At 40.0% G+C, this 115,343-nt stretch carries 101 protein-coding genes and 1 tRNA gene (2 of these 102 cut by a window edge); 58 read left to right on the forward strand and 44 right to left on the reverse strand.

The window, feature by feature from the left end; genetic code table 11:
• On the reverse strand, positions 1 to 453 hold the beginning of the coding sequence (locus LC454_RS12225) for an ABC transporter ATP-binding protein (RefSeq protein ID WP_223582673.1). It extends 483 nt beyond the left edge of the window; only the first 453 of its 936 coding nucleotides appear in the window; its start codon is at positions 451 to 453; its stop codon lies off the left edge, out of view.
• 193 nt (positions 454 to 646) lie between these two features.
• Between LC454_RS12225 and yihA the strand changes: the two genes are divergently transcribed.
• The 3 genes from yihA to LC454_RS12240 all read left to right on the forward strand — a co-directional run bounded on the left by yihA (position 647) and on the right by LC454_RS12240 (position 3,991).
• Complete coding sequence (yihA, locus tag LC454_RS12230) at positions 647 to 1,276, forward strand: ribosome biogenesis GTP-binding protein YihA/YsxC (protein WP_120260861.1); 630 nt, start codon at positions 647 to 649, stop codon at positions 1,274 to 1,276.
• A gap of 103 nt (positions 1,277 to 1,379) precedes the next feature.
• Positions 1,380 to 2,234 (forward strand): UbiA-like polyprenyltransferase, encoded by an 855-nt coding sequence (locus tag LC454_RS12235; protein ID WP_223582674.1) that lies wholly within the window; start codon positions 1,380 to 1,382, stop codon positions 2,232 to 2,234.
• An 80-nt stretch (positions 2,235 to 2,314) separates the two neighbouring features.
• Positions 2,315 to 3,991: a PNGase F N-terminal domain-containing protein gene (locus LC454_RS12240; protein WP_223582675.1), complete on the forward strand. Its 1,677-nt coding sequence runs from the start codon at positions 2,315 to 2,317 to the stop codon at positions 3,989 to 3,991.
• Positions 3,992 to 4,143: 152 nt separating this feature from the next.
• Here the strand turns inward: LC454_RS12240 and LC454_RS12245 are convergent, their stop codons facing one another.
• Positions 4,144 to 4,602 (reverse strand): Lrp/AsnC family transcriptional regulator, encoded by a 459-nt coding sequence (locus tag LC454_RS12245; protein WP_262903069.1) that lies wholly within the window; start codon positions 4,600 to 4,602, stop codon positions 4,144 to 4,146.
• Between the two features lie 161 nt (positions 4,603 to 4,763).
• Here LC454_RS12245 and LC454_RS12250 point away from each other — a divergent pair, with 161 nt between their 5' ends.
• On the forward strand, positions 4,764 to 5,831 hold the full coding sequence (locus tag LC454_RS12250) for a PLP-dependent cysteine synthase family protein (RefSeq protein WP_223582676.1): 1,068 nt from the start codon (positions 4,764 to 4,766) through the stop codon (positions 5,829 to 5,831).
• A gap of 123 nt (positions 5,832 to 5,954) precedes the next feature.
• A complete protein-coding gene (locus LC454_RS12255) occupies positions 5,955 to 7,634 on the forward strand; it encodes a protein-disulfide reductase DsbD family protein (RefSeq protein ID WP_223582677.1) in 1,680 nt (559 codons plus the stop codon).
• 532 nt (positions 7,635 to 8,166) lie between these two features.
• Here LC454_RS12255 and LC454_RS12260 read toward each other — a convergent pair.
• Both LC454_RS12260 and LC454_RS12265 read right to left on the reverse strand, forming a co-directional pair.
• Positions 8,167 to 10,764, reverse strand: a complete 2,598-nt coding sequence (locus tag LC454_RS12260) for a DUF5686 family protein (protein WP_223582679.1) — start codon at positions 10,762 to 10,764, stop codon at positions 8,167 to 8,169.
• A 301-nt stretch (positions 10,765 to 11,065) separates the two neighbouring features.
• Entirely contained in the window at positions 11,066 to 12,784 is a 1,719-nt protein-coding gene (locus LC454_RS12265; protein WP_223582681.1) for an RluA family pseudouridine synthase, read from the reverse strand.
• A gap of 119 nt (positions 12,785 to 12,903) precedes the next feature.
• Between LC454_RS12265 and LC454_RS12270 the strand changes: the two genes are divergently transcribed.
• The 10 genes from LC454_RS12270 (at position 12,904) to LC454_RS12315 (ending at position 27,309) form a co-directional block, all read left to right on the forward strand.
• Positions 12,904 to 13,377 carry a Dps family protein gene (locus LC454_RS12270; RefSeq protein WP_223582683.1) on the forward strand — a complete coding sequence of 158 codons (474 nt, stop codon included), beginning with the start codon at positions 12,904 to 12,906 and terminating at the stop codon, positions 13,375 to 13,377.
• 141 nt (positions 13,378 to 13,518) lie between these two features.
• A complete protein-coding gene (locus tag LC454_RS12275; protein WP_410528656.1) occupies positions 13,519 to 15,978 on the forward strand; it encodes a glycoside hydrolase family 31 protein in 2,460 nt (819 codons plus the stop codon).
• A 2-nt stretch (positions 15,979 to 15,980) separates the two neighbouring features.
• Positions 15,981 to 17,939 carry a 1,4-alpha-glucan branching protein GlgB gene (gene glgB / locus LC454_RS12280; RefSeq protein WP_223582684.1) on the forward strand — a complete coding sequence of 653 codons (1,959 nt, stop codon included), beginning with the start codon at positions 15,981 to 15,983 and terminating at the stop codon, positions 17,937 to 17,939.
• An 88-nt stretch (positions 17,940 to 18,027) separates the two neighbouring features.
• Positions 18,028 to 19,440 (forward strand): glycogen synthase, encoded by a 1,413-nt coding sequence (locus LC454_RS12285; RefSeq protein ID WP_223582692.1) that lies wholly within the window; start codon positions 18,028 to 18,030, stop codon positions 19,438 to 19,440.
• Between the two features lie 6 nt (positions 19,441 to 19,446).
• Positions 19,447 to 20,730, forward strand: coding sequence for a glucose-1-phosphate adenylyltransferase (locus tag LC454_RS12290; RefSeq protein WP_120260874.1), 1,284 nt, complete (start codon positions 19,447 to 19,449; stop codon positions 20,728 to 20,730).
• A gap of 63 nt (positions 20,731 to 20,793) precedes the next feature.
• Positions 20,794 to 21,549, forward strand: coding sequence for a hypothetical protein (locus LC454_RS12295; protein ID WP_223582694.1), 756 nt, complete (start codon positions 20,794 to 20,796; stop codon positions 21,547 to 21,549).
• A gap of 1 nt (position 21,550) precedes the next feature.
• On the forward strand, positions 21,551 to 22,333 hold the full coding sequence (locus LC454_RS12300) for a zinc-dependent peptidase (RefSeq protein WP_223582696.1): 783 nt from the start codon (positions 21,551 to 21,553) through the stop codon (positions 22,331 to 22,333).
• A gap of 75 nt (positions 22,334 to 22,408) precedes the next feature.
• Positions 22,409 to 24,190 carry a DUF4091 domain-containing protein gene (locus LC454_RS12305; protein ID WP_223582698.1) on the forward strand — a complete coding sequence of 594 codons (1,782 nt, stop codon included), beginning with the start codon at positions 22,409 to 22,411 and terminating at the stop codon, positions 24,188 to 24,190.
• A gap of 257 nt (positions 24,191 to 24,447) precedes the next feature.
• Positions 24,448 to 26,181 carry a thiamine pyrophosphate-dependent enzyme gene (locus tag LC454_RS12310; protein ID WP_223582699.1) on the forward strand — a complete coding sequence of 578 codons (1,734 nt, stop codon included), beginning with the start codon at positions 24,448 to 24,450 and terminating at the stop codon, positions 26,179 to 26,181.
• Positions 26,182 to 26,841: 660 nt separating this feature from the next.
• The gene (locus LC454_RS12315; RefSeq protein ID WP_223582701.1) at positions 26,842 to 27,309 is read left to right on the forward strand and encodes a hypothetical protein; all 468 of its coding nucleotides are present in this window, start codon (positions 26,842 to 26,844) and stop codon (positions 27,307 to 27,309) included.
• On the opposite strand, the gene LC454_RS12320 is transcribed toward LC454_RS12315, so the two are convergent.
• The gene (locus LC454_RS12320; protein WP_223582703.1) at positions 27,289 to 27,684 is read right to left on the reverse strand and encodes a diacylglycerol kinase family protein; all 396 of its coding nucleotides are present in this window, start codon (positions 27,682 to 27,684) and stop codon (positions 27,289 to 27,291) included. The two genes, LC454_RS12315 and LC454_RS12320, sit on opposite strands and share 21 nt — an antisense overlap.
• Positions 27,685 to 27,956: 272 nt before the next feature.
• Here LC454_RS12320 and LC454_RS12325 point away from each other — a divergent pair, with 272 nt between their 5' ends.
• Positions 27,957 to 29,129: a MalY/PatB family protein gene (locus LC454_RS12325; RefSeq protein WP_223582705.1), complete on the forward strand. Its 1,173-nt coding sequence runs from the start codon at positions 27,957 to 27,959 to the stop codon at positions 29,127 to 29,129.
• A gap of 98 nt (positions 29,130 to 29,227) precedes the next feature.
• On the opposite strand, the gene LC454_RS12330 is transcribed toward LC454_RS12325, so the two are convergent.
• Positions 29,228 to 31,390, reverse strand: a complete 2,163-nt coding sequence (locus LC454_RS12330; RefSeq protein ID WP_223582706.1) for a S46 family peptidase — start codon at positions 31,388 to 31,390, stop codon at positions 29,228 to 29,230.
• A gap of 227 nt (positions 31,391 to 31,617) precedes the next feature.
• On the opposite strand from LC454_RS12330, the gene LC454_RS12335 reads away from it, so the two are divergent.
• Entirely contained in the window at positions 31,618 to 32,556 is a 939-nt protein-coding gene (locus LC454_RS12335) for a hydrogen peroxide-inducible genes activator (protein ID WP_223582707.1), read from the forward strand.
• Between the two features lie 6 nt (positions 32,557 to 32,562).
• Positions 32,563 to 34,362, forward strand: coding sequence for a chloride channel protein (locus LC454_RS12340; RefSeq protein WP_223582709.1), 1,800 nt, complete (start codon positions 32,563 to 32,565; stop codon positions 34,360 to 34,362).
• Positions 34,363 to 34,541: 179 nt separating this feature from the next.
• Here LC454_RS12340 and LC454_RS12345 read toward each other — a convergent pair whose 3' ends face one another.
• The 7 genes from LC454_RS12345 to LC454_RS12375 form a co-directional block, all read right to left on the reverse strand.
• Positions 34,542 to 35,132, reverse strand: coding sequence for a riboflavin synthase (locus LC454_RS12345; RefSeq protein ID WP_223582711.1), 591 nt, complete (start codon positions 35,130 to 35,132; stop codon positions 34,542 to 34,544).
• 644 nt (positions 35,133 to 35,776) lie between these two features.
• The gene (locus LC454_RS12350) at positions 35,777 to 36,370 is read right to left on the reverse strand and encodes an RNA polymerase sigma factor (protein WP_223582713.1); all 594 of its coding nucleotides are present in this window, start codon (positions 36,368 to 36,370) and stop codon (positions 35,777 to 35,779) included.
• Between the two features lie 208 nt (positions 36,371 to 36,578).
• Positions 36,579 to 38,069 carry an arylsulfatase gene (locus LC454_RS12355; protein ID WP_223582715.1) on the reverse strand — a complete coding sequence of 497 codons (1,491 nt, stop codon included), beginning with the start codon at positions 38,067 to 38,069 and terminating at the stop codon, positions 36,579 to 36,581.
• On the reverse strand, positions 38,066 to 39,589 hold the full coding sequence (locus tag LC454_RS12360) for a sulfatase-like hydrolase/transferase (protein WP_223582717.1): 1,524 nt from the start codon (positions 39,587 to 39,589) through the stop codon (positions 38,066 to 38,068). Before LC454_RS12360 ends, LC454_RS12355 begins: the two co-directional genes overlap by 4 nt.
• Positions 39,590 to 39,643: 54 nt before the next feature.
• Positions 39,644 to 41,233 carry a RagB/SusD family nutrient uptake outer membrane protein gene (locus LC454_RS12365; RefSeq protein ID WP_223582719.1) on the reverse strand — a complete coding sequence of 530 codons (1,590 nt, stop codon included), beginning with the start codon at positions 41,231 to 41,233 and terminating at the stop codon, positions 39,644 to 39,646.
• 85 nt (positions 41,234 to 41,318) lie between these two features.
• Entirely contained in the window at positions 41,319 to 44,711 is a 3,393-nt protein-coding gene (locus LC454_RS12370; RefSeq protein WP_223582721.1) for a SusC/RagA family TonB-linked outer membrane protein, read from the reverse strand.
• Positions 44,712 to 44,937: 226 nt separating this feature from the next.
• The gene (locus LC454_RS12375) at positions 44,938 to 46,110 is read right to left on the reverse strand and encodes a FecR family protein (RefSeq protein WP_223582729.1); all 1,173 of its coding nucleotides are present in this window, start codon (positions 46,108 to 46,110) and stop codon (positions 44,938 to 44,940) included.
• A gap of 256 nt (positions 46,111 to 46,366) precedes the next feature.
• Here LC454_RS12375 and LC454_RS12380 point away from each other — a divergent pair, with 256 nt between their 5' ends.
• Positions 46,367 to 46,783: a hypothetical protein gene (locus LC454_RS12380; RefSeq protein WP_223582731.1), complete on the forward strand. Its 417-nt coding sequence runs from the start codon at positions 46,367 to 46,369 to the stop codon at positions 46,781 to 46,783.
• A 54-nt stretch (positions 46,784 to 46,837) separates the two neighbouring features.
• On the opposite strand, the gene LC454_RS12385 is transcribed toward LC454_RS12380, so the two are convergent.
• The 3 genes from LC454_RS12385 to LC454_RS12395 form a co-directional block, all read right to left on the reverse strand.
• A complete protein-coding gene (locus LC454_RS12385) occupies positions 46,838 to 47,707 on the reverse strand; it encodes an EamA family transporter (RefSeq protein WP_223582733.1) in 870 nt (289 codons plus the stop codon).
• Positions 47,694 to 48,512, reverse strand: coding sequence for an alpha/beta hydrolase (locus tag LC454_RS12390; protein ID WP_223582735.1), 819 nt, complete (start codon positions 48,510 to 48,512; stop codon positions 47,694 to 47,696). Before LC454_RS12390 ends, LC454_RS12385 begins: the two co-directional genes overlap by 14 nt.
• A 74-nt stretch (positions 48,513 to 48,586) precedes the next feature.
• Positions 48,587 to 49,159, reverse strand: coding sequence for a Crp/Fnr family transcriptional regulator (locus LC454_RS12395; protein WP_223582737.1), 573 nt, complete (start codon positions 49,157 to 49,159; stop codon positions 48,587 to 48,589).
• Between the two features lie 444 nt (positions 49,160 to 49,603).
• On the opposite strand from LC454_RS12395, the gene LC454_RS12400 reads away from it, so the two are divergent.
• The gene (locus LC454_RS12400; protein WP_223582739.1) at positions 49,604 to 50,686 is read left to right on the forward strand and encodes a sensor histidine kinase; all 1,083 of its coding nucleotides are present in this window, start codon (positions 49,604 to 49,606) and stop codon (positions 50,684 to 50,686) included.
• 7 nt (positions 50,687 to 50,693) lie between these two features.
• Positions 50,694 to 51,416: a LytR/AlgR family response regulator transcription factor gene (locus LC454_RS12405; protein ID WP_223582741.1), complete on the forward strand. Its 723-nt coding sequence runs from the start codon at positions 50,694 to 50,696 to the stop codon at positions 51,414 to 51,416.
• Positions 51,417 to 51,505: 89 nt separating this feature from the next.
• Here LC454_RS12405 and LC454_RS12410 read toward each other — a convergent pair whose 3' ends face one another.
• From LC454_RS12410 to LC454_RS12420, 3 genes are all read right to left on the reverse strand, one after another.
• Positions 51,506 to 52,291 carry a DUF4249 domain-containing protein gene (locus tag LC454_RS12410; RefSeq protein ID WP_223582743.1) on the reverse strand — a complete coding sequence of 262 codons (786 nt, stop codon included), beginning with the start codon at positions 52,289 to 52,291 and terminating at the stop codon, positions 51,506 to 51,508.
• A gap of 120 nt (positions 52,292 to 52,411) precedes the next feature.
• Positions 52,412 to 54,742, reverse strand: a complete 2,331-nt coding sequence (locus tag LC454_RS12415) for a TonB-dependent receptor (RefSeq protein ID WP_223582745.1) — start codon at positions 54,740 to 54,742, stop codon at positions 52,412 to 52,414.
• A gap of 158 nt (positions 54,743 to 54,900) precedes the next feature.
• Positions 54,901 to 55,689: a hypothetical protein gene (locus LC454_RS12420; protein ID WP_223582746.1), complete on the reverse strand. Its 789-nt coding sequence runs from the start codon at positions 55,687 to 55,689 to the stop codon at positions 54,901 to 54,903.
• 463 nt (positions 55,690 to 56,152) lie between these two features.
• Between LC454_RS12420 and LC454_RS12425 the strand changes: the two genes are divergently transcribed.
• Positions 56,153 to 57,004, forward strand: coding sequence for an alpha/beta hydrolase (locus tag LC454_RS12425; RefSeq protein ID WP_223582748.1), 852 nt, complete (start codon positions 56,153 to 56,155; stop codon positions 57,002 to 57,004).
• A gap of 146 nt (positions 57,005 to 57,150) precedes the next feature.
• Here LC454_RS12425 and LC454_RS12430 read toward each other — a convergent pair whose 3' ends face one another.
• The 5 genes from LC454_RS12430 to LC454_RS12450 all read right to left on the reverse strand — a co-directional run bounded on the left by LC454_RS12430 (position 57,151) and on the right by LC454_RS12450 (position 61,820).
• Positions 57,151 to 57,543, reverse strand: coding sequence for an AAA family ATPase (locus LC454_RS12430; protein WP_223582750.1), 393 nt, complete (start codon positions 57,541 to 57,543; stop codon positions 57,151 to 57,153).
• A 262-nt stretch (positions 57,544 to 57,805) separates the two neighbouring features.
• A tRNA-Lys gene (locus LC454_RS12435) sits at positions 57,806 to 57,881 on the reverse strand.
• Positions 57,882 to 58,023: 142 nt separating this feature from the next.
• Complete coding sequence (locus LC454_RS12440) at positions 58,024 to 58,302, reverse strand: hypothetical protein (RefSeq protein ID WP_223582752.1); 279 nt, start codon at positions 58,300 to 58,302, stop codon at positions 58,024 to 58,026.
• Positions 58,303 to 58,389: 87 nt separating this feature from the next.
• On the reverse strand, positions 58,390 to 61,257 hold the full coding sequence (locus LC454_RS12445) for a heavy metal translocating P-type ATPase (RefSeq protein WP_223582754.1): 2,868 nt from the start codon (positions 61,255 to 61,257) through the stop codon (positions 58,390 to 58,392).
• 263 nt (positions 61,258 to 61,520) lie between these two features.
• Positions 61,521 to 61,820 carry a hypothetical protein gene (locus LC454_RS12450; protein WP_223582756.1) on the reverse strand — a complete coding sequence of 100 codons (300 nt, stop codon included), beginning with the start codon at positions 61,818 to 61,820 and terminating at the stop codon, positions 61,521 to 61,523.
• A gap of 202 nt (positions 61,821 to 62,022) precedes the next feature.
• On the opposite strand from LC454_RS12450, the gene fbp reads away from it, so the two are divergent.
• Complete coding sequence (fbp, locus tag LC454_RS12455) at positions 62,023 to 63,030, forward strand: class 1 fructose-bisphosphatase (RefSeq protein WP_223582758.1); 1,008 nt, start codon at positions 62,023 to 62,025, stop codon at positions 63,028 to 63,030.
• Positions 63,031 to 63,148: 118 nt separating this feature from the next.
• Positions 63,149 to 64,597 carry a L,D-transpeptidase family protein gene (locus LC454_RS12460; RefSeq protein ID WP_223582760.1) on the forward strand — a complete coding sequence of 483 codons (1,449 nt, stop codon included), beginning with the start codon at positions 63,149 to 63,151 and terminating at the stop codon, positions 64,595 to 64,597.
• Between the two features lie 41 nt (positions 64,598 to 64,638).
• Here the strand turns inward: LC454_RS12460 and LC454_RS12465 are convergent, their stop codons facing one another.
• Entirely contained in the window at positions 64,639 to 66,228 is a 1,590-nt protein-coding gene (locus tag LC454_RS12465; RefSeq protein ID WP_223582762.1) for a DUF3943 domain-containing protein, read from the reverse strand.
• 168 nt (positions 66,229 to 66,396) lie between these two features.
• Between LC454_RS12465 and LC454_RS12470 the strand changes: the two genes are divergently transcribed.
• Complete coding sequence (locus tag LC454_RS12470) at positions 66,397 to 67,929, forward strand: SulP family inorganic anion transporter (protein ID WP_223582764.1); 1,533 nt, start codon at positions 66,397 to 66,399, stop codon at positions 67,927 to 67,929.
• Position 67,930: 1 nt separating this feature from the next.
• On the opposite strand, the gene LC454_RS12475 is transcribed toward LC454_RS12470, so the two are convergent.
• Positions 67,931 to 68,521, reverse strand: a complete 591-nt coding sequence (locus tag LC454_RS12475) for a methyltransferase domain-containing protein (protein ID WP_223582766.1) — start codon at positions 68,519 to 68,521, stop codon at positions 67,931 to 67,933.
• Between the two features lie 241 nt (positions 68,522 to 68,762).
• Here LC454_RS12475 and LC454_RS12480 point away from each other — a divergent pair, with 241 nt between their 5' ends.
• Positions 68,763 to 69,647 carry a bestrophin family protein gene (locus tag LC454_RS12480; protein WP_223582768.1) on the forward strand — a complete coding sequence of 295 codons (885 nt, stop codon included), beginning with the start codon at positions 68,763 to 68,765 and terminating at the stop codon, positions 69,645 to 69,647.
• A gap of 118 nt (positions 69,648 to 69,765) precedes the next feature.
• On the opposite strand, the gene LC454_RS12485 is transcribed toward LC454_RS12480, so the two are convergent.
• Positions 69,766 to 70,650, reverse strand: a complete 885-nt coding sequence (locus LC454_RS12485) for an NAD(P)-dependent oxidoreductase (RefSeq protein WP_223582770.1) — start codon at positions 70,648 to 70,650, stop codon at positions 69,766 to 69,768.
• A gap of 140 nt (positions 70,651 to 70,790) precedes the next feature.
• On the opposite strand from LC454_RS12485, the gene LC454_RS12490 reads away from it, so the two are divergent.
• The 7 genes from LC454_RS12490 to LC454_RS12520 all read left to right on the forward strand — a co-directional run bounded on the left by LC454_RS12490 (position 70,791) and on the right by LC454_RS12520 (position 75,756).
• Positions 70,791 to 71,147, forward strand: a complete 357-nt coding sequence (locus LC454_RS12490) for a winged helix-turn-helix transcriptional regulator (RefSeq protein WP_120259152.1) — start codon at positions 70,791 to 70,793, stop codon at positions 71,145 to 71,147.
• A gap of 190 nt (positions 71,148 to 71,337) precedes the next feature.
• Positions 71,338 to 71,865, forward strand: coding sequence for a hypothetical protein (locus LC454_RS12495; protein WP_223582772.1), 528 nt, complete (start codon positions 71,338 to 71,340; stop codon positions 71,863 to 71,865).
• A gap of 266 nt (positions 71,866 to 72,131) precedes the next feature.
• Complete coding sequence (locus LC454_RS12500) at positions 72,132 to 72,674, forward strand: hypothetical protein (RefSeq protein ID WP_223582774.1); 543 nt, start codon at positions 72,132 to 72,134, stop codon at positions 72,672 to 72,674.
• 70 nt (positions 72,675 to 72,744) lie between these two features.
• Positions 72,745 to 73,542 carry a hypothetical protein gene (locus LC454_RS12505; RefSeq protein ID WP_223582776.1) on the forward strand — a complete coding sequence of 266 codons (798 nt, stop codon included), beginning with the start codon at positions 72,745 to 72,747 and terminating at the stop codon, positions 73,540 to 73,542.
• An 87-nt stretch (positions 73,543 to 73,629) separates the two neighbouring features.
• A complete protein-coding gene (locus tag LC454_RS12510) occupies positions 73,630 to 74,430 on the forward strand; it encodes a class I SAM-dependent methyltransferase (protein WP_223582778.1) in 801 nt (266 codons plus the stop codon).
• A gap of 33 nt (positions 74,431 to 74,463) precedes the next feature.
• Entirely contained in the window at positions 74,464 to 75,264 is an 801-nt protein-coding gene (dapB, locus tag LC454_RS12515; protein WP_223582780.1) for a 4-hydroxy-tetrahydrodipicolinate reductase, read from the forward strand.
• Positions 75,265 to 75,498: 234 nt separating this feature from the next.
• On the forward strand, positions 75,499 to 75,756 hold the full coding sequence (locus LC454_RS12520; RefSeq protein ID WP_120257007.1) for a hypothetical protein: 258 nt from the start codon (positions 75,499 to 75,501) through the stop codon (positions 75,754 to 75,756).
• Positions 75,757 to 75,787: 31 nt separating this feature from the next.
• Here LC454_RS12520 and LC454_RS12525 read toward each other — a convergent pair whose 3' ends face one another.
• Both LC454_RS12525 and LC454_RS12530 read right to left on the reverse strand, forming a co-directional pair.
• Positions 75,788 to 76,324 (reverse strand): hypothetical protein, encoded by a 537-nt coding sequence (locus tag LC454_RS12525; protein ID WP_121127371.1) that lies wholly within the window; start codon positions 76,322 to 76,324, stop codon positions 75,788 to 75,790.
• Between the two features lie 61 nt (positions 76,325 to 76,385).
• The gene (locus LC454_RS12530) at positions 76,386 to 77,246 is read right to left on the reverse strand and encodes an AadS family aminoglycoside 6-adenylyltransferase (protein ID WP_223582782.1); all 861 of its coding nucleotides are present in this window, start codon (positions 77,244 to 77,246) and stop codon (positions 76,386 to 76,388) included.
• 614 nt (positions 77,247 to 77,860) lie between these two features.
• On the opposite strand from LC454_RS12530, the gene LC454_RS12535 reads away from it, so the two are divergent.
• Positions 77,861 to 79,060, forward strand: coding sequence for an MFS transporter (locus LC454_RS12535; RefSeq protein ID WP_223582784.1), 1,200 nt, complete (start codon positions 77,861 to 77,863; stop codon positions 79,058 to 79,060).
• Positions 79,061 to 79,117: 57 nt separating this feature from the next.
• Here LC454_RS12535 and LC454_RS12540 read toward each other — a convergent pair whose 3' ends face one another.
• Positions 79,118 to 79,669 (reverse strand): 5' nucleotidase, NT5C type, encoded by a 552-nt coding sequence (locus tag LC454_RS12540; RefSeq protein ID WP_223582786.1) that lies wholly within the window; start codon positions 79,667 to 79,669, stop codon positions 79,118 to 79,120.
• Positions 79,670 to 79,779: 110 nt separating this feature from the next.
• Here LC454_RS12540 and LC454_RS12545 point away from each other — a divergent pair, with 110 nt between their 5' ends.
• On the forward strand, positions 79,780 to 80,526 hold the full coding sequence (locus tag LC454_RS12545) for a DeoR/GlpR family DNA-binding transcription regulator (protein ID WP_223582788.1): 747 nt from the start codon (positions 79,780 to 79,782) through the stop codon (positions 80,524 to 80,526).
• 51 nt (positions 80,527 to 80,577) lie between these two features.
• Here the strand turns inward: LC454_RS12545 and LC454_RS12550 are convergent, their stop codons facing one another.
• Positions 80,578 to 81,144 carry a YceI family protein gene (locus tag LC454_RS12550; protein WP_223582790.1) on the reverse strand — a complete coding sequence of 189 codons (567 nt, stop codon included), beginning with the start codon at positions 81,142 to 81,144 and terminating at the stop codon, positions 80,578 to 80,580.
• Positions 81,145 to 81,363: 219 nt separating this feature from the next.
• Positions 81,364 to 81,933, reverse strand: a complete 570-nt coding sequence (locus LC454_RS12555) for a dihydrofolate reductase family protein (protein WP_223582792.1) — start codon at positions 81,931 to 81,933, stop codon at positions 81,364 to 81,366.
• Positions 81,934 to 82,540: 607 nt separating this feature from the next.
• On the opposite strand from LC454_RS12555, the gene arr reads away from it, so the two are divergent.
• From arr to LC454_RS12580, 5 genes are all read left to right on the forward strand, one after another.
• A complete protein-coding gene (arr, locus tag LC454_RS26625) occupies positions 82,541 to 82,954 on the forward strand; it encodes an NAD(+)--rifampin ADP-ribosyltransferase (protein ID WP_348774950.1) in 414 nt (137 codons plus the stop codon).
• Between the two features lie 308 nt (positions 82,955 to 83,262).
• Entirely contained in the window at positions 83,263 to 84,318 is a 1,056-nt protein-coding gene (locus LC454_RS12565) for an NAD(P)-dependent alcohol dehydrogenase (RefSeq protein WP_120257022.1), read from the forward strand.
• 523 nt (positions 84,319 to 84,841) lie between these two features.
• Complete coding sequence (locus LC454_RS12570; RefSeq protein ID WP_223582797.1) at positions 84,842 to 85,555, forward strand: 2OG-Fe(II) oxygenase; 714 nt, start codon at positions 84,842 to 84,844, stop codon at positions 85,553 to 85,555.
• A 48-nt stretch (positions 85,556 to 85,603) separates the two neighbouring features.
• Entirely contained in the window at positions 85,604 to 86,317 is a 714-nt protein-coding gene (locus tag LC454_RS12575; RefSeq protein ID WP_223582799.1) for a 2OG-Fe(II) oxygenase, read from the forward strand.
• A 16-nt stretch (positions 86,318 to 86,333) separates the two neighbouring features.
• The gene (locus LC454_RS12580) at positions 86,334 to 86,612 is read left to right on the forward strand and encodes an Ada metal-binding domain-containing protein (protein ID WP_223582801.1); all 279 of its coding nucleotides are present in this window, start codon (positions 86,334 to 86,336) and stop codon (positions 86,610 to 86,612) included.
• Positions 86,613 to 86,674: 62 nt separating this feature from the next.
• On the opposite strand, the gene LC454_RS12585 is transcribed toward LC454_RS12580, so the two are convergent.
• The gene (locus tag LC454_RS12585) at positions 86,675 to 87,139 is read right to left on the reverse strand and encodes an Lrp/AsnC family transcriptional regulator (protein WP_223582803.1); all 465 of its coding nucleotides are present in this window, start codon (positions 87,137 to 87,139) and stop codon (positions 86,675 to 86,677) included.
• Positions 87,140 to 87,328: 189 nt separating this feature from the next.
• On the opposite strand from LC454_RS12585, the gene eat reads away from it, so the two are divergent.
• From eat to LC454_RS12610, 5 genes are read left to right on the forward strand one after another with little or no spacing between them, the layout of a single operon-like run.
• Positions 87,329 to 88,651 (forward strand): ethanolamine permease, encoded by a 1,323-nt coding sequence (gene eat, locus LC454_RS12590; RefSeq protein ID WP_223582804.1) that lies wholly within the window; start codon positions 87,329 to 87,331, stop codon positions 88,649 to 88,651.
• Positions 88,648 to 90,009, forward strand: a complete 1,362-nt coding sequence (locus tag LC454_RS12595) for a glutamine synthetase family protein (protein WP_223582806.1) — start codon at positions 88,648 to 88,650, stop codon at positions 90,007 to 90,009. Before eat ends, LC454_RS12595 begins: the two co-directional genes overlap by 4 nt.
• 7 nt (positions 90,010 to 90,016) lie before the next feature.
• Positions 90,017 to 91,165, forward strand: a complete 1,149-nt coding sequence (locus tag LC454_RS12600) for an iron-containing alcohol dehydrogenase (protein WP_223582808.1) — start codon at positions 90,017 to 90,019, stop codon at positions 91,163 to 91,165.
• Between the two features lie 12 nt (positions 91,166 to 91,177).
• The gene (locus LC454_RS12605; RefSeq protein WP_223582810.1) at positions 91,178 to 91,927 is read left to right on the forward strand and encodes a gamma-glutamyl-gamma-aminobutyrate hydrolase family protein; all 750 of its coding nucleotides are present in this window, start codon (positions 91,178 to 91,180) and stop codon (positions 91,925 to 91,927) included.
• Complete coding sequence (locus LC454_RS12610) at positions 91,905 to 93,281, forward strand: aldehyde dehydrogenase family protein (protein WP_223582812.1); 1,377 nt, start codon at positions 91,905 to 91,907, stop codon at positions 93,279 to 93,281. Before LC454_RS12605 ends, LC454_RS12610 begins: the two co-directional genes overlap by 23 nt.
• 121 nt (positions 93,282 to 93,402) lie before the next feature.
• Here LC454_RS12610 and LC454_RS12615 read toward each other — a convergent pair whose 3' ends face one another.
• Positions 93,403 to 93,720: a hypothetical protein gene (locus LC454_RS12615; RefSeq protein WP_223582813.1), complete on the reverse strand. Its 318-nt coding sequence runs from the start codon at positions 93,718 to 93,720 to the stop codon at positions 93,403 to 93,405.
• Positions 93,707 to 94,501, reverse strand: coding sequence for a metallophosphoesterase (locus tag LC454_RS12620; protein WP_223582815.1), 795 nt, complete (start codon positions 94,499 to 94,501; stop codon positions 93,707 to 93,709). Before LC454_RS12620 ends, LC454_RS12615 begins: the two co-directional genes overlap by 14 nt.
• Positions 94,502 to 94,761: 260 nt before the next feature.
• Between LC454_RS12620 and LC454_RS12625 the strand changes: the two genes are divergently transcribed.
• Positions 94,762 to 95,130: a VOC family protein gene (locus tag LC454_RS12625; RefSeq protein WP_120257032.1), complete on the forward strand. Its 369-nt coding sequence runs from the start codon at positions 94,762 to 94,764 to the stop codon at positions 95,128 to 95,130.
• Between the two features lie 34 nt (positions 95,131 to 95,164).
• Here the strand turns inward: LC454_RS12625 and LC454_RS12630 are convergent, their stop codons facing one another.
• Both LC454_RS12630 and LC454_RS12635 read right to left on the reverse strand, forming a co-directional pair.
• A complete protein-coding gene (locus LC454_RS12630; protein WP_223582817.1) occupies positions 95,165 to 95,806 on the reverse strand; it encodes a hypothetical protein in 642 nt (213 codons plus the stop codon).
• Between the two features lie 131 nt (positions 95,807 to 95,937).
• Positions 95,938 to 96,309 carry a hypothetical protein gene (locus LC454_RS12635; protein WP_223582819.1) on the reverse strand — a complete coding sequence of 124 codons (372 nt, stop codon included), beginning with the start codon at positions 96,307 to 96,309 and terminating at the stop codon, positions 95,938 to 95,940.
• Between the two features lie 639 nt (positions 96,310 to 96,948).
• Between LC454_RS12635 and LC454_RS26405 the strand changes: the two genes are divergently transcribed.
• Positions 96,949 to 97,071: a hypothetical protein gene (locus tag LC454_RS26405; RefSeq protein WP_262508746.1), complete on the forward strand. Its 123-nt coding sequence runs from the start codon at positions 96,949 to 96,951 to the stop codon at positions 97,069 to 97,071.
• Positions 97,072 to 97,280: 209 nt separating this feature from the next.
• Here the strand turns inward: LC454_RS26405 and LC454_RS12640 are convergent, their stop codons facing one another.
• A complete protein-coding gene (locus tag LC454_RS12640) occupies positions 97,281 to 98,336 on the reverse strand; it encodes a 3-oxoacyl-ACP synthase III family protein (protein ID WP_223582820.1) in 1,056 nt (351 codons plus the stop codon).
• Between the two features lie 763 nt (positions 98,337 to 99,099).
• On the opposite strand from LC454_RS12640, the gene LC454_RS12645 reads away from it, so the two are divergent.
• From LC454_RS12645 to LC454_RS12655, 3 genes are all read left to right on the forward strand, one after another.
• Positions 99,100 to 99,846, forward strand: coding sequence for a DNA polymerase beta superfamily protein (locus LC454_RS12645; RefSeq protein WP_223582822.1), 747 nt, complete (start codon positions 99,100 to 99,102; stop codon positions 99,844 to 99,846).
• Positions 99,843 to 100,901, forward strand: a complete 1,059-nt coding sequence (locus LC454_RS12650; protein ID WP_223582824.1) for a DNA polymerase beta superfamily protein — start codon at positions 99,843 to 99,845, stop codon at positions 100,899 to 100,901. The genes LC454_RS12645 and LC454_RS12650 overlap by 4 nt, the downstream gene beginning before the upstream one ends.
• A 388-nt stretch (positions 100,902 to 101,289) precedes the next feature.
• Entirely contained in the window at positions 101,290 to 101,655 is a 366-nt protein-coding gene (locus LC454_RS12655) for a hypothetical protein (RefSeq protein WP_223582825.1), read from the forward strand.
• Between the two features lie 17 nt (positions 101,656 to 101,672).
• Here the strand turns inward: LC454_RS12655 and LC454_RS12660 are convergent, their stop codons facing one another.
• Positions 101,673 to 102,479, reverse strand: coding sequence for a helix-turn-helix domain-containing protein (locus tag LC454_RS12660; RefSeq protein ID WP_223582827.1), 807 nt, complete (start codon positions 102,477 to 102,479; stop codon positions 101,673 to 101,675).
• Positions 102,480 to 102,646: 167 nt separating this feature from the next.
• Between LC454_RS12660 and LC454_RS12665 the strand changes: the two genes are divergently transcribed.
• A complete protein-coding gene (locus LC454_RS12665; RefSeq protein ID WP_223582829.1) occupies positions 102,647 to 103,207 on the forward strand; it encodes a GNAT family N-acetyltransferase in 561 nt (186 codons plus the stop codon).
• A 302-nt stretch (positions 103,208 to 103,509) separates the two neighbouring features.
• On the opposite strand, the gene LC454_RS12670 is transcribed toward LC454_RS12665, so the two are convergent.
• Positions 103,510 to 104,517: an AraC family transcriptional regulator gene (locus tag LC454_RS12670; protein ID WP_223582831.1), complete on the reverse strand. Its 1,008-nt coding sequence runs from the start codon at positions 104,515 to 104,517 to the stop codon at positions 103,510 to 103,512.
• Between the two features lie 128 nt (positions 104,518 to 104,645).
• Between LC454_RS12670 and LC454_RS12675 the strand changes: the two genes are divergently transcribed.
• From LC454_RS12675 to LC454_RS12685, 3 genes are all read left to right on the forward strand, one after another.
• Complete coding sequence (locus LC454_RS12675; RefSeq protein WP_223582833.1) at positions 104,646 to 105,014, forward strand: hypothetical protein; 369 nt, start codon at positions 104,646 to 104,648, stop codon at positions 105,012 to 105,014.
• 1 nt (position 105,015) lies between these two features.
• Positions 105,016 to 105,411: a nuclear transport factor 2 family protein gene (locus LC454_RS12680; protein ID WP_223582835.1), complete on the forward strand. Its 396-nt coding sequence runs from the start codon at positions 105,016 to 105,018 to the stop codon at positions 105,409 to 105,411.
• A 237-nt stretch (positions 105,412 to 105,648) separates the two neighbouring features.
• A complete protein-coding gene (locus LC454_RS12685; protein ID WP_223582837.1) occupies positions 105,649 to 107,097 on the forward strand; it encodes an arylsulfatase in 1,449 nt (482 codons plus the stop codon).
• 132 nt (positions 107,098 to 107,229) lie between these two features.
• Here LC454_RS12685 and LC454_RS12690 read toward each other — a convergent pair whose 3' ends face one another.
• The 4 genes from LC454_RS12690 to LC454_RS12705 form a co-directional block, all read right to left on the reverse strand.
• Positions 107,230 to 108,297, reverse strand: coding sequence for a 2,3-butanediol dehydrogenase (locus LC454_RS12690; RefSeq protein WP_223582838.1), 1,068 nt, complete (start codon positions 108,295 to 108,297; stop codon positions 107,230 to 107,232).
• 292 nt (positions 108,298 to 108,589) lie between these two features.
• The gene (locus tag LC454_RS12695; protein ID WP_120257052.1) at positions 108,590 to 108,826 is read right to left on the reverse strand and encodes a hypothetical protein; all 237 of its coding nucleotides are present in this window, start codon (positions 108,824 to 108,826) and stop codon (positions 108,590 to 108,592) included.
• Positions 108,827 to 108,938: 112 nt separating this feature from the next.
• Complete coding sequence (locus LC454_RS12700; RefSeq protein ID WP_223582840.1) at positions 108,939 to 109,826, reverse strand: alpha/beta hydrolase; 888 nt, start codon at positions 109,824 to 109,826, stop codon at positions 108,939 to 108,941.
• Between the two features lie 248 nt (positions 109,827 to 110,074).
• On the reverse strand, positions 110,075 to 110,605 hold the full coding sequence (locus tag LC454_RS12705) for a DNA alkylation repair protein (protein ID WP_223582842.1): 531 nt from the start codon (positions 110,603 to 110,605) through the stop codon (positions 110,075 to 110,077).
• Between the two features lie 304 nt (positions 110,606 to 110,909).
• On the opposite strand from LC454_RS12705, the gene LC454_RS12710 reads away from it, so the two are divergent.
• From LC454_RS12710 to LC454_RS12725, 4 genes are all read left to right on the forward strand, one after another.
• On the forward strand, positions 110,910 to 111,425 hold the full coding sequence (locus tag LC454_RS12710) for a hypothetical protein (RefSeq protein ID WP_223582844.1): 516 nt from the start codon (positions 110,910 to 110,912) through the stop codon (positions 111,423 to 111,425).
• 158 nt (positions 111,426 to 111,583) lie between these two features.
• A complete protein-coding gene (locus tag LC454_RS12715) occupies positions 111,584 to 113,236 on the forward strand; it encodes a carboxylesterase/lipase family protein (protein WP_223582846.1) in 1,653 nt (550 codons plus the stop codon).
• Between the two features lie 279 nt (positions 113,237 to 113,515).
• On the forward strand, positions 113,516 to 114,649 hold the full coding sequence (locus tag LC454_RS12720; protein WP_223582848.1) for an NAD(P)/FAD-dependent oxidoreductase: 1,134 nt from the start codon (positions 113,516 to 113,518) through the stop codon (positions 114,647 to 114,649).
• A 32-nt stretch (positions 114,650 to 114,681) separates the two neighbouring features.
• Positions 114,682 to 115,343 carry the 5' portion of a methyltransferase domain-containing protein gene (locus LC454_RS12725; RefSeq protein ID WP_223582850.1) on the forward strand. Its footprint extends 10 nt past the window's final position, so only the first 662 of its 672 coding nucleotides appear in the window; it begins with the start codon at positions 114,682 to 114,684; its stop codon lies beyond the right edge, outside the window.

Consider the following 115,343-nt stretch of genomic DNA (forward strand, 5'->3'; position numbering starts at 1 on the left):
CAATTGCGGTTGGTGAATAACCGTGGCCACAAATTGGACCTTCTGCTGCATTCCTTTGCTGAGATCTTCAATCTTTTTGTCCCACCATGAAGTTATATCAAGTCGTTCGCACCAATCGTGTATTCGATGTAAAGCTTCTTTTTTTGAAAGTCCTTTCAATTGTGCCAGGTAAAGCATCTGATCCCCGATTTTCATTTTTTTGTAGAGACCGCGTTCTTCCGGAAGATAGCCTATCTGGGCAATATGCTGTGCACCTAATAATTCCCCATTAAATCGGATTTCACCGGAATCGGGTGCAGTGATCTGGTTAATGATACGGATCAGTGATGTTTTTCCGGCTCCATTGGGTCCCAGTAGCCCAAAAATCTTTCCTTTTGGAATCTGGATGGATACATCGTCCAATGCGCGATGATTGGCGTAATCCTTGGTGACATGATTGATTTCGAGTAACATCTTTTCTAAGGTTTAATTAAATTCTGTATGGAGAAAAAAGAGCATATATCCTGTGTTATCAAAGATACACTTGTTTATTTTGACTATTAGTATGTAAATGCCCGTAAATGTTACAGCATGACCATGAAGTTTTTTATAGCATAGAAGGGGTGTAAACCTTGTCAAACGGATTCATTTAATGTACCTTTGTTCCATGGAAGTAAAAAAAGCCGAATTCGTGTGTAGCAACACGAGAGTTGACAAATTACCTGCGCCAAATTTGCCTGAGTACGCCTTTATAGGTCGTTCTAATGTAGGTAAATCTTCTTTGATCAATGCTATGACAAATAAGAAGGGCCTTGCCAAGACCTCCCAAAAACCCGGTAAGACTCAATTGATCAATCATTTTATTATAGACGACACATGGTATCTGGTCGATTTGCCCGGTTATGGATTCGCGAAAGCATCCAAAACGAGTCGCAATGAATGGGAGAAATTCATTCGTAGATATCTGACACATAGAGATAATCTGCAATGTGTATTTGTCCTGGTGGACAGTCGTCTTGAACCACAGAAGATCGATCTTGACTTCTGTTACTGGTTGGGCGAATGCGGTTTACCTTTTATGCTGGTTTTTACCAAAGCAGATAAACAATCAGCAGTGAAATCTGATGCAAATATCGCGAAATTTAAGAAGGAGCTTTTGCAATGGTTTGAAGAGGTGCCAACGATCTTTTTAACTTCGGCAGAAAAGAAATTAGGTCACGAGCCTATTTTGGAGACCATTGATGAGGTCAACCGCCGATTTGTAGGGCCCGAGCCAGAAGAAAGAATGCCGTTTTAAGTATTTCAAAAAAATAAATATTGGTTCAACACAATAGCTTCGTCAATCTGATCAGTGTCGGGGATAGGATGACGAACGTTTTAAAGTCTAATAAGATCATCTCATGAAGAAGTATCTTTCCTTAGTTTTATTTGCCCACAGTGTATTCGCATTGCCATTTGCTCTTATTGGATTCTTTTTGGCGCTGCATACCACTGAATATGCCTTTTCTTGGAAACTATTACTATTAATGTTATTGTGCATGGTAACGGCGCGAAATGCAGCGATGGCCTTCAATAGGTACTTGGATCGCGATATTGATGCGATCAATCCGAGAACTGCAATGCGGGATATTCCTGCAGGGAAGATTTCTGCTCAAAATGCGCTGATCTTTACCATCGTCAACTGCTTACTTTTTGTCACAGCGACTTATTTTATAAACTCCCTGTGCTTTATGTTGTCGCCGATTGCACTTTTTGTGGTGCTTTTTTATTCTTATACCAAACGTATCACGCCTTTATGCCATTTGGTATTAGGTGCAGGATTGGGTTTAGCGCCGATCGGAGCATATCTCGTTATCACGGGGCAGTTTGCAACTGTACCTGTCCTCTATGGCTTTGCTGTGCTGACCTGGGTGAGTGGCTTTGATATTATTTATGCCTTGCAGGATGAGGCTTTTGACCGCGCCAATAAGTTGAACTCTATTCCAGTCTGGCTGGGAACCAAAGGAGCGATGCGGGTATCCGAATGTTTACACGTGTTGTCTTTTATATTTGTTTTAATCCCAGCGTTTTTAATGCCTGTTGGCTGGATTTATTATTTAGGTGTGGTTTTCTATGGTGGACTGTTGATCTATCAACATACGCTGTTTTCATCGACAAATTTAAGTCGGGTAAACCGCCATTTTATGACCACCAATGGGTACGCTTCCGTCATCTTTGCGGTCTTTTATCTTTTAGATATCTGGTTGATAAAATAAACGTTTTAGCATAAAATAAGAAAGGCTTTAGGAATTCCTAAAGCCTTTCTTATTTTTGTGTCTAATCCAATATGCGTACTATGAAGAAAAATATCCTTTTTGTTTCAATTTTATGTCTGTCATTGTCCTCTTATGCCCAGAAGCTAACGAGCTATGTGATCCAGTACAATCAAAGTTTTAATGGCAATACACCCGCCAATCAGAATGGGGTACTGGTCTATGCCAATGCAAATGAAACTTATGTGAGTTCGGAAAAAGATATAAAAGGACAATTGTTGCCGCCTTACGAACGCGTATTGGTGGAGCGATCGTCTGGAAATACCTTGCTTAAGATTGCGAAACTGAAAGATGGTTCCCTTATCCTGACAAGAGACTCTTTGGCGCTCTCCAAACAGAAATTCAACCCGACTAACGAAACCAAGACCATCTTGGGGTATCCCTGTAAGAAAGTGGAGACCAGTATCAATTCCAATAAGATTGAAATCTGGTATACGGACAAACTTGGGGTAAAAGGAGCACCGAGTGAACTCGGGCAGGATCTTGGCTTGGTGTTAGAGGTGATCAGAAATGGCAATACACGCACCTTTGCAACAAAAGTAGAGAAAGTCAAGACCATTCCTGAACAATTGAAGTTAAAAGGAAGTGAGAAACGCTATGATGAGCTCTCTTATAAAGATCTTATCTGGAAGAACCGTTTTGTCCAACTTCCGGTTTTCCAAAAGGAACGCATTCGTTTTTCAGATGATACCAAATCAGATTCAATCCTACGTTTTGCCAATGGTACAGTGATTGTCAAGAAAGTCAAAATACCAAAAATCAAAGCTAGCGATAATGTGTTCGTTCAGCTTGTGGAGCAATCAAAAGGAGATGCATACGACCGTACCGGATCCGTTTTTATTATTCCAGCCAATAAAGCACAGAGCTTTTTGGACGGTATGAAAAATGGCATGTCAACCTTACCGAAGTACGAAAATGGAAATGGCAAGAGTTATCAGGGAGTGGTAAGAACAGCGACTTTCGAACCTATCGTTGAATTGATGCGTTTCTTTACACCCTTTGGTGTTAAGCAGTTTAACTATCTTCAGTTAAAGGATAAGGTTTGGCAAGATTCCGTGCTTTACAGACAGGATGTGTCTGAACTTGCAGGAATGTTAAGTGAGCAGGAAGTGTACGTAGGTGCTTTCATTGGCAACTATGATAAGAATGGTCATGAAGTTAGTGTTGAGCTTACAATTCACCCAGGGTTTGAGGCGGGTTCAGAAGCGAGTCTGAAAAAGACGATGTCATTATTTACGACGACCAATGTGATGGAAATGGGTGGCCAGGAGTATGGATCTATGTTCGATAAGGATAAAGGGTTGACACTGTCGTTTCGTTTGGATCAGGATGCTAAAAATGTACAGTTACGTTATATCACGACCGGTCATGGAGGCTGGGGGAATGGTGATGAGTTTGTTCCCAAAGAAAACCGCATTTTTTTAAACGATACCTTGCTCTTTAAATACACGCCTTGGCGCAACGATTGCGGTTCTTATCGTTTATCCAACCCTGCTTCAGGTAATTTTGCCACTGGATTGTCTTCATCTGACCTAAGCCGTTCCAACTGGTGTCCAGGAACAGTGACTCCACCGATTTATATCGACTTGGGCGATTTAAAAGCTGGTGATTACAAATTACAGGTTCAGATCCCGCAGGGAGCTCCTGAAGGTACAAGTTTCAGTAGCTGGAATGTCAGCGGAACTTTGCTATTTGATTGATTGATTGATTGATTGATTGATTGATTGATTGATTGATTGATTGATTGATTGATTGATTGATTGATTGATTGATTGATTGATTGATTGATATATTTGAGGTATTGATTTATACAAAATCAATACCTCAATTTTTTTAGATAGGCTCTGTTCAATTAGAGGGGATAGGCGGTTTCACTTTTTGTCTCCGATAACACAAAATACGTCTGTACCGTATTGACTTGCGGTAATACAGCAAGGCGATGTCTTAAGAAGATATGATAGGCATCCATGTCTTTGGTAGCAATACGCAACATGAAATCATAAGACCCAGCCATCTGATAGCATTCCATGACTTCAGGAAATTTAGCCACTTCTTTTTCAAATTCATTTAGTACCTCGAAGGTGTGTGCTTTGAGGAATACCTGCGAAAACGAAATTAATCCGATACCGATCTTATGCCGATCCAAGATCGCCACAGTTTTTTTGATATAACCTAGTCTTTTTAATTTTTTTACCCTTTCATGTACTGCTGCAATTGATTTATTCAATTCGAAAGACAATTCTTTATTACTTAATGAAGCATCTTGCTGTAATAAGCGTAGCAGTTTTAAATCAATTTCATCCAATTCCATAATCTGAATATTTTCGGTGTTGCTGCAAAATTACAATGTTTGAATGGATATTTTATTGTTATTTGTGTGTTTTTATTTAATTTTTCTTGAAATTATAGCCATCTATTGAATAATATCTTGTTATTGGTCAATTTTGCAACAGAATAATCATTTATATAAAAATGGCTGAACAAGAATTACTAAGTGCATGCTTATCACCGGCATTGGACAAAAGATTTAAGCATTTGTGGAGATTGGTTGGAAACACACCAATGTTGGAATTGCAGTATACCTACAAAGGTAAGCCAGGCCGGGTATTTGTAAAATGTGAGAATTACAATTTAACAGGTAGTATCAAAGACAGAATGGCTTTGTACATCTTGTATAAAGCATATATGAATTGCCAAATTAGACCAACGGATGTTGTTATCGAAGCTACAAGTGGAAATACTGGAATTGCCTTCTCAGCAATCGGTAAGGCTTTGGGGCATCAGGTGAAGATTATTATGCCGAATTGGTTGAGTAAAGAGCGTACTGATATTATTAGAAGTATGGGCGCTGATATTCAGTTAATCAGCAAAGAAGAGGGTGGCTTTTTGGGTAGTATTCGTTTGAGTGAAGAGCTTGCTGCTGCGGGTGGGGTTTTTCTGCCACGACAGTTCGAAAATCAATATAACGCAGAGGCACACGAAAAAACGACTGGTTACGAAATTGTTAAACAATTGGAGGAGCAGGGTTTGGTAGCTGATGCCTTTGTCGCTGGTGTGGGAACAGGCGGAACTGTTATGGGGGTAGGACGTAGTTTACGGAAAGCAAATCCAAACGTTCGCGTACATCCTTTGGAGCCTGCTGAGAGCCCAACGTTGACGACAGGACATAAAGTAGGTTCACATCGTATTCAAGGTATATCTGATGAATTTATACCGGCTATTGTTGATCTGAATGAATTGGATGAGGTCGTTTGTGCCAATGATGGCGATTCGATCATTATGGCGCAGAAATTATCAAGGCAATTGGGACTTGCCGTTGGGATTTCTTCGGGCGCAAATGTTATTGGTGCGATTAAGTTACAGCAGGAGCTAGGGGATGATGCCGTCGTCGTTACGCTACTATGTGATGATAATAAAAAATATTTAAGCACAGATTTGGTTAAGGAAGAGCCTGTTAAACCGGGATATCTATCCAGTGATGTTGATTTTCTGGGCTTTCAACCGATATGTAGACTACCAAATCCTGTATTTGGAGCCTAATAAGATTTAGTTTCATATGTTTATAGTTAACTCGGGGAGTGTCATGCTCCTCGGGTTTTATTTACATCGGAATGATAAATAGGTCTCAAAGCAAATAAATTATGAAAAACACATTATACGCTGATGAAAACTAATTTTAAACTATTAACCCTTTTATTCCTGCTTATTCTTCCTCTTGCTATGTTTGCGCAGCAGGATAGCACGGCTAATATGGAAGGTATCGAATTTACGGATGGTACAATCAGTCCGGATTCACTATCATTCGAAGAGTCACCAGACACGGTGACAGCAAGTGTTGATTCCAGCAAAACGATCGCTGCGACCGCTAAGGTGGGAGGTTCTGGTGAAAACAGTAAAAAATCGCTTTGGAGTATTTTTATCGCGGGCTTGGTTGGGGGCTTTGCAGCCTTATTGATGCCATGTATATTTCCGATGCTTCCTTTGACGGTGAGCTTCTTCACCAAACAGTCTGGTAGTCGCGCCAGTGGGATCAGCAAGGCTTTGTTATATGGTCTCTTTATTATTGTGATCTATGTTGCTTTGGGGATGATTATTACCATTGCATTCGGTTCTGATGCACTCAACGCGCTTTCAACCAATGGAATTTTCAATTTTATCTTCTTCTTACTGTTAGTGGTATTTGCTGCATCTTTTTTTGGTGCATTCGAAATAACTTTGCCGAGTTCATTTGTCAATAAAATGGATGCCAAATCGGATAAAGGTGGACTTATTGGTCTATTTTTTATGGCATTTAGTTTATCGTTGGTATCGTTTTCCTGTACGGGTCCGATCATCGGAACCCTGTTGGTGGAAGCGGCTTCAAAAGGTGAACGATTAGGTCCAGCCATTGGTATGTTAGGATTCTCTATCGCTTTGGCAATTCCTTTTGGGTTATTTGCAATGTTCCCATCGATGCTTAAATCTCTACCCAAGTCAGGCGGCTGGTTGAACAGTGTTAAAGTGGTACTTGGATTTTTAGAATTGGCGCTAGCCTTGAAATTCTTGTCAAATGTAGATTTGGCTTACCATTGGAATTGGTTAGACAGAGAGGTGTTTCTGTCGCTATGGATTGTGGTATTTGGTTTGATGGGGCTTTATCTGATTGGTAAGATCAAGTTTTCCCATGATAGTGATCTTAAATTTCTGTCCGTTCCAAGAACGATATTGGCTATTGTTGTTTTCTCTTTTGTTGTATATATGATTCCGGGCTTATGGGGTGCGCCTTTGAAGTCTATTTCAGCCTTTTTACCGCCATCGGCAACCCAAGATTTTGATTTATCTACCGGAGTTGGAAGTAGTTCCGCGGCGCATACGGATGGAAAAGTTAAAAAATATGCAGAGATATTCCATGGGCGTGGTACACCAAAAGGCTTTGATCCTTATTATGATTACGATCAGGCTCTAGCAACAGCAAAGGAACTCAACAAACCCGTTTTGATTGACTTCACTGGATGGAATTGTGTCAACTGTCGTAAAATGGAATCAAACGTATGGACTGATCCTGCGGTAGCCAAATTGTTGAAAGAAGAATTTGTTATGGCAGAGTTATTTGTGGATGATAAAACTGAATTGCCTGCCAATGAGCAATTTGTTTCCAAGTATAGTAATAAAAAAATAAAGACTATTGGAAATAAAAATAGTGATTTTCAAGCTTCTGCATTCAATAGCAATTCGCAACCATTGTATGTAATCGTTGACCCAAATGGCCAGGTACTGGTTCCTCAAAGTGGCGCAAATTACAATGTTGAACAATACAAGGCATTTCTACAGAGCGGTGTAGATGCTTTTAAAAAGAAAAACTAACCATCGTCATATTCTAATTTTATCCTCCTTGCTGTTTGCAAGGGGGATTTTTTGCGTAAAGCTTAGTTTTTCGATCATGCAATTCTTCTTAATATAATACTTTTTTAGGGATTCATTCGTTTACAATCGAATTAGCTCCGCTAATGCTTCGGCACAGTGCCGTATCTACTTCGCCCTAAAGTCGGGGTGAATCCGTATTGAGTCTATGATGAGTCCGTGTTGAGTCCGAGTCTCTAAGGCATTTATCATATACTCATTGCGTAGTCATCACGCTCACACCTGGTAGCAGAGGCGAATCTATCCCGAATCAGATACAAATATGATCCGAATAACTCCCCGAACTTGGAGTCAGCGAGGGTGATAGTTTTTAGGTTTTTCGCCGAGCCGAACCGCAATCGCATAAATCGACAAAGAAAGATGGGAAATACCATGGATAAGGATCAAATGGGAGAAGCTGTAAATAAGAAAAAAGGCCCTGTCATTTTCTCAATTGACAGGGCCTCAAAATTATAATATAAATTTACGGAAACTCTTAGAAATCAAATCTGACTCTGGCGCGGATCCCCCAAGCTGGAGCATCAACATGGTCAAGATAGTTCAGACGTTTGACGTAGTCTACACGCAAAATTTTGAAGATGTTGGATAAACCTATACTGGCCTCCATATAAGGTTCAGAGCCGAATGTATATGAACTTTGAATTTGGTCTGCGTTGCGTTGCCATGCAAATACTTTAGAGCCATAACTTGGATCGTCTGGATCGTTTTCTTTGCGAAGACCACCATAAACACCTTTGAAACTAAAGACCTCCCGTAATTTAAGCTTTTTGATCAATGGGATCTTATTCAATAAGAATCCATTCATGTAATACTGGACATTGATGGAGGCGTTATGGTCACTGACAAATTCCAGGAAGTTCATTAAGTTGTATGAGTTTAACTGATACGCATAGGTCTGGTTTGCACGATGGATCGTCAAGAAAGGAAATGGAATCTCTTTTCCGGCGATATAGTTACCTTCCGCTGTGACATCTGCAAAACCAAACTGGCTTAAATAAAAGCGTTTGAATGCACCGACGTTAAAACTATGATAGTTGTATTCTCCTTTTGCCAATCCTTTTATCCCAGCTGTATAGTTGAATGTGAATATCGGATATTGATTGAAAATCGGTGTCCGATAGATTTTTCCCTGATAAAATTCCTCATGCGGTGCATATCTAACGTTTACAGATAATTCTGTTGAATTTAATTCGTTGAATAATTTGTTTTGTCCATTTTCATCGAGCATCTGATAGGTCAAGCTACCTGCAGGAGATTGTTTATTGATATTAAACCCAGCACCAATAGCCAAATGATTCAGGAACTCTTTTTTATACTCCAGTCCATAGTTTGTTTCGTAGATATAACGGTCATTATCACCGCGTTTGAACGATAACAAAAAGTTGTCCTCCTGAATAAATTCGAGCTTTTGTCCCGGAATCTTCGTGTCTTTTTTGTACGAAGCCCTGATATAGTGCATTGGGAAGGAGTACACCGACTTATTGTTAAAGGCATAGGTACCACTGAAAAAGTACTTCCATTTCTGATCCTTGAATCCATAGGCCGCGTAACTCTCTGCATAGAAACGTTTGCTCAATGACTCTGTCGTACGACCACCGACACGTAAACGGAAACCTTCAACAGGGTTGAAACTGTAGAACGTGTTTACAGGGCCGATTTCAACCGGACCAGCTTGTTTATAGCCCGAGAGAAGTAGCGCCGCAATATCCATGAAGGTTCTGAATGAAGGTATTTTTTGTAGCGTATCAATATTGTGATAAATATTCAATTCGTTCTGAGCCAAGGCCAATGGGCGTTGTGTTTCAAATAACGATTTGGTTGCTTTCTTATTTTCTATATTGTAAGCAATAACTGTAGAAGGACCATCGTAAATACTATCTGCTTGCTGAACACCGACTTTATAATTATTGTAGTCGACTGTCCGGCTTCCCCGGATTCCCATTCCTTTTTCAGTTAATGAAAAATCAATTCCTAAAGTACTGGTTTTTAGGTAAAATCTGTTCTTGCTATCTTTCTCAAATTTGAGCTGAACCTGAAGATCGCGCACAAAATTTAGATTGATATCATCGGCAACAGTCATATTAGCACCCTGGACGGCATAATTACCATCCAACGTGACATAAAGCTGCCCCTTAAATAACATGTCTGCTTTATTGCGGGGAACGAAGCTCAGCTCCACCAACCATGGCTGAGAAGTCTTAATGGTATCGGTAATGAAAAATTTATAAAATGTGGGGGCAGAGTTTGCTATTGGACTCAAAAACTGATTTGTTACCAATGAGATATTATTATCATAGATATCAACTTGTTCGTAGAGTTTGTTAAAGTAGGCTGCTAGACCATCATTATCGATAAATTTAGGGTCAAACTGTGCCCGTTGATCACCGAGTATATATTGCTTGGTCTTACTTGGATCTTTACGGTAGTACACTTTGGACATTTTCTCTTCGATAAAAGCCGGTAACACATATTTATTTGCTGTTTTGGCCGAATCGTCTGTTTCAAAAAGAAATTGATAGTTTTTAAAGATCTTCTTGTTGACAAATTTCTCAGAAAGATTGCTTAATCCCAAAGACATCTTCTCGTATTGATCAAATTCGGCGTATTGCTGTCCCGATAGGCGATTTTTCTCTTTATTTTCGATAACCTTACGGATCAAGGCAACGGCAGGATTGTCTTTATTGCTATATTTTTTCTTCTTTGCTTTGACAACAACCTCTTCCAGCATATTGTCCTGTGCATCCATCAGAATTTCTTTTGACTGTACAGCATCATTGGTTACGAAAGCATCCTTATTGTCATAGCCGACGTAGCTCGCTCTGATTTTGACATAAGATGTCGGAAACACCAGTCTAAACTCTCCATTCGCGTTGGTCGACGTAGAAGTTCCTGCTGCGGAAGGCGCACCTACTACAGCCACGGTAGCGTAAGCGATGGGTGTCTTTGTCTTTGCGTCTTTGACCGTGCCTGTAACCGTTTTGGTTTGAGCAAAGGCCATAGATGCTGATAGCAGGAATGTTATCGAGAAAAAGAGTTTAGTTATGAAGGTTTTTGCGTTTATTTTAGCTTCCATTATATTGCTATAATCTTGAAAATTCAAAATTGTTTTGTCGTTTTTACTTTATTTCTGACTTTATAAGTATTAAAATCAAAAAATCAGTGAACAAAGGAAGTAAAAAATTAAGAATATTTAAAATTTTATTGTAATGTAATAAAGGAAATGTACTTATTTCTTTTTGGGCTTAAATGGTTGTTTTTCAGTTGTTTGTTTCAAATTATTGATTTATGTCAATAATTTATCATCCACATTTTGACTTCACGATGATTTTCCGATCAATTATTTGCTGACTTTTGTAACGATATAGTCAATCGCGCTAAAAATCAGGGGGAATTTCAAAGCTGATTTCCCGTCTGGAACTGGGGTGTATAAACTTAATGAAAGCGGCGTGGAGGTGTAATCTATTCGCTTTTTTGCCGTAAAGATCATCACCTACAATGGGCGTATTCAGTCCGTTTGGATGTACGGCATGCATGCGAAGTTGATGCGTCCGGCCAGTTAGGGGATAGAAACGGACTCTTGTTTTGTCGCCTTCAATAGCGATTCTCTCCCATTTGGTTTGTGCGGGTTTGCCATAGCTGTAGCAGACTATCTGTCGGGGCCTGTCATCGAGATCCACACGGAGTGGGAGATCAATTAGACCAGATTCCTGTTCAACAATGCCATCGAGTAAAGCGATATATTCTTTTGCAATGGTATGTTGTATAAATTGATCCTGTATAAATTGATGGGCTTCTTTATTTTTAGCGACGACCAATAGTCCTGAAGTAGACATGTCCAGCCGATGGATAATAATAGGGCCTGCTGTAGGATAACGTTGGAGGACACGATTGTAGACCGAATCCTTGACATATATCCCAGGAACAGACAAAAACTCAGCTGGTTTATTGAAGACGATAATATCTTCATCTTCGTAGATTTGTGGCAGCTCCATTTGTAGTGTTGTTTCCTGTTGCATGGGATTCGGGTCAACGCTTAGACCCTGAAGCATATAACCTAAGATAGGTTCACATTTTTTACGGCAAGCCGGGTAATAGTTTTTGTGCCGACGGATTTCGGACGAAGGGGAGCAGCCCCACCAGAATTCAGCCAAAGCGATAGGTGTTAGATTATTGCTGTAAGCATATTGCAATAATTTCGGCGCTGCACATTCTCCGGAACCTGCGGGCGGTGTGCTTTGGTCAAAGTCCCGAAAAACAGCAACGACATTCTTGTGCTGTCCTGTTGCATTCAAAAAATTATATTGTTCAAAAAGTCTCTTTTGCAAATTTCCAGATCGCATCTTACGCTCTTCTTTCAATGCAGAAATCTCGGAAAGCAATTGTTGGAGCTTAAGGTTTTCAGATTCCAACGCCAGGTGCATGTCATACTGATAACGTTGGAGTTCCTGTTTGTCCTTTAGGCTTTGGCTACGCATATCTTCCATCAGCATTTCGTAGTCCTCATCCGATAGGAGGGGACGCAATCTTGTTCGGGTTTCCTTGCGTTCTTTTTTCTGACTTCTGAGTTTCGTTTTGAGCAGCTCGAGCTGTGTGTCCCAATGATCTTTTAACCTATTTAGATTGCTTGTTGTCTGTTCAAGTTCTTCACTGTTTTCAAGAAATTCAATTTTCCTGTTGAGAGCATTTAAGTGTACCTCTTCATTCAGAAAGAAGCCATCCTCTTCCAGCATATCAAATATTGGGGGAACGAAGTATTGGTGTTTATTGCTGCCAGCAAGCTTGCCGGATACAGCGGCCAGGTATCCGAGCCGATGCTGCTGATCGCGGACAACCAGTATGCCAAACATTTTGCCTATGGCAAGAGTATCGTTATTTTCTGTAAGACCAAAGTTATGCGTCCACTCGTTTTGTGTCTCCAGATAAGTTTGAAGTTCTTCCGCAGCGATAATGGCTAGCGCATGTGGTTCATAACAAAATGGAAAGGTAAATCGCAAGGGAAGTTCGATACTCGAAATATCCTCTTTGAATGTATGAAAATAAGCGTTGTTGTCTAAAGTACCCACAGTCTTCCCTCTATAATATTCTGTCTGCAAAAATACGGTTATTATGCTATTTAAATGACATTTTAAACTCAGTTTTTTTTGCTTACCCAGCCTTTTTTGGGTAAATTTAACTAAGCAATTAAAAGATATAGTTAACAAATAAAAACAATATGAAAACTTCAATTGGAATTAAAGATGCAGACTTAAAAAAAGTTGCGAAATTGCTCAATGTCTTATTGGCCGATGAGCATATTATCTATATGAAAACACGCAATGCGCATTGGAATGTTGAAGGAGCTGATTTTCACGCTGCTCATTTATTTTTAGAATCCCAATACGATGAGTTGGCAGAAGTTATTGATCAAGTGGCGGAGCGTGTACGTACATTGGGTCACTATGCGGTAGGTACATTTGATAAATATCTAAAATTAACTCGTTTGACAGAATCAACATCTGAAAAGACAGATAGTCAGTCTTATTATAAAGAGCTGCTGTCGGATCACGAGTCTATTGCGATGTCAATTCGTGGGGATATTGCTGTCGTTGAGGGTACCGCTGATAATGGTACGGAAGATTTTTTGGTAGGCTTATTGGAAAAACACGAGAAAATGGCTTGGATGCTGCGCGCTCATTTTATAAAATAGCAGATGTAGTCCCATCTGATATGGATAATCCCGCTCCTTTTTAGGAACGGGATTTTTTTTTATGTTTTGTTGTCGGCGCAGGATAATTTTTCTATCTTAAAGAGGAATTAAGCCTTCAGAAACTTTTAACATATTACAGCTATGCTTGAAGACGACAACCTAAATCAAACCACACTAAACGAGGAAGAAAATGATGGTACTTTGGAAAGTATGCATCATGTGAATAATCCGGTATTGGATTTGCCTAAAATTGAAAAGAAATACCTCGAAACAGTTGTATCCCACAATCAAAATGACAAATCATACTATTTTTCCGATGGTAAGGCAAAAGTCGAGATTAAGATCGTAACGGATGAGATTGTACGTGTTCGATTGGCACCACAGGGGACATTTTTGGAAGATTTTTCCTATGCCCTGGCAAAGAAAGACCATCGTGTCAGTATACACCAATGTAAAGAGGAGGTAGACCATTATAGTGTTCATACAAACACCATTTCATGTCGCATCAATAAAAGCGACTTTTTGATCTCCTTTTCTGATAGAGCGGGTAAACTATTTAATGCCGATTTGGCTCCAATGCATTGGGAAGAAAGTCCAGATTTTGGCGGATATTATGTCTATAGTACCAAAGTTGCTTTTGAAAATGAAGCATTTTATGGACTGGGCGATAAGGCCACGAAACTTAATCTTCGTGGTAAGCGATTAAAGAATTGGAACTCGGACACCTATGCCTTTGCTTATGATCAGGATCCTTTATATAAAACCATTCCTTTTTACATTGGACTAAAGGATGGTGAAGCTTATGGTATTTTCTTTGATAATACGTTTAAGACCTATTTCGATTTTGCTGCCGAGGATCCAGGAAAGACCAGCTTTTGGTCGGAAGGTGGTGAATTACAGTATTACTATATCCATGGTCCGCATATTATTGACGTGATCCGTAGGTATCATACCTTAACAGGAACACATTATTTACCACCTCTTTGGGCTATCGGATATCATCAATGTCGATGGAGCTATTATCCGGAAGCCAATGTGCGTAAAGTGGCCGAAGAATTCAGAAAAAGACAAATCCCTTGTGACGCCATTTACCTGGATATTGATTACATGGATGGCTATCGCTGTTTTACATGGAATAAACAATATTTTCCAAATCCGAAAAAAATGATTGCTGATCTTGCCAACGAGGGTTTTAAGACGGTGGTCATGATTGATCCGGGAATTAAAGTGGATGAAAACTATTGGGTATTTCGAGAAGGTAAAGAGAATAAATATTTCTGTCGCCGAGGTGATGATTATTTTATGGAGGGGTTCGTCTGGCCTGGGCGCTGTCAATTCCCTGATTTTACAAACCCTGAGGTCAGGCAGTGGTGGGGAACCTTATACCAGGGACTGGTGGAAGATGGTGTGGCAGGTTTTTGGAACGATATGAATGAGCCAGCGGTTTTTGGTCGTGGGACTTTTCCAGATGATGTCAGACATCAATACGATGGACATCGCGGATCACACCGCAAAGCACACAACGTCTATGGTATGCAGATGGTGCGTGCTACCTATGATGGCTTAAAGAAATTGTATAAAAACAAAAGGCCATTTACCATTACACGAGCGGCTTATGCTGGTACACAACGTTATTCTTCGGTTTGGACTGGAGATAATTTAGCGAGTTGGGAGCATCTCAAGCTTGGCACCCTGCAGTTGCAGCGTTTGTCCACCTCAGGGATGTCTTTTTGTGGAACAGACATTGGTGGATTTACAGGAGAACCCGATGGGGAGCTGTTTACAAGATGGATGCAATTTGGTGTTTTTTCGCCATTTATGCGTGTGCACTCCGCAGGGGACACCCGTGATCGGGAACCTTGGAGTTTCGGTGAAGACTGGGAGAAAATAAATAAAAAGTTTATAGAATTGCGGTATAAACTGTTACCCTATATCTATACCTGTTTTTGGGAACAAACTAAATACGGCTATCCGATTTTGCGTCCAATTTCGATGGTGGAGCAACATATTCCGACCAATTGGCAGCGTGAAGAAGAGTTCTGTTTTGGTGATAAGATATTGGTATCACCGGTATTGCAGCCCGGTCAGAAGAGCAAGATCGTTTACCTTCCTGCAGGAGACTGGTTCTACTACTTCAATAATGAGGTTTATATCGGGGGGAAGGAATATACTATTGCAACGCCACTGGATGAAATGCCACTATTTATTCGTGGTGGATCAGTTATTCCAGAATATCCAGTCATGCAATACACCGGTGAAAAGAAAGTGGAAGAACTGCAATTGAATATCTATTTTTCAGAAGGAGTGCATCGTTCATACGTGTATTCCGATCATGGTGATACATTCGCGTACGAGCAAGATATTTATTTAGAAAAGTGTTTTACATTGTCTGGATTAAAAGATTCCCTTTCAATTAAGCAGACCCGTGACGGATTATTTACCGAGCGATACGAAGAGTATAAGCTGCAATTGATAGGTCTACCATTTGCAGTTAAAAAGGTGAAAACAGACGGAATTGAAACAAAAATACAAAAAGATGACCAAGGGCGATATTGGATTAATGTCGCACGTGAATTTGAAAACATATTGATAGAGGGTTAAACATGGCCAATCAAGTAATACCGCATAGTCTTTTTTCGGAATTTGATGTTGCGCTGTTCCAATCGGGCAGGCATTTCAAATTGTATGAAAAATTTGGTTCGCATGAGCTGGAAGTAGAGGGTGAAAGAGGCGTTTATTTTGCGGTTTGGGCCCCAAATGCAAAATCCGTTTCCGTAACGGGAAACTTCAATTTCTGGGACAAGGGGAGTCATCCTTTACATGTCCGCTGGGACACAAGTGGAATCTGGGAAGGTTTTATTCCCGGAATAGCCAATGGTGAAACTTACAAATATTGTATCCAGACCGCTTCAGGAGAAGAGCTTGAGAAAGGCGACCCATTCGCATTCAAATGGGAGGTAGCACCTAAAACGGCTTCCATTGTCCATTCTAATTGGTATGAATGGAATGACGGAAACTGGATGAAGGAGCGTATCGTAAAAAATAGACTGGACCAGCCATGGTCAGTCTATGAACTGCACCTTGGCTCATGGGCAAGAGATCCGGAGAGCCCAGATACGCTATTAAACTACCGGGAGATTGCTGTACAGCTAGTATCTTATGTCAAGGAAATGAATTTTACGCATGTAGAATTTATGCCATTGATGGAACACCCCTATTATCCTTCATGGGGATATCAGATTACAGGCTATTTTGCGGCAAGCTCGCGTTATGGCTCTGCGCAGGATTTAATGTTCCTGATCGAAGCGCTTCATACTGCCGGAATTGGGGTGCTATTGGATTGGGTACCTTCACATTTCCCCGGTGATGCGCATGGGCTTTATCGCTTCGATGGCACAAGCCTGTATGAACATGAAGATCCGCGAAAGGGCTTTCACCCCGACTGGCAATCGTATATTTTCAATTATGGTCGTAATGAAGTGCGCTCTTTTCTGATCAGTAATGCTTTTTATTGGTTGGATCGTTTTCATATTGATGGACTTCGCGTAGACGCTGTCGCTTCGATGTTGTATCTAGATTATAGTCGGAACGCCGGTGAATGGATTCCGAATGAATTCGGTGGTAATGAGAACCTGGAAGCTGTACAATTCCTAAAGGAGTTTAATGAGGCTGTTTATACACATTTTCCGGATGTACAGACCATCGCTGAAGAATCGACCTCCTGGCCTGGTGTGAGTAAGCCAACCTATGCTGGTGGTCTGGGCTTTGGAATGAAGTGGATGATGGGATGGATGCACGATACCCTAGATTATTTTAAGGAAGATCCGATCAATAGAAAATACCATCACGACCGTATCACTTTTGCCACGGTATATGCTTTTCATGAAAATTTTATGCTCCCGCTGTCACATGATGAAGTTGTTTATGGAAAACAGCCTCTCATTTATAAAATGCCAGGCGATGAGTGGCAGAAATTTGCTAACCTAAGGGCGTTATATTTGTTTATGTATACTTTCCCCGGGACGAAATTGTTGTTTATGGGTGGAGAGTTTGGACAAACGTCCGAATGGAATGTGAATCAATCGCTTGACTGGCATCTGTTGGAATTTATGCCACATCAGGGTATGAAAAAATTTGTTGCTGATTTAAATGCGACCTACCAGCAACAACCCAGCCTCTTTCAAAAGGCTTTTGATGCTTCAGGGTTTGAATGGATAGATGCTGGCGACCGTGAAAACTCGGTATTGGTCTATTGGCGTAAGGCATTTGACCAATGGGATGATACCGTTGTTGTGATTAATTTAACGCCTGTTGTCCGTGAAGATTTTCGCATTGGACTGCCTTATGCAGGAGAATGGGAAGTCGTTTTGAGTTCGGACGATCTTAAATATTTCGGTTCAGGAGTCAGCAGCCAACATGTGGAAAGTGAACACCTGCATTGGATGAATCAGGTGCAATCTGCTCAGGTCGATCTCCCACCACTGGGAGGCTATATCCTTAAGCGAAAGAAGGCGATGAAGGAGGGGGTGCCCGTAAAACCGGGAGAGCGTGTTCCGCTGTGATCGCATGTTTTATCGGTTGAAGGAGTAGGTGAAAGTAAATTTTAAATAGGATAAGCTCCATCTGACTGATGGAAAAAAATATGTACAGATGAAAGTATTTCATTTAAGTGTCGAATGTTATCCAATAGCCAAGGTTGGCGGTCTAGCGGATGTGGTGGGAGCGTTGCCCAAGTATCAAACTAAACTTGGGGCGGATGCCGCCGTCATTATGCCCTGGTATGATCGCCCATTTGTCAAGGATCATTCTTTTGATGTAGTTTATGAGGGAACTTTTTTTCAAGGATCCGAACCATTAGATTATAGTGTTTTCAAGGAAAGAGATAATATACTGGGTTTTGAACTCTATTTGATTAAAATTCCCGGCAAATTAGATCGTCAGGAAGTCTATTGTTACCCTGATGAGGGAGAGCAGTTTATCGCCTTTCAACATGCTGTATTAAACTGGTTCAAGGCAAAATCGATTGTGCCTGATATTGTGCATTGCCATGATCATCACGTCGGTTTAATGCCTTTTCTGATGAAATATAGCAATGAATATAATTTCCTTGCTGATGTAAAGACGGTTGCTACAGTTCACAATGGTCAGTACCAGGGTTGGACACACTGGAGCAAAGCGATTTTATTGCCTGGTTTTGATAGTTGGAAATGGGGACTCCTGGACTGGGATGGTCTGATTAATCCACTTGCAGCGCTGATCAAGTGCTGCGATGCCTATACGACTGTTTCGGAGGGCTACCTTGAAGAACTTTATGTAGATGCGAACGGATTGCAGCATCTATTTTATGATGAAAGGCATAAGTCGGTGGGGATTGTCAACGGAATTGATTGGGATATCTGGAATCCGGATAAAGATTATACCCTGATTGAAAATTATGATCTTGCCTCGGCCTTCGCTGGTAAACTCAAAAATAAGCAGGCACTAGCACAGCAGTATAAAATTGATCCAGCACTTCCGTTATTGGTCTTTATCGGTCGTTTTGCGACGGAAAAAGGAGCCGATTTATTGCCTGATATAATTTTGGATTTGACTGAAAATTTTCCCGGAAGATTGAGTATATTTATACTGGGCGCTGGAGATCCAGCGATTCAGTCACGGGTAAAAATGATCGTGGATGAACAGATAGAAAATTTTGATGTGTTCTTTGGTTATGATGAAAATCTTGCGCACTGGCTTTATGCAAGTGCAGACTTTCTTTTGATGCCTTCACGGGTTGAACCTTGTGGACTCAATCAGCTTTATGCCATGAAATATGGGACCTTGCCGATTGTACACACTGTGGGTGGTCTAAAAGATACAGTCATCGATTTAGAAAACAATGGATACGGTGTTGGTTTTGACACGCTTGAGATAGCTGATATCAGAAAGGCTATTGTCCGCGCTGTCGAATACTATGAAAATAGGTCTAAATTTGAAGACAACCAACACAAAATAATGAGTTTGGATTTTTCCTGGGATAAATCCGCAGCGAAATACTTAAATCTATATAACCAATTAATTTAATTTGACATGTCACATCACAATGTAGTAGCTATCGTCTTGGGCGGAGGAAGGGGCTCGCGTCTGTATCCGTTGACCGACCAACGGTCTAAACCAGCTGTTCCTATTGCAGGAAAATATCGCTTGGTTGATATCCCCATCTCGAATTGTCTCAATTCGGGGTTCAATAAGATTTTTGTATTGACACAGTTCAATTCGTCCTCATTGAATTCGCATATTAAAAATACGTACAACTTCAGTATTTTTAGTAAGGGTTTTGTCGATATTTTGGCGGCCGAACAGACTAATGATGGTGACAAATGGTTTGAAGGTACCGCAGATGCCGTGCGTAGATCGTTCAAGAAGCTGGCAAGCATAGATTACGATTATGTCTTAATCTTGTCGGGGGATCAGCTTTATCAGATGGATTTTGATGCACTGGTGGATTTTCACGTACAGAACGAAGGCGATTTGACGATTGCGACCATTCCTGTCAACGGCAAAGATGCAACAGGTTTTGGAATCCTTAAATCGGATGAGCACAACCACATCACATCGTTTATAGAGAAGCCCAATAGCGAGCAGTTGGTGGACTGGAGTTCAGAAGTGAACGATCATTTGAAAGCCGAGGGTCGTGAGTACCTGGCATCCATGGGGATTTATGTGTTCAGTAAAGGTGTTCTAAAGCGTCTGTTGGAGGAAAACAGCGGAATGGATTTTGGAAAGGAAATTATTCCGGATGCGATTGAAGATATCAATGTACTCAGCTATCAATATGAGGGCTATTGGACAGATATTGGAACAATAGGCTCATTTTATGAAGCCAATATTGGACTGACGGATAATATTCCAGCCTTTAATCTATTTGATAAAAATACGGTTTTTACGCGACCACGTATGCTGCCGCCATCTAAGATTTCGGGCACGACATTGATTAATTCGGTTATCTCCGATGGATGTATTATCCATGCTGATAAGGTAGACCGTTCGGTAATCGGTGTGCGTTCACGTATTGGCATCGGTTCGGTAGTGCGAGGAACCTATATGATGGGATCGGATTATTACGAGGATTTTTCGGATATGGATGAAGCAAAAAGAAAAAATATGCCCATTGTGGGGGTGGGGGAACGCTGTTATATTGAAAATGCGATTCTGGATAAAAACTGTCGTATTGGAAATGATGTTCGCATCAATGGTGGCCCTCATTTGTTGAACGCTAACCATCAGACTTATACCGTTTGTGATGGTATTGTTGTGATCAAAAAAAATGCGGTTATCCCGAGTGGAACGACAATCGGGCTCGCGACAGTATAAATTTATTAAACAAGGGAGATAATATATTGTTATAATTGCATGTTATTGTAATAAATAAATGCTTTGAAACAGATTATCTTCCTTCTTTTTGTATTGATCACACTTGTCGCCTGTGATACATCCTTAATGGTGCAGAGTACAGGTGTATTGCGGGATGCTTCACGAAAATTTGAGCTCCATAATGGTGACCGTCGTATTATTTATATTCCGATGCGGCATTTGGGGACACGTGTATATTATGATCAGGTACAGGCTGCGGTAGATTCGCTCCAAAAATCGGGCTATGTTGTCTTTTATGAAAGTATCGCCTATCAGGTAGATAGCGCCGCACAACGTGATCTATATGATCGTAAGTTCAGAAAATTGACCGGTAACCGTCTCGGATTGCAGCAATGTATTGAAAATCATGGAGATACATCGCGCGTGTTAAGAGCACCATTGTACCGTAAATTGGGACAACGTATTATCACTCAGCCGGATTATTCTTTTTTTCTGGTCGACTATGGAACCGCAGTTAATGCCGATATTCCTAAAAATAAATTGTTGGATGATTTTGAGTATCGCTATGGCACCATACAGCTGGATGCCTGCGATTATGATACTCCACTAAGTGCGCCCTATAGTTGTAAACCCATCAAAACAGCGCTCAAGAATAAGTTTGACAAAGAATTTGTTATGCAACAACGGGAGGAAAATTTAGCTTCTCTTGTGGCTGACGCTCCGCAGCAGAAAATTTTAATCTTATTTGGTACATCTCATTTTAAAGGCTTTTTGCGTAATTTGCAAGCCAGAGATCCCCATTGGATTAAGATAAAATAATATGTTAGGAAAGATTTTTATTATACTGCTCGTACCAGTAACCATCTATGTTGTCTATTACCTGTTAAATCGTACCGCGAAAAATAATAAGACGATTAAACGCGTCTTGAGTGATGAGGGAAAGGATATCCTGGAAAAGGAGGTCGCTTATTATCGCCGTCTCTCTATTGCGGATAAGCAGGAATTTGAGTCACGCTGCCTTGCATTTTTGGATACCGTCAAGATAGAGGGGGTGGGCGTCACGTTAGAGCTGAAAGATTATATGCTGATTGCAGCCAGTGCAATTATTCCGATCTTTGCATTTAAGAAATGGACTTATCCAAATTTGACCAATATTATGATCTATCCCGCACATTTCAATGCAGACTATCAATTTGAAGGCCATGCAGACCGGAATATCATGGGAATGGTTGGAGAAGGTGCCATGAATGGTCAGATGATTTTATCTAAATCGGCATTGGAATATGGTTTTCAAAATGCAAGTGATGGTCAGAATACGGCTATCCACGAATTTGTGCATCTTATTGATAAAACAGATGGTACAGTAGATGGCGTGCCCAGTTATTTATTGGACAAGGCTGCTGTAATTCCGTTCATGAATTTAATACGGGAGGAGATCAACAAGATCAAACAGCATCAATCGGATATTGATACCTATGGTATGACGAATCCGGGTGAATTTTTTGCTGTCGCATCTGAATATTTTTTTGAAAATCCAACGAAATTCCAAAAAAACCATCCAGCACTTTATACTGCACTTTCTGAAATTTTTGAGCAAAGTTAAGTGGAGATAAATAAAATTTTAGTATTTTTAAAGCAAACAGAAAATGTTTGCTTTTTTTTGTTAATTACAACTGTTATGCCTAAAACTACTATTTATTCTACTATTGCATTCGCATGTCTATTATTTTGCGGCAATAATCAAGGTTTTTCTCAGGGACGTTATGCTGTGGGAACGACTTTTACTGAAATGGCGGACCCGTCAAGGGATACGCTTTCCGATTGGTCAAATGTTAAACCTGGTGTGCACGCATCGTTTGTGTCGATCGATAAACGTTTTCCAAAATCTTTAAATCCCAACATCGCTATCCAGCCCAATAACAAGGTGGATGCCTGGAAAGGGGAGCAGGTGTCTGCGCAGATACTCCTGTGGACTAGCACAGCGGCGTCTGATGTTATTGTTTCGACTGGCGAGTTAAAATCAACTACTGGCAAATCTATTTCCGCTGAAGCGGTACAAGCACGATTTGTTCGCTATGTAATGACAGATGAATTTGCCGAGGGATGTGGCTATCGTAAACCTGAAGACTTTAAGGCAGCACTTTCTGCAGATATGTTGGATGATCTTAAAAGCTATAATCTCGAAGCAAAGCGCGTCCGTCCAGTATGGATTACGGTAAAAGTACCTGCTGGAGCAGCGGCAGGTCAATATAAGACAATCATTGCTGTTAAACAAAAAGGTAAGGTGATACAGAATTTGGATCTGATTGTTAATGTTCAAGATCAAGTATTACCGCCAGCTTCACAATGGTCATTCCATTTGGATCAGTGGCAACATCCATCAGCCGTAGCACGTGTCAACAATGTTAAGATGTGGAGTGATGAGCATTTTGAAGCTTTGAAGCCAACAATGAAGCAGTTGGCTGCTGCAGGGCAGAAAGTCATTACGGCGACGTTGAATAAGGATGCCTGGAATGTACAGACCTATGATCCCTATGCAGATATGATCACCTGGAAGAAAGCAAAAGATGGATCCTGGAGTTATAATTATGCGGTATTTGACAGGTGGGTGCAATTTATGATGGACTTGGGAATTAACAAGCAGATCAATTGCTATTCATTATTGCCATGGAATAATGAAGTGCATTATTTTGATGAAGCAAAAAATGAACTGGTCAATGTTGTCGCAAAACCCGGAACGCCGGTATTCGAGGAGCTATGGACACCTTTCTTAAAGGATTTTAGTAAACATGTCAGCGCCAAAGGTTGGTTGAAAATTACCAATATCGCGATGGATGAGCGGGCACAGGAGCAGATGGATCCAGCAGTAGAACTTTTGGAACGTGTGGTACCTGAATTTGGAATTGCTTTTGCAGACAACCATAAAAGTTATAAGCGTTATCAAAAAAGTACCGATATTAGTGTTGCTGTAGGCGATCCTTTCGATCAAAATGATTTAATTGAAAGACGTAAAAAAGGGTATATCACTACATTCTATGTTTGCTGTTCAGATGAGTTTCCGAATCAATTTACATTTTCTGATCCGGCAGAATCGACCTATATGGGGTGGTACGCGCTCGCTGCAGGATTTGATGGCGCGCTACGTTGGGCCTTTAATTCCTGGGTAGCCAATCCGCTGCGGGATTCACGATTCCGTACATGGCCTGCTGGAGACACTTACATTGTTTATCCGCAAGGTCGTAGCTCGATTCGTTATGAGCGTATGTTGGAAGGTATTCAGGATTTTACCAAAGTGAATATACTGAAAGAAAAGTTGGAAAAATCTAACGATCAAACGAATTTGGCAAAACTGAACGCAAAAATTGCCAAACTAAAAAAATCTAGACTTTATGCTGCCTGGAATGATGATCTCAATGATGCTAAAGCATTTGTAACCGAATTATCCAATAAGATCAAGTAATCAAATCTTCATAGAGTTGAATAAACAGGCTGCTCCTCGATACGATGGGAGCAGCCTGTTTTTTTAGGTAGCGTCTTTCTTGTAAAACGTGGCCTGCAATCGTCATCTCTATTCTGAAAACTGCGGATCAATCTGTATGTACTTTCTTCAATAGTAGAATACCCAAAACCATTGTTTCGCAATATTGTTGTTATAGAGAAGCGATAGCGTAATCAATATATCATCACGTTATCAAAATCTTAAATCATCATATGGGTATGAAAAATGTAGCACACCAGATCGTTGGTATTTTAAAAGATGCGGGAATAAAACGTATTTATGCCGTAACAGGAGATAGTTTGAATTTTTTTAATGAGGCAGTTCATGAGGATGGAACCATGCAATGGATACATGTTAGGCATGAAGAGGTCGGTGCATTTGCGGCGACCGCCGAAGCGGACCTGCATGGGATCGCCTGCTGTGCTGGGAGTAGTGGGCCAGGCCATGTTCACTTGATCAATGGCGTTTATGAGGCACATAAGACACGTGTTCCGATGCTGGTGATTGCTTCAACCTGCGCCACCTACGAGTTTGGTACAGACTACTTTCAGGAGACTAATCCGATTAAATTATTTGACGACTGTTCGTGTTATAATCAGATAATTACCCGGCCAGAACAGGTGCAACGTATGGTTCAGAATGCACTACAGCAGGCAATCTCAAAACGGGATGTCGCTGTTATCGGTCTGCCGGGGGATGTTTCCGAAATGGAAGCTGTCCATATGAACACTTCGGCAAAGGTATTCTTTACACAGCCGCAGATCAGACCCTCAGAGCTTGAAATAGGGCGTTTGGCACAATATATCAATCAGGCGGATAAAGTGACTTTATTCTGTGGTGTAGGTGCCCGGAATGCGCAGAAACAAATTGTTGAACTCTCCGAGAAAATTCATGCACCAGTGGGGTATTCATTTAAGGCTAAATTGGATATTCAACGCGATAATCCCAATGAAATCGGTATGACGGGGCTTTTGGGAACGGCATCGGCCTTTCAGAGTATGCACCATTCGGATCTAATCCTGCTTTTGGGAACTGATTTTCCGTACAAGGATTTTATACCCACCAATAAAACGATTGTTCAGATCGATATCGAGGGCGAGAAACTCGGTCGACGGTCGATCGTAGACTATGGCTTGGTGGGGGATATTGAGCATACATTGAAAGCTGTTCTACCCTTTGTGGAGGCGAGAACTGATTCAAGTTTTCTCGAAAAACAATTGGCGGCCTACGAGAAAGTAAAAGAAGATCTGATGATCTATGTCGAAGATTCGGGCAGTGAATGTGCTATTCAACCGGAATTTGTGGCCCATACGATTGACCAAAAGGCGAGCGATGATGCTATTTTTTTGGTGGATACAGGTATGTCCTGTGTATGGGGAGCACGTTATATCAATCAGCGACGAGATCGCAAAATGCTCGGCTCATTTAATCATGGATCTATGGCAAATGCAATGCCGATGGCGATTGGAGCAGCATTGACACATCCCGAAAGACAGATCATAGCCTTCTGTGGTGATGGCGGCCTTTCGATGTTGCTGGGAGATCTGGCTACAATAAAACAGTATAATTTGCCAATCAAACTGATTGTGTTCAATAACCGTTCACTCGGAATGGTCAAATTGGAAATGCAGGTTGCCGGTTTAAAAGATCAGGAAACCAACATGGTTAATCCAGATTTTGCGATGGTCGCACAGGCGATGGGGATCCGTGCTTTTACGGTGACGCAACCAGAAGAAGTCAACGGTATTTTGGATGAAGCATTCCGTATAACGGACGAGCCGGTACTTATCGATATCTTTACCAGCCCCAATGCCTTAGCCATGCCACCCAAAATATCATTTAGCCAAATGAAAGGCATGACCGAAAGTATGGCCAAATTGATGCTATCAGGTAACTTTGAGGAAGTATGGGACACCATCAAGTCAAATTATAAGCATTTGAAATCGCTCTGATACACGTAGATAATTTGTGTATCTACTCTAAAAAAAGCCTCTCCAATATAAAATAGTTGGGAGGCTTTTTGTCTAGGAAAAAAATAAGGTATTCGGACTATTGATTGAATTTAGTGAATTACTGATCAACACTGACGTTGAACGAACCAAAGGCTCTTCAATAATTCCTCTTTACAGCGTCGAAGTTTTTCTATTTTCGATTCCGAAGAAATAGAAACATTCTCTTTAACAATAATAGCCAAATCTGTTTCAATGGATAATTTAGTGAGGGATGTACACCCACTATCAAATTTCTTAAAGCTTACATCTTTCATACTAATATTGGTTAAGAATTTCTGAATTTTATAATGTACAATTTACTAATAAAAATTAGCTTTACAATAAGCAATGAATAATTTTATTGTTACTAAATTGTTTATTTTTAATATTTTATCGAGCTATAACTTATAAACAATATTGCTGTAATTTTTGTTTTCTGAATTCCAAAATATTAAATGTTAGTTATTTAAAACAATATGTTGTTTTGATTGCTATTGATATTAATAAGCAGGGAAGGCGGAATCTATTGTTCATATACTGCGATTAGCTCATTAATAAATTCCCCTTGGCGCTGATTTTTTTCAGTTGCTGCCACGTATTTAAGAAAAATTAATTATTCACATGAAAATAATCAATATTGGATTGTCACTACTGATTTTTGCTACCGCTTGTCAGCAAAAGGACAAAAAGAAAGATGACCAGGCACAAATGGGATCGGATACCACAGGCGTTGTAGCAGCAATTGCTGAAAATGGAACCTATCAATACCTCAAAAATGGTGATACAATTTCGTTAATAATTGCCATTGATGGCGATAAAGTGCATGGTGACCTCAACTACAACTGGAAAGAAAAAGACCGAAATGTTGGGCATATTGATGGTATTCTGAAAGACGGTATCTTGTTGGCGGACTATACCTTTGCTTCCGAAGGGCAACAATCTGTTCGGCAGGTGGCTTTTAAATTCTCCAAAGACCAAGCAGTTGAAGGTTTTGGAGATATGGAAGAAAAAGAAGGGAAGATGACTTTTGTTGCACCCGATAAATTGGCTTATAATGAAAAATTTGTCCTAGAAAAGCTGAGCCAATGAGCAGCATAACAGGAGTTTTGGGATAAATATAATCAGTCCGATCAGTAGCGCTGTGATACTGCTCAGCATGACCGCGGCAGCAGCAATGTCTTTGATCCTTTTGATGTTGGGATTTTTTTCTTGACAAACAAAATCAGCGATATGTTCTAATGCCGTGTTCAGCAATTCACTGACAAGAACAAAACCAATGGAAAAAATAATGGCTAGCCACTCATAAGGGCTTATTCGAAGGAGGTACGATAGTACGATTGCTACAACTGCGGCAATGAGATGTATTCTGAAATTGTGTTCTTCTTGCCAAACGATTTTTAACCCATTAAAGGCATAGCTAAAACTTCGGATTCTATCTTTCCATGAAAAGTTGCTTCGGGCCATAGTCAATCTGCTAAATTTTATGTAAATATAACCTTTCCCTTCGTTTTTGATTGGCTCTAAATGTAGATTGCGTCCAGAACCCTTATCCTTATCCTAACCTGTCCTCCGTATTGTGACCTGTACTTTAACTAATGGCGATTATCTCAAATAGCTCCCGTTCTGATAGAAACCAAGGGGCGGCGGATTTTAGTCTGGATTTATCGCCATTTTAGTCGCTGATTTTTCCCAAAAGTATTATTGGAAATGCGTAGTATTTTTGAGTAAATTGCTTTATGATCTACAATTTTGATAAAATAATCGACCGTAGGGGGACTGATTCTGTAAAATGGAATCAACAGGACTATGCCGATTTAATTCCGCTCTGGGTTGCTGATATGGATTTCCCTGCATCCAAAGAGATTATCGACGCGTTGACCACACGTGTTCAGCATGGTATTTATGGCTATGCAAAAGTGCCGGATGCTTTTTATGAAGCGGTATCAGATTGGTCTAAACGTAAACATGGTTTTCATTTGCAGCGCGAGTGGATACTTCCGGTTTTAGGTGTGGTGCCGGCTTTGTCGGCAATCGTTGCTGCATTAACAGAAACGGGGGATAAAGTCCTGATACAGGAACCTGTATACCATTGTTTTTTTTCATCGATCGAACGTAATGGCTGCGAGGTGGTTTCCAACGACCTATTGTATAAAGATGGGCAATATGCAATTGATTTTGTAGATTTTGAAACTAAGGCGAGTGATCCGAAGGTAAAGCTCTTTATCCTCTGCAGCCCACATAACCCTGCGGGGCGGGTTTGGACAAAAGTCGAGCTTGAACGTTTGGGTGAGATCTGTCTAAAGCACAATGTTATAGTTATTTCGGATGAAATCCATTGTGACTTAGTATTTGAAGGGCATCAGCATATTCCTTTTGGAACAATCAATCAAGCCTTTTTGGCGAATACAATAACTTGTATTGCGCCAAGCAAAACCTTTAATCTTGCAGGACTGCAGGTCGCAACGGTCATCGTCGCGGATCCTATCTTAAATAGAAAAGTGCAGGATGCCTTTCTTGTCAATGAGATAGCGAGTATCAGTCCTTTTGCGATCACGGGTTTAATAGCTGCTTATCAACAGGGGGAGGATTGGCTACAACAAGCGCTAGCCTATATTTATAGTAACTATATTTATTTAAGAAGCTATATGGCGGAGCATCTGCCAGCTTTAAAAATTATTCCGCTTGAGGGCACCTATTTGGTTTGGGTAGATTGTACTGCATTAAATTTTTCCAGCCGAAAACTAGGACAAATACTATTGAAAGAGGCCCATCTGCAGATCAATGTCGGTGCCATGTATGGTAAGGGAAGTGATTCTTTTATCCGGTTGAATATCGCCTGTTCGAGGTCTATTTTACAGGAGGGACTAGCGAGGCTGAAGCAGGTCTTGCTGAATTTGCCAGTAGAATAACAAATTATTTAAGGTTTATTGGTTTACACCAATAAAAAAAACACCCGAACGGTTTTGTTCAGGTGTTTTTTTTATATATAAAACGCTTTTGGTAGCGATTAGATACCCATTTCCTTTAAAATAAAATGAGCATTGTCAATCTTATCAGCAACCCAAAGCACATAACGGATATCCACACCGATAGAGCGGCTATAACTTTCATTCCATGCAAAATCGTTGATTGTAGCATCATAGGCACGGTCAAAGTTTACACCGATCAGCTCACCATTTGCATTCATGATCGGCGAACCTGAGTTGCCCCCTGTGGTGTCCATATCATACAATATATTGACAGGAACAGAGCCCAGGTCTTTCTTTAAATAGGGCCCAAAGTTCTTATTGAGATACGCGGTCTTGATTTCCTGTGGATAATCGAAATCGGCTAGACCAAGATTCCCTTTCTGAATAATACCTTCAATGGTTGTGAATGGTTTCATATAAGTAGCATCAGCAGGAGCATACCCTTTAATATGTCCATAAGTCAAACGCAAAGTGGAGTTAGCATCTGGAATAAAGTTTTTGGCCTGAAAGATTTCCTTGACAGCGACATAGTCACCCATCAGTTTATTCAACACACCCTCACGTCTTTTCTGCTCAGCTGCGAAGATGACAATATCATTTTCCAGCTCATTTTGAAAACTCAATAGTTTATCATCAAACTGGCTTAGCGCGTTTGCATTCGCCAAAACCGTATTTAAAATATAATTTTGATCTGCCAATTTACTGCTATTGATTAGTTGCGTAGCATAGGTATTGGCAGTTTCGCCATTCAATTGGAGTTTCTGGATAGATTCAAGTTGATTTTTACCTTGGAAAGCAGCCGCATCGGCAAGCATTTTACCGAAAATACGTTGGTCTGCCTGTTTGTTGTAGCTTTCGTAAGTTTCCTGAATACTTTTTTTAAGCTGTTCGACATTATAGTCGAATAACTGTTTTGCAGCATGTGAAGAGCGCTCTTTTCCCATTGCTACTTTTAGCGTATTGAGATCGCGGGCAACTTTCAGTAAACTGGTACTGTTATAAATATTGTTGATCCAAAGCTCTTTCAAGGCATCTTGATCACTGACTTGGTAGTAAGCAGCAATATCGTTTAATAGATTACCATATTTGCCTTTAAGTTCGGGTTTACTCAAGATAAATGCTGCCAGCGCTTCGTCTTCCTGCTTTTTTGTCGCCAGGAGATCTATGCCGCGCAAGCCTTTGAGCTTGCCACGGTAATTTTTAAGCACATTGGCGTTGCGTTTGATCCGTGTTGCCAAAGAGAGTGCAATATCCGTATTGTCTTTCCCAGCTTCCTCCATTTGTTTGTTCTGGAAATCATACAAATTGGAAACATAGGGCAATAAATAGTCTTGTTGGTATTTAATATACTGCGCCGGACGATGTCTGAATGTTTTTCCTGGATAACCCAGAATAAAGGTGAAATCATTTTCTTTCACACCATTTGGATTGACTTTCAGGTGCTTTTTTGGTTGATAGGGCACATTATCTTTTGAATAAGGAGCTGATTTTCCATCTTTCCCCACATAGGCCCGAAGGAAGGAATAGTCGCCTGTATGACGTGGCCATACCCAGTTGTCAGTCTCCCCACCAAATTCACCAATATTTTGGCGTGGAATATAAACAAGACGCACATCTTCGATTGTTTTGTAGCGAAATAGAACATAGCTTTTACCAATGAACATTTCGGATACTTCAGCTTTGATCGTAGGGTCTTCTTTTTCAGCCTGTTTAACAAGTTCTTCCTGTTTTCTTTTAATGGTATTGATGCGCTCGACAGGGTCGCTGATATTGGCTACGGCATTTAATATTTTAACAGATACATCTTCGTATGAATCTGTAATTCTGATCTTTAATCCTTTTGCTTCAATCTCCTGTTCCTGATTTTGTGCGACAAAGCCATTTTTAAGATAATTGTTGATGGCGGTACTGGCCAACTGAACTGCGGAAAAGGCACAGTGATGGTTGGTAATGATCAGACCACGGTTGGAGACGAATGATCCTGTACATCCACTGACTTGAACCAGGGCGTCCACTAATCCAACTTGGCCTGGATTGTAGATATCCTTCTCACTGATCTTTAATCCGGCTTTCTTTAAACCCGCTCTATTTAAATCGCTCAATGGGTACATCCCTTCATCTGGGTTCGCATTTGCGTATGGGGTGTTCATTGTGGATAATAATAGTGCTAGTGCAATTGTCGTATGATGTATAAATTTCATGGGATTTTTTAATATCAACTGTTATAAATCTCCAAATTTAAGAAAAGCTTTTTGATGAATTCGACTTTTCGATCAACAATTGTCATAATAGCCAGTCAATTCTCGCTTTTTGGCAAGGTATTTATTGTATAATATGATCGGGGAAGCAATGGTCGAGCCTTAAAATATTGTGTATTTGCCATCGTTTTACAGGAGTATTCGTAATTTTGCGCTTTAAAGATTTTAACATGACCTTAATCCAATTGGAATATATCATTGCTGTTGATACCTATCGTAGTTTTGTTGCCGCAGCCGAAAAGTGTTTTGTGACACAGCCGACCTTAAGTATGCAGATCCAGAAACTGGAAGAGTCTTTGGGGGCTAAAATCTTTGACCGGAGCCGTCAGCCTGTTGTGCCTACTGAAATTGGGGAGAAGATTATACTTCAAGCAAGATCGGTACTGACAGAAAGCCGTAAGATCAATGAAATTGTACAGGACAAGAAGGGGGAAATCGAGGGGACGCTAAAAATCGGTGTTATCCCGACAATCGCGCCCTACTTATTGCCTAAGGTATTGACAACGTTTATGGAGAAGTATCCAAAATTGCAATTGCAGATCTGGGAATATACTACCGAACGTATTGTGCATGAGCTGAAGGTTGGGCTTTTGGATTGCGGTGTACTATCTACCCCCTTAAATGATCAGGGTATACTGGAGACTCCTCTGTTTTATGAAAATTTTGTCGCTTATATATCTGAAAATAGTCCTTTGTTTTCCAAGAAAGTGCTGAGTGGTGATGATATTGCCGATGATAAACTCTGGTTGCTCAATGAAGGACATTGTATGCGTGGACAGGTACTTAATATTTGCCATCATAAGCACAATCAAGATCTTTCTGGACGTTTTGAGTATAATACCGGTAGTGTTGAAACACTCAAAAGAATGGTGGATATCAATGACGGTATCACAATCTTACCCGAGCTTTCTATCTCAGATTATGTGGATGAGCAGTTGGATAAGATCCGTTATTTCAAATCGCCGGAACCAGTCCGCGAAATATCGTTGGTCACGACACAAAATTATGTCAAACGACATGCAATTCAGGCATTGGAAAAGGAAATATTAGTGGTTGTACCCGATAAATTTAAAACAAAAAAGAAAAAGGAAGTGTTGAGCTTTCAATAAGAAGACATGGCAAATCTCAGTGTACGTTTTTTTAAGAAGATAGATCAGATCAATCAATGGCGAATGAAAAAAGTTTCGAACAGAAACTTTATTATTCTCTTGGCCTTTTTAGTTGGAATTGTTGGTGGTCTGATGGCGTCTGTATTAAAAAGACTAACGCATTTTATTGCGGCGACGATCCAGGATGATATTGATTGGAAGGTTAAATATTCGGTTTATTTGATTTTCCCGTTGATCGGGATTTTACTGAGTGTGTTTTTTGTTCGGAAATTTCTGAAAGGAAAGAAGATGGAGCACGGTATCACCCCGATTATCTATGCCATCAGCCGAAAGGGAAGCCGATTGGATCCAAGTAATATCTATTCGCAGGTCGTCACTTCGGCGATTACGGTTGGATTTGGAGGTTCCTGTGGATTGGAGGCTCCCGTGGCATTGGGGGGATCGTCGATAGGTTCCAATATTGCCCGTTTTTTTGGTCTGCAATATAAAGAAGTCACCATGCTTTTGGCCTGTGGCGCGGCAGCAGGAATTTCGGGCGCATTTAATAGCCCCTTGGCTGGAATGATCTTTGCGATTGAGATATTGCTTCCGGAATTCTCCATTCCGGTTTTTATACCACTTTTGATCTCTTCGGCCTTAGCGTCAGTTGTATCGCGACTTTTGTACAGTGAACCGCTATTTAGTACGTTCAATTCGGATTGGCAGGTTTCTGCCTTGTTGTTTTATTTGTTATTGGCGGTATTGATTGGACTGTATACCATCTATTTTGCCCGTGTATCCAGTTCGGTAGGGAAATGGTTTGCTAAAATAAAGAATCCCTATAACAAAGTATGGGTAAGCGGAATATCCTTAGGGATTATGATTTTCGTATTTCCAGCACTTTACGGTGAAGGGTATATTACAATCCAGCAGATTCTCAATGGACAATTTAACTCAATTGTAAAAAACAGCTTGTTTTCTGATTATAAAGATATGGGATTGGTGGTGCTGGGTTATACCATTTTGACCTTATTTGGTAAATCTTTTGCTGCACTATTTACGTTGAACGGAGGCGGAAACGGCGGGGTGTTTGGACCGAGTCTGGTGATGGGCGGTCTATTGGGCTTTGCCTTTTCTTATGGGGTTAATCTGACTGGGATATCGGAACTTAATGTCCCAAATTTTGTAGTTGCCGGTATGGCAGGTGCACTGAGTGGTATTATGCATGCACCGTTGACGGGTATCTTCTTAATTGCAGAAGTAACAGGTGGATATACACTCATGGTACCCTTGATGTTGGTCTGTTCAATTTCTTATCTGATTAACCGTGCGGTATTGAAGCATTCGATCTATACAAAAGTATTGGCTGAATCAGGTGATCTCATTTCTTACGAAGATAAGGACCGCTCTGTCTTGAGCATGATGCGGATTAAATATGTTCTGGAAACCAATTTTGTGATTTTGAGACCCGATGAAACACCTAAAAGTAGGCAGTCGGATATTATCCACAGTAAACGCAATATTTTTCCGGTGGTGAGTTATGAAGGTAAATTTATGGGGCTTCTCTATAGTGAGTTTTTATTCTCGGTGCTGTTAGGAGAGGTCGAAGGGGGAGAGACTCCATTTGAAAAATTGGCGCAGAAACCAAACGATGCGGTAGGGATCAACGAGAATATGGAAATTGTGATGGCCAAGATGAACAAAGATGATACCTGGATATTACCGGTACTTGGGGATGAAAATAAATATATGGGCTTTGTGTCCAAGTCCAGTGTTTTTAATAAATATCGCGCATTACTTATCCGTCAGGGACATTATCTAGAGTAAACGGATCAGGATTGGTGTAAACATAATCTGGAGTACAATCATGTTCTCGGATAGATGGTTAGCGGGCAATCGTCTTTTTTGTTGGCGTAATCAATATATCTAGCTTCCTTAGCTTATTTATTGATCAGATACTTACATGGACTTAAAGGTAAATCCATGTAAGTATAGTTTGGAAAGAATTAGCCACGCATGGCCATAATTTTTGTTACGTATTTTCCAATAATATCAAATTCAAGGTTAATTGTCGTGCCTACTTCAACCTGTTGAAGATTGGTATGTTCGAGTGTATAAGGAATGATTGCGACAGAAAACTGGTCATCGCGAGAATCTACCACTGTCAGACTAATACCATTAACGGTAATGGATCCCTTTTCTACTGTAATATTCTGTTTGGAAGGATCGTATTGAAATGTAAAAATAAAACTACCATTTTCATCGGTTTTCTGTATACATGTTGCGGTCTGATCGACATGTCCTTGGACAATATGCCCATCAAATCTTCCTCCGGCTAAGGTACAGCGTTCGATATTAACCAGGTCTCCAACTTTCAACTGTGCTAGATTCGTTTTCTGTAAGGTCTCATCAATCGCTGTTACTTTGTGCACCTGATCATCCAGCCCAACAACGGTCAGACATACACCATTGTGGCTTACGCTCTGATCAATTTTAAATTCATTGGAGATGGGGGAGCTCACATAAAAATGAATGTTGCTTTTTTCGTGTTCAATACGCTCGATTTTTCCTAAGGTTTCTATGATTCCGGTAAACATGCACTAAAATTTTTGATTCAATCAAAGTTACTAAATAATCGAAGGAAACATGGTTTTTGCTAACAAAATCGACGCATGAATGACAGAATAATTTATGGTAAATATAATTCATGGAAGGGATAAATACTGTAATAGAATCTGCTTTGATATAGTATGCTAAAAAAAACGGCTTCTGAAAATAGCAAAAAGATTGTGTGTATATAGTACACTTACTATTCCTTTTGTCGTAGCTATGCCAAAACAAATTTATGGGAGTTGAAAAAAAATATTACAAAATTTTTGTTTATATCATTTGAAGCATTATCTTTGTCATAGGTTTAGGTTGATTGCCTCTTACAAAGAGGTATTTATAAAAGCTTAGCAGGTCGCCCGACCAAATGCTAAGCTTTTTTTATTTTACATATAATATACTGTTTTACAGCTGATTATGTTTTTATTCTACCCAATCATTTCTTTTTTTGAATTGTCTATTTTTTTTATTGGTTCGTATTTTTTTTAATTAAGAATGAGCTCGCCACGCGCTGTTTATTGGCCAGAGCGAATACTTAGTCGATTTTAATAGCTGTTGGTGCTTGTGAAAGCATGAAGCTTTTATTTTTTCTGTATCGCTATACGATATGCTGTTATCGGAATAGATTGATTTTTTAGCTTTTGAAAATATGTAAAGCGGACATTGAGATTAGCAAAAGGTATTCGAAATTTTTGGATCTGAAGCGTTCTTTTAAGGCGAGGAGTGCCTTGGAACGTGCATAATAGACATTTGATGGAGTAGTGTCCAGTACTTTACAGATTTCTTCGGTATCTAAATCCTCCAAAAAGCTCATTTTACATATTTTAGCCTGCTGTTTTGGTAGTTTATCGATTTCAGCCAGTAATAACTCCGTTAGCTCAGTCCTAAATATTTTTTTTAGAATATCGTCCTCGGGTAGGGATAAATTCTGAAGGATATCCAATTCTTCGGTCTGCATTTTAAATCGGGCCGATCTTTTCATATCGATACAGGCATTCTTTGTCGCGATATACAAAAATGCTTTGAGGCTATCGTAATTGTCTACTTTCTGTCTGTGATACCAGAGCTTGACAAAGATATCCGACACAATTTCTTCAGCATCGGTTTTGCTGCGTAGATAAGAAAAGGCAAAATAACGTAGCGTATGGCCAAAATGGTCCATGAAAAAGCACAATGCGCTTTCATTCCCCTCTTTTAATGCGTTAATATGCGACTCCAGTTGAAGCATGTTTGGTTATCAATATTTTTCTTTCATTGCCCTAAGATGGACATAATGACCGATATCATGGCCTTTGTTGTTGTTCAATAGGATATTTACGGGCGGCCTCCCAACATAGATACTAACAACGAAGTTACATAAAAAAACTTGGGTTGTCATGCTTTCAAGCATGACAACCCAAGTTTTTTAACGGAGAATAAATGAGATCCGGAGAAATTTATTTTTTTACCAGCTTACTGTCTATGATTTCCCATTCTTTTATGTGTGCAGGACGGTGTTCAGTGAGGATAATTTCATCAAAATGACGGAGCAATTCGGGATGTTTGTTTGCAATATCCTTTTGCTCCCAGGGATCCGTTTCTAGATCATACAATTGCCATTTTGCCTTTGGATTATTTTTTAAATCCAGTTTAATTGCTTTCCATTGTCCCTCACGTATGGCTACCTGACCACCTTTTTCGGGGTATTCAAAGTAAAGGTATTGGTGTTTTTTCTGGTTCTTTTGTCCCAACCAGGTTGGCAGCAGGGACAGTCCATTGGTCTTACCGGGATCCTGTTGGACCAACTGTCCAAAGGTAGCCATCAGGTCATATTGTGCTGATATAACATCTGTCTCGGTGTTTGCTTTGATTGTTTTGGGCCAGCGGACGATCAATGGAACTTTTATTCCCCCTTCAAACACATCCATTTTTAACCCTCTGAGTGAATCAACGCTCTTAAAAAAGCGATAGTCTATGCCACCATTGAAACCCGTGCCATTGTCGCTAGAGAACAGAATAATGGTATTGTCATCCAGACCCAGGGATTTAATATGTTTCATGATCAAGCCCACTTGATCATCCAGATAAGTGATCATGCCTGCATAGGTAGCTCTTGGATAAGGAGTGGCCGTGTAGCCATCCTGCCCATAGTATGGATGGTCATGGAAAAGATCTTTATACCGATCCACATATTTCTGGGGTACCTGTAACGAAAGATGAGGTAGGGTGTACGGAAGATAGAGAAAGAAAGGACTGTTTCGGTTCTTATCAATAAATGCCAATGCCTTTTCAGTCATAATTTCCGGGGCATATTGTTTGCCACTGAATTGCTCAAAATCTTTGGCTGTTGCTTTAGTGGAGTCGAGTGGAATATGCACAAACTTTTCTTTGTTTTGGAGTGGATATTTTTGCTCGTTTTCCCAGAGATGGCTTGGATAGTAATTGTGGGCCTGCTTTTGGTCGAGGTAACCAAAGAAGTAGTCAAATCCCTGTTTGTTGGGACTTCCGGTTGTATTTTGCATGCCTAGACCCCATTTTCCGATTGCGCCAGTATGATAACCTGCTTTTTTAAATAGGTGGGCCATGGTGTAGGTTCCCTCGGGTAGGGGCATTTGTCCACCTTCCAGGCTATCGGCAAATCCACCCAATTCATAATTACCCCGGATATAGGACTGACCACCATGTTTACCTGTCAATAACATGCAGCGCGCTGGCGCACAGACAGGTGTACTGGTGTAATGGTTGATAAAACGAAGTCCCTCTTGCGCCAACTTTTGCAGGTTGGGGGTTTTGATCAGCTGTTGTCCATAAGGTTCTGTCTCGGCATAGCCCAAGTCATCCGCATAAAAAAAGATGATATTGGGCTGCTTTTTAGGTGCTTGCTTTTGTTGTGCAAAAAGAATTCCCCATCCCAGTAGGATGAGGGTAAGACCTACTTGCTTTTTCATTTTTTTCGTTCTCCTTCCAACATCTGTTTCAATTCAGTCACTTTTTCAGGATATTTAGCAGCAACGTTGTTTTTTTCTCCGATATCATTTTTGAGGTCGTACAATTGATCTTCGGGAAGATTTCCTGTTTCTGTATCCGTCAATTTCATATAGGCGGTACCGTCGCTTGGCGCAATATATTTCCAATCGTCTTTGACAATAGCCAAGGTTTGTGCATGTTGGATCATCGTGCTACGTCCTTTGGGATCTTCGCCGGTTAAGGTTTTCAATAAGGCCTTGCTATCTTTTGCTTCATCAGCCTTTAATTTTACACCTACGAGCTGCGCACTTGTTGCCAACAGATCCATTTGACTGATCAATGCATTGGATACCTTACCTTTGGCCACCCCTTGTCCGCTGACGATAAAAGGTACACGTGTCCCTCCCTCAAAGATACTATATTTACCACCTCTGAGCGGTCCTGCGGGCTGGTGTTCATTAAGCTGGGCCACGGCGCCGTCCACATAGCCGTCATCCAATACCGGACCGTTGTCGCTACTGAAAATGATAATGGTGTTCTTGTCCATGCCCAGTAGCTGCAATTGTTGTTGAATCTGTCCGACTGTCCAATCCAATTGAAGAATAGCATCTCCCCGATAACCTAGCTTACTTTTGCCTCTGAATTGTGTGGCGGGCATACGTGGCACGTGGGGTTCCGTTAAACAGAAGTAGAGGAAGAATGGCTTATCCTGATGTTGTGAAATGAAATCTTGTGCTTTATGTAGAAAGGTTGTGGAAACTTCTTCGTCTACCCAGCGTGCACGTGTGCCGCCGCTCATGTAGCCAATCCGTCCAATGCCATTGACAATTGTCTGGTTGTGCCCTTGGCCGGGAGAGGATTGCATTTTGAGCAATTCGGGATGCTCTTTGCCCGTAGGATCATTGCCTATTTTTTTCTCATAATCGACAAGAATGGGATCGTTTGCTTCAGCGGCGACAACCCGATCATTTTCTAAGAAAACGGTCGGAACCCGATCGGCCGTTGCAGGGAAGATAAATGAGTAATCAAAACCAACATCGTTAGGTCCGGGTTTGATGGCTGCATTCCAGTCTTTTTTGACTTCGCTGCCAAGTCCCATATGCCATTTACCGACAATTGCTGTTGCGTAGCCTGCATTTTTGAATACTTTGGGCAATGTGATTTTGTCTGTCGGTACTATCAGCTTGGCATCTCCGGGCAGGATACTTGTACCCGTCTGGCGCCATGGATAGGTACCTGTCATCAAAGCAAAGCGAGATGGGGTACAGGTTGCGGAGGTACTATGTGCATTGGTAAAGCGCGTACCGCTGTGCGCCAATTTATCCAAGTTTGGAGTTTCAATCTGTTGGGCTCCATAGCTGCTTAAATCACCAAAACCGAGATCATCCGCATAGATATAGATAACGTTCGGTTTATTCAGTTTTTGTGCGAATGAAGTCAGCGGAAGTGTCATCGTCAGACTCGAAGAAAGTAGAATCGTAAGAGATAGGGTCTTTTTCATATTGTGCAAATACGTTGATTGGGTGTCGTCAACAAAAAGACGACACCCAATATACTATTTTAAATTTGGATTGATATCAATTTCACTTTGGGGGATCGGCCAATGATTATCCTGACCTGCTCTGAAGGACTTTTTGGTTACATACCAGCGACTATAACTGTCTCTACTACTACCTGCTTTCACGCGGATATTTTTGGCATTGGGAAATGCGGCACCATAGAAATCACCATTTAAAACATCTTTTGCTGTATCCCAACGCAAAAGATCCCAATAGCGGATACCTTCTAAGGCTAATTCCACACGTCTTTCATTGCGCAATGCTGCCCGGACTGTAGTTGCGTTTGCGACAGCGATAGGAGGCATATTGACACTGCTACGTCGGCGGACTGCATTGATGGTTTTATCCAGTAGCTCAGCTGTCAGGGGATCACCATTTTCGAGTTTGGCTTCAAGGTAGCTCAATAGCACCTCGGCATAGCGAATAATAGGAAGATCTGTTCCAGAATTCTGTAAATTGCCGCTAAAATTTTCAGCGTTAAATTTACGAAGACCATAACCCGTGCGTGTTGCTTGCTTGGTGGTTGTGAGCTGGTCAATGGACAGGGTTGAGTCTGGATGCGAGATATACCGGAGATTTTTAAAACGGTCCCCGTTGCTGATGACCGTAAATCCTAATCTCGGATCCCGATTTTGGATGATATTCTGTGAATTATATCTGGGATCAGTATAGGAAAAGGCTGTTCCATCCGTAAAGGTATAGCTCTCCACTAAGCTTCCCAATGGACAATGGAGATGCCAGCCACCGGCTATTGCTGGAAAGTTATGTTGAAACATACCATTTCCGGCAAGGTCTACAAGGTACTGTGTAGCAAAAATGATTTCTTTACTGGATTCATTACTACCATCAAAAAGACTTGTATAGTTTGGATCAATACTATTTTCATTGGCATTGATGATATTTTCGTAGGTCTTAATTGCTACGGCGTAAGATTTTTCGGCTAATTGTAGACGCCCCAGAAATGCATAAGCGGCTTGTTTCGTCGCGCGACCCCGCTCTGCTGCAGGTAATTTACCATAGCTTGGAAGGTCATTTGCGGCTTCCTGCAACTCACGTTCGACAAAGGCAACCAATTCCTGTTTTTTGTTTTTGATAACATGATTGGCTTCGTCAGGTGTTAATGTTTTGGTCACCAATGGGGCATCCCCCCAATACTGTGATAGGTAGAAGTATTGACAGGCGCGAATAAAACGTGCTTCAGCCTTAAAGCGGGCCAGAAGTTCGGGTGAAATCGGTGTTTTATCTACGTTCTCTAAAAAGAAATTCGCACGGGCGATCCGTTTGTAGGAGAGCGTCCAATAGTCAGACAGTATACCGATATTATTGGTGAGTGTGCCATCGGACAATTTATTGAAGGCTGAATTATCTCCGCGGCGGTCATAAGCATTATCAGAGGCAAACTCAAGGTAAAGCAAACCATGGTAGGACCACCAGTCTGAGGGGCTAAACTCGGCCTGGCTATTCATCTGTATCTCACCTTTGTAAAGGCCTGTGATTGCAAGCCGTGCATTAGTCTCGCTGCTCCAGAATGTATCATTGGCAAATCTATCCAGGGGGTTTGTATCCAATTGTTTTTTGCAGCTCATGGTTAGACTGGAAGCAAAAAATATACAAAGGACCAGTTTTATATTTTTATAGGTTATACGTTTCATGTTATGGTTATGAATTGATTTAAAAACTAAGATTTACGCCGAACGTGAAATTGCGCATAATGGGGTAGTATGCCCCACTTGAATTGATCTCCGGATCCCAACCTTTTCTATAATTGCTGCTTGTAAATATATTCTCAGCATTTGCATAAATGCGTAAGCCTGACAATTTCCATTTAGAAAGAAGGTTTTTGGGAATGGCATAACCCAATTGTACATTTTTTAAACGGATATAGCTGGCATTCAACAACCAATAGTCCGATAATTGTGTATTGGGGCTTCCGGTATTTGGTAATTGTTCAAATCGTGGGTACACTGCGTTTCGATCTGGATTTGCGGTAGTCCATCGGCTATCAGCTTGCCAACGTTGGATATTCCCATTTTGGTTTAGTGCAAATCCAGCATAGTTATTTAATAAACCCTGTACACCACTTACACCCTGGAGTAGGAGACCAAGGTCAAAGCCCTTGTAATTAAATCCAAGATTTATTCCATAGGTATATTTTGGGATACGGGATCCGATAACGGTCCTGTCATAAGTTGCATCCACCTTACCATCAGGGACACCGTCCGGTCCACTGATATCCTTGTACCGGATATCGCCAGGTTGTGACTGTGGATTAATACTTTTTTGGTCAGCCCAAGATGCTACATCAGCAGCATCAACAAATAAACCGGCGGCCTGATAGCCATAATAAGCCTGTATCGGATAGCCGATAAACAAATCGGATCCATTACCAACCATACCGTTGGACTGGTTGATATTACCAATCCCCAAATCGACTACCTTATTCTTGACTGTGGAGAAGTTCAGATTGACGTTATAGGAGAATTCATTGATCTTATTTTGATGACCTAAAGTAAATTCCCAGCCAGTATTTCTAAGTTTTCCAGAGTTTTGTATACCAACTTCAAAGCCTAACACCTTTGATACGCTAGAGTTGGGGCTGACTAAAATATCGTAGGTAAAACGATTATAATAGGTGCTGCTAAAGGTCAATAGATTTTTAAATAATGCGATTTCGAGCCCGGCATCGGCTGTTCGGGTGGATTCCCAGCGTAAGTTTGGGTCTACAATCTTTACACGGGCTACCCCAGGTGATATACTATTCCCGAAAGGATAATTGTAACCCGTATTTAAGATATTTTGGTAGGGATAATTTGACACTACTCTTGAGGTAAGATTCTCCACAATGTTTTGATTACCTAAAATACCATAAGAACCTTTTAATTTTAGCTCAGTAATCCAGTCGAATTTATCTTTTACAAATAATTCTTCACTGATCAACCAACCCGCAGCAAGTGAAGGAAAAATAGCATACCGTTTACTTGTAGGAAAGCGGGATGAACCATCGTATCGAATCACGCCTTCTAAGAGGTATTTTTTTGCGTAATTGTACTGAACTCGGCCAAAAAGCGATTCCAATGCCCATTCGGTTGCCGAACCCGAGTTGGTTTGTCCATCTGGCGAACCAATATTTAATTCCGTAAGCTCATTGCTCGGGAAGTTTTGACGAGAAGCGCTAAGTCCTTCACTATAACCTTTTTCAAAGGAATAGCCAGCAAGGATTTTAACGGAATGGTCTTTGAATGATTTGGTATAATCGGCTAATGCCTGAAAGGTTTTATATGTCGTATAGGGAGCTCCCTGCTCTAGGATAGAAGGAGCAAGTGTAATGGAACTATTGATGCGCTGTGCAGCACGGAACAGCTTGGAACGACCATTGGTCTGGGTATAACCACCAATTGCCGAGAGTGTCAGATCCGAAATTGGATTCCAGTCGAAACGTGCATTTCCGGAGATATTAGACACTTTCTCTTTGTAAAATGATTCGCTTTCAAGAAAAGAGACTGGTGTTCCTTTTAGGTTATTTCCAGCTCCCCAGTCGCCATTGCTCATACGGATCGGAAAAGTCGCGGGATAGCGGATAACCTGGGAGATAATATCGGTCATTCGCCAAAAATCAAGTGTTGCTGGTGCAGCGGGTTCATCGGTGTCGGTCTGTATCGCCGATACTCTTGTCGTTAATTTAAGTTTATCACTCAGCTTGGAAATCAGATTGAGTCGAACATTGTATTTATTAAAGTTGTTTTTAATGACAATACCTTTCTGATTGAGGAACCCGGCAGATAGGGTATACTGTATTTTTTCGGTTGTATTGGAAATATTCAGGTTATGTCCGGTCTGGGCTGCCTGCGATTTAAATGTGCTACCAATATAATCGCTGTTGGGGTAATTGTCCAGATCGGTTCCGTCCTTATATTTCTGAATTTGTTCTTCAGTATAACCACCGCCGCCGGTTGTGGTTTCATTTATGAGGCTGGCATATTCCCAGGAGTTGACAAACTCGGGAAAGGCTGTTGGTTTTTGAATGCCAAAATATCCGCTATAATTAACGGCTAATTTTCCGGCTGTTGACCCTGTTTTGGTGGTGACAAGAATAACACCATTGGCGGCTCTGGCACCATATATTGCTGCTGATGAGGCATCTTTCAAAACAGAGATGGAGGCTACATCATTGGGGTCGATATCATTGAATGAACTGGTTGGAATACCATCGACCAGTATAAAGGCATCGGTGGTGGCACCGAAAGAGCCTACACCTCTGATCTGTATGCTATTGTTGGCCGCACTGGGTTGCCCCGAACGTTGGATCACTGTCACACCAGGCATCTGTCCCGTTAGTGCCTGCGCAAGTTGGGGAACTGTTCGTTTTGCAAGCTGCTTACCATCAATCTGCGAGACCGAACCGATCAATTCCTTCTTTTTCGTAGCGCCATAGCCCACGATCACCACCTCTTCCAAGGTATCAATCTGTTGATTGAGCGTAACATCAAGATAGATTTGTGTATTTAAGGGAATTTCTTTCTGTTGAAATCCAATCATTTTAACAACAAGTATGGCATTGCGATCATTGACATCTAACTGAAAATTTCCACTGGCATCTGTTGTTGTCGCTTTGCTGGTTCCTTTGAGTGTGATTGTGGCCCCAGAGAGTGGCTGCCCCTGGCTGTCATGGACATTTCCCTTTACGGTCCTTGTCTGTAACATAAACGCATAGTTTGTTGGACTAATGATAGCTGAGGCATTTGCTTTTACTGTGGTGACGACAAGCATATTGTCTTTGAAACTCCAGCTAATGGGTTTGTCTTTCAACAGTACTGACATCGCTTTTTCTAAAGGCATATTCTTTACATGCCCCTCAATTTTTATTTCGGCGAGTTCCTTACCATTTAACAGAAAGGGAACACCGCTCTGCTTTTGGATGGTTCGAAGAACCTGTATAAGCGATGTTTTGTTTGCATCTATGGTAATAGATTGTGCGTATCCAGCTGCTGAGAGTTTGACAACACATGCAAGCGTAAAAAAGGCGCTAAGCTTCATTTTGGTCTTCCATTGTTTGGGTATGTCCATAGCTATAGGTTTTCTATGAACAAGAAATTTAAAATTCATAAATTTGTTGAATTAGGGATATAATCTGTTTGTAAACTGATTGGGTGAATCGGTCAAAAATGGAGATCGCTAATGTATTGGCCGATTAATGTTGGAAGCATTATTCGGCTTTTTTTTAGCGGCTCTGATTAGCTTCGTTAAGTTGGCTTTTTCATCTGTATAATTTAGTTTTTGGTTATATAATAGGTTAATTGGATACGATGAGCTTACGAACGCCATCTTCCTGGATCAATTCAAACTGGATATTACTTCTTTTTAAAATTTCCAATACTGCGGACAAACTTTTTGTTCGCTGAATTTCACCGTATAAATAGGTTTCTTTGCTATTATTTTTATAAATAATCTGGAGATCATACCATTGTCCAATCGCCTGTAGGGCGGTATGGAGGTCTGTCTCATTGAAATAGAATTTATTGTCAATCCAGGCAATGTAATTGTGTGGGTCTACGCTTTTTTGTGAAAGGCGTCCCGATGACAGGGTGGCCTGTTGATTAGGTTTGAGCTGTATTTGCTGCCCATTGGCTGATAAATTGATCGAACCTTCGACAAGTGTCGTACTGCTTTTTTGTTTGGAATAGGTGTTGACATTAAATTCGGTACCTGTTACTTCAATCAATTGACCATTGGATCTTACACGGAAGGGCACTTTTTTATTTTTAGCGATTTTAAAATAAGCTTCCCCATCTACTTCAACAAGGCGTTGGTCTTGCGCGAATTGTAGGGGATATTTGAACGATGTCTTTGCATTAAGAGTAACCTGAGAGCCATCTGCCAGGGTAATTTGGAGCATGCTGCCAGCTGGTGTATTGACGGTTGCAATCAAATCTGTATTGGGAACTGTCGATTGAATAAGACTACCATCGGCATATTTCAAGCCACCAGATGTGACCAATGCGCCTTTTCCATTGTCCAGTTGGATTACTTTTCCGTTCGAGAGCCGTATTTCAGCATGATTATTCGGTAATTCTACATCATGTAGGACGATTCTATTGGTATTGGGCGCCGAAGGCTTCCAAATAAATTGATAGATTAATCCCGCAAGAACAATACAAAATAGAGCCGCAGCATAAGGCATAAGTCGCCTGATCCTGTTGATACGAATAGGTTTCTCTTGTGCATGGATTGTTGCTAGGGTTTTTGTTTTGAGGCGTTCAGACCAATCTGTCGCATCTGATTCCTCCAGTGAGATCCGCTGTCTCAAATCCCATACAAGAGCTTCTTTTTGCAACAGATCATCAAGATAAATGCCGTGCTCAGGAGATTCTGCTAACCAGGAGGACAACGCATTTTTTTCCACAGGCGATAAATTGCCCTTTATGCATTTTACAATCAGTTGCTTGATATCTTCTGTTAGCCTCATGGTTTATAATTTTAGATAGATACGTAGCATGGATAGGAAATCTTAGTAAAAAAATAAAAATTTTGTATTAACTGTTCGAATAGGACAAATCTTGTCTGCAAATAGTTAAATATGAGTTCTGTTTCTGCGAATGTTTGTTGTTGCTTTTTAATTTTTGGATTAGTTTGCACTTTTAGAAAAAGTTTATCTTTTGTACCAATCTGTTGTTCTAAAGGATAAAGAACAAAAGCATACATAAAATGGTTAGGAACGTAGTATGAAAAAAAAATTGGCTTATATCTTCTTAAGAATTACAGGTTTCAGTGTTTTGACGACCTTTATCTTGACGGCGATACTTCAGGCTAATAATGAAGCTGCAAAACGGGCCCGTTGCTATATGCCATTGTTTACTGAATTGCTGTTATCATTTAGTGTTCTATGCATTTGCCTGCTTATATTGGGGATCTTTTTAAATAATAAGCCGCGCTTTAGAAGCGGCCGTCTTCGTGTATTCTTATCCTTTACATTATTGCCTTTTGTGGCTATTGTGCTATTTACCTATCTTCTTATCGTAGAGGATGGTATGTCGAGTTTATTCGGACTCTTACATATACTGGCGACATTGGTACCGGTCAGCAGTTTGATTTTATGGGAGCATTATAAATTTAATAGATCATTAAGCAACGGAAACTGAAAGAGGTCCTCCATGTGATATCTTGATGTAACAATATAAAGGACCTTTCAGTATTTAATTTCGGAGATTGATAACGGTAACTGCGACTAGGATAAGTAATATACCTGCCCACTGAATTCCAGAAACAGCCTCATGGAGTAATAAAACTGCGGAGATGGTGGAGACTGGAATCTCCAGGCTTGAGATGATATTTCCCAAAGCGATACCGGTCTTAGGGATTCCTCGGGTAAAGAATAGCGGTGGTAGAATTGTGCCAAACAAAGCAATGATCAATCCCCAGGGCAGGGCATGTAGTGTCATTTGTTGGACGATATGTACATTCCAGAAAACGATGATCAGGAGAAGTCCTCCGAGTACTAAAAACTGGCTTCGAATAGGACTCGGCAGCTGATTGGCGATATTGCTGGACGAAAAAATGGCAACGGCATAACTGATACCGGCACCGAATCCTAATAAAAGACCTCTACCGTCCAAGATCTTTGTTTCCTGAAAGATATTGGTTGAAAGGGTTGTTCCCAACAGTACAATGAGGACTCCCATAATCTTTGCTCTTGAGGGAATTTGTTTCCTGATCAACGCTTCGGCGATTAGGCTTATCCAAATAGATTGCATGAGTAGAATAATTCCTACAGATACAGGGATATATTGTATGGCAAGGTAATACAACGTTGAGGTCAGGCCCAGGGATGTTCCCCAGGCAATTAGTTTTAATTTTGCAGCAAAGCTTGGTGGTTGTGGTGCTGTTTTTTTTGATTGGGAAAAATAATTGAAAACCAGTAGAAATAGAAAGCCGATAAAGAATTGCAAGAAGGTCAATACACTGATATGGATATCCAGTTGATTGGCGAATTTGACTATGGTCGCTAATAGGCCATAGCTGCAAGCACCAGCGGCGACGTAGAGAATAGATTTATAATCTTTCATAGCCAAAATACTGATGAAATAAGACCAATTGGTTGGCTAGAGATTTGCTCCAATATGCGGTATCGTGCCCACCCGGAGACTCAATATAAAGATGATCAATATTTTGTGCAGTTAACTGTTGGTGTAGCGATCGGTTCATCTCCAGCATTTGGACATCTTCGGTTCCACAATCCAAAATATAATGTTGCCCGCTATGGACCATTTTATCCACATTGTTATAGATCCGAAAACTTGGAGGCAAATCTTTTAGTTCCCCAAGCACCCGGTTCACTTGGTAGCCTTGATATCCTTTCCCAAAGCGATTAAAGTCAATGGCACCACAGGAGCTTCCGACAATGGAAAAGACCTGGGGATAGGCAACACCGATATGTAATGCACCATATCCGCCCATACTCCATCCGAGTAAACCTCGCGAAGTTTTATTTGCCTGTGTGGGGTAGTTGTGATCGATATAGCCAACCAGCTCCTCTGCGATAAATGTTGTGTATTGTAGCTGTGTATCAACAGGGCTATCCACATACCAGGAGTTATAATTTCCATCTGGAATAACATAAATCGTTTGGAAAGCCGCCGCCTTTTGGGATAGAGCTGGAATATCCTGCTCGATCGTTCTTGTGGGATTGCCACTATAACCATGTAGAATATAAACGGTTCTATAGCGAACACCTTCCTGGATTTCAGGTGTTACGATGATGGCATCAATATTTTTGTGCATCTTGGTGCTGTAGACTTGCTGATGGACGATATGCTGTGCATCTACCGAAAGGAAGAGTGCCAGGAAAAGAAGGGTGAATACTATTTTCATTGCTTAAGAATTTATTGTTACACTGCAAAATTCTCAAGGATATCGTTAGAAAACATGTACAAATGTTGACGGAATTATTGTTTTAATTCTTTACGAATACGGCTCAACTGGGTAGGAGTGACACCAAGATAGGAGGCGATATGGTGTTGTTTGAGCCGCTTAAAGAGAGCCTGATTCTGATATAATTCAAGATAACGTTCTTTGGCTGATTCCCATTTCAAGTTGATTTCAAGAGGTTCTTTTTTTACGACCCAGTTTTTTTCCAGGTAGGCGATTTGGAAGAGCGCTAAGTCGTGATGTTGTGCTACCAATTCACGGAAAAGCCTGGCAGAATATTGAATAAGCTGTACATCTTCAAGCGCTACAATAGTAAAATTACTAGGTTTTTCTTCAATGATAGCTGCTGTGGATGCGCAAAAGCTGTTTTCTTCAAAAAATAATTTGTAAATGATATCGCCTTGGGGATCCAGTTTGTAATAGCCCAATAAGCCACTATAAACAAAATAATAATATTTTGCATAGTCGCCAGCACGCAAGATCAATTCGTTTTTCTTATAGCTTTTGGGCTGACAGATCTTTTTCAACGCTTCAATTGTTTGCTCGCTTAATGGGAAATATTTGTTCATTTCGAATAGCAGTTTTTCCATTGTTAATTTCTTTAAATGTGATTTTTTATTGACGTGTTGATACCGGTATTCAATGGCTAAAGTTACTGAAATATATATTGTGAGATGTACTTGATCGTTCTGCAGGGAACAATTTGATCCATAGGAAATCCAACCTATAAAATTTTGCATGTAGTAGCGTAAAAACACATTTTGAAATGTTGATAGATATGGCTATTTTTAAACCTTTCATACAATTGCAGTATAGCCTTATTAGCTGCTTTTTCGTCTTGATTATAGTGTTGTTTTTTTGTAGTTAACGGTCAGTTTAATAAGGTTTTATCGCTTTGTTTGGCTATTAGTGCTTGAGGTGTATTGGTTTAAAGGAAGATAGTCAAAATACCAGAAAATGGTGTATAGAAGATGGAATGCAATTAAGCTGGCTGTGGATATTATTGGATACATATCTTTTGACAGATCACTAACATGAAAAATTCACAGGTAATCATCGGTTACGAAAATAGTCTTTTTATAGATTTTGTTGTCGATAAAAAATATCGTTGGATTCGCCATTGTTTGTTGATCGGAGTGATTGTTGGTATTCATTTTTTGCCAAGCAAGAAGGCGGAAGTAGATCCTACGAGTAGCCTGTGGCGTCTTTTCGAGACTTTGCTGTCCATTACAATTTTGTTGAGTCTTTTTTACATCAATCATTATATCCTAATCCCTGCATTTGTACTGAGAAGTCGGTTTTTAGCTTATGCGGGGAGTCTTCTTGTCGCTTATACATTTATTTTTTTAGTGCTGATGTATTTGGAGCGACAGGAATTGCGGTTTATCCAAAAGCCGGATCGATCCTATCTGGATTGGGAAGATTATTTGATCATCGTTATTTTATTGACCATATTTATAGCGGCAGTCAGTAGCATGAAGCTATTTAAGGTATGGATTGTTAACCTCATTCGATTTAAAGAATTTGAGAATAATACACTGACGATTCAATTGGAGCAGCTCAAAAGCCAAATTAATCCCCATTTTTTGTTTAATACGCTCAATAATATCAATTTCCTGATTGATGAAAACCCCAAATTAGCTTCCAAGGTACTGCTTAAATTAAGTGATGTGCTGAGAAATCAACTTTATCTGTCAAAGCGAGATTCGATCGAGCTAGGAAAAGAAATTGCTGTTTTGAAAAATATTCTCTTTATGGAGGACATTCGCAGGGATAAATTTGTTGTCGATTTTACTATTGACCAACAGATGGAACAACTGCATGTTCCACCATTTCTATTTATTCCTTTTGTTGAAAATGTTGTTAAACACAGTGCACATCAGGCGATGGAAGGAGGGCAGCATGTGCAGATTGCGTTTTCAATTCAGGCTGAACGCATTTGTTTTACCTGTGTTAATCCGAAGAAAAGAAAAATGAAGGCTGCTGCATATGGTGGTCTCGGATTGAGTAATATCCAAAAACGATTAGAAATTTTGTATCCGAATAGCTATAACTTGCAAATTGATGATTTCGATGATAGGTATAAGGTGTTTTTAAGTATTCCGATGGGAACGTAATAAGACTATGGACAAGCTAAGTATTAAATACATTGTGATTGAAGATGAACCTTTGGCGAGGAGGGGGCTAGTAAAATTATTGAAAGGTTACGATTTTTTGGAATGCCTCGGCATGTATGGCAATACGGAAGATGCCCGTATGGTGATGGAGGAGCAGCCCCTTGACTTGATTTTTTTGGATATCAATCTACCAGAAGAAAGCGGTTGGGATTTTGCTCAATTTATCCCTGCCCATATACAGATTATATTTACAACGGCTTATCCCAATTATGCATTGGAAAGCTATGAACTGAATGCGTTGGATTACTTGTTAAAGCCTATTGCTGAGGATCGGTTAAAGAAGGCTTTGGATAAAGCCGTCAGCCATTTTCAACAAAAGGTGCCTGAAAAAGCGGCTGTATCGCCTACTGATCATATTTTTGTGAAGGCTGACCGTAAGCTTTTTCGCTTGGAGCTAAATGAAATTCAGTACATTGAAGCCATGAAAGATTATGTGATGATCCATACAAAAGATAAAAAATTAATGGTGGCAATGAATATAAAAACGATATTCAATCAATTGCCCAATACAGACTTTGTGCGGATCAATAAATCCTTTGTGGTCAACCTAAATAAAGTAGAGAGTGTAGACAACCATTGGGTGACAATCGCAGGCTTTGAGATGCCTTTGGGTGCAAGTTTTAAAGATGATCTTTTGGAACGAATAAAAAAGCAAACTATCAATCGGTAAAGGTGGACTGTAATAGGCTATTTGCTTAATTTAACAGTGAGGAGATAATGTTGTTCAGCATCATCTCCTCGCTGTTACAATGTATTCAATTAATCGACCTGTATGCTTTTGGTCGAGAAGGTATGCGCACTAAAATAGCCGAGTGTCGCCGGGCTAATATTAGTAGGTGGATTACTTGGTGTCACACCCGAATTGGCCGATTGCTGCATCAGGCTATACCAGTAGTTGTACACGGTTTTATCTACACAGAGCATTTCTACACGAATACGATCTCCGGGGAATATATCGACATCATCTGGACGCAATGTTAAATTGATATCATTCCCATTGTTGAAATCGTCGTTGACGGCATAAATATCTTTCAATTGCTTGTCGTTTAGAAAAACGATAAATCTATACTGATTGATTTGATCGGCCGGATCCTTATAAAAGACTTTAATATTCCGTTTTTCCTTATCACCAAATTTTGGTTTTTCTACAGCAATAGAGTCCAGTGAAACGATTTGTGGCATTTGCGAAGTTGCCTGATATTTATCTTGATCAACGCGTACTTCCATTGTGTATGTCTCCCCCGGGATTCCAGTCAATTGTTGTGCTTTGTATGTTCCGGCTTCGGTCTCCACGAATGTATATTCGTTCTGATTCTGATCCCTTATCACGATCGTTGCTCCGCTTACCGCGGGGTAATTGTTGCCGCCAGAGAAGGCTGCATTTCGGCTCAGTTTTATTTCTTGTTCCGTTGTTGTGTTATTGATGACGCCTTCAATAACTAATCGACCAACTTCATCATTGACTTGAATATCGATGACTTTCTCACAGGATGAAATGAAGGCCGTAAGGATAATGATACTGGAGATAACAATAATATGTTTCATATATAAATATTTTATGAGCTCGCTATGCTCGGTTTGTCTCTAAAAGTCTTGGTAAATACCCATTTCATCAATGCATGTGTTTTTTTGAATAAGGGTATTTTATGTTTTTGGTAATTGGGTTTAGAATTTAAAATTCCAAGTAAACGAGGGGATAGGGATACCAAAAATACTTGTTTGGACAGCCTCCGTTGCGTTGGCAACGGTTTTACTATCTCTAAATGCGATTCTGTAAGGATCCTTATGCCCATAGACATTGTAAATGCCAAATGTCCAGCTTGACTGATAACGTTTCCCCGGTTTTCCTTCAAAAGTGGCGGCAATATCCAATCGATGTGATGCGGGCATACGATAAGCATTACGCTCCGAATAGGAGAATGTGGTATTGCCCCCGACTGTATACTTTCCCGTTGGGTATGTGACAGCCCTTCCTGTTCCATAAACGAAATTACTGGAGAAAGTCCACTTTTCATTGAGTTTATAGATACCAACAACAGATACATCATGGGTACGGTCCTGTGTTGCCGGAAAGTACTTTCCGGCGTTGATCTCATCAAATTTGCGTTCGGTTTTAGACCAGGTATAACCCACCCAGCCATTGAAACGGCCATATTTTTTCTTCAGAAATAATTCGACACCATAGGCTCGCCCTACACCATAAACCAGTTGGGATTCAACGTCTTGGTTGACGAGCAATTGTGCGGCATCTTTATAATCGATTTGGTTTTGTAGATTTTTGTAATAGACCTCTGCGGAGAACTCATATAGATTATCTTTAAAGTTTCTGAAATAACCCGTGGAGATCTGATCGGCAATTTCGGGCTTGATATTCTTACTACTCATTACATAGAGATCCGTCGGACTGGCGCTTGTGGAGTTTGTCAATAGGTGAATATTTTGTGTATTTCTATTGTACGAAGCTTTGATGGACTGTTGTTCATTGAGTAAATAACTAACACTAAAACGAGGCTCTAAATTGAGATAATGTTGTACTAGCTCTCCGGATTTGTAATGTTGTGAGCCAATGGTGTTACCCGCTGCGTCATAAGTACTAAAGGTTCCTGGACCAACCAGCAACATCGAGCTTAAGCGTAAGCCATAGGTCATATTCAGTTTGTCGTTTACCTTCCAATCGTCACTGGCATAGCTCGCCATTTCGTAACCAAAGCGATGTTCGACATGTTTATCGTTGAAACTGGAACTGGCTGTTGTCGTAATATCACCCGGAGCAATATCATGTCGGGTAACGTGCAATCCAAATTTTAGCGCATGGTCAGAACTTGCATAATATTGGAAATCCTGTTTAAAATTTAGATCGGTAATCTTAGACGTTGCCTTAAAGCCATCGTTGCGGTCCAAGCCTTCGATGACATAGTTAAACTTGCTATAGACAAGTGACGTATTTGAGAATAATTTATTGTTAAAGATATGGTTGAACCGTAGGGTTCCGGTTGCATTTCCCCAGTTGGTGCCGAAAATATCCTGGAGCCCCAATACATCTTTACCAAAATATCCGGATAGATAGATCGCATTTTTATCGTTAAATCTATAGTTAACCTTCGCATTGATGTCATAAAAGTAAAGCGTACTTTTATTAATTGTTGTATCCGAGGAGGCTTTCATAAAAAGATCCATATAGGTACGACGGGCAGATAACATAAATGAGCCTTTGTCTTTAACCAGCGGCCCCTCTACTTTAATGCGGGAAGCAATTAATCCAATACCACCCTGAACAGTGGTTTTCTTATTATTACCTTCATTCATTTTTACATCGAGCACCGATGAGAGCCGTCCTCCATATTCAGCAGGCATACCACCTTTATAGATACTGACATCTTTGATGGCATCTGAATTGAACGTAGAAAAGAAACCGAGTAGGTGAGTGGCATTATAGACGGTGGCTTCATCCAGTAAAATTAAATTTTGATCGGCACCACCACCACGGACATAGAAACCTGTATTTCCTTCGCCGGAGGTTTTAATGCCCGGCATTAATGTGATGCTTTTTAAAATATCGCGTTCTCCCAAAACTACCGGAAGCTGATTGATCTGGTTCATATTGAGTTTTTCAACCCCCATTTGTGGCGAGGAAACATTTTTATTATTACGTCTGTTGGATGAGATGACTACCTCATCCAGTAAGGTCTGTGATCGCAGAGTGAGATTAAGGGCTTGATCGCTGTTTAATTCTATCGTGTCAATACGGGTATTGTATCCTACATAGGAGGTAGATAGTAGATACCTTCCTTCGGGGGCAGCTATGGAATAGAAACCATAAGAATTACTGGAACTTCCAGATTGGGGAAGTTCGCGTAGTTTGAGCGAAGCACCAATAAGTGTTTCTCCTGTTGATACGTCGGTGATTGTTCCGGATAATGTATAACGCTTTTGTGCAAGGGCAGCGCTGCTGCCAAGTGAAATAGAAAGTAATAAAAAGGGTAAAGATCTGAGCATATTGTGAATTTTTCACGAAAATAGGGGTTAGTGAGCCGTGAAAAATTTCTTTTATAGCAACATGGTTAGATATTATAGCAACCTATTGTTTTGGCGACTTTTTAATGAATTGAAATTCGAAGGGGCATCCAACTTTTTTAGTATATGAATTTATGTCTTTATTCTATTTGAGCTGAGTATAGTACATACTCGGTTCCGTTGAGCCCTACGTATATGTATTTATTAAGATCCCCACGAAATGCGACAAACAAGGGGTACTGATGTACACGTAAGGGATTATTGTAGTATTCTTCAATAGAGGCATATTGTGCTTTGATCATGATTTCACCTGTCTCTTTATTTTTTATTCCCTGGAGTAGCGTTTGTTCATCGGAAAAGTAGGTATATGGCATTTCTGTGAATTTAGGATAATAAATCAATCGGATTCCTTCGTCGATAAATGTTTTATTTTTTTCTTTAAAGTCAGCCATGGATCGATCGTCAGGGAATGCAATTTGACCCGTTTGAACGTTCTTTATTTGTTGGAATAGGGTCGTTTCGTCCACTTTATTTATCGTATGTGATGTGGAATTTTTAAAGAGCTGAATGAGTGTTTCTCCAGTTTTAAAATCTGCTGCATCATACTTATAAACCGGATCACCATTTTTGTCGATGCGATAACGCTCACCATGGCGTTGAACCCAAGCATATTCAGCTGATCCATACTTGACAATTTCGGGTTTGTTGACATGGAAAATCTGGAAATTAAAATCTTCTTCAAATAGTTCAGCCTTTTCATATACCGGCGACAATTTTATGTCAAGAACACTATCGCAATAACCATATAGACTATCGTTCACCAACACCGGGATTAATTCGGGGTAGGACAAGCTTTTGGTTATGGGGCTCGTCTGCGCATAAGTAAAGGTACTTAGCAATGAAAAAAGGAATATGAAAATGGATCGCATTTGGTTGTGTTTTTTCTAATATATCAAAAATACAGCAATATTGATTGATTTAATATCCATGAAATCAGGGGTTTTCTAGCCGGCAGTGAAGCACAGGAAAAGCACACTTAAAGTATACATTAAGTATTGATCAAGTATTGACTAAGTATTACTTTAGTATTTCATACATTGTACGGTGGACATGCATCTATTGTGCTTAATACCTAAGAAATATATCCTGTTGATGTCTTTGATAAAAAATGTGTCGTTAAAAGAATAATTATTTTGCAGATCGGAAGGGGAAACACGTTTCCAAAATGAGGAGGTAATCTATATGCGCTTAGTATTGAGGTTTTTATTTAATGATCAACTTCAGGTTTTATAGTTGTTAAGTTGCTGGTAATTATTTGGTTAAGTGGTGTTAAATAAACTGTAATATATAAGAGGAACATGTATTTTTAAGCTAAGCAAAAATAAACACAATATGAAAGGTACTTCCGCTTACTTAATTATTTCGTTTTTTTTGGTATTGATTGGTTGTCAGTCCCCAAAGGCTGACTCCGCCGAGAAAAGATCGTTTATAGATTCCTTTAAGATGACCTCTGTTAATGTCAAAGATGATTTCAATATCAAGGTTAGCTTGCCTGAGGAATACGATACCTCGGGAAATATTTATCCTGTCATATTTCTTTTGGATGCAAATCTGTACTTTGATACATTTGCCCAAGCGCTCCGGGATTATGCAAATGTAGGCTTAGCTCCCCAGACCATACTTGTCGGGATCGGCTATAAAGATATTCCTGCAATGGATTCATTGCGGCAGCGTGACTACACCTATCCAACAGCGAAAGTGGAATATGAAATGAGTACAAGTGGCGGTGCTGATCAATTTTTGAGTTTTATTGAGAAGGAACTTTATGGACGGATATCCAAATCTTATCGAATAGATAGTACAAATGTCGTACTCTACGGACATTCACTTGGGGGGTATTTTACTTTATATTCGTTTTTAAAAGGATCAAGCGCTTCGGTTAGTAAGATAAATAAATTTATTGCTGCCAGTCCCTCTCTTCATTATAACGATTACTACTTACTCTCCCTAACCAGACAGTACAAAAAAAACTCTTCGAATCCCGCAAAAGTTTACATCACTTATGGCGGGCTTGAAAACACTGATGACGCAACTGGTTTGAGGCTCGAGGAGATTGCCGATACGCTTTACAAAAATATAGGACGAGAAAATCTGATTTTTGATATCTATTCTAATCTCGGCCATATGGACACCCAGTTCCCTACATTTTTTAAAGGTTTAAATCTGTTTAACAAGAACAATTGATCTCTGATACTATTAGGCGAAAAAACAATCTTTCGAATAGCGTTTTCCTTTCGCAAGTTTTAAGGAACTGCGCTTAAACTGTTTATAATAGACGCATAAAAATTGAAATCGCTGATCGGCAATAATTTATATGTTATGATGAAATTTTAGCCATTAACCTGATCTCTTCGTTCTGATAATGTACCGTATACTTCAATCATAGGTATTCCAAAATCTTCAATCCAATCACGGATTAAATTATCGACCTGGTTTCTAATTTTTGGCAGTTCTATCAGATGGTTTGGTATCAGGTCCGGCTCTTCAATAGGAACAAAGACAAAAAGATCAATTTCTGCAATAAGTGTCTGAGCTGTTTCATAGAAATGTTGCACATTTCTATGTGGATCAATAACATGAAGATAGGCTAAGATGTCAATGACACATCGGTCAAAGATTACATTGTCTCCACTTTCTAAAATCAGCTTGGCTGAATAATTAAATTGTTCAATGAAATCCTCTGGAGTGGGAACTTCTGAAAATTCATAACCTGAAAACTCCAATTGATAATAGGGCTCTGTTCGAGCGTATACCCTGGTAGGTTTCCCAGAAGTTCTTCCGCTAATGTTGTTTTGCCAACTTTGTGTGCTCCAAATATTGCGATTCTCATATTTCAGTTTATTTAATGATCCTGCTGGATTGGCTCAGTATAGATGTTCCCGGGCGCCTTCCTGAGCCACCAATGAATCGAAGCCGGTCGCCCCTTCTTTCGAACCCTAATATGGTTTAAACAAGAAAAGCTAATCTTGCGATTAGCTTCTCTTTTGGTGATCCCGCTGGGATTCGAACCCAGGACCCATACATTAAAAGTGTATTGCTCTACCAGCTGAGCTACGGAATCTTACTTCTTTGTTTTTGAACTATCGTTCCTTGTTTGAAGTGATGCAAAGATAGGGTTAATCCCTATTCCTCGCAACTATTTATGTGATAAAAATGCGTGTAATGTGTTTAAACCTTCATTTTTAGCTATTTATTTTTTATCACTAAGACAAAAAATCGCGATCTTCATCGGATAATGTAGACTTAGAGGCCTGATTGTCGTCTTCTGATTGATCAAATGCCACCGTATTTTCCTGCTGTTTCGTCTTTTTACCACTTTTTAGGAGAAAGGCAAAGAGTACTCCCATTGCGAAAAATGTCAATAGGAGTTTCCATAATGCTACTTTGCTCTCCACAAAAAGATCAATATTGATTGTTTGCGGGTTTTCGACACAAACTAGCGTTACGATAACCGATAGAAGTATTAAAAGTATATTACGCATAATTAATAATGATAAATATATGTCATTAAGAATAGCGAATATAGTTAATTATCTATTTTCGTTGCTATCAAGCGCCTTTCTTTTTGTTTACTTCTTATCTACTTCTATTGTTGCACGGTTTAAGCGTAGTGAGTTTAAAATCACCGAAACGGAACTAAAGCTCATTGCTGCAGCAGCTATCATTGGAGATAACAGGATGCCAAAGCTCGGATATAGAAGCCCTGCAGCCAAAGGAATGCCCAAAATATTATAGATAAAAGCAAAGCCTAAATTTTCTTTGATGTTTCGGAGAAGTTTCTTACTCAATATTTTGGCTTTAGCGATGCCTATTAGGTCTCCCTGTAGCAAGGTCAGAGACGCACTTTGTATAGCTACATCTGTTCCTGTTCCCATAGCGATGCCAATATCGGCTTGCGCAAGGGCAGGAGCATCGTTAATACCATCACCAGCCATAGCCACAATATGTCCCTGTTCCTGTAGCTTATGTATTTCCTGTAATTTATCCTTCGGTAATGCATTTGCTTTGAAATGTTTGATGCCGACCTGCCCAGCGACGGATTTTGCCGTGTGTGCATTGTCTCCAGTGAGCATAATTACATCTACATCATGCTGAAGCAGGTAGTGAATGGCCTGTTTGGAAGAGGTTTTAATCTGATCGGAGATGCTAAAGTAGCCAAGTAAATCACTTCCTTTCGAGAGATAGGAAACAGTTTTGCCATTGGATTGGGCTGACTCGACAGCTTTTCGTATTTCGTTTGGGATGATCACCTGCCCGGAATCCATCAGCAATTGATTACCGAGGGCAATCAATTGGCCGTTAATATGCCCTTTGATACCTTGTCCGGCAACGTTTTCGAAGTCCGTAACCTGTTGTTCTATTTTGTTTCCTTCCTTTTTTGCTCGATCAATAATAGCTTGGCCGAGTGGGTGGGTGCTGTTGCTATTGAGAGCGGCGGCTAAGGGTAATATTTCGTTGATACTGCTCTTAGCGGTGGGTTGAATGTCATCAACGGTGGGTTTACCTTCAGTGATTGTTCCCGTCTTGTCTGTTAATACAACATCAACCTTGTTCATTTTTTCTAATGCACTGGCATCTTTGATCAAAATACCATTTTTGGCTCCCTTGCCTACACCGACCATGACGGACATCGGAGTTGCCAGACCAAGGGCACAAGGACAAGCAACAATAAGCACTGCCAATGCATTGGCGAAACCATAAGCCAATGATGGCGCAGGACCCCAGATCCACCAGGCGAAAAATGTCAACAAAGCAATAACGATCACAATTGGAACAAATATTTCAGATACTTTATCTGTGAGACGTTGGATTGGAGCTTTACTTCTGCTGGCATCATTGACCATCTGAATGATCTGAGCCAATAAGGTGTCTGAACCAATACGTTCTGCTTTCATTAGGAAACTTCGTTCACCGTTGATGGTTCCGGAACTGACCTTGTCACCTTCCTGCTTTTCGACAGGTAGTGGTTCGCCCGTCAGCATGGATTCATCAATGCTCGTCGTACCATTTGTAATCTGTCCATCGACAGGGATTTTATCTCCGGGTTTTACTTTCAGCGTATCACCGATCTTAATCTGATCGACTCCAATTTTTACGTCGACACCATTTTCAACCCGGGTAGCGTCAGAGGGGCTGAGTTTAATGAGCTCTTTGATTGCTGAATTGGTTTTGGAATGGGCTTTGGCTTCCATCACCTGCCCAAGGAGAACCAATGTTAGGATAACAGTAACGGACTCAAAATATAATGCGATATATCCGTGATGATTTTTTAGGTCGGCTGGAAATAACTGTGGGAAAAACAGGCCAATAATACTATATACGAACCCCGCGCCAGCACCAAGGGCAATCAAGCTAAACATATTCAGGCGCCATGTTTTAAAAGAAATCCAACCGCGTTGGAAAAATGACCAACAGGTATAGAAGACCACCGGCAGGGATAGAAATAATTGTATCCAGCCTGACCAATCCGGTGGAATTACTTTACCGATCGGATTACCGGGAAGCATTTCTCCCATGGATAGTATAAATATCGGAACTGTAAACAGGATGGATAGCCATAGTTTCATCCGGAGATCTCTATAGGTCCTATCATCGTCGGTATCATTTCCTCCAGCGATAGGGACAAGATCCATACCACAGATCGGGCAGCTTCCAGGATGATCCTGAACAATTTCGGGATGCATCGGACAGCTGTATTGTGTGCTTTTGGTTAATTCGGGGACTTTCTCCAAGTTCATCCCACAAACTGGACAGTTGCCCGGTTTATCATAGAGCTTGTCGCCCTCACAATGCATAGGACAGTAGTATTTTCCGGCTGAACCCGCTTTCGGTTGGTTGGGTTTTGCAGCGGCAGAATGGTCGTTGTGGGCATGTTTATGCTGGTTATGGTCGTGACCATGCTGTATTGATTCATGTTGGTGATGGTCATGATCCTGTGCTACAGATTGATGTTGTTGTCCAGCATGATTATGTTCCTGTATAATGGATTCATGCTGCTGTTCCATCTTTGTCTGTGCGACAACTGTGGGAGCTTGTTCCGTACTGTGCCTATGATCAGGATGATGATGTTTGTTTTCAATATTTTCCATCGGTACAAGGTACATTCCACAAACAGGACAGCGTCCCGGTTGATCGTAGGTTTTATCACCTTCGCAGTGCATAGGGCAATAGTACTTGCTTGACGTAGATAGCTTTGGTTGTTCCGTATTTGGGGTTTCTTGTGCAGGTTTATTCAATTCGCCAATATGATAATTACCTAATTTAGCGAGGGTTTCCTGTAGTTGTTCTGTCGAAATTTCTTTTGCAGACTCTATTGTCAGTAGCGGTGGGTCTAGCGTAACTTTAGCCTGAACCCCAGGAAGCTGATTGATAGCATTCTCAATTGTTGTTCTACACCCGTCACAGGACATGCCTGAAAGTTTATATTGGTATTGCATAGCATTTTGTTGTACAATAAATTTAAGGGTTATTGCTTGGGTAATGTTATACTTTTACATTGTTTATTTGTAATATTTCAAAGCGTATATCCGTCCTTTCGGAAAGGAAATCAATCTGTTGGATAAACGATGATCTCGGCACCACACCTAAAATAAACAAACAAAGTGGGCTATTTGTTTAGTGTGATAATACCCAACGAAACAGGAGCGGCAACGGGGAGGATAGGGAGTGAGCTAAGCTGTGTTGGGGCCAAAGTCGGCTTCTAGGAGAGCAGCATGGCTTCTGGATGCTTCATTAAGCTCTGGACAGTTAGTTTGTCTGCTAACAATGCTTCGTGAAAAGGTGCTGGAACCATTATTTTAAAGGTTTTACGCGCTGTTTTAACAAAAAATAGTGCACCATGGCTGACCTGCTTGTCGTCAATAATCAATGTATGTTGTGTAACAAGTTGGCTGCCTAGTTTTTCCTTTTCAACGAGCTGTATAAGTTGTTGCATTGTATCAATCTGTTTTGCCAAAATTACCAAATACTTATCATTTTTTAGTTTTTTTTTATTTGGCAATATTTAAAAGATATCTACTTCTGGCTGTGCTTTGTTATCTTTTTGTAGTTGATAATCGTTTTAGCAAATGAAAGTTTTCAAGGAAATGCGCAATCGATTGCGCATTTCGTCTGCTAATGTTTAGCTGAACAGGGGTTTAGCTTTGCTAAAATCTGTTTTACTTTTTTAGCTTTGTGCAACAAATATCCAATAAAACACTATTATGAGTGGTATAACAACACTAGGTCAATTTATTATTGAAAAACAAGCCGATTTTCCATACGCGAAAGGCGAGCTGTCCAGACTCTTGCGTGATATCGGAATTGCAGCAAAAATTGTTAACAGAGAAGTCAATAAGGCTGGATTGGTTGATATCCTGGGGGATGCAGGTCAAACCAATATTCAGGGCGAAGGGCAGAAAAAGCTGGATGTGTATGCTGATGAGCAATTTATTAAAGCGCTCCAAAGTGGGGGAGAATGCTGTGTGGTTGCTTCTGAGGAACATGAAAATCCAGTTTACATGCAGTCTGGAGTTTCTAAAAATGCAAAATATATTGTTTGTATAGATCCACTGGATGGTTCGAGTAATATTGATGTGAATGTTTCTGTGGGTACCATTTTTTCGATTTACCGCCGGCTTTCGGATACCGGAGTATCGTGCAATAGCAATGATATTCTGCAACATGGAACTAAGCAGGTTGCAGCTGGATACGTAATTTACGGAAGTTCAACGATGTTGGTTTATACCACTGGAAAGGGTGTGAATGGGTTTACATTGGATCCTTCGATTGGTGAATTCTGCCTATCACATCCCGATATGAAGATTCCCGAAGCTGGCCATATTTATTCGATCAATGAGGGAAACTATTCTAAATTTCCGAATGGCGTTAAGCAGTATATCAAATACTGCCAAATGGAAGATGCTTCTACCCAGCGTCCCTATGCGTCACGATATATTGGTTCTATGGTTGCCGACATTCATCGTAATTTATTGAAAGGAGGGATATTTCTTTATCCAACCACCTCTGCCCACCCGAATGGAAAATTACGATTGATGTATGAGTGTAATCCGATCGCTTTTATTATTGAACAAGCCGGAGGTAAAGCGACCAATGGATATCAACGTATTTTAGATATTGAACCAAAGACATTACACCAACGAACGGCAGCTTTTTTGGGGAACTCCGAGATGGTCGAGCTCCTCGAAGATTTCCTGCAAAAATATCAGTAATTCATTCTGTAGTGATTCAATGACAGGTAAAATTCGTTTGCCAATAAGAATTATTTATCTTTGTGATCAGAAAATGGCTTCATTATTGCGAAGCCATTTCTTTTTCATTATTTGTTGTATGTTACGTATTTTAGTTTTTATTTCCTTCGTTTCAATTGTATTTTTTTCCTGTAAAGAGAATCCGCCGACTTATGGCGATGTGCTCGCAAAGGGTTTTGAGCAAAAATCCTATAAAGAATTTGATACGACCGCCTATCTGAAGGTATTCCATGAGGTGTATGGTAAACAGAAGTCCAAACTGCATAACCCGAGTTGGATGAAGGAGTTGTCTGATTCTACCAAGGGGATGACTTTAATCGCTAGCCATCTATTCGATGGCAGTATTGATACGCTATTGAATTATTTTGAACGAAGCGAAAAACATGGGATTCGTAGTAGTTACTTTCACACAACAGAGATCAAGGAAACTTTATTTTCTCTTCGCAAACTGAAGCCTAAGGATGTAGCGGAATCTTATCCGCTTCTGGCCAAATTGGATCTTTTAGGGACAGATGGATTAGTGGCTTATGTAAGCAGTATAAAATATGGTGTAATTAATCCAAAACGTTTGTACGGAAGGTATTTTGTTCCTCAAAAACGTATGAACTATGCTGGCGTTGTGCATCTATTAGATAGTGTGGAGATTGGTCCATTAATGGCTGGTATTCAGCCAAAAAACCAGTATTACATTCAATTTCAGGATTTGTTGGAAAACGGTAACTTGGATAATGTGCAAAGAACGAAAGTGCTGATGGTGCTGGAAAAATTACGTTGGATGGGTGAGTCTTTCCCCGAGAAATATGTTATTGTTAATATTCCGGAACAGCGACTACACATCATGGAAGATGGAAAAACCAGCCAATTGATGAATGTATGTGTTGGTGAAACGGATAATCCGGCATATACCCGTAAAGGTGAAAACCATGAAACTCCGGTCATGCAGGGTATCTTGGATGCCATGCAGGTCAACCCTGTATGGAATATCCCGAGTAGTATTGTGAAAAAAGAATTATTGGCAAGTGTACGGAACAATCCTAACTATCTAGCTTCACGTAATATGGTGGCATATTATAAAGGAAAGCAGGTGGATCCCAGTACCGTAAATTGGCAATCCGATTCGGTGGAGAAATTCCGTTTTAAACAAAATCCGGGCTCAGACAATTCGTTGGGTAATGTGAAATTTTTGTTTGAAAATGCTTATTCGATCTATCTCCATGATACACCTGCCAAACAAATGTTTGGACAGACCAACCGCGCTGTCAGCCATGGTTGTGTGCGCGTTGAAAAACCTGTGGACCTGGCCGGTTACCTGGTCAATAATGAAAAGCAGGCGGAGAAGATTGCAAAAGAGATTACAACGGATTCTATCACCAAGTCGCGTTGGGTAACTCTGAAACGTCAGATGCCTGTATACCTGACTTATTATACCACCTGGCTCGATGATGATGGTAAATTGGTTTCTTATCCAGATATTTATGGATATGACCCACGTTTGAAAGAGGCAATGAAAAAATATTGGACAAATTAGAAAAAAGACCTAACCGGAAGACGGTTAGGTCTTTTTTTATCTTAGTATTCGGAGTTGTAGGCTAGAGCTAAACGGATAAAAGGATAATCTTTATTGACATTGTTATGGTCTTGGTAATGACCTTCAAGTCTAAAATATCCGGAGTGAAGGTTGACCCCAAAGTTTTTCCAGATCCGTACAGATGCACTGGTGGATGCGGTATGAAGATAGTGGTGAGATTTGTTGCCACTAATCGTGACGAAATATCCCCCACGGTAATCTATACCAAATTTGAAGCGATTGAGCGTACTTAGTGTTGCTGATGCCCGGACATCTGCTCCGGGGCCATAATCGTAGGTACGACTTTCGCCAAAATGAAGATAGGGATCCGGTACTGCGGCCAGTACGACTGGGCCACCACCCAGAATGGTGGTCAACTTGGTCCGTTTACTGATGTTATAATTGGAAAAAATATTGTAATTGATGCTTTGTGATCCATAATAGAACGCTTCATTACGCAAAAAGTCAAAATGAGCGGAAACGATACCACGATGTCGGCCTGTTAAATTGGATAATATTCGATTCCCATAGAGAGAAGCGTAAACATTAACTGCATTGACCATAGAGCTGTCATCTGATCCAATCTCAAGATTTAGAAAGAAGTCGTCAAATGGTTTCTTTTTATCGACATCATCGTTGTTGTAAATCAGTTTAATGCGCGCGTAGATGTCATTCTTCCCCCGGCTCAGGACATTATGCTCCTTGGCATCAAATCTGCGGATCCCCAGCTCCACTTCGGTATGAACCAAAGAACTGTCAACCACGGCACCTTTGGTTGTATTTCCCCAACGGCCATCGAGCAGTCGATTTAAACCATTCATCGGATTGATCAACATCGCCAAAATTTCTTTTTTATTACGTTGTCCTTTTGTAAGACTTGGTCTGGCGAGTATATGGTGTGAAAGACGATGAGTCATCTCACCGAGAATTGTTCCGCCAAAACTGGTATTGATAATATCGTTGATCGAAGGCGGTTCTGTCTCGCCTGCTGTCTCCCAGATATAACTTCCTACGACTGTCGCAAGCGTAGATTGTAGGAAACTAAAATTGTTGGATCGGAATGAATTGAAATAGAACTGACCATGGTAGGGGTGCGCGATCTGATTTGTAGCAAAGAGATTGTCATCCCAGGTCCAAGCGGAAAACTTCAAATGACTGACGAAATTTTTGAAGGAAATATGGGAGACAGGATCTTTCCGTATGAAGTAATTGACTGATGCGGGTATGGCCTGAATCGAAAACCATTCGATTCCAGCCCGTAGAAAGTTTTTCTTTTGATAATTTACGATACTATCGGGTAATTTGGCATTGATCCGATCGGAAATCCATTTCGTCTGTTGTATGGATACGGTGATGCTATCCGTCATTTTTTTCGAGGGGCCGATCGGAATTATGCTGTCTGTTGATGATTTTAGCTGCGTACTGTCTGTTAGCAATGAGGGATTTAAGATTGAAAATGGTACGACAAACTGACTTGTATAAGTGGATCCGCTAGCTGTGGAATTAGCAAAGACCAAGGTTCCAAAAAGAGTAGTAAATAGATTTATAAATAAAAATAAAATAGAACGATATGTACCTGAATGCTGTTTCATAAGGGCTAATATACTGTTTTGCAATAAAACTTGTAATGAATAACAAATAGTTGTTAAAAGTGTTTTTAGGATTGTGATTTCTTTGTGTTTTAGCAGCGCATAGCTTGCTGATTTGCGGTACGGATTGTTACCTTTGCAGGGCTTTATAACTGTTCAACTGATTTTGATATGAACAATACCTTTGAATTTTTTAATGTGCGATCCATCAATTTTAAGAACGAGCTATTTGCTGGTTTGACGGTTGCCATGACCATGATACCGGAATCACTTTCATTTGCAATATTAGCGGGCTTGCCTCCTCTGACGGGGCTGTATGCGGCCTTTTTAATGGGGCTTGTGACAGCTGTTTTGGGAGGAAGACCGGGTATGGTATCTGGTGGCGCCGGTGCGACTATTGTCGTTCTGATGGCGCTTGCAGCAAGTCATGGTATCGATTATCTTTTCGCTGCTGTGGTCCTGGCAGGTCTATTGCAATTTTTGGTCGGTCTTTTTAAATGGGGTAAATTTGTTCGGCTGATTCCGCAGCCCGTTATGTATGGTTTCTTGAACGGATTGGCCATTATTATTTTCATGGCACAGGTTGTCCAATTTAAAGTGAGCAGTGGAACAGGTACAGCATGGATGTCGGGGGCGACACTATATATTATGGGGGGACTTACATTGTTAACGATGTTGATTGTGATCGGTTTTCCCCGGCTGACAAAAGCAATTCCTGCTTCGTTAATCGCTATTTTAGTCGTTTTTGGTCTTGTTTCCCTGCTGGGTATCGAAACCAAGAAGGTCGTGGACATCGCTTCAGTCAGCGGATCACTGCCACATTTTCATCTGCCCAATGTGCCCTGGAGTTGGGAGACATTGCAATTGATCTTTCCATATTCCCTAGTGATGGCTGCTGTAGGACTTGTTGAGTCTCTTTTAACCCTTAATATGGTTGATGAAATTACAGCTAGCAAGGGGGACGCAAATCGTGAGTCCATGGCGCAGGGGATAGCAAATGCGATTAACGGATTTTTTGGTGGAATGGGGGGATGTGCTATGGTGGCCCAGACGTTGGTGAATCTGAATGCCGGTGCACGGACCCGACTATCTGCTTTTATCGGGGCCATAACAATCCTAGTGATTATCCTGGTCGGTGCTCCTTTTATTGAGCAGATCCCAATGGCAGCACTTGTCGGGGTGATGATGATGGTGGCGATCGGAACTTTTCAATGGGTGAGTTTCCGGATCATCAATAAATTTCCGAAATCAGATATTTTCGTTGGTATTCTTGTTGCTGGAATAACAGTGTTATTGCACAATTTGGCTTTAGCTGTACTTGTTGGTGTCGTCGTGTCTGCATTGGTTTTTGCCTGGGATAATGCAAAACGGATACGGGCCAGAAAATACCTCGACCAAGATGGCATAAAGCATTATGAAATATATGGTCCTCTTTTTTTCGGATCTACCGCGAATTTTTTGGATAAGTTTGATATCTCTGAGGATCCCGATCGCGTCATTTTGGATTTTAAAGAAAGTAGGGTGGTGGACATGTCTGCTGTGGATGCGTTAAATAAAATCACAGAGCGTTATGCTGCACAACAGAAGAAGATAGAGCTTTGGCACCTCAGTGAGGATTGTCGCTCTTTACTCAAAAATGCAGAGGGAATCGCTGTCGTTAATATTATGGAGGATCCGACTTATCAGGTAATGCCTGGTAAATAAGCTATTTCTTCCTTAATGCAATGAAAAGCTCACTACCTTGTCGTTGAGGTATGCTGTTAAAACAGTCCTCCATTTTTAAAATATCAAAGGCTACCTGAAACAGTCGTTGATATTCCGTTTTGTTTCCGCCAAAGGGTGGGCCTGTTGGTTCAAATGCTCTGTTAAACAATAAACCTGCAAGGATACCATGTGGATGGAGCAGATCGGTTATTTTGTTGCGGTATTTTTCGCGTAAATGCGGATCTAATGCACAGAAAAAAGTCTGCTCGAGAATATAATCGTATTTTTCGCCATGTTCAAAAAAATCTTCGCAGATAATCTGGACCGGTGCAGCTTCGCCAAACTCTTTTTGAACCTGATTGACTAATGTTGGCGCGATATCAAGTAAAGTAATGTTTTTAAACCCTTTGTCAAGTAGCGCTTTCGCTTCGTGTGCATTTCCACAGCCAGGGATCAAAATAGAAGCGTCTTTGGGAATCATCGTTTCCGCATATTCGATTAATGCCGGTGAGGCATAACCAATATCCCATCCGGTCTCCCTGTTTTTATAGCGATTGTCCCAATATTCTTTATCCAAATCCAATATACCCATCTTATTATACGCCTGTTAAATCAAGCGGATACAAATTAAGGAAATCTTGTGTAATACGGCATTATTTTTGTTTTTTTTACCTGAAAATCTGTTCCTAAGATCAGCAATAATGTCAATAGAGATGATGAAAAATAATTCGCTTTATTGTAGGTTCTTAACATTTTGTTTTTAGTCTTTTAAAACAAAAAAACAACTTTCGGATTTATATGATGTATTATTTCAACTAAAGAACGATTGTTATATGTTACTTAATAGGAGGATCTCCGTCTCATACTTTTTAAAGACCATTCAGACTGATCTGGTTCGAATTGTATTTTTTGGCTGTCTGGTGGGCCTACTGGCAAAACACAAAGACTTCCTCACTTTGGAAATTCCCTTATCTTTAATAGCCATCGTTGGTACAGCCATATCGCTTTTGTTGGCTTTTCGAACTGCGCAATCTTACGATAGATGGTGGGAAGCCCGTATCGTTTGGGGCGGAATTGTCAATGATTCACGCAGCTTAATTCGTCTTTTGCAGACTTTTATCATTAAAGATCAGGACATCCATCTAAAAATGTTTGTTGAAAGACAGATTATATGGAATTATGCCTTGAGCGAATCGCTGCGAAAGGAGCCGTATTCAAAACGGGTAAGCGACTATTTGGAAAATTATCAAATCAAGGACACCAATGCTGTTTACGGAATTTTAAATGCGCATGGAAAGCATTTGCGTTTATTGGCCCAGGAGGGGTTGATTACTGAATTTCGGCAGGTTGCTGCGGACGAGATTCTAACACGGTTTTCGGATTCAATGGGGCGATGTGAGCGCATAAAAAATACGGTTTTTCCGGTGTCCTATGGTAAGCTGATCCATTTTCTGATTTATCTATTTGCGCTCTTATTACCCTTTAGTCTGAATGATGATGTTATCTTGGTCAAAATGCTGCTGACGATCGGAATTCCCATTATTTTTATTATTATCGAACGTACTGCCATCTTAATGCAAGATCCTTTTGAAAATAAACCCATGGATACGCCGATGACAACGATCTGCCAGACCATTGAGATGAATCTATTGGAAGCTATTGGCGAACCCACTCCAAAACCAACTGCACCTGCCGAGCAATTCTATTATATTCTTTAATTGGTTGATCGTAAATTTTAGTTGTAATCGGATAGCTTTATCTCTAGATTTGGTTTAATAAAGTTATCCGATTATAGAGTTTTGGTGTTGAGCCACTTTTAGGTGATTGGGCTCCTGGCTATTGCGGTGTTCGCAATGTCTTAATCACGGCAGCAAATTCTTCCTGTTCATAGCCCGCATCTTTTGCTCTTTTGAGCCAATTTGCTGCAAACTGGGGGAATTCAGTATTTATTCCACTTAATTTTGCTGTTGCAAGGATTCTTTCTGTTGCCTCTACGGAGATGGCAAGTGGACTTTGGGAAAGCTTAAAATCTCCGCTGCTGATCACAGCACCCTCATGCTTTAAAAATTCACCCATTCCCGGAGCAATTTCTGCGATGATATTGCCATATTCCCTGACGTCAAAATTTTCCGATTCAGCAATTAAAGCACCATGTAGAAAACCTGCTGCTGCGCCGTAGATATAGGAAAGTGTAGCTGTATCCATGGCTGCTGCTGCACCAATATTTTCGCCTAGATATTTTAGATTTCCACCCAGAATTTTCAATGTATCTTCGATTTCAAGATATTTTCTGCTATTGCCCGAAAACAGTATTGTTGTATCCGGCTGCGCCATCTGTTCTGGCGCCACCTGTATCGCTCCATCAAGGTAATCGGCAGTTTTACCATTAAACCAGGTTTCGCTTAAACGTGCTTCCTGCGATGTACCTGTAGTCAATTGCACAATGAGTTTACCCGCTAATGTATTCCCTGTTTCGATTGATGAAAAAAGATCATTCGCTACCGAATAGTTATGAACGATAACAACACTCACTGGGCTTGCCTCAATGGCTTCGCTGATGTTTTTCGCTAATCGAGCACCTTCTTTTACCAGTTTATCTCCTTTAGCTGCTGTTCGATTGAATACAGTGACCTGAAAACCTTTTTGTAGATAGAGCTGTGCTATTTTTATACCCATCGGACCTAGGCCGATAATGCTGATTTGATTTTTCAATGTCTCCATGTGTTTCTTTATTAATCTTTATACAACAAATATGAGGACAAGCCGGTAGGCTGGCAATAAGGGAAAAAGGATTCACCCAGGGAAAAATTATTCCCTATGGAATTGCAAAATTCAGTAGTTTTAATGAAAATTATGAAATTATGTATAGTAGAAAGATTCCCGAAGATCTTGATTGTGGCATAGTCGTCACAATGAAAATACTTGGTGGAAAATGGAAAGCCTGTATATTGGATGGTATCAACAAAGGTATAAAACGTCCCAGTGAATTGCATCGTGCTATTCATGATGCAAGCCCAAGAGTAATCAATATGCAGCTTCATGAATTGGAACAAGCTGGTATTATCGTGAAGAAAATTTATCAAGGACTTCCACTGAAAGTCGAGTATAGCCTGACTGACTTGGGGATTAGCTTATTGCCAGTCATAGCAATCATTGATAAATGGGGTATTGAAAACAACCATTTGGTTGAAAATTTGAGAGAGCAGATTGTAGGCTGATACTGAACCCTGAAAATCATGAAAACAGACATATTGTAAAAGGATGATAGCGAATTGTAAATAAATCTATTATTGTGGCGGTAGTGAGCTAGCTTTATCCCAGCAGTCAGATAAAATAAGACCTGTTCGGCTTTTGATAAGGGTCAATTTGAAAAATAGCCTGCTTTTAATCCAGAAAAGATAATTGTATATGAAGCAGCCACTACAAGCTGAAGCCTTTAACTTTGATCGAATACTTTCGTATAGCTTATATGCCGCTTTGATTTCTTTTGTTCTTGTAGTAGTCAGTGCCTTATTGTCTCACTACTTTCAACCACTATGGAATGCCGTGTTCATTGTAGGGATTCCTTATTTTTTTTTTGTAACCAAAATAAAATCGAGCGCAGATGATATGATTTTTAAGGAAAACCAAATCATTGTGAACGGGAAAAACATAGCTATTCAAGATATTGAATTCTTTCGCATATTTGATTCGTTAAGGTTGTATTTTGTCTTACGAATAAACTTAAAAACAGGCCAGCAGTATATTCACTACCTTCCAGTTTCAGCAAAGCAAGATCTGGAAAACTATTTTGAAAAAGAGGGGGTAAGGAGCAGTAAGGGATCTTTTGATTTTATTGCCAAATATTATTCCTTATTGTATGTTTTACCAGTCATAATATTGCTAGGATTAGCTTATTCATTAGGTACGCAACTGTATTATTATTTGCAATATTGATAAAATAAGGATTTCATAAAAACGGATGAAAGTAGTAATGAACAAACTGTAAGGGCTGAAAACGCTTAAATTAAGTCAATTCCTGTACGAGTCTAGCTCAGGAACTTGTAATTGATAGACGGATATTCATTGGGTTCGGGCGAATATTAGACCAGTCTAAAAGTGGTGCCTGCTTATTCTATATTTGATTGTTGGGTTTGTTATCTCAGGATACTGCTACAACAACAGAATGGTTTAATTAAGGTATTACTTTTAATGATAATAATATGAAAACAATGAAAATGACCGTGATGACACTGCTAACAGCTGCGACATTTGCGATATCAAGTTGTGGTGGTGGAAAGGATCAACCGGCAACTCCAATTAATGCAGATCAATTTGAAAAACTAAATCAAAACAAGGATAATGCTGGTAAGCGCTTTAGTTTAACAGGATACCCTTACCTTAACAGTGATGTAACAGTCCGTAGCGATATGGAAATTGCTGTTTCGTTGTATTCCGAACCAAAAGGAAAAGGTGATTATATCGGTAGTATAGATTTGGGGTATAAGGACAATAAAAACGGAATGTATATCCCAGAGAAGTTCACAGCAGATGATTTGCAGGTTTTTGATAATGAAGGAAACAGTCTTGGGATAAATGATAAAATTACCATTTCTTTCGAGATGGATCTGGATACCAAACGTCCACCAAGAACGGGTATTAAAAAATTGGAAAAAGACGAAAATGGCAATCCAAAGATGGTCGAACAGAAACCTACATACTATGGAGATGGGCCATCTGATATAAAAATTGAAAAGGCGAAATAGTCGATTTTCATGCGTTTTTGAGGCAAAGGGATCATAAATGAATCATGTTATATTTTAAAATTTGAACGTCATGTTAGCACTGGAAAATTATAAAATACTGTTGCTTGTACTATTTGCATCGCAATCTTGTGGGAATAATGGCCAGAAAACAGGGGGCGACACATCTCATCTGGTTGATCATCATGCTGAAATCATAACATATAAAAGCGATTCTACCAATGAATTGGTGCTGAACTTCAGGGATCATAGTTATTTTTATAAGGAAACAAACCTTCCCCTGAAATCGGGGGAGGATGTGGGCTATGAGAATCAATCCAGAGGGGCCTTTGTAATTAAAAATGATACCCTGACTTTTTTCTCTCAGATGCCATCGCAGATCGATGTTAAAACAGATTGGTCTACGAGTACGGAATTTCTCCCCTTATATCAAACCAATGAGGAACTTGATACCAATAGCGTGAAAATATACTTTGACAATATTGCCGAACCACAATATTATCGGGCATTTGAATTAGCTAATGGAAGAGTTGAAAAATTGGCGGTGAAAGCCTGTGTAACAGATGGAGACTTTGGTTGGATAAAAACGGAAAACGACCAGATTCCATTGTACCAATATTTAATTATTGAAAAACCTAAAAGCAATAAGCTTTTAATCATAGACAGTGTGAATACAGCGCACAGTTATTTTTTTGACTTTGATCATATTCCTTTTCGTTCATTCCACTTTTTTACAAGAGCTTATTGGAGTTATTACGATTTTACAGGACTGACATTTGTGCTTGCGGACAACAGACTCAAATTAACAGAAAATAATAGGTTAGGACGTTATCAGCATTCTAATATTAATCTGACCTTCTTAAAACAATGAAGTATTACAGCTGTTAAGAACATTAATTCTTCTTTAAGCATGGGTTAATGATATAAGTAATACGGATAAAAAAGGTAGATTTAAGCTATGAATAAAGAACAGCATTATTTGGATATAAACAGAGCGTCCTGGAATAGTAGAACGGATTTACATCTCAAGTCAGAATTTTATGATCTCCCGGGTTTTCTTCAGGGGAGAAGTTCTTTGAATGAGATTGAGCTAGATCTGCTCGATGATATTCAGGGGAAAACAATATTACATTTGCAATGTCATTTTGGTCAAGACGCAATTTCTCTGAGCCGGCTCGGTGCTGAAGTAACTGGGGTCGACTTGTCCGATAAGGCTATTGAAAGTGCGCGAAAAATTGCTGAACAGACAAATGCCGATGTTCGTTTTATCTGTTGTGATCTATACGATCTGCCGAATCATTTGGATCAGCAATTTGACTATGTTTTTACGAGTTATGGTACAATCGGCTGGTTGCCTGATTTAGATAAATGGGCAAAGGTTATTTCCAGATTTTTGAAGCCCAATGGGAAATTTGTGTTTGTTGAGTTCCATCCTGTCGTTTGGATGTTTGATGATAATTTTGAAAAAATAGGTTATCGATATTTTAATTCAGGAGCTATTATAGAAACTGCAAACGGAACTTATGCGGATAGAAATGCGGCTATAACAGAGGAGTATGTCATGTGGAATCACGGTATAAGTGAAGTGGTCAATAGTCTGATAAAAAATGGACTGCAAATCGCGCAACTTGATGAATTTGATTATTCCCCCTATAATTGTTTTAACGGGACGATTGAATTTGAAAAGAATAAATATCGGATTGAACTACTTGAGGACAAAATTCCAATGGTCTATGCTATAGTGGCCATAAAGAAGTAACATCTGAGCGTTGGACGACCAAAAAAAGGAATTATGATAAAGGTATTTATAGCGGGTGCAACAGGATGGGTGGGAACTGAGCTAAGCAAAAAGATAACGCAGGAAAAGGGCTTACAATTGGTGGGTGGTCTGTCCCGCTCCAAAGGTGGTGCTGATTTAGCAACAATTTTAAATCTGGGAGACGGGCCGATTCCATTATTTGATAATATAACAGATGCGCTTGATCTAGTGGATTTTGACGTGATGATTGATTTTACCAGACCAGAAATTGCCAAGAGCAATGTTATTGCAGCATTAAAAAGAGGAAAGCGGGTTGTGTTGGGAACTTCGGGGCTAACAGATGCTGATTTTAAAGAAATCGCAGCGGTGGCAGATGGGCATCATACGGCAATTTTAGCTGCCGGTAATTTTGCAATCACTGCAGTGCTTCTACAGAAGTTTGCGGAAATTGCGGCTAAGTTTATCCCACATTTTGAAATTATTGATTATGCTTCCGGGGATAAGCCTGATGCCCCAAGTGGCACCGTAGCTGAACTTGCATATCGCCTTTCCAAAATTCAGACACCAGAGTTAGCGGTAGCAATTGATGATACCGTCGGACGGAAGGATGCGCGTGGAGCAAGCATAAATGGTATACAGGTGCATTCTGTGCGTTTACCGGGACATATTCTTGGTGTTGAGGCAATATTTGGTGAAAAGGACGAAACGTTGATCCTTCGTCACGATGCAGGCAATGGCGCAGAACCGTACATAAAAGGGATTTTGATGGCTGTAAGTAAGTTGTCGACCTTTGAGGGCTTGAAGCGCGGATTGGACGCCGTAATGGATATATAGAAGCGAAGATATCGAATAATCGGGATTAAAAAATTAGCTTATTTTATACTAAAATAATTAGTATAATACTGTTTTTTATTTTTATATTTACATACTTATTTAGCATGTGAACACTTATTCGTAAGCCTATTTTGGATATTTAGGAGAGGTGTATGGATGCTCCAATGTGGTTAAGAGCTATAGATAGGCTGACCATACGGTTTGACAGATTAGACTAAATTTGAGTTAGATGCCATGGAAGATACGATTGGACAGTTAAATACAGCATATAAAGGACAGATTTTCCGCATTACATATCAGGAAAGAGATTTTCAGATTCAATTGTTGAAAAAGTGTCCGACAAAAGAAGAAACAGAATTGGATATTCTGTTAGATGGTCTATTGCAGACTTTGGTTAAGAACAAAGAGAGATGGTCTTTTCAACAGCATGAATTGGATCAGGATCTTGCAAATCATATCTGGCGGGCCATCTCTCTCCGGTATAGACTTTGATAAGAATCAAAGTGCCTCGGTTACTTATTTTTTAATTTACGCCAGGTCCAATAAGTTCAGTGGTAAGGCCTAAAAATCTCAGTAGATTTTTACTGTCAAAAATTAAAGTAGCATAATGTTTTCCCTTTTTAAAGGTAAGTTTTGAACCACCTGGAAAGGTACTTCCTTCCTCCATTTTTTGCGTTTTGGCTGCATATTTACTGAATTTAGCTGCGCTTTCCTTAAGTGTGGTTTTGTTCATCACAAGATTAAAAGGCAAGCCCTCGACAACAAGTGCTTGATCTTCTGGGATATCAAAAAAGATTTCATTGATGGTATTATTTTTTCCAAGACTGGTATAGAGTTCCAGACCGGAATTGGTCAACCATTTGGCATATTTTTCTTCATTGGCATCTTCATAGTAGACCGTTTTCGCATTTAAAGCTGCTTCGATTTTTTGCACTGTCTGTGGGAAAATAAATTCTGAATCCTTGTTTAGGAGCGATTTTATTCCTGCATGGTTTTGCGAGAAAACGCTCATGGTCAATAGCAGGAAGAACATATTCAATGTTAGTGTTTTTATCATCATAGTGATCAATTTTAAGTTCTGGAAAATACAATAATTAAAGATATTAAAAAATTAATCAAATTCATTTCGTCTTTATGGCATTGAGATATATCCTGATATCCTGTTCGAGTTTTATAGGGTATGTATAACCCAATTTATTTGCTAGTTCCCTGCCAATTTCTGCGACAAGATCGGCCATTGCGAATAGCGCCGTCCAATTTTCATTGATATCGCCAGCTGAAAAAGTCCGCATTACTTTTCCCCAGGTTTGCTCGGTCAGGTATTTTTTAAATAGGCGTCCATGTTTATTGGTTGTGATATTCCAATCATGCTGGCTAGCGATATACCACTCAATCAGCGGTACCAGATAATCGGTACGTATATTGTTTTCGGACATAAATTTTGCATAAAAAATATCCTTTCTGACAAGACATTTGGCGACATAAGTACAGTCCCACCAAAAATCATTGAGTAGCTGTCTGAATTTTTGCTCGGTAGGTTTTTTTATGATTGACACCCGATAGGAGGGTTTTTGGATCTCTTCCGTTATCCCCTCTTTGTCAAGGAGTACTTGATAACCAATATCCCAATCTTCACATAACGGGCTTTGGCGTACCTCTTCCAAAAAATTAGGCTTACTATATAACTTAAAATCAACTTTTATGTGATCTGTATATAAAACCATTTTCATGGCATGTTTGCTATCAAAGTAGCTTTCATCCTCTTCAATCATGGCTATAGGAGAGCCAAAGTTATTTAGCCAATTCTTATCGGCGACATACGTGGTATTGTCATCAAATACAAGTTCGATGTCTAAATCACTTAATTCATCAACTGGTGCCAGTGGATTTACCAAGGAGCTGGTTAGGAGAACTGCCCGAATATCCGTATTGTTTTGTGCCCAATCCATAATCTGCTGTAATTTTTCTGCTCGAGTTTGCATATTTTTAGTTTATTTATGGAGAATAATCCCGTTCATTTCTAAAGAAGCACGACTTACGGCCGTTGGCTTCGCAAAGGTGTCGGAACGACTAACATTAAAAATATACGAAAAATTTTTGTTTACCGGACAAGAGCATTTATTAATCAGCATGCAGAAGATGGCTGTCATCCTATTAAGCTTTTATTGATTTAAAGCATAGTCGATGAAAGCTATACAATCATTTTTAGGTAATTTGTAAGATTGGATTGACTATCCAGACCGAACTTCTGTTTGATTCGGTATTTGGCATCCGTACACTTTTGGGTTCTACGTGAAGTAAGTTGGCAGACTTCGCTTTCTGGCAGTAATTTGGTTATAAATCAAGTTGATAGCAAAAATAGAGGGTGAAGATTAATGTCAAAAACATGTGGGGAGACATTAGTTCTTGAAATAGAGATTATAAATGATTACTAATGACGGCATTATTTACTGGTATTAGTTTTTTATTGCTTTAATTTGCATTTTTTGCAATATTATGCAATAATATGCTTCTATTTTGATTTATTATTGATAGTTTTGTACGACTAAGCCTTGACAAGTCTATCGCTATACTATTTTAGTTTATCTCAAATTATATGGAAATTAAATCATTACCCATTCGTCCGGATACAGCGAGAAATGCTGTCAGGTTTATCTTTTTTGTGTGTGGGTTGGGACTCGCCAGTTGGGCACCTGTCGTTCCTTATGTTAAGCAACGGCTTGGAATAGATGATGGTGTATTGGGACTTTTGATGCTTCTTATCGGCGGCGGAGCTCTTTTTATTATGCCATTTTCGACCATCCTTATGAATAAATTTGGAACAAGAAAAATTATCTTTCTTTCGGGCATCACACTCGCATTGATACTGCCGATGTTGTTAATTGCTAATTCCATCATAACAATGGGGATTACACTATTCTTTTTTGGTATGTGTATGGGAGGAATAGAAGTTTCCGCAAATGCGCACTCTATTCTTATCCAGAAACTCTTTGATCGGCCGATCTTATCCGGTCTGCACGGTATCTTTAGTGTGGGAGGATTAACGGGGTCGCTCGGATTAGGACTGTTGATAAAGTTAGGGTTTCAGGCTACCTATGCCATGTTATTGATCTCCTTACTGATCGTTGTAATTATGTTCGTCATGTACCGTAGGTTGTATGCGCATGATGATGAAATACGCATTAATAATCATCATGATGACAAGAAAATGGCTGCAGGTCAGTCCAAATGGGCTGGTTGGTTCAATTTGCATGTTTTATTTCTGGGCATGCTCTGTTTTTGTGCTTATCTGTCCGAAGGTTCAATGCTGGATTGGAGTGCGGTATTTTTGCATGAGGAAAAAAATGCACCGCTTGAAATTGCGGGGATAGGATATGCTGCCTTTTCCATTGCCATGGCAACAATGCGACTTTTTGGCGATGTACTTGTTGTCCGGTTAGATCATCGGGTTGTTGTGGTCGGAGGGGGACTCTTAGCGGTATTCGGTTTGCTGGTAGCTGTTTTATCACCTTCTTATTGGGGTGCATTAGCCGGATTTATCCTATTGGGCTTTGGTGCCGCTAATATTGTTCCGATTTTATTTAGTCATGCCGGAAATTTAAAAGGGGTTGGGGCATCAGCAAGTATTCCGGTTATGTCTACATTGGGTCACTCGGGACAGTTGTTGGGCCCCGCCTTGTTGGGTGGAGTTGCCCAATTTTATGGAATTTCAGTCTCGCTTATCGTCGTTGCTTTTCTTATGCTTTCACTTTCCGTGTCTTATTGGACTTATTGGAAATTCCAGGCTAGAAGATAAATTCTTGCAAAACTATAGCTGGGCAATTACCTCTTGTGATTGGCCAGCTATAAATACTCAGTTGAACGTTTTATTTTGCAGGTCAGCAACAAAAAAACGATATGCATCAGTCCAGTTCTTCAACCGTTCAAATCGGTGCTCATTGACATTGTGAAATGTATTAAACATAAGCCCTTTTCCAGAAAAACTGTCTAGATTCTTTAGATGATCGTCAATAAGAAAATCGGTGTCGATAATACCTTTATTCCCACAGAATACGATGTTCTTCCACGAAATAAATGGAAAATATTCCTGTAGCCATTCCCGTTTCTCTAAAAGACTATTGGGAAATTCCATTGCGGCAGATACGACAAAAATCTCATAATAGTTTTGTAATTCCTTCACCACGTCTTGTGCATCTTGTGCAACAGGAATACTACGGAAAAAACCTGGTGTATGCAAATACCGTAAGACTGCCGTCTGATCAGGTAAACAATCTGCTTCCTTCAGCCCTACGATATCGTTTTCATTTATCCGTATACCCGTTTCTTCAAAATAATGTGAAAGATAGTGCCGTTGGATGTCTGCAAGTACACCGTCCATATCAATGGAAATTGTCTTTTTTATCATAAGTTTTATCTTTATTATTGCACAAATGTAATTATATAATTGCAAAATATTGCAATTATAGCAAATTTTTGCAATTTATTTTATTCTGGTAAATCTATATATTTGTTCCTATGCTAAAGTACGATCGTCTGCAAACCATTTTAGATATCACCAATAGGGAGGGCTCGGTTTCATTTCAAACCTTGAGCAAAAAGCTTTCGGTATCCGAAGATACCATACGGAGAGATATCAAGGAATTGAATGACCGGGATCTTCTTCGCGCAGTACGGGGTGGAGCTCACAGCATTGTGCAAAAAAAATATCATTATCGTGATCGCGAGAAAGCAGGGTTGGAACAGAAAAAGATTATTGCACAAAAAGCTTTATCATTAATAAAAGATGATCAGGTACTTTTTTTCGATGGGGGTACATCTATCCTGGAGTTGACTAAAATTTTACCAAAGGATCTTAAAGTCACTATCATTACAAATAGTTTTCCTGTCGCGAGTGTGATCGAAGACCATCCTTTGATCGATATCATATTTTTGGGAGGCCGACTTTATAAGTCCGCCTTTACCACTTTTGGCAATACTACGTTGGAAAGCATTGCCAATTTTAAAGCTGATTTATACTTTTTGGGCGTTTGTTCAATTACTCCTGAAAATTTGTCCTGTAATTATCAGGAAGATGCTGAAACGAAACGTGCAATGATGAAACAGAGTGTTCGCATCGTTGGATTGTGTACTTCCGATAAATTTGATACGGAGTCAAACTTTATCATCGATAAAACCAAAAAGCTTGATATCATTGTGACAGAACATGAATCAACGAGCCCTCAGATGCGTAAATATATCGCTCAGGGGATTGAGCTGCTTTAGACAAACAATGATGTCGCAGTTTTTTTGCTACATCATTGTTTGTTATCATAGCTATTTTGCGGCTTTGATCTGAATGTCCAATGTAAATTCGTCCTCAATAGCCCGATTCCCGAGGTCAGAGAAAAAGCTGGCCGAACGATATTGGATATCAAAATCCAATCGATTTACCTTTACACCTAATGCTTCAGCCGAAAGTCCGTCAGCGGTGCTGGTTACCTTTGCGGGAAAAGATATCGCTTTTGTTTTGTTTTTAATGGTAAGATTCCCTGTGATTATTGGAGTAGCCTTGCTGTTATCCACTTTGCTGATAACGAATTTTGCTGTTGGATACTTCGGTACATCAAAGAAATCTTCATTTTTAAGATGGCCAGTTAGTTTTGGCGCATCAGTACATGCCATCGAATTCATATCAATGGTAAATCCACCACCGGTAATTTTACCTTTATCTGTTTGGATCGTTCCGTCTTTCAAGGCAATAGTACCAACATGACCACCGACGACTTTCTTCGCATCCCATTTGATTATTGATGATTGTGTACTGACTTTATACGTTGTTTTTTGCGCAAAAGCAAAGGAAGTACTGCAAATAATAGCAATGAATAATAAGGTTCTTTTCATAGAGATGATTTGTTTAAAATCAAATATACAAGAAAGTAGGCATATTCAAATGAGTAAGGTAATGATTATATAAACGATAGTTTTAAATCAATGATTGTAACCATTCCTAAAAAAAATGGGTAGATTTTTATGACATGATTTATTCTGTAAAATTAGGAAATATTAGCTCCTAACCCGTATAAAGTTGGCCAGGAGGGGAGCTTATCCATTGTAGGAATATTATCTTTTAAGCGGTCCAATATATTTATAGCTATTGATGAATATGCCAGTCGGGGTTGCCTTTGAGTCGAGGAAGACAAGTTCCTGGGCGTACACCTTATCTGAGAGTAGGCGCTTGCCATGTCCCAGCAAAACGGGGTAGGTAATGAGCACCACTTCGTCGACGAGACCCTGCTCAAGTAATAGAGAGGTCAGTGTAGAACTACCTACAACAATCAGATCGGGACCATCCATTGACTTGAGGGCATGAATCGCGGCGACAATGTCTTCTTCCAAATTTTTTACTGGCCCCCAGGTTAGACTGTCGGGACGGTGTGTTGCGACATATTTCGTTGCAGCATTTATGGCATTGGCCATAGGGAAATCTCCCGCATTGGGCCAGAAGCCACTAAAGATATCATAAGTCTGACGACCTAAAAGAAGGTCGAAGTCTGAGCCATATGCCTGAAAGAGCATTTCCGCTCCTGCGGGACTTCTATAGGCAGTTGTCCATGCGCCATAGGCGTAATCTCCATCGTGTTCGATGATGCCATCAAGGGAGATGTGTTCGAAAATTCTGATCTTTCTCATTGTTTCAAGTGTTTGATTATCAATTCAAATTTAGTGAAGTTTAGAAGCACGGATGAGGTGCAATTGCGACAATATAAGGGGGTAAAACCTTTATGTCAATCTGCTGTTTTTAGTAATAATTACGAATTGTCCGAAGGTCGATTTAATATGATTTACGAACAAAATACGGAAATGTATAAAAATATGTAGAACTTTAATCCTGCAGATACCGGTGCATGTGGATTTTAAATCTCCCTGTGCCAACGGTACATTCGGCGATGTAAAAAAAGATACGCGTATGGAATTTTCACCTTTCAACAACGTTGTTAAACTTTGTCTTCAGGGTATGAGTATGGAAGAAGCCAAGCATACTGAAGAAGCCCTTAGCTTATTTATGCAAGCTTGGAACGAAGCCACAGACGATCACGAACACTTTCTTGCGGCTTATTATATTGCTAGGAATCAAGAGGCTATTTCCGACAGATTGACATGGTTGGAGGCGGCCTTGAGCCATGCATTAAAACTAAATGATGATACGGTTAAGAGTGCTTTGCCAAATCTTTATTTGAACCTGGCCAAATGCTATGAAGCGCTGGGGGATAGTGATAAGTCTCATGGATATGCTGATTTGGCTGCAGTCTTGGGTGAAAAACCATCAGATACCGGTCCTTTTTATCATGGTACAAGAGCTGATTTACCAGTGGGTGCGCTATTGACAGCGGGAGGTAATTCCAACTATCAATCTGAACTTACCATGAATCATATTTATTTCACCGCATTAGTTAACGGAGCCGGACTCGCAGCGGCTTTGGCAAAAGGCGATGGTCGCGAACGTGTTTATATTATTGAACCAATGGGAAGCTATGAAAATGATCCAAATCTAACAGATAAAAAATTCCCAGGTAACCCGACGCGTTCTTATCGTTCCACAATGGCATTGAAAATCATCGGTGAAGTAAGCGACTGGGTCAGACCGAGCCCCGAAGAGCTTCAGCGGTTCCGTGAACGTGTGGCGAAGGGCAATGGAGAAATAATCAATTAAATGCAAGAGGCATATTACCTGTCCAATATTTAGATAATGCTAGATTGGTGCTTCTAAAGAAAGCTCATGAAGATGATCAGGGGCTATGAGATTGATTTTGAAAGGGATTAAAATTTGAAAGGGATCAAATTGACTGTTCAGAGCGGTTGACCAAGAACATTTTGCGATTTTCATTGTTTGTTCAATGTCAATAATGCCTGAAAGATTCTTTTTTTCGGACAAATCCCCATTAACTTCGCACAACGTGGTAAATGGATCTTATTTATTGATAATTTGGATCCAATTGGTATTTTATAAAAAACAAAAGAATGATTAAATCGAAAGGTTACGCGGCGAAGGACGGCAATTCCCCGCTTGAATATTGGGAATTTGAAAGAAGAGAACTTGGCTCAAATGATGTGCTAATCGATATCTTGTATAGTGGTATTTGCCATTCAGATATTCACCAGGTGCATGATGAGTGGGGTGGGACACAATATCCAATTGTTCCGGGGCATGAGATCGTTGGCCGCATCAGTGCGGTAGGCAGTGCGGTGACCAAGTTTAAAAAAGGTGATCTAGCCGGTGTTGGTTGTATGGTGGCATCCTGTGGTGAGTGCGATAATTGTAAATCGGATCAGCAACAGTTTTGTTCGGAGAAGAAAACGGTGTGGACTTATAATAGCACGGATGTGATGCACGATCACTCTTGCACCTATGGTGGGTATAGCGATAATATTGTGGCTGATGCAGACTTTGTCTTACATGTGCCGGAATCGCTTGATATCAAAAAGGTGGCTCCTTTACTTTGTGCGGGGATCACCACTTACTCGCCCTTGAAACGATGGAATATCAGCAAGGGGCATAAAGTTGGCGTGCTAGGGTTAGGTGGTTTAGGCCACATGGCAGTGAAGATCGCTGTCGCCATGGGAGCTGAAGTTACGATGATTAGCCATTCGCCCCGTAAAAAAGCAGATGCGGCGCTGTTAGGTGCCCAGAAGTTTTTAAATACGCATGAGTCTTCGGAGTTGAAGGAGTTTTCAGCCTATTTTGATTTTATCATAGACACCGTATCGGCACCTCATGATTATAATCTCTATTTGGCATTGTTAAAAACCAAAGGTGTATACATCTGTGTTGGTATCCCAGCAGCGCCAATGGAAATTAACGGACGATCGATTATGGGAGGAAATAAAATTTTGACGGCTTCAAGTATTGGTGGTATACAGGAAACACAGGATATGCTTGATTTTTGTGCTGAACATAATATCCTTCCAGAAACCGAATTGATTGACATTGATTATGTGAACGAGGCTTACCAACGTGTATTGGACAGTGATGTAAAATACCGGTTTGTCATTGATATGGCTTCATTAAATAAATAGTGTCAACAACATAAAAAAATAGGAGTCGTCCACTATTGAAGTGAACCTCAAAAGTTAGACGGATTAACAAAATTAAGTTTTTTGTACTAGAGCTCGGTATTCCACCGGGCTCTTTCCATTTAACCTATGTTTTATTCTTTAATTTTGCTTCCTTAAGTCTCTTTCTAAATATTCATTTCTAAAAGGATTCACTTTTATTTTTTAATCGCTTTTTCTCGAAAAGCTTTCCCTAGCCTGTTTGTCTGCGGTCGAAAATCTGCTATTCTGTCGATCTGTATTTATTTCTGATTTTCTGGCTCGTATCTTTAAAACCTTTTTTAGTTTTTATACTGAAGCTGCTCGTTGTTTTGTTTAAACTGCTCTTTTCGATCGTTTTAGCAAAAAATGGTGCTCGATAAAAATGATAATTTGTTGCGCATTGTGTCAAGATTGATGATATATCTCCAAAAAAGGAAAAACAGCAGGTTTCGGATTTTTTACCTTGATTGATAGGCCTAATTTTGAGCTGTTGAAAATTATCGTCATGGAAAATATAGTATCTAGATTGCTGGCCAGGGATTGGACAGTCATCACCAGGGAACTACATGATAAGGGCTTTGTGATTGTACCTGATCTATTAAATCAAGTCGAATGTGATGAACTGGTTGCAGCTTACGGTGCTGACAATAGGTATCGAAAAACTATTGTCATGAAGCGTTATCGCTTTGGTTTGGGGGAATATAAATACTTTCAATATCCCTTGCCCGAGCTGATTACGACAATAAGGGAAAAAGTATACGCATTGATTGCACCAGTCGCCAATCAATGGATGGAGGAGCTTAATATGGACCGAAGATTTCCGGCTTCGCATGCTGCGATGCGAGAACTTTGTCAGCAGCATGGACAGATGGAACCTACCGTCCTTATTTTAAAATATAATACAGGCGGATTTAATACGCTACACCAGGATCTATACGGTGAAATTTACTTTCCCATACAAATCGTATTGCTGTTGGATCAGGTTGATCAGGATTATACCGGTGGTGAGTTTGTTATCACGGAACAGATACCACGGGCGCAGTCTAAGGTTAATGTCTTAAAACCCAAGCGCGGCGATATGATCATCTTTACGACTAATTTTCGCGCAGCGAAAGGCTCCAAAGGCTATTATCGGGTCCATATGAAGCATGGTGTTAGTCCATTGCACAAGGGTCAGCGGCATAGCCTTGGGATTATATTCCATGATGGTCTTAGCTAAGGATAGGAGATTCTTGCAGGTAAAAAATAGCCCATTTAAATTATAGGTATGTATACAATAGAACAAAGATTAAAAACGAAACAATGGGATGTTATCCTTGACGAATTGATCGACAAGGGATTTGCGGTTGTTCCCGATGTTGTTGATGAACAGGAATGTGCTCAATTGCTTGGTGAGTTTAAGGCCGAATATCGCTATAGAAAGACCGTTGTGATGGAGCGGTATCGTTTTGGTCGGGGTGTTTATAAATATTTTCATTATCCACTGCCCAGCATATTGACCGAATTAAGGGAAAATTTTTATGGTTATCTGATGCCGCTAGCCAACAGATGGATGGAAGTCTTAAAAATAAATGTGCAGTTTCCGCAGATGCATAAGGATTTTATAGCACAATGTAAAAATAATGGTCAGGATAAGGCTACAGCCTTAATTCTCGGATATGGTGCTGGCGGATTCTGCGCCATGCATCAGGATCTTTATGGAGAGATTTTTTTTCCAATGCAGCTTGTTCTTTTTTTAGATGATATTGATACAGATTATACAGGCGGAGAATTTATTTTAACGGAGAATATACCGATGGCTCAGTCCCGTACACATGTCGTTAAGCCCAAAAAAGGTGATATTATTGTGTTTACGACTAATTTTCGTCCGGTTAAAGGGGAAAGGGGTTACTACCGAGTAACTATGAAACATGGGGTATCGACCATTCATAGTGGCGAACGCCATACGTTAGGCCTGATCTTTCATGACGCTAAATCATAAAAACTAATCCCAGTCAATGGTCAGACATATAGATTTAGGAGGGACAGCGGCTGACAGAAAGAGGTCCTTAAGTTCCTGCATTCGAAAGGGTGAAATTACCTTGGGCGGATATAAAAAGGCTAAGATTTACGGTCGTCTAAACTGTGCCACGGGTAAACGGATGAAAGTCGAACATCGTGTTTTCTTTCGGGATGAGGCTGATGCCGTCAGCCATGGATATAGACCATGTGGTCATTGTATGCGGGAAAAGTACAAGGAGTGGAAAACTAAGCAGCAGGGTCTGGAGCATGCTTAAAATAAACGCAGATCTCCGTCTGAAAATTTGCAAGCACATTTTAGTTTGCCAGATGAAGATCGTTAAAGGAAAAGTGGAAGTCGTGTCGCGTTGACAATTTCTTTCATGACAAAATAGCTTTCCATATGTCTGATTCCTTTAATCGTTGCAAGCTTATTGAAGTTAAATTCATGATAATGGTCGACATCTCTGACCATAACCTTGAGCTGATAATCAAAAGCTCCTGTCACATGGAAGCATTCGACCACTTCCGGAAATTTCTGTATTTCTTCCATAAATAGCAAAGCACTTTCGTTTGAATGCTTTTCCATACTGATCGATACAAGAACCATCAGGTTCAGGTCCAGTTTTCTTCGATCCAGCAAATATACCTTTTGTTTGAGCACAGCTGTAGCCGTCAACTTCTTAATCCGTTCGTATACAGGAGTCATGGATAAGTTGACTCGATCGGAAATTTCCTTGTTACTCATGGTGGCATCCTGTTGCAAAAGGTCCAAGATCATAAGATCTTTTTCATCTAATTTCATTGTTGTAGTAATTTAAATCTAAAAACAAAGGGGTATAAGCCTGTCGTTGGAATAGTAAATCTAAAAATAATAATATTTCAATATAATTTTACTAAAATAAGTTTAATAGCAGGTATTTAACACTATAATTTAATTTAAAGTAGTAAATTCATATTACTTAATATCAGTTACCAACCTAGAAAAAGAATTATGAGTGATCCCCAATTAAAGAAAGTCCTTGGCCCCGTCATGTTGTGGGGATTGGGGGTAGGGTATGTAATTTCAGGAATGTATTTCGGATGGAACCTTGGTCTGGCAGAAGGAGGGACCTTAGGGTTAGCCATTGCGACTATATTCGTCATAATTATGTACCTCACCTTTACCTTCAGTTATACAGAAATGGCTTGTGCCATACTGAAAGCTGGAGGGGCTTTTGAATATGCCAATAGGGGGCTGGGGAAACAATTAGGGTTTGTCGCAGGGATTGCTCAAAATATAGAATTCGTTTTTGCACCGCCGGCCATTGCAGCGGCGATAGGTGCTTACCTTCATTTGCTTCATCCAGGTGTAGGCTATCTTACTTTTGCGATCGGAGCCTATCTGATTTTTACAGCAATGAATATTTTAGGTGTGAAACTCGCTGCTTCGTTTGAATTGGTTGTGACAGTCCTTGCGGTTATTGAATTATTGATATTCGCCGGTGTGACGCTGCCAGCATTTGAATTTTCTAATCTTCAACAAAATGCACTTCCCAATGGATATTCAGGCATTTTTGCATCCATTCCATTTGCCATCTGGTTTTTTCTAGCCATTGAAGGGGTCGCCAATGTGGCTGAGGAAACCATCAATCCACAGAAAAATGTATTGATCGGTTTTGGGTCAGCTATCGTTACTTTGGTCGTGTTGTGTATCATTACATTTTTATCAGCGGTTGGTGTCGCTGGTTGGGAAGCTGTTGTCTATCCTCCAGGAAGTACCGAGGCCTCGGATTCTCCTTTACCTCTTGCTATTGCCAATGTCATTGATAGCTCCCATATTCTATACAAATTACTAATTGGGGTAGGGTTGTTGGGTCTTATTGCGTCGTTCCATGGTATTATTTTGGCCGGAGGACGTGCCACTTTTGAATTTGGGCGAGTAGGATATGCACCATCTATCTTAGGAAAAGTTCATTCACGCTTTAAAACACCAGCTAATGCGCTATTGGTCAATATGGCTGTTGGTATAATCGCACTACTGACGGGGAAGACGGCTGGGATCATTACCATCGCCTGTTTTGGGGCAATCAGTCTATATATTATATCCATGTGGTCTTTTTTCGCCTTACGCAAGAAAGAGCCCGCATTGGAGCGCCCATTTAAAGTTCCTTTGTATCCTTTATTTCCTATGCTTGCGCTGATCATCGCCCTGATCTGCCTGATTGCTATGATTTACTACAACCCATTGACAGCCTTACTATTCTTTGGGCTTGTCATCTTATCATATCTCTATTTCTTAATCTTCCTTGACAAGGATAAAACCATCAAATCATGATCGACAAAAAAGAAATTATTTCCAAATTAAAGGCAAGTACAAGTACACACGTAAAAGTCGCCGTAGCAGATATTGATGGCGTATTGCGAGGCAAATTTATGCACCGTGATAAGTTTATCTCTTCATTGGACAATGAATTCGGCTTTTGTTCCGTCGTATTTGGATGGGATGTCAATGACCAAGTTTATGACAATGTGGAAATTACTGGCTGGCATACCGGTTATGGAGATTTTCCTGCCCGTATAGATGGAAATACCTTCCGAAAGATACCCTGGCAGGAAGATGTTCCATTTTTTCTGGCTGACTTTGAATCGTCACATGCTACAGACCAAAATGTGTGCCCGAGGGCGCTGTTAAAAAATATCATAGCACAGTCTGAACAGGCTGGCTACAAACCCATTTTTGCCCAGGAATTTGAATGGTTCAATTTTATTAAAGGTGATATCAATGCATCACAGAACAGCTTTAAAGAAATGACACCGATTACCTCAGGAATGTTCGGTTATTCCATCTTGCGGATGTCTGATAATTACGGGTTCTTTCGTGATCTTCTTGCGATGCTCGAACAGTTTGGTATTCCCTTGGAAGGTTTGCATACTGAGACAGGACCTGGCGTAATGGAGGCGGCGATTCAATGCAGTAATGCGCTTGAAGCTGCAGATAGGGCTACACTCTTTAAGTCAGCAGTAAAGGAGATCGGTAAAAAACATGGTATTGTCGCTAGCTTTATGGCCAAGCAGACGAAAGAACTACCGGGCTGTAGCGGTCACGTACATCAGAGCCTCTGGGACCTAAAAAAAGAAAAAAATCTATTTTATGATGCCGACGATCAGTTAGGCATGAGTGAACTGATGAAGCAATTTCTTGCTGGACAACTGTATTGTCTGCGGGATATTCTACCCTTATTTGCACCAACTGTTAACAGCTATAAAAGACTCACGGAGGGCGCTTGGGCCCCTACGACTTTAACCTGGGGGATAGACAATAGGACTACGGCCCTGCGGGTCATCGATGGTGGACCAAAGGCTACACGTATTGAACATCGGGTGGTTGGTTCGGATGTTAATCCATACCTCGCCATTGCGGCCTGCCTAGCGAGTGGACTTTACGGTATCAAGCATAAACTATCCTTAGACAATCCGTATACTGTCGGTAATGGTTATAAAGATTTGCAACATGGCGTTTTGCCAAGAAATCTCTATGAGGCTACGAACCGGATGGCGCAGTCTGAAATAGCATCAGAATTGTTCGGTGAAAAATTTGTTGACCACTTCTGTAAATCCAGGTTATGGGAATGGCGGCAGTTTTCAGAACAAGTAACAGATTGGGAAACAAAAAGATATTTTGAAATTATTTAACTGCAAGATGGATACAGATAAAATTTATGGTTTTAATTTTCCGACACCGATTCGTTTTGGTGCAGGAGCGATCAATGAATTACCGGATTACCTATTGCGCAATGGTCTTAACCGCCCTTTATTGGTAACGGATCCAACTATTGCCGAACTTCCTTTTTTTAAGGAAATCCAGCGTAAATTGACGGGCAGAGGGATAGACGTGATTGTGTTTCATGATTTGCACAAAAATCCGGTTAAATCCGATGTGCTGCAAGGTGGAGATGTCTATCGGGGGAATAATAGGGATTCCATCATCGGTGTTGGAGGCGGAGCAGCACTTGATGTTGCGCGGGCAATAGCACTGCGTGCACATCATCATCGTGATCTCTTTGACTACGACGATCTTATCGGTGGAGATATTTATGTAACCAATGAGATCCCACATCTGATCACTGTACCCACTACAGCAGGCACTGGAAGTGAGGTCGGTCGTAGCGCTATTATTTCCGAAGACGAAACCAAAAAGAAACGTATTTTGTTCAGCCCTAGGCTGATGGCGAAAATAGTATTTGCGGATCCACTCCTCACGATGGATCTTCCGGCATTCGTCACAGCAGCTACAGGAATGGACGCGCTTACACACAATATGGAAGCATATTTAGCAAAAGGATATCATCCGATGTGTGATGGTATAGCGTTAGAGGGAATGGCGATGGTGGCAGCAGCTATTGAAAAGGCAACCAAGGAATCTGATTTACAGTCTCGTTCGAAGATGCTTTTGGCCTCACTCATGGGGGCAGTGGCTTTTCAAAAGGGGCTGGGTATTGTCCATAGTCTGGCACATCCTCTTTCCTCGTTGTTAGACACTCATCATGGACTTGCGAATGCCATTAATCTACCTTACGGTATGCAATTTAACTATGTGGGATTCGAAGATCGTTTTGATAAAATGGCAGTAGCGCTCGGTATTGGCAATAACGCTGGCGATAAAGTCGTGGACTATTTATTTGAACTGAATACGCGCTTGGATTTACCTACCCATTTATCATCCATAGGTGTGCAAAAGCAACATCTTGCACCATTGTCGGAACTTGCATACGCGGATTTCTGTCATCCTTCAAATCCGAAGCCGGTGACAACAGAAGACTTTCTTGCTATTTATGAAACAGCATTCTAATAAAAAAATAGTATGATCAAAATTGGCATAAGCGCCTGCTTCTTTTATCCTGACAAGGAACGTACTGTCTTTGGTCCTAAATCACTGAGCTATATGGAAAATGATATGGCCCGTTGGATAGGGAAAAAAGGTGTACTTCCGGTGCTGCTTCCCGATTTAGAGGGGGAGCTGTTGACGGATATTATTGATCAGATGGATGGTATCATCCTCCAAGGGGGGAGCGATATTGCTCCAGCGCAATACGGTGAGGATCCCATAGGGAAGTGGAGAGGAGACGCTTACCGGGATCAGTATGAACTAAAGATATTGGATTATGCGATCAGGAAGGAGAAGCCCATATTGGGTATCTGCCGGGGATTTCAATTGATGAATGTCTATTTTGGGGGCTCACTTTATCAGGATATTCCTTCACAGATACCTGGAGCAGGAGCCCATCGGTCGGCAGAATTATACGATACGATTAATCATCCCATAAACTTTGTACCTGGAACCTTGCTTGGGGATTTGTATGGACATGTTGCTAATCCCAAGGTAAACACCGTACATCATCAGGCGGTCAAACAGCTTGGACAAGATTTGGAAGTATACGCTCATTCGGATGATGGTTTTATCGAGGCATTTGGATATACCAAAGCAGCTCCAGGTAAAGTGATGGGTGTACAATGGCATCCGGAGTTTTCTGCTACGCAAGCCGGAGAACTGTTGGATGAAGAATTGATTTTTAATGTTTTTCTAGAACATGCAAAACAACATAGAAATTAGAAACCCCGCTACGGGGGAGGTAGATGCTGTGATCCCTGTTATCACAGCATCCGAATTAGATACAGCGGTCGCTCTTTTAAAAAAAGGACAACTTTCTTGGGCAAAAGTGCCATTACAACAACGTTTAGACTGCATAATTGCGTTTGGACAGTTAATTCTGGCCAATAAACAAGAACTTGCCGAAATACTGACGAAGGAAACGGGAAAACCTATTACCCAGTCGCTAAACGAAATTGTAGGGGCGCAGAACCGTATCGAACATCTTCGGACAAATGCGGGTAAATGGCTTTCTGAGGAACTCATTACAACAACCGGGACAACTCACGAAAAGATTGTGTATGAACCACTTGGGCTGATCGCCAATATTTCCGCATGGAATTTCCCTTATAATGTTGGGTTTAATGTATTTCTGTATGCACTTGTAGCTGGCAATGCCGTGCTTTATAAGCCATCGGAGTTTGCTACTGGTACAGGTATACAGTTTGAGAAATATCTGTATCAAGCGGGTATTCCCCAGGATGTATTCAAATGTGTTGTCGGAGATGCCGAGATTGGCCAGCAATTATTGGAGCTACCTCTGGATGGCTATTTTTTTACAGGGTCATATAAGACTGGTCTCCATATTGCGACCACAGTAGCGCATAAATTAGTTCCCGTCCAATTGGAACTAGGAGGGAAGGATCCGCTGTATGTTGCCGATGATATCGTGGATATTAAGAAGGCCGCAATTCTTGCCGCAGAAGGTGCATTTTACAATAATGGACAAAGCTGTTGTGCTGTTGAGCGGATTTATGTCTCGGACAAGATATACGATCAGTTTGTTGAAGCTTTTGTTGAAGAGGTAGCCTCTTATACCATTGGAGATCCGATGAAGCAAGATGTATTTATCGGGCCACTAACCAGAGCCGCTCAGCTGACTGTGCTTGATGCCCAAGTAAAAGATGCGCTTGCAAAGGGAGCAACCTTGCGCTTGGGGGGGCATAAACTGGAAGATACAGGTTATTACTATGCACCTACAGTTTTTGAGTATTGCAATCACGACATGGAATTGATGAAGGAGGAGAGTTTCGGCCCGTTGATCGGCATCCAAAAGGTGGCTTCAGATGATGAGGCGATCCATCTAATGCAAGATACCACGTATGGCCTGACTGCAGCCGTATTTTCAGCTGATCAGGATAGGGCCATGGCAATACTGGAAAAAATGAACACGGGAACAGTGTATTGGAATTGCTGTGATCGGGTAAGTCCCAACGTCCCTTGGTCTGGACGGAAAAACTCAGGGCTGGGATCAACCCTGTCTGCGCAAGGAATCCGCGCTTTTGTTCAGCCCAAAGCATACCATCTGCGACCATAGATTTTTTGTCTAAAGATCGTTTGTAGGGAATTGATTCCCTAATTTCAAGGTTTTAAGCCGTTTTTTGAAAAAACGTCTGTTTATTTCCGTAAGGTTTAATATAGTAGTCCATGACATCGTATTAAACCTTACTTTTTAAATGGAATATCGTGATCTCAGGTAATATTCCCACTCGACTGGGGTAATCCAGGTAGCCGAAACCTACATTCACATAAAGTGATTGATGTTTTTCCTGATACAGACCGGCCCATTCACGATAGGCATATTTAATTGGGCTCCATTGATAATCTGGATTGCTAAAGCCAAATTGACCACCATGTGTGTGTCCACTAAAGGTGACATCGATCATCGGATATTTTGGTAATACCTCAGCCCTCCAATGTGACGGGTCATGTGAAAGGAGGAAGTTGATAGGTGAAGAAGGATCAACCTTGGACATGGCCAGATCGAGATCGCCATAATTGTATGGGTTGTTCGCCCCCCCAGTTCTCTACACCTACAAGCGTGATTTTTTCATTATTTACGACAATCTCCTTCGACTCGTTTAACAGGAGCTGCCAGCCAAGTTTGAGATGGATATCTTTTACATTGCTCAGGTTCTGCTGTTTGGTCAACTTACGCTCATTGTTGAAATGGAACCTATTAAAATGATAGTCCCCATAGTCGTGATTTCCCAAAATAGAAAATACACCCAAGGGGGCCGTTAGTTTACCAAATATGGAGAGGTAGTCATCCATCTCATCGGCAAAGTCATTCACCAGATCTCCTGTGAAGAAAATGATATCTGGCTTTTGTGAAAGCAATAGGCTTATACCCTTTTTTACGGCATTTAAATTATAAAGACTGCCAGCGTGTATGTCAGAAATCTGAGCGATGATCTTGCCCTCGAAAGACTTTGGAAGATCGGGTAAAATCAAATTGACCTGTTTGATTTGGTAATCATAGAGATTGGATATAAAACCACGGGTTAAAGCGACTAAAGGGATACTACTTAACAAAAGACCACTTTTGATGATGAAATCAGATCTTCCTATGGTCTTTTTATTTGCATTTGGTATTGTGTTATTGTTTGTTAGTCGTCTGCCAATATTTCTAAAAAATACCGAAAATATATCTACGCCGATGGAGAAAAGAAGGATTGTCTTTGCAAGTAGCAATGAAATAGGGAAGAACATGAAACAAGCGGCGATAAAATTGTTCCACTCGAAAAATAAATTCAAGAATATGCAGACATAAGAGAAAATACTCAATAACCACCAGATTACATTTGCGGTTAATGGTTGTGATTTCCATACCGCCAGTCTGCATAACCTTAAATATATTAAAATATCAAAAAGAAGAAATATAAAGATGATTTTTAAGAAAGTGTATAGCTGTGGGATCATATAAAAGTTTGTTTGTCTGAACCAAATCTTGCCATAGGGCAAGCGTCTTGACTAAATAATTTATTTATCTTGTATTCTTGTTAAAAATAGTAAATATGAACACAAAATTTGAAGCTGGGATTAATATCGCCATAAAAATTCCCAAAAATAAATATGAAAAGACGGTAGCTTTTTACAGGGATATTCTGAAATTGGATGTCGAGGAGAAGCCGATCGATAACCCAACGGTCTCCAGGACACATGAGGTGAAATTTGGGCACAATATTATTTGGCTGGATTGTGTAGATAATTACACCCATTCCGAAACTTGGTTGCAGCTAACTGTTCCGAATGTTGCTGAAGCGACCGATTATCTATTGTCAAGTGGGGTGGAAACCTGTGACGAAATTGAGGAACTTCCGGAGAATATGCATTGGATTACCGACCCTGCAGGTACCGTGTTCAATTTGCAACAAAAGCGATAAAATGCTGATTTGAGGCTATGTTGTCAGCATCAGTTTATTCTTGGTGTACAGCAATAGCGCTGTTTCCCAGCAGGTGAAAGTGTGATAATATTACTATAGGTACTATGATTGTTGGAAGCAAGACATAAGGAAACTGTAGCACAGCAATATTAGGTTGATCAAATGCTATTGACTGTAAAGGCAATGGTGATGATAATATACCAATGACCACAACAGCTAGTAGTGAACAGATACCCAAAATATTCCATGCTTTGAAAAATGCAGATGTTAGTATTTTTGGATTGAAGCTACTAAAGATTAAAAATAGAACAGCAGTAATTCCGAAAAATAGATCATAGTTCCAACCCAAAAATGTCATTTCTATAGGCAGCATTTTATGCTTAAAGAGTTGAAAAATAATGAATTCAATAGGGAGTCTGATGATGTGAATACCAAGCAGATAATAAGCGTTCAAGCTTAAATTTTTTGATAATCTATAGTAACTTATACTCAGTAAGAGCGCGCTCACCAAGACAAGTACGAAAGTAGGTGGGAAAATCAAAAAAATATTAAGGGATGATACCGCTGAGAGTGCAAATGCCCATATCGCAATAGGAATCACCACCATTTTATTGGGAGAAGCGAGTCCAAATAAAATGAGGCATGCTAAAGTGGAAACGGAAAAAACAACAGGCATAGAAATGCAGATTTATGATATAAAACTACAAGAAATTCCCTTTGAAATACTTGTCCTAGGGCAAGTATTTTGACTCTCAGAAAAATTATCGTATAGTTTTGCTAACCTATGCCGTTGGTCGAATCTTAAATTTAATCAGTTGAGCTCAATCTTTTTTCTTTCAGCCATTTTGATAGCTGGTTGGCGACTTCAATATTATTCAGGTCAGAAAAGAGGAAGTGTGTATTTGCATGAATACCTACCTCGGGAAAATGGGCGACAGTGGCGTCACCCCCATGTTTATTGATTGTTGCCGCCCATATTCTGGCCATTTCTAATCCCGAACGCCAGTGATCCATATTCCAGACTTTGTTGGGCTGTTTGGCAATATTATCTCCGTAGTAAATCACGATAGGAATTTTGATGAGTTTTTCGAAATCTGCTAATGGAATTTCAACACCTTTGAGCTCACCAAAAAGTCCTGTGGATTGGATGGGTTGTGGCAGTTCGCCTTTAGGAAACATGAAGCTGCTATATGGTTCAAAGGCGACAACGGCTTTAACTCGGCTGTTTTTAATTGCCGTAGACCATTCCGGGCCGCCCCCCCTGTGAATGCGTTACCAATATACTAACACGATCGATACAATTAATCCGTTTCTTCCGATTGAATGCTTTTCCTTCAGGATATTACCTAAAGTTTAACGCATTCTTTTCTTCAGGATCTTATTGAAATTATATCTTTTTCAAAATTGCGAAATATACTAGTATATAAAGCTATATGAATTACTGAAATAAATACCATTATTACTGTTCATAGGAAGATAACAAAATGATCAAAGGCAAGTTCCGCAAGCGATAAACCACACAAAAATTGGATACCTTGCTATTTTCTGGATAGGAGATAAGCTATACTATTGTTAATAAACCTTTGGGATTGATGGGATATCGGTTATTATTTGTATCTTTAGGAATAAGGTTTGTTATTCATATAACCCCATTCGACAAACCAGACATGATAAAAGCTTCTCGTTTTATCTTTAAATTTCTCCAATTATATCATCGTGAAATTTTCTGTTTAGAACCAACCACAATCTAGTTTAATCCCCACAATTCATGCACCCATGGTTATGGGACACACCCTCACAATGTAAATATTATAAGTCATGAGTAAAGATCAAAAAAAAGAAAAAAGTACGAAGGAGAAAACACAGTCGTCATATCAAAAAGAAAAAGACTCGATTTCAAAAGATCTAACGGATAATGTCTTTCGTAAAAAAAAGAAATAAGCAATTGTAGAAGTTAGCTTGATTTAATAATGGTAGATTATTAATGTGGAGCGAGTATAAAGAGTGGAGTATTAGACCACGCTTTTGCTCGCTCTTTTAGTATAAAATTTAAAACACTCTTAGCTGTTAAAAAAGCCTTCTTTCATAAGATTGAGCTTGTTTTGTTTTCGCTCATTGAAAGTAAATTGACTAGACATGTTGACGAATTGCTAAAGTCTATAGGTAAATGCATTTATATTCATTCCTGCACCTACAGAGGCAAATAAGATGATATCATTTTTATTGAATGAATGTCCTTCAATTTTTCCCTGCCTAATTAAATCATAGAGTGTTGGAATCGTTGCAACACTGCTGTTCCCAAATTTATGAATGGACATCGGCATGATACCCTCTGGCGGCTGCATATGATATAATCCATAGAATCGCGAAATAATAGCCTCATCCATTTTCTCATTGGCCTGATGAATTAATATCTTTTTTATGGCATTAATGTCAAGATTAGCTTTCTCTATACAGGCCTGCATGGCTAAAGGAACTTTACTCAGAGCGAATTCATATATCTTTCGTCCCTTCATCTTAATATAACGGGTGCCTTTTTCATGTTGACTGTTAAAGGAGCCTCCAAAATAAAGATAGTCGGCCTCATCAAATGCATAAGTTGCACTTTCAAAAGATAGTAATCCTGCCTCCTCTGTTGTAGCTTCTATGATAACTGCGCCAGCGCCATCAGCATAGATCATTGAATCACGATCGTATGGATCTACGACACGGGAAAGAGTCTCGGTACCGATAACCATACAACGTTTAGCCATGCCTGATTTGATAAACGCATTAGCTTGTATCACGCCTTCATTCCAGCCCGGACAACCGAATAAAAGATCATAGGCGATACAGTGTGGATTTCGTATACCTAATTTTTTCTTGACTCGTGTTGCGAGACTGGGAACAGTATCCGATTGAACTTTTCCATAGGGTACATCGCCATAGTTATGTGCGACAATAATATAATCAAGTGTCTCTTGATCGATGTCAGCGTTAGCTATTGCCCGCTCTGCGGCAATAGACGCTAGATCAGAAGCCACCTGATCATTATTTGCATAACGACGTTCCTCAATGCCAGTAATATCTTTAAACTTACCTATAATGGATTCAGGGTATTTGATAGGCTCACCAGCCTCATCCAAAAAAATACGATCTTCAAAATTCGCGTTATTGATTTTATTGTCCGGAAGATAGCTACCTGACCCAATAATTTTTATATTCATTAATTTCCCTCCGTTTCTCAATTATTGAGTTGATTTGTGTATTGTTCTTTGTGGAAAGCAGCAATTGGTTACGATGCCCAGTGATATATAAATTTCAATATAGACATTTTCTTGATCGAGCCTTCTTTTGCTTAATTTACCAAAATTATTTAAAATATCCCTATACAAGTTAGATAAAAGGGAACTTGCTCATTGTTTTCGGAATATATGCTGGAAATGTATACCAAATTCATAATGAGGGGCCACGCATTTCGAGATCTTTGGGCCTCAGATAAACATAGTAAGCTGCCTGTCATCGTGATTTCGGGAAGTAGCATCTTACATAAATTTACCCAATCGGGGCGGATATCAATCGTGTTATGGCAGCTATCGATCTAGATAAAATAGTTTTTATTTTATTTGCAGATTTACATTAGGTGAACTCCTGATTTTTATAGGTACTATCATGTAATTTGACTGAAAATGAGTTGTATAAAGAGCGTTGTCTCTGATCAAAAAAATGGGTGATTAAAAAAATAATCAAGTCAAACAATAAGATACGTATTGTCCTAAGAGATACCACGCGATGGAAAAACTACGTATTCTACCTGCGTACTTTCGGAATAGATTATGTAGCGTGCTTTTGTTTACGTAAAAATATCTTACTGTAAATAAGTTAGGTATAAAAATTTTTATCTTTTTTTTTGAATACGCAAAAAGGCTACAGTATCCCAGTTTAATATTTGTGACAACGAAAAAGGAAAAACACACAAAAGTATCAAACATGGAAACAAAGATAAAAAATAGGCTAAATGAAATAGCGGAAATAGAGGGCATAAGCATACTGTTTGCCTGTGAATCGGGGAGTCGTGGTTGGGGATTCCCTTCAACAGATAGTGATTACGATGTTCGGTTTATCTATGCAAGAAAACCTTCAGATTATTCCAGCGTTTTTCCGTTGGAAACAGAATTGCGCTATCCGATATCTGGAGAACTGGATATATCCGGTTGGGATCTAATTAAAGTACTGACGTTGTTGTACAAAAGCAATGTTAGCCCATTCGAATGGATACAGTCACCAATTGTATATCATGAAACTTCCGGATTCAAAAAGGGTTTTCTGCCATTGATCGAAGACTATTTTAGTGCGCGCAGACAAGCGCATCATTATCTGGGAATAGTTCGCAGTAAGATCGGCGATCTCTGCAATGGGACTATACGACTCAAGACCCTGTTTTATATTTTGAGATCTTTGCTGGCAGCAGAGTGGTGCACCACCCACAGTGCTTATGCACCAATGGCTTTAGCCGATTTATCTAGATTACTGCCTGAGGGTATACGAACCGAAGTTGCGAAATTAGTACAATTGAAGAGTGAGGTAGACGAGGGTTTCAACTTTAGCTGTCCCGCAATAATAAAAGATTATCTGGAAGAAAGATTTAATCATTTAGAATATGAGGTGAATGATCTTCCATTGGTTAAGACAGATAAGGAGGGTCTTGAAAATTACTTTAAAACTATACTGAAATGACTATAAATGAACTTAGGGATAAAGGACTGATCCTGTTCGAGGCAGTGGTCGGAAGTCGGGCATATGGACTGACGACCGCTACTTCGGATACAGATATCAAGGGCGTCTTTTATTTACCGCGCGAATATTTTTTTGGAAATAAATATATTGCTCAAGTTGCCAATTCGAGTAATGATGAGGTTTATTATGAATTGGGGCGTTTTGTGGAACTCCTTTCCAAAAGCAATCCCAATATATTGGAACTTCTGGCTAGTGCCGATGAATGTCTCTTATACAAAGATCCGATCTTTGAACGGTTTAATATTCAGGAATTTATGACTCGCGAGGCTGTGACTACTTTTGCCCAATACGCAATGGCTCAGGTGCATAAGGCGAAAGGATTGAACAAGAAAATTAACAACCCCATGGACAAGGAACGTAAAAGCTTGCTTGATTTCTGTTTTGTAATCGAAGGGAATGGTAGTCAACAGTTGAAACAATGGCTGGTCAATCGCCAATGGAAACAGGAAAATTGTGGATTGGCAAAGATAGATCATACCAAAGGTATGTATGCATTGTTTTATGATTTGACAGGAAAGTTCGGATACAAAGGTATTGTCTCAACCGCAGAAAGCGATGAGGTCTCCTGTAGCTCGATTGCAAAGGAGCAAACGCCTGGTGCATATCTCTTTGTTAATCATGAAGCCTATTCTTCCTATTGTAAGACTTACAATGAGTACTTTACTTGGGTGGCCAAACGCAATGAGGTTCGTTTTCAGGGCACAGTGGGCCATGGTCAGGGGTATGATGCCAAAAACATGATGCACACGATCCGCTTGTTGGAACAGGCAAAAGAGATCTTGTTCAATGGTGAATTGCATGTACATCGACCAAATAGGGAAGAGCTCCTGCTCATTAAAAGTGGAACATACAGTTATGAGGAACTTTTTCTGCGCTCCCAACAGCTTTTTAAAGAGATACAGGATCTTTCTTTATCAAGCATGCTTCCAGCGGCACCGGATCAGGCTATGCTGACAAAACTTTTGGTGGAATTACGGGAAGAACTCTATCGCTGATGTTTGTCCTACTTCGAGGCACAACCTCATCGACTGATTGAAGTTTGCCTCAAGTTGCGATAGATCTCTACAATCGATATGTGTGGTCTATTCAAGAACCTTAATTTGAAATTAATGATGCTGCAATAATCAATTATTTTGGACAGATATTAAGTCCTACCCCCCGAATCATAAATCTATCTGGTATTCAGGATCATTACTTACTATATTTATATAAAGCAAATTAAAAGTGCATATTTCGGTTGCTGGAAAGGCTATGAGTAAAATTGAATAATGGTATTTTGGGGTTTAAGCCGTTACAAGGGATCTTATAGAATATCACAAGACTCGGTCGGCATTTGTCAAAATATGCCAATTGAAAAAGAATAATAAAAACATTTCAAAACAGATGAGTTACGATATTTCACTATACAGGACTGAAACAAAGGTAAGGGAGGAAAATGCTCATGATGCGGATTTTTTCGAAAAAGAGGAAAACCTTGTTCCTTTTACTGGACAACAGTTTCAAGAGCTTAAAGAGCGACTTTTAAGCTACAACTACAAGATCACAGGAGAGGATGATCATGGTCTACATTTTAGCCATTCCGATGGTGATTTTGGCACTGCCTTATTAACCGGAAATGCCCTCTACTTTACAGCAAGCTGGAATGTAAACTCAATTTTTGAAGTAGGAATGGTCGCTTCAGAATTTACTGACAGTGGGGAATACGCAAAGTATGATTTCCAGCGTGGGGAATGGGAGGTATGGGAATGATCAAGCGTTCCCATAAATTATTTTCTGTATTGCGTTAAGGTCATACCTGTTTGTTTCTTAAAATAACGTGTCAAATACGAACTGTCTTCAAAATTGAGACGGTAGGCAATCTCTTTAATGGATAAATCTGTGCTGCGTAGGAGAGCCTTTATTTCCAATGTAACCTGTCTATCTATCAATCCTTTTGGGGAGTCATTCAAGAAATCTTTGATTATTTGTGATAAATAGAATGGGGTAATGTTTAATTTGTTGGCATAAAATGCGACACTGCGTTGCTCAGCACTATACTTACCAACTAGATCCCAAAACTTCCAACACAATCTTTCGGTATGGCTATATTGCCGCATTGTGTTGATCCCTGTTACTGGCATCGCTTCAGCGATATAGAGAAAGATATTTTGTAAATGATTTCGCAGCATTGTATGCTGATGGACGGTACATGCCGCCTTTATATATTTGATTTGTTCTATCCACATTTTCAGCAGAATAGCTTGCTCAGGCTGGGGCCGGCATAATGGTGATTGGTGCAGAAATAAGAAAAGTTCATTTGGTAAATCATAGGCGACCTCAGATGCCATTTCTTTGTTTACAAAACAGTAAAATGCGCTAAAATCACTCGATAAGCGTTGCACAACAGTGATACTGTCTTCCGCTAATACCATGATATCGTTGGGTTTGAGTAGATAATTTTTAAAATCTACATTCACCACTGCACTGCCTTTAAGGCAAACGATAAGATTGGTGTAGCTAAGGGGTAAAGGGGAACCGAGAATTTCGCTCAAGGTACTTTCTCCAAGGCTGACAATTTCCTTTCCTTTAATCATATTGGCGAATAATTTATGCTGGCTTGCGATAAGCACTTTGAATATTTTTTTAGCAGTTTATACTTCTTTATAGTTTTCAAAAGTACCCATTTTACACAGTTTTTGTTTATAATAAGCCTGTAAAGTCCCTATATCTTTGCAACGTACTAATAAAAAAATAGATTATTATGATTTTAGAAACAGAAAGATTGATTTTGCGACCATTTATGGAGACAGATGCCGCAGATTTATATCATTATGCCAAAGACGCTAATGTCGGACCAATAGCGGGGTGGCCACCACATACGAGTATTGAGCAGAGTAGGGAGATCATCAATACAATATTTGCACAGGCTGGGGTATTTGCGATTGCACTCAAAGAAGATAATATTGCCATTGGAATGATTGGTTTAATTTTGGGGAAGAACAGCAATTTCCCAATTACAGAAGCTGAAGGGGAGATCTCCTACTGGATAGGGGTGCCATTCTGGGGACGAGGTTTAATGCCCGAAGCGATCCGTGCAGTAGTGCGTCATGGCTTTGAAGATTTAAGATTGGTGAATATCTGGAGTGGATATTATGAAGGCAATGCCAAATCTCAGATTGCACAAGAGAAGTGTGGATTTAGATATCATCACACAGAAGAGGGGAGCCATAACGCCTTTTTGAATGAAGTTCGTAAGGAACATATAAGCCGTTTGACGCGTGATGATTGGACTATGGCTAATTATGGCAAGGTGTCATTCTAATAGGTTTGCGTATCACCTCAAAAATACATGTTGGGACTGTAGTGTTAAATTCTATCTATAGATATATCAGCTTCACTCACAATGAGGCTGATATATTCTGGTAAATACTCATTTTTTTCTTTTGTTATCTGACGATGTTTATTTATATGAAAGGCTAGAAACAGTTTGTTTAGATCAGGAATCACTTTCTATGGTCAATGACATTAAAATTGTAGTAAAAGCTCTTAATATTAAGCCGATGATTTTTGAAAGCCACACTATTTTAGCGGGAATAATCCCAACGATGGTAATGCCATAAAAATCTAGAGACCAGCTGTTCGATATTCTGTAGGTGTTTTCCCTGTCCATTTTTTAAATGCTCGAACGAAGGCACTTGGCTCAGCGTAGCCCAAAATGGTTGAAATTTCTTTTATGGAAGAATTACTGTTTTGCATGTAATGGACAGCTAATGACTTACGCACCTCCTCAACAATTTGTACATAAGAAGCTCCCTCATCCTTGAGTTTACGTTGTAAAGTCCTTACACTGACATTGAAATTTCCGGCTACCGCTTCGATCGAGAGTGAATAAAGGTAAGAGTTCGCTAGAAGGTAGTTGAATATCCTCTTGGAAAGAGCACCTGTTAACTCGTTTGGATTTTGCAATTTGTTCATTTGGTTAATGAGCAAAGTTTGCACCTCATAGTTGGCTGTAATGATTGGAAAGTCCAGGTATTCTTTGGGAAATTCTACCGTATAATATTCTGCCTTAACTATTGGACATTTCAAAATTATCTCGTAGTCCATGTAGCGATCTTTCTGAAAGCTTGGTAGACCAACCTTCGTGGGTTTCAGATTTTTAAGTAACAGCCCTTTCAATTCATAAATTGTAAACGCTATCAGGAAGTCCCCGAATTGTCTTTGGGTCATCTGGAAATGGTCAAAACCTGCATTTTTAAGGTATTGGATGACACATGTTTTAGGCCCGAGTTCTATTTCCATTGTATAAAGATCTGTGACTACGTGCATCATTGATCGTACCTGTAGCAGGGCATCTTTCACAGTGCTACTCGTTTGGATAATCTGTCCGACAATATTCAGCGCCGCTAATTGCATTGTGGCTCCAAAATGCAAGCCTATCAGCTCATCTTTGGAAAACTGAACAATGTTCTTCCACAGATTTTCCACCTGTTGATCGGTGATATCAAACTTGGAGCCATTCATTAACTGGGCAATCGAAAACCCTGATAATGCAGTAATTTTAGCATTATCTAGCCCACGCTCGCCACAAAAGGCAATTAAGGCATGCAACATGGTCTGTCTATAATTCATACTGTAAATCTAATGATATGTTTTACAGTTTGTATCTGATTGTCGCATAATGTCAATACCCTGTCGCTTATAGATAATAAAAATCCGTCCGTACAGCAGTACTTTTGAGTAACAAAAAGATAGAAATTATGACACTAAAAAATGTATTGCTGACCAATGCGATCAGCTCAGGAATGACCGGGATCTTATTAGCGACCATGCCTTCTTTATTTACACAACTATTTAAAACACCACACAGTAGTCCATTTACCTTGGTTGGAGGTTTTCTGATCGTGTTTTCTGTATTTGTACTGGCAACGGCTATGAAGAAAATTATCTCGAAAAGCTGGACCAAATTTATCATTACGCTAGATGTTATTTGGGTTATTGCCAGCGTTATTGTTGTCATCTCCTTATTTTATACAATCAGTATTATAGGTTCTGTTATGATCCTAGCTGTTGCCGTATGGGTTGGAATGATGGCTTATTTGCAAAACAGAAATCTAAACACTATTTGAGATGGAAAATATCAATGCTTTTGTGGATACCTTCCTAGCTAGCTTGCAGCGGCGAGAACTGAAAAACCTGGTTGATCTTTTTGCTGAAGAGTTTTACCTGGAAATTCCAGGCAATACAGCAAAGATAAAATGGCTGGGATCGAGAAGGTCGAAACCGGAGGTGGAACAACTTTTTAAGTTACTATGGTCAGCTGTTGAACCTGTAAGCGCAGCTATACAGACAGTATTGACCAACGAAGATCAGGCTATTATAAAAGGGAATTTTACCTCCAAGATGTTGGAAACAGGAAAGCTGGTCAGTTCTATATTCTTTATTCACTTGAAGATACACAACCATAAAATTGTTGAATATACTCTTTTGGAGGATAGTTATGCGGTTTCGGAAGCTTTGCGATAGAAATTTAACCCACTTGGTTGTCCCGCTACTTTTATTACCATATCATGGTAACACAAAAATAACAGGGCTCCAAAGCTAAGGTTGTAAATGGTGAATATTTCTAACGGAGCATTCAGCTGGAAAATACTAAAGAAACAAATGTTCATCGTTTTGAAAAGAATTAGGAAACTAGAGGCTCAGCTTGATAGGTGATTTTATGTGTTCTAATTCTTTTTATTTAATTAACTTTGGATATACATGAACCTACTAAAATCTATTAATAACAAGAAGGTAGCTGCAGCTGTTTTCTTATTGGCTATATCAGGAGCCACATTTGCTCAAAATAGGGAGACAAGACCCAATATTGTTTTTATTATGGCGGATGACCTCGGTTATGGGGATCTTGGTGTATATGGTCAGAAAAAAATTGAAACCAAGCATATTGATTCACTAGCCAATAAGGGAATGAAGTTTGAGAACTTTTATGCTGGTACCTCTGTCTGTGCTCCTTCGCGTTCTTCCCTAATGACAGGACAACATACTGGGCATACCTATGTAAGAGGAAATAAAGAAATCGAACCAGAGGGACAACAACCGTTGGCAGACTCGGTACAGACAATCGCTATGTTGTTGCAGAAGGCGGGTTATGCGACAGGTGCTTTCGGAAAATGGGGGCTAGGGATGGTCAATACTACCGGAGCACCAGATCAGAAAGGATTTGACGAGTTTTATGGTTACAATTGCCAACGTCAATCCCACCGTTATTACCCTACTCACCTTTGGCATAATAAAGAGCGGATTGAGCTTGATGGTAATGGATTATTGGCCAAAGGTCAATATGCACCAGCATTGATCCAAGAGAAAACTCTTGCCTTTATTGATGCGAATAAAGACAAACCTTTCTTTCTCTTTGTACCTACTGTGCTTCCCCATGCCGAACTTTCTGGTCCAGAAGATGAATATTACCAGCAATATGCCAATTCATTTGATGAAAAACCACATAAAGGAAATGATTACGGACCAAAGGCAACAGTTCCGGGTTATGCTGGTGTAGAGAAACCGCATGCTATGTATGCAAGCATGGTAAGTCGTATGGATGCTTATGTTGGTCAGATCGTAGAAAAACTACGTCAAAACAAATTGCTTGACAATACCATAATCATATTTACAAGTGACAACGGTTCGCATAAAGAAGGGGGAGCAGATCCTAATTTTTTCAATAGTTCTGGAGGTTTGCGTGGAAATAAGCGCGATTTGTATGAAGGAGGTATCAGGACTCCGTTCATTGCCTATTGGCCGGGAAAAATAGCCGAAGGAAAGACATCAAACTATTTGGGTGCTTTTTGGGATATTATGCCGACGATGGTCGAACTTGCTAAGGCGGATAAACCCAGATATACAGATGGGGTTTCTTTTGTTCCTACTTTATTGGGACGCAATAAACAACAAAAGCAACATGATTATCTTTATTGGGAATTCCATGAAGATGGTGGACGTCAGGCATTACGAAAAGGTGACTGGAAACTCATTTTGCAGAAAGTAACTACTGGTACTCCGATTAAAGAGCTGTACAATCTCAAACAAGATCCAAAAGAACAGAACAATGTTGCGAATAGCAATCCGAAAAAAGTACAGGAATTGCAACGCTTGATTGAGAAAGCGCATGTGGAGAGTGCTATCTTCCCGTTGACCAATAATACCAAATAAGATGTAAATCATTTACAGAAGATTTGGCAAACCGAATAAATATGGCCGCTTGGGACACCCAAGCGGCCATATTTATAACGATCACATTATTTTTTCGATACGTTGCTTATTATTGTCTGTATCCTGACTGCGTTAATTTTTCTGTATATCAATTAAGATTTTGACTTCAGTGGGATCATTAACCAGAGCTTCAAATCCTTCTGAAACGATATTGTCTAAGCTTATTTTGCGTGTCACAAGTTTCTCTACGGGCATACGTCCACTATCGATAAGTGCAATAACCTGTGGAAAGATATTACGATAAGCAATAATACCTTTAATGGTGATTTCCCGTAGCACTTGATCCAGTGCATTGGTATTTACAGGTTTACCAAAAAGTGCAACTAAAACAGCCGTTCCACCATTTTTTAAACTATCAATTCCAGTTGTATAGGAGGCTTGTACACCAGCGCAATCTAGAAATACATCCACTCCAAGCTCCGTGATGGACTTAATCTTTTGTGGTATACCTTCTTCTTTTGCATTGATGATATGGGTAGCACCGATGGCTTTAGCCTTCTCCAAACGCTTGTCAGCGATATCAGTCACAATAACTGTTGTTGCACCTGCGGCAAGTGCTGCCTGAACGCACAGTAAACCTATTGGACCAGCTCCAGAGACCAATACCGTTTCTCCGATTTTAAGTCCACTTTGGAGTACTGCATAAACTGCTACAGCGGCAGGTTCCACTAATGCCCCCTTTTCGAACGACATGCTATCAGGTATTTTGTGTACCATATAGTCTTCGACGACAACATACGGCGCAAATCCACCATTGCTGGATAGGCCTACAAATCCCAAAGGTTCAGATAAATTATATGCACCATTTGCGATAAAAGGACTATCGAAGTTTTTAAAAATCGGTTCCACGACCACACGGTCACCTACTTTTAAATGATGGACGCCTTCACCAATCGCATCTATTACTCCTGAAAACTCATGCCCTAATGTAGTGGTTCCTTGATGCCCATTTAATGGATAAGGTTGATCTACTGGGATTAATTGGGGACCATGTACATATTCATGTAGATCAGATCCACAGATTCCTGCGAAATGAACAGCTATTTTAACTTGACCAGACTTCGGTTCAGGAATTTCAGTTGATTCTACTCTGATATCTTTTGCAGCATACCAACGTGCGGCTTTCATTGTATTCGTCATGTTATCTCCTTTTTTGAATATAAACTAAGGTAAGCAGAATGATTAAGGATCATCGTGATCCATATCTCAAACGTAAATGAGATGGATCATTTTAGCCGAAAATTAATGGAGGAGATCTTATAATTCGAAATTGTTTATCAGGATTTTATCATCTCTAAAAGTTGATCGTCAATTTCGTTTACCCCTATGTTGCAGGGCTGATACTTTATTATCCATCTGTTTTCATACGTCCCGTTTTAAAGGGGTATGAAAACAGGTGAAGTGTATTCAGTATTGAACGATTTAGTTCATCTTAATCATTGTCATGATTTTCAGTAGCATATGAAAACTTAATTGATTTTTGTGGATAAGTTTCCATACTCATACGGCTGGTATTTTTGATGATACTTTTTAAGCTGACCCGATCACCCAATTTAAAATAAGCTTCTACGATTTGATAATCCAATAGATAAGGGCCACAAAAGTAATTTCCATTGGCATCTTTTTCTATGGTTCCCTGATAAAGTCCCGCTTTTGTTTCTTTTGGCATATGTGTTTAATTTGAAAACAAAGGTAGGAAGAGTAATTGGTAATTCGGTGTCAATTGTCATATTCCTTTCGCGACTGTCAATATTTATAGCCAATAATGGCATTATCGTCATTTATTTCGCATGTTGGTTTGATCTTAATATCGTGCTAATCCATTTCAGATAAACTTTGTTTTTCGAGAAGTCATTATGCCCTTCATTGTTTAATGTGATGAAACGATCTGAGCTTTTTAACAGTTTGGAAAGTTTCGTAGAGGAACCATAATAAACAGCCTTATCACCGCTGCCGTGGAAAATAATAATCGGACATTTTACCTTCTTCAAATGAGATGCATTATCAAAACGGAAAGGGATATTTGTGGTGTCTAATTCAGGAGCAACATTGTTTACCCAGTCTGCTAAATTATAATATGGGGCCTGTAAGATCAGCAGACCCGGCTGGTTGTTGGCTGCAATATTAGAGGCAAGGGCACTGCCCATAGATTGGCCCAATACGATAATATTATACTCAGAATAGATTGTCTTTAGTTTATTATAGACTATTTGAATATCATTATTTAGCATAGTTTCATCGGTAACTTTACCTTGGCTTTTGCCATAGCCACGATAGTCAAGCATAAAGATATCATAATTATTCGCTGTATATATAGGCGCAATTTTACCCCAAGTGTCCAAGGCTCCATTGCTTCCATGTAAATAGAAGATCAGACCTTTGGGTATTTTGGTTTTAAAAAATAGTCCATTCAGAATAATACTATCCTTCATCGGAATGTATTTCTCTTCAAAAGGGGTATCGAAATTGAAAGCTAAATTTTCGATCTTTTTACCTGGAAATAATTGCTCGGTCAGCAAAGTGTTCCATTCTTCTTTCGACCACGATTTTTTATCCTGGCCATTACAGATGGAGGGAAAAATCATCGTAGTAAGAAACAGGTATATCACCCAAATAGATGACTGTTTGGTCCATATTTCCGCAGATGATATATTGATATCCGATTTCATTGCATTGTTAGCCTGTTGATTGGGTGTTCTTTCTAAGTTATTGCTAATATCTCAAATTGAGATTTTCCGCCGTGCGATCTCAATTTTTGGCCACCGGGATATTACCGGACAACTTTATGAGAAATCCAGTGATTTTATTTATTAAGTTTTGCAACCTGAATGGCGATGAACTTTGGTAAATAGTTTGGTGTACAATTTTTAGCCACCATTTCGTCTTTATAAAGCCCTGTTTGCTCACCGATATTGATTCATCTTTTTCTGAAAGTCTCCTGAAAAATACCGATTTGAGCAGCAGTAAAATTCATCGCCCACTGGACTTCAGATACTTCATTTTCAATTCGGGTTTCAATCTTCGAAAGCAATTCCTCGCTATTGGGCGGCGGCTTTTGTCCCACCCATCGCAATCGGGCTTGATGGTACCAAAAAGTACGTCTTTGAAGGGGAGATGTACTATTTTTCCAACTTTCCATTAATGCGATTGTACGTTTGTCTTTGGCAAGTTGATTCGCCATAAGCCAATCAATCAGCTGCAGTTTTTCGTCTTCCCGATGTTGTTCAATATCACTGACCAACCTGTCAATAATTTCTTTAGAAAGTAATTTCTTGTCCATCAGTAAGATCGCCAATTGTCGGGCAAGGTAGTGTGTTGTAGACCACAGTTCCATGGCTAGTTCGTGGTCTTTTTTTATAACGTTAGCAATTTTACGCAAGTCACCAAGTTTGGTCTTCTCGTCGCTAATTTGCGTGATAATATTTTCTGCTGTCGATGATAGTTCCATAATTGTTTTCCGATAAATAACAGATGTACGACATTTACTTGCTTAATCATTGTCAGGACACCAGTGTAAGGTGCATCTTATTATATTTATGTGCTTATCAAGCGTTATTATACCGTGAATTTACTAATTTTTTAACTGCCGATAACATGGTAAAATATAATCGGTATAAATTATTATTCTATTTTTGTTTGTTGACCTCGTCTTTTTGAGCAAAAGACAAGAACCTACCTTGTTTGGTATAAAGCTAAGGATGTGCGGAGGCCGTTCAACAAGATGGCGATACTTTTGACGTTATATTTAGATAATGGAATTAAGAAAAGAAATTGAACCTGATTTTCAAACATTGGAAAAACGCTATCCGGAAGTTCTAAAACTCATTCTGGCATATTCCGACTATTGTGAAGAGAACGGGGATGAAGATAATACCGAATATCAAAAGCTTGAAAATACGCTTCATGAAATGACGGGGAAAGATATATCTCAATTTAATATTTGGGAATGGTGGGAGGAAGAAGGCGCAGAGGTTTTAGCATGCAGAATATCACTTCCCGCTCCGAAAATTATTGAACATATCACAAAGGATGAACTGGCAGAAATTGTGCGACGGCAAAAGACTTTTGTTATGCAGGACGAGGATGATAAAAGTTTGAGAGCGCAGTTTCATTATCATCTTGATGACTATTTTATTGATTTTCTAAAGCTAAATTTTACAACCTTTGACCGCAGATTGTTTCAAAGACAAAAAGACAAACAGGGCAATTATTTTGAATATAATCAAAACGAAATTGTTGAAAAATTATGGAATGACGGTGCGAGATAAAGTAAAGGCATTTGATTTTGTAATTTAACCAATGCCTACAAGCGAGAGTTTACCTAATTGGCGCAGTCCTATGTAAGATATTGAAAACCTGTTCGTTTAATTTTATTTTAGTATTTTAACTGAGTGAATACTAAATCATAAACTAAGCGAACATTATTATGATAAAGACTTTTTTTACTGTCACCGCATTCCTGATTATATCATTTGTTTTTGCCCAACAGCCTCAAGTAAAGGTTGAGGAGGGGATAATGGAGGGAATTACGTTATCCAGCGGAGTGCAGGCATTCCGTGGGATCCCTTTTGCAAAACCGCCGGTTGGCAATTTGCGATGGAAAGAACCACAACCGGCCGATCATTGGACAGGGGTTCGAAAGGTAGATCGCTTTGGAAATTCACCAATGCAGAAACCGATCTATGGGGATATGAGATTTCGTTCTCCGGGTATAAGTGAAGATTGCCTCTACCTGAATATATGGCGACCAGAGGCGGGGGGATCCGGTAAACTTCCTGTTTTAGTTTATTTTTATGGTGGCGGCTTTAATGCCGGTGATGGATCAGAAAATCGTTACGATGGGGAGAGTTTTGCCAAAGCAGGCATTATTGTCGTTACGGTCAATTATCGTTTGGGCATCTTTGGTTTCTTTGCGCATCCGGAACTAACCCAAGAATCACAAAAAAATGCATCAGGGAACTATGGTCTCCTGGATCAATATGCGGCATTAAAATGGGTCAAAAAGAATATAGCTGCCTTTGGAGGTAATCCTGATGAGGTCACCATAGGTGGCGAATCTGCAGGAAGCATGTCTGTTTCCGCTCAGATGAGCAGTCCGCTTTCTAAAGGGCTATTTAAGCGTGCTATCGGTCAGAGCGGAAGTGTTTTTAATTTAAGATATGGCACTATTTCCCTTGGGGAGCAAGAACAACGAGGTGTTACATTTGCGGCCAAAGTCAATGCAGGAAATCTCAGCCAATTGCGTAAAATTCCTGCCGCAGAACTACTTGACTGGGCCAGTGAGCCCGGCGCCTTTATGACACGTCTGATCATAGATGGTTATTTTCTCCCCAAATCACCATTGGAAATATTTGAAGCAGGGGAGCAGTCCAAAGTTCCTCTACTTGCGGGCTGGACGTCTACAGAGGCTCCTTATCTCGCCTTCACAGGCAAGTCTTATCCATCACCGGACAACTATGAAAGGTTAGTACGCGAACAGTTTGGCACTGGAGCTGATGAAGTACTCAAATTATATCCCGGAAAAACAGAAAGTGAAGTCCTTAAATCGGCGACTGGGCTAGCCAGTGATAATTTTATTGTTTACAGTACTTGGAAGTGGCTCGATTTGCAACGAAAAAACAGTGGTCAACCTGTTTATGTTTACATATTTAGCAAAGCGCGGCCACCGATGAAAGCAGCTTATAGCAACGTGGAGACAGGACTCGCTGGTGGGATAAATAAAAAATCTGCGAATACGGACAAAGAGAATCTGCCACCAGTCCTCCCGGGAGCATCCCATGCCAGTGATATTGAATATCTATTGGGAAACCTGAAGAGCAATGATGTTTTTGACTGGACGAAGGATGACTATAAAACTTCACTACTGGGACAGCGCTACTTCATCAATTTTATTAAAACCGGTAATCCCAATGGAAGAGACCTTGCTGTGTGGCCAAAAACCACAGCAACAGATAAATTTATGAATATACTTAACATAGCTATTGAAGCAAAGGCATCTCCCGAGCAATTCAGAGACAGGTATCTTTTTCTCGACGGTTTATTTGTCGAAAAGGAGCAAAGATTTCTAAAAAGTCCATAGCCAATCCAGTTAAAGCTCTGATCGATGAAAAATACAAGTGTGAGGGGAAGCTCTTAGTTTTCTATTTGCCGCAAGATCAAAACTATTTATGGTCATAGCTGTTATCAAAGAAACTTTTCATAAACCAGATTAATCATAAGGCTTGTGAGTTACCTTGCCGAGTGTGCTTACTTTTTAGCGTTATTTTGTTTGAATCAAACGGGACTGACCAAATGGAGACTGTGATGACTTATGAAGATGATATGTTAAAGATTACCAATGTAAAGCGAATTGTGATGTATGACAGTAAATCCTGATGTGATAATTATAGGTGGCGGTCTTGCCGGGCTCACGAGTGCACTTCATCTGTCTAAACAAGGATTAAAAGTAACATTAATCGAAAAGCACAATTATCCTCATCATAAAGTGTGTGGAGAATATCTTTCCAATGAAATTGTACCCTATTTGTGCTGGCTTAACGCCAATATAAATGAATTGCATCCAACCTATATTCAACATCTTAAATTCACGACGCAAAATGGAAAATCGGCTCAGGTCAAATTGCCCTTGGGCGGTATTGGCGTAAGCCGGTATTGTTTGGACGATTTCTTATACCAAAAAGCAAAAGCAAATGGATGTGCGATTGTGATAGCCAGCGTTTCTGGAATATCTTTTAGTGACGATATATTTGAGGTTTCGGTTCAAGATCAGATTTTGAGAGCAAAGATTGTGCTTGGTGCTTTTGGAAAACGTGCCAATATTGATCAGATTTTAGCTCGTGATTTCATGAAAAAGACATCGAAATGGATGGCGGTTAAAGCACATTATTCAGGTGATTTTCCGGACGGCCTAATTGCGTTGCATAATTTTCCGGGAGGATACTGCGGCATTTCAAAAATCGAGCATAATGCGATAAATTTATGTTATCTAACAGATGTAGAGATGTTTAAAAAATATAAAAATGTCGTCGATCATCAGAAGCATGTCTTGTTTACGAATAGTCATCTAAAAAGTTTTTTTGAACGCAATACGGTACTTTTTGATAAACCGCTTACCATTAGCCAGATTTCATTTGAAAAAAAAACAGTGATAGAAGATCATATCCTAATGGTCGGCGATGCGGCGAGCCTGATCCACCCCTTTTGCGGTAATGGGATGGCGATGGCGATACACAGTGCAAAAATAGCTTCCGAACTTATTGTGGACTATTATGCTGGCAAAATAACCTCACGTGAAGGACTGGAAAAACGTTACATCAACCAATGGCGAAAAAACTTTGCGAGACGCCTATTTTTCGGAAGGATTTTAGCAACAGTGCTAGGATACGAAGTTGGTATTAGGGTCTTAATGAGGGTTGCCGTACTTTTTCCTGCAGTGTTGACATGGATAATCAAACAAACTCACGGAAATATGAAGCAAATAAAATGGGGATAAATACAAAGTTTAGAACTAAGAAAAACGAAATTATGGACGATTTTTCACTTGAAGGTGATGAACTCCGCATTACTTTGGACGAAATATCGAAAATAAATCATTTTTTGGGGGGCAACAAGATTACTTTAGATGGCGTCCGGACATTGTTGTTAAAAGCCGATACAACCAAAACACTAACCATTGTCGATATCGGCTGCGGTAATGGCGAGATGTTACGGATGTTGAGCGACTATGGTTATAGTAATAATATAGATCTTAAAATAGTGGGAATAGATGCCAATCCATTCACTGTTAACTATGCTCAAGTTTTATCAAAAGATTATCCCAATATTTCATACCTGTGCGGCGATGTATTCGATAAGAATTTTGAAATGGCAAAGTTTGACATTGCGCTATGTACTCTTACATTACATCATTTTGATACTGATCAGATTATAAGACTAATAAATATCCTTGTCAAAATTTCAAACATAGGGATAGTAATCAACGATTTGCAGCGGAGCAAAATTGCCTATCGACTTTTTCAAACCATTTGTGTTGTTTTTAAGTTAAACAATATGACCAAGAAGGATGGACTTATTTCAATATTACGTGGCTTTAAGAAAAATGAGCTTGAGGAGTTCTGCAAGCAATTACACTTAAAAAACTATATGCTCCAGTGGAAATGGGCATTTCGTTACCAATGGATAATTTC

The organism is Sphingobacterium sp. GVS05A, assembly GCF_019969845.1.
GTDB lineage: Bacteria > Bacteroidota > Bacteroidia > Sphingobacteriales > Sphingobacteriaceae > Sphingobacterium.

Bases quoted from the DNA above. Each gene is read 5' to 3' on its own strand.
- yihA (WP_120260861.1), top strand. From the start codon at position 647: ATGGAAGTAAAAAAAGCCGAATTCGTGTGTAGCAACACGAGAGTTGAC.
- LC454_RS12235 (WP_223582674.1), top strand. From the start codon at position 1,380: ATGAAGAAGTATCTTTCCTTAGTTTTATTTGCCCACAGTGTATTCGCA.
- LC454_RS12240 (WP_223582675.1), top strand. From the start codon at position 2,315: ATGAAGAAAAATATCCTTTTTGTTTCAATTTTATGTCTGTCATTGTCC.
- LC454_RS12245 (WP_262903069.1), bottom strand. From the start codon at position 4,602: ATGGAATTGGATGAAATTGATTTAAAACTGCTACGCTTATTACAGCAA.
- LC454_RS12250 (WP_223582676.1), top strand. From the start codon at position 4,764: ATGGCTGAACAAGAATTACTAAGTGCATGCTTATCACCGGCATTGGAC.
- LC454_RS12255 (WP_223582677.1), top strand. From the start codon at position 5,955: ATGAAAACTAATTTTAAACTATTAACCCTTTTATTCCTGCTTATTCTT.
- LC454_RS12260 (WP_223582679.1), bottom strand. From the start codon at position 10,764: ATGGAAGCTAAAATAAACGCAAAAACCTTCATAACTAAACTCTTTTTC.
- LC454_RS12270 (WP_223582683.1), top strand. From the start codon at position 12,904: ATGAAAACTTCAATTGGAATTAAAGATGCAGACTTAAAAAAAGTTGCG.
- LC454_RS12275 (WP_410528656.1), top strand. From the start codon at position 13,519: ATGCTTGAAGACGACAACCTAAATCAAACCACACTAAACGAGGAAGAA.
- glgB (WP_223582684.1), top strand. From the start codon at position 15,981: ATGGCCAATCAAGTAATACCGCATAGTCTTTTTTCGGAATTTGATGTT.
- LC454_RS12285 (WP_223582692.1), top strand. From the start codon at position 18,028: ATGAAAGTATTTCATTTAAGTGTCGAATGTTATCCAATAGCCAAGGTT.
- LC454_RS12290 (WP_120260874.1), top strand. From the start codon at position 19,447: ATGTCACATCACAATGTAGTAGCTATCGTCTTGGGCGGAGGAAGGGGC.
- LC454_RS12300 (WP_223582696.1), top strand. From the start codon at position 21,551: ATGTTAGGAAAGATTTTTATTATACTGCTCGTACCAGTAACCATCTAT.
- LC454_RS12305 (WP_223582698.1), top strand. From the start codon at position 22,409: ATGCCTAAAACTACTATTTATTCTACTATTGCATTCGCATGTCTATTA.
- LC454_RS12310 (WP_223582699.1), top strand. From the start codon at position 24,448: ATGAAAAATGTAGCACACCAGATCGTTGGTATTTTAAAAGATGCGGGA.
- LC454_RS12315 (WP_223582701.1), top strand. From the start codon at position 26,842: ATGAAAATAATCAATATTGGATTGTCACTACTGATTTTTGCTACCGCT.
- LC454_RS12320 (WP_223582703.1), bottom strand. From the start codon at position 27,684: ATGGCCCGAAGCAACTTTTCATGGAAAGATAGAATCCGAAGTTTTAGC.
- LC454_RS12325 (WP_223582705.1), top strand. From the start codon at position 27,957: ATGATCTACAATTTTGATAAAATAATCGACCGTAGGGGGACTGATTCT.
- LC454_RS12330 (WP_223582706.1), bottom strand. From the start codon at position 31,390: ATGAAATTTATACATCATACGACAATTGCACTAGCACTATTATTATCC.
- LC454_RS12335 (WP_223582707.1), top strand. From the start codon at position 31,618: ATGACCTTAATCCAATTGGAATATATCATTGCTGTTGATACCTATCGT.
- LC454_RS12340 (WP_223582709.1), top strand. From the start codon at position 32,563: ATGGCAAATCTCAGTGTACGTTTTTTTAAGAAGATAGATCAGATCAAT.
- LC454_RS12345 (WP_223582711.1), bottom strand. From the start codon at position 35,132: ATGTTTACCGGAATCATAGAAACCTTAGGAAAAATCGAGCGTATTGAA.
- LC454_RS12350 (WP_223582713.1), bottom strand. From the start codon at position 36,370: ATGCTTCAACTGGAGTCGCATATTAACGCATTAAAAGAGGGGAATGAA.
- LC454_RS12355 (WP_223582715.1), bottom strand. From the start codon at position 38,069: ATGAAAAAGCAAGTAGGTCTTACCCTCATCCTACTGGGATGGGGAATT.
- LC454_RS12360 (WP_223582717.1), bottom strand. From the start codon at position 39,589: ATGAAAAAGACCCTATCTCTTACGATTCTACTTTCTTCGAGTCTGACG.
- LC454_RS12365 (WP_223582719.1), bottom strand. From the start codon at position 41,233: ATGAGCTGCAAAAAACAATTGGATACAAACCCCCTGGATAGATTTGCC.
- LC454_RS12370 (WP_223582721.1), bottom strand. From the start codon at position 44,711: ATGGACATACCCAAACAATGGAAGACCAAAATGAAGCTTAGCGCCTTT.
- LC454_RS12375 (WP_223582729.1), bottom strand. From the start codon at position 46,110: ATGAGGCTAACAGAAGATATCAAGCAACTGATTGTAAAATGCATAAAG.
- LC454_RS12380 (WP_223582731.1), top strand. From the start codon at position 46,367: ATGAAAAAAAAATTGGCTTATATCTTCTTAAGAATTACAGGTTTCAGT.
- LC454_RS12385 (WP_223582733.1), bottom strand. From the start codon at position 47,707: ATGAAAGATTATAAATCTATTCTCTACGTCGCCGCTGGTGCTTGCAGC.
- LC454_RS12390 (WP_223582735.1), bottom strand. From the start codon at position 48,512: ATGAAAATAGTATTCACCCTTCTTTTCCTGGCACTCTTCCTTTCGGTA.
- LC454_RS12395 (WP_223582737.1), bottom strand. From the start codon at position 49,159: ATGGAAAAACTGCTATTCGAAATGAACAAATATTTCCCATTAAGCGAG.
- LC454_RS12400 (WP_223582739.1), top strand. From the start codon at position 49,604: ATGAAAAATTCACAGGTAATCATCGGTTACGAAAATAGTCTTTTTATA.
- LC454_RS12405 (WP_223582741.1), top strand. From the start codon at position 50,694: ATGGACAAGCTAAGTATTAAATACATTGTGATTGAAGATGAACCTTTG.
- LC454_RS12410 (WP_223582743.1), bottom strand. From the start codon at position 52,291: ATGAAACATATTATTGTTATCTCCAGTATCATTATCCTTACGGCCTTC.
- LC454_RS12415 (WP_223582745.1), bottom strand. From the start codon at position 54,742: ATGCTCAGATCTTTACCCTTTTTATTACTTTCTATTTCACTTGGCAGC.
- LC454_RS12420 (WP_223582746.1), bottom strand. From the start codon at position 55,689: ATGCGATCCATTTTCATATTCCTTTTTTCATTGCTAAGTACCTTTACT.
- LC454_RS12425 (WP_223582748.1), top strand. From the start codon at position 56,153: ATGAAAGGTACTTCCGCTTACTTAATTATTTCGTTTTTTTTGGTATTG.
- LC454_RS12440 (WP_223582752.1), bottom strand. From the start codon at position 58,302: ATGCGTAATATACTTTTAATACTTCTATCGGTTATCGTAACGCTAGTT.
- LC454_RS12445 (WP_223582754.1), bottom strand. From the start codon at position 61,257: ATGCAATACCAATATAAACTTTCAGGCATGTCCTGTGACGGGTGTAGA.
- fbp (WP_223582758.1), top strand. From the start codon at position 62,023: ATGAGTGGTATAACAACACTAGGTCAATTTATTATTGAAAAACAAGCC.
- LC454_RS12460 (WP_223582760.1), top strand. From the start codon at position 63,149: ATGTTACGTATTTTAGTTTTTATTTCCTTCGTTTCAATTGTATTTTTT.
- LC454_RS12465 (WP_223582762.1), bottom strand. From the start codon at position 66,228: ATGAAACAGCATTCAGGTACATATCGTTCTATTTTATTTTTATTTATA.
- LC454_RS12470 (WP_223582764.1), top strand. From the start codon at position 66,397: ATGAACAATACCTTTGAATTTTTTAATGTGCGATCCATCAATTTTAAG.
- LC454_RS12475 (WP_223582766.1), bottom strand. From the start codon at position 68,521: ATGGGTATATTGGATTTGGATAAAGAATATTGGGACAATCGCTATAAA.
- LC454_RS12480 (WP_223582768.1), top strand. From the start codon at position 68,763: ATGTTACTTAATAGGAGGATCTCCGTCTCATACTTTTTAAAGACCATT.
- LC454_RS12485 (WP_223582770.1), bottom strand. From the start codon at position 70,650: ATGGAGACATTGAAAAATCAAATCAGCATTATCGGCCTAGGTCCGATG.
- LC454_RS12490 (WP_120259152.1), top strand. From the start codon at position 70,791: ATGTATAGTAGAAAGATTCCCGAAGATCTTGATTGTGGCATAGTCGTC.
- LC454_RS12495 (WP_223582772.1), top strand. From the start codon at position 71,338: ATGAAGCAGCCACTACAAGCTGAAGCCTTTAACTTTGATCGAATACTT.
- LC454_RS12500 (WP_223582774.1), top strand. From the start codon at position 72,132: ATGAAAACAATGAAAATGACCGTGATGACACTGCTAACAGCTGCGACA.
- LC454_RS12505 (WP_223582776.1), top strand. From the start codon at position 72,745: ATGTTAGCACTGGAAAATTATAAAATACTGTTGCTTGTACTATTTGCA.
- LC454_RS12510 (WP_223582778.1), top strand. From the start codon at position 73,630: ATGAATAAAGAACAGCATTATTTGGATATAAACAGAGCGTCCTGGAAT.
- dapB (WP_223582780.1), top strand. From the start codon at position 74,464: ATGATAAAGGTATTTATAGCGGGTGCAACAGGATGGGTGGGAACTGAG.
- LC454_RS12520 (WP_120257007.1), top strand. From the start codon at position 75,499: ATGGAAGATACGATTGGACAGTTAAATACAGCATATAAAGGACAGATT.
- LC454_RS12525 (WP_121127371.1), bottom strand. From the start codon at position 76,324: ATGATGATAAAAACACTAACATTGAATATGTTCTTCCTGCTATTGACC.
- LC454_RS12530 (WP_223582782.1), bottom strand. From the start codon at position 77,246: ATGCAAACTCGAGCAGAAAAATTACAGCAGATTATGGATTGGGCACAA.
- LC454_RS12535 (WP_223582784.1), top strand. From the start codon at position 77,861: ATGGAAATTAAATCATTACCCATTCGTCCGGATACAGCGAGAAATGCT.
- LC454_RS12540 (WP_223582786.1), bottom strand. From the start codon at position 79,669: ATGATAAAAAAGACAATTTCCATTGATATGGACGGTGTACTTGCAGAC.
- LC454_RS12545 (WP_223582788.1), top strand. From the start codon at position 79,780: ATGCTAAAGTACGATCGTCTGCAAACCATTTTAGATATCACCAATAGG.
- LC454_RS12550 (WP_223582790.1), bottom strand. From the start codon at position 81,144: ATGAAAAGAACCTTATTATTCATTGCTATTATTTGCAGTACTTCCTTT.
- LC454_RS12555 (WP_223582792.1), bottom strand. From the start codon at position 81,933: ATGAGAAAGATCAGAATTTTCGAACACATCTCCCTTGATGGCATCATC.
- LC454_RS12565 (WP_120257022.1), top strand. From the start codon at position 83,263: ATGATTAAATCGAAAGGTTACGCGGCGAAGGACGGCAATTCCCCGCTT.
- LC454_RS12570 (WP_223582797.1), top strand. From the start codon at position 84,842: ATGGAAAATATAGTATCTAGATTGCTGGCCAGGGATTGGACAGTCATC.
- LC454_RS12575 (WP_223582799.1), top strand. From the start codon at position 85,604: ATGTATACAATAGAACAAAGATTAAAAACGAAACAATGGGATGTTATC.
- LC454_RS12580 (WP_223582801.1), top strand. From the start codon at position 86,334: ATGGTCAGACATATAGATTTAGGAGGGACAGCGGCTGACAGAAAGAGG.
- LC454_RS12585 (WP_223582803.1), bottom strand. From the start codon at position 87,139: ATGAAATTAGATGAAAAAGATCTTATGATCTTGGACCTTTTGCAACAG.
- eat (WP_223582804.1), top strand. From the start codon at position 87,329: ATGAGTGATCCCCAATTAAAGAAAGTCCTTGGCCCCGTCATGTTGTGG.
- LC454_RS12595 (WP_223582806.1), top strand. From the start codon at position 88,648: ATGATCGACAAAAAAGAAATTATTTCCAAATTAAAGGCAAGTACAAGT.
- LC454_RS12600 (WP_223582808.1), top strand. From the start codon at position 90,017: ATGGATACAGATAAAATTTATGGTTTTAATTTTCCGACACCGATTCGT.
- LC454_RS12605 (WP_223582810.1), top strand. From the start codon at position 91,178: ATGATCAAAATTGGCATAAGCGCCTGCTTCTTTTATCCTGACAAGGAA.
- LC454_RS12610 (WP_223582812.1), top strand. From the start codon at position 91,905: ATGCAAAACAACATAGAAATTAGAAACCCCGCTACGGGGGAGGTAGAT.
- LC454_RS12615 (WP_223582813.1), bottom strand. From the start codon at position 93,720: ATGTCCAAGGTTGATCCTTCTTCACCTATCAACTTCCTCCTTTCACAT.
- LC454_RS12625 (WP_120257032.1), top strand. From the start codon at position 94,762: ATGAACACAAAATTTGAAGCTGGGATTAATATCGCCATAAAAATTCCC.
- LC454_RS12630 (WP_223582817.1), bottom strand. From the start codon at position 95,806: ATGCCTGTTGTTTTTTCCGTTTCCACTTTAGCATGCCTCATTTTATTT.
- LC454_RS12635 (WP_223582819.1), bottom strand. From the start codon at position 96,309: ATGTTTCCTAAAGGCGAACTGCCACAACCCATCCAATCCACAGGACTT.
- LC454_RS26405 (WP_262508746.1), top strand. From the start codon at position 96,949: ATGAGTAAAGATCAAAAAAAAGAAAAAAGTACGAAGGAGAAAACACAG.
- LC454_RS12640 (WP_223582820.1), bottom strand. From the start codon at position 98,336: ATGAATATAAAAATTATTGGGTCAGGTAGCTATCTTCCGGACAATAAA.
- LC454_RS12645 (WP_223582822.1), top strand. From the start codon at position 99,100: ATGGAAACAAAGATAAAAAATAGGCTAAATGAAATAGCGGAAATAGAG.
- LC454_RS12650 (WP_223582824.1), top strand. From the start codon at position 99,843: ATGACTATAAATGAACTTAGGGATAAAGGACTGATCCTGTTCGAGGCA.
- LC454_RS12655 (WP_223582825.1), top strand. From the start codon at position 101,290: ATGAGTTACGATATTTCACTATACAGGACTGAAACAAAGGTAAGGGAG.
- LC454_RS12660 (WP_223582827.1), bottom strand. From the start codon at position 102,479: ATGATTAAAGGAAAGGAAATTGTCAGCCTTGGAGAAAGTACCTTGAGC.
- LC454_RS12665 (WP_223582829.1), top strand. From the start codon at position 102,647: ATGATTTTAGAAACAGAAAGATTGATTTTGCGACCATTTATGGAGACA.
- LC454_RS12670 (WP_223582831.1), bottom strand. From the start codon at position 104,517: ATGAATTATAGACAGACCATGTTGCATGCCTTAATTGCCTTTTGTGGC.
- LC454_RS12675 (WP_223582833.1), top strand. From the start codon at position 104,646: ATGACACTAAAAAATGTATTGCTGACCAATGCGATCAGCTCAGGAATG.
- LC454_RS12680 (WP_223582835.1), top strand. From the start codon at position 105,016: ATGGAAAATATCAATGCTTTTGTGGATACCTTCCTAGCTAGCTTGCAG.
- LC454_RS12685 (WP_223582837.1), top strand. From the start codon at position 105,649: ATGAACCTACTAAAATCTATTAATAACAAGAAGGTAGCTGCAGCTGTT.
- LC454_RS12690 (WP_223582838.1), bottom strand. From the start codon at position 108,297: ATGACGAATACAATGAAAGCCGCACGTTGGTATGCTGCAAAAGATATC.
- LC454_RS12695 (WP_120257052.1), bottom strand. From the start codon at position 108,826: ATGCCAAAAGAAACAAAAGCGGGACTTTATCAGGGAACCATAGAAAAA.
- LC454_RS12700 (WP_223582840.1), bottom strand. From the start codon at position 109,826: ATGAAATCGGATATCAATATATCATCTGCGGAAATATGGACCAAACAG.
- LC454_RS12705 (WP_223582842.1), bottom strand. From the start codon at position 110,605: ATGGAACTATCATCGACAGCAGAAAATATTATCACGCAAATTAGCGAC.
- LC454_RS12710 (WP_223582844.1), top strand. From the start codon at position 110,910: ATGGAATTAAGAAAAGAAATTGAACCTGATTTTCAAACATTGGAAAAA.
- LC454_RS12715 (WP_223582846.1), top strand. From the start codon at position 111,584: ATGATAAAGACTTTTTTTACTGTCACCGCATTCCTGATTATATCATTT.
- LC454_RS12720 (WP_223582848.1), top strand. From the start codon at position 113,516: ATGACAGTAAATCCTGATGTGATAATTATAGGTGGCGGTCTTGCCGGG.